The 115343-nt window shown below is 43.7% G+C and carries 92 protein-coding genes, 6 tRNA genes and 2 pseudogenes (1 of these 100 cut by a window edge); 87 read left to right on the top strand and 13 right to left on the bottom strand.

Annotated features, from left to right (window positions below; translation table 11 throughout):
- Positions 1-213 precede the first annotated feature (213 nt).
- The 6 genes from ACESPQ_RS05480 (at position 214) to ACESPQ_RS05505 (ending at position 9393) form a co-directional block, all read left to right on the top strand.
- Positions 214-771, top strand: coding sequence for a TetR/AcrR family transcriptional regulator (locus ACESPQ_RS05480; RefSeq protein ID WP_373144050.1), 558 nt, complete (start codon positions 214-216; stop codon positions 769-771).
- Between the two features lie 218 nt (positions 772-989).
- Positions 990-1679: a LytR/AlgR family response regulator transcription factor gene (locus ACESPQ_RS05485; RefSeq protein ID WP_002608197.1), complete on the top strand. Its 690-nt coding sequence runs from the start codon at positions 990-992 to the stop codon at positions 1677-1679.
- Positions 1667-2629: a sensor histidine kinase gene (locus ACESPQ_RS05490; RefSeq protein WP_002608198.1), complete on the top strand. Its 963-nt coding sequence runs from the start codon at positions 1667-1669 to the stop codon at positions 2627-2629. Before ACESPQ_RS05485 ends, ACESPQ_RS05490 begins: the two co-directional genes overlap by 13 nt.
- Before the next feature lie 196 nt (positions 2630-2825).
- A complete protein-coding gene (locus ACESPQ_RS05495) occupies positions 2826-4637 on the top strand; it encodes an ABC transporter ATP-binding protein (protein ID WP_373144052.1) in 1812 nt (603 codons plus the stop codon).
- Entirely contained in the window at positions 4615-6402 is a 1788-nt protein-coding gene (locus ACESPQ_RS05500; protein WP_373144053.1) for an ABC transporter ATP-binding protein, read from the top strand. Before ACESPQ_RS05495 ends, ACESPQ_RS05500 begins: the two co-directional genes overlap by 23 nt.
- Before the next feature lie 663 nt (positions 6403-7065).
- Positions 7066-9393 (top strand): prealbumin-like fold domain-containing protein, encoded by a 2328-nt coding sequence (locus ACESPQ_RS05505; RefSeq protein WP_373144054.1) that lies wholly within the window; start codon positions 7066-7068, stop codon positions 9391-9393.
- 349 nt (positions 9394-9742) lie between these two features.
- Here the strand turns inward: ACESPQ_RS05505 and ACESPQ_RS05510 are convergent, their stop codons facing one another.
- Together ACESPQ_RS05510 and tnpA are read right to left on the bottom strand one after the other, a co-directional pair.
- Positions 9743-10846: an RNA-guided endonuclease TnpB family protein gene (locus tag ACESPQ_RS05510; RefSeq protein ID WP_373144055.1), complete on the bottom strand. Its 1104-nt coding sequence runs from the start codon at positions 10844-10846 to the stop codon at positions 9743-9745.
- A complete protein-coding gene (tnpA, locus tag ACESPQ_RS05515; RefSeq protein WP_008727296.1) occupies positions 10818-11246 on the bottom strand; it encodes an IS200/IS605 family transposase in 429 nt (142 codons plus the stop codon). The genes ACESPQ_RS05510 and tnpA overlap by 29 nt, the downstream gene beginning before the upstream one ends.
- 637 nt (positions 11247-11883) lie before the next feature.
- On the opposite strand from tnpA, the gene ACESPQ_RS05520 reads away from it, so the two are divergent.
- From ACESPQ_RS05520 to pepT, 21 genes are all read left to right on the top strand, one after another.
- Positions 11884-13311, top strand: a complete 1428-nt coding sequence (locus ACESPQ_RS05520) for an amidophosphoribosyltransferase (RefSeq protein WP_002608203.1) — start codon at positions 11884-11886, stop codon at positions 13309-13311.
- Positions 13312-13607: 296 nt separating this feature from the next.
- A complete protein-coding gene (locus tag ACESPQ_RS05525; protein WP_002608204.1) occupies positions 13608-14237 on the top strand; it encodes a TetR/AcrR family transcriptional regulator in 630 nt (209 codons plus the stop codon).
- 1 nt (position 14238) lies between these two features.
- The gene (locus ACESPQ_RS05530) at positions 14239-14946 is read left to right on the top strand and encodes a flavodoxin family protein (protein WP_002608205.1); all 708 of its coding nucleotides are present in this window, start codon (positions 14239-14241) and stop codon (positions 14944-14946) included.
- Positions 14939-15646, top strand: a complete 708-nt coding sequence (locus tag ACESPQ_RS05535) for a hypothetical protein (RefSeq protein WP_002608206.1) — start codon at positions 14939-14941, stop codon at positions 15644-15646. The genes ACESPQ_RS05530 and ACESPQ_RS05535 overlap by 8 nt, the downstream gene beginning before the upstream one ends.
- 138 nt (positions 15647-15784) lie before the next feature.
- Positions 15785-17137, top strand: a complete 1353-nt coding sequence (locus ACESPQ_RS05540) for an MATE family efflux transporter (protein WP_373144056.1) — start codon at positions 15785-15787, stop codon at positions 17135-17137.
- A gap of 510 nt (positions 17138-17647) precedes the next feature.
- The gene (locus ACESPQ_RS05545) at positions 17648-20251 is read left to right on the top strand and encodes a translation factor GTPase family protein (RefSeq protein ID WP_002608208.1); all 2604 of its coding nucleotides are present in this window, start codon (positions 17648-17650) and stop codon (positions 20249-20251) included.
- Between the two features lie 578 nt (positions 20252-20829).
- The gene (locus tag ACESPQ_RS05550) at positions 20830-22254 is read left to right on the top strand and encodes a deoxyguanosinetriphosphate triphosphohydrolase (protein ID WP_373144057.1); all 1425 of its coding nucleotides are present in this window, start codon (positions 20830-20832) and stop codon (positions 22252-22254) included.
- An 8-nt stretch (positions 22255-22262) separates the two neighbouring features.
- The gene (locus ACESPQ_RS05555; RefSeq protein WP_002608210.1) at positions 22263-22847 is read left to right on the top strand and encodes a uracil-DNA glycosylase family protein; all 585 of its coding nucleotides are present in this window, start codon (positions 22263-22265) and stop codon (positions 22845-22847) included.
- Between the two features lie 529 nt (positions 22848-23376).
- Positions 23377-24705, top strand: coding sequence for an FAD-dependent oxidoreductase (locus ACESPQ_RS05560; protein ID WP_038274541.1), 1329 nt, complete (start codon positions 23377-23379; stop codon positions 24703-24705).
- Between the two features lie 134 nt (positions 24706-24839).
- On the top strand, positions 24840-25157 hold the full coding sequence (gene trxA, locus ACESPQ_RS05565) for a thioredoxin (protein ID WP_009587873.1): 318 nt from the start codon (positions 24840-24842) through the stop codon (positions 25155-25157).
- 9 nt (positions 25158-25166) lie between these two features.
- Positions 25167-26393, top strand: coding sequence for a cytochrome c biogenesis protein/redoxin (locus ACESPQ_RS05570; RefSeq protein ID WP_002608213.1), 1227 nt, complete (start codon positions 25167-25169; stop codon positions 26391-26393).
- Positions 26394-26436: 43 nt separating this feature from the next.
- On the top strand, positions 26437-26871 hold the full coding sequence (locus ACESPQ_RS05575; RefSeq protein WP_002608214.1) for a winged helix-turn-helix transcriptional regulator: 435 nt from the start codon (positions 26437-26439) through the stop codon (positions 26869-26871).
- Positions 26872-26990: 119 nt separating this feature from the next.
- A complete protein-coding gene (locus ACESPQ_RS05580) occupies positions 26991-27275 on the top strand; it encodes a cyclic-di-AMP receptor (protein WP_002608215.1) in 285 nt (94 codons plus the stop codon).
- Positions 27276-27498: 223 nt separating this feature from the next.
- Positions 27499-27574, top strand: a tRNA-Val gene (locus ACESPQ_RS05585).
- 9 nt (positions 27575-27583) lie between these two features.
- A tRNA-Thr gene (locus tag ACESPQ_RS05590) sits at positions 27584-27659 on the top strand.
- Positions 27660-27676: 17 nt separating this feature from the next.
- A tRNA-Tyr gene (locus ACESPQ_RS05595) sits at positions 27677-27760 on the top strand.
- A gap of 8 nt (positions 27761-27768) precedes the next feature.
- Positions 27769-27844: transfer RNA gene (locus tag ACESPQ_RS05600), tRNA-Gln, on the top strand.
- 20 nt (positions 27845-27864) lie between these two features.
- Positions 27865-27940: transfer RNA gene (locus ACESPQ_RS05605), tRNA-Lys, on the top strand.
- 10 nt (positions 27941-27950) lie between these two features.
- Positions 27951-28024, top strand: a tRNA-Gly gene (locus tag ACESPQ_RS05610).
- A gap of 373 nt (positions 28025-28397) precedes the next feature.
- Complete coding sequence (locus ACESPQ_RS05615; RefSeq protein WP_008819183.1) at positions 28398-28844, top strand: DUF2383 domain-containing protein; 447 nt, start codon at positions 28398-28400, stop codon at positions 28842-28844.
- 61 nt (positions 28845-28905) lie between these two features.
- Positions 28906-30129 carry a peptidase T gene (gene pepT / locus ACESPQ_RS05620; protein ID WP_009269497.1) on the top strand — a complete coding sequence of 408 codons (1224 nt, stop codon included), beginning with the start codon at positions 28906-28908 and terminating at the stop codon, positions 30127-30129.
- 588 nt (positions 30130-30717) lie between these two features.
- Here pepT and ACESPQ_RS05625 read toward each other — a convergent pair.
- Positions 30718-30942, bottom strand: coding sequence for a hypothetical protein (locus ACESPQ_RS05625; protein WP_170316692.1), 225 nt, complete (start codon positions 30940-30942; stop codon positions 30718-30720).
- On the opposite strand from ACESPQ_RS05625, the gene ACESPQ_RS05630 reads away from it, so the two are divergent.
- Entirely contained in the window at positions 30943-31989 is a 1047-nt protein-coding gene (locus tag ACESPQ_RS05630; protein ID WP_257334268.1) for an RNA-guided endonuclease InsQ/TnpB family protein, read from the top strand. It abuts the gene before it with no gap.
- Between the two features lie 411 nt (positions 31990-32400).
- On the opposite strand, the gene ACESPQ_RS05635 is transcribed toward ACESPQ_RS05630, so the two are convergent.
- On the bottom strand, positions 32401-33036 hold the full coding sequence (locus tag ACESPQ_RS05635) for a pentapeptide repeat-containing protein (RefSeq protein ID WP_373144058.1): 636 nt from the start codon (positions 33034-33036) through the stop codon (positions 32401-32403).
- Between the two features lie 382 nt (positions 33037-33418).
- On the opposite strand from ACESPQ_RS05635, the gene ACESPQ_RS05640 reads away from it, so the two are divergent.
- The 3 genes and pseudogenes from ACESPQ_RS05640 (at position 33419) to ACESPQ_RS05650 (ending at position 37495) form a co-directional block, all read left to right on the top strand.
- On the top strand, positions 33419-35566 hold the full coding sequence (locus ACESPQ_RS05640; protein WP_002608224.1) for a Tex family protein: 2148 nt from the start codon (positions 33419-33421) through the stop codon (positions 35564-35566).
- Between the two features lie 157 nt (positions 35567-35723).
- Positions 35724-36566 (top strand): annotated as a pseudogene (locus ACESPQ_RS05645) (transketolase); the annotation flags it as partial.
- Entirely contained in the window at positions 36566-37495 is a 930-nt protein-coding gene (locus ACESPQ_RS05650; RefSeq protein WP_002608226.1) for a transketolase family protein, read from the top strand. The pseudogene ACESPQ_RS05645 and the gene ACESPQ_RS05650, both read left to right, overlap by 1 nt.
- A gap of 428 nt (positions 37496-37923) precedes the next feature.
- Here ACESPQ_RS05650 and ACESPQ_RS05655 read toward each other — a convergent pair whose 3' ends face one another.
- Complete coding sequence (locus ACESPQ_RS05655) at positions 37924-38931, bottom strand: D-alanyl-D-alanine carboxypeptidase family protein (protein WP_373144060.1); 1008 nt, start codon at positions 38929-38931, stop codon at positions 37924-37926.
- A 150-nt stretch (positions 38932-39081) separates the two neighbouring features.
- On the opposite strand from ACESPQ_RS05655, the gene vanR reads away from it, so the two are divergent.
- From vanR to ACESPQ_RS05725, 14 genes are all read left to right on the top strand, one after another.
- Complete coding sequence (gene vanR, locus ACESPQ_RS05660) at positions 39082-39771, top strand: VanR-ABDEGLN family response regulator transcription factor (RefSeq protein ID WP_373144061.1); 690 nt, start codon at positions 39082-39084, stop codon at positions 39769-39771.
- A complete protein-coding gene (locus ACESPQ_RS05665) occupies positions 39761-40861 on the top strand; it encodes a sensor histidine kinase (RefSeq protein ID WP_373144062.1) in 1101 nt (366 codons plus the stop codon). The genes vanR and ACESPQ_RS05665 overlap by 11 nt, the downstream gene beginning before the upstream one ends.
- Entirely contained in the window at positions 40858-41979 is a 1122-nt protein-coding gene (locus ACESPQ_RS05670; RefSeq protein ID WP_009269492.1) for a sensor histidine kinase, read from the top strand. Before ACESPQ_RS05665 ends, ACESPQ_RS05670 begins: the two co-directional genes overlap by 4 nt.
- A 28-nt stretch (positions 41980-42007) precedes the next feature.
- The gene (locus ACESPQ_RS05675; RefSeq protein WP_118002043.1) at positions 42008-42523 is read left to right on the top strand and encodes a hypothetical protein; all 516 of its coding nucleotides are present in this window, start codon (positions 42008-42010) and stop codon (positions 42521-42523) included.
- Positions 42524-42627: 104 nt separating this feature from the next.
- Complete coding sequence (locus ACESPQ_RS05680; RefSeq protein ID WP_002608232.1) at positions 42628-42897, top strand: ACT domain-containing protein; 270 nt, start codon at positions 42628-42630, stop codon at positions 42895-42897.
- Positions 42898-42909: 12 nt separating this feature from the next.
- The gene (locus ACESPQ_RS05685) at positions 42910-44268 is read left to right on the top strand and encodes a PFL family protein (RefSeq protein ID WP_008819174.1); all 1359 of its coding nucleotides are present in this window, start codon (positions 42910-42912) and stop codon (positions 44266-44268) included.
- Positions 44269-44749: 481 nt separating this feature from the next.
- A complete protein-coding gene (locus tag ACESPQ_RS05690; RefSeq protein WP_002608234.1) occupies positions 44750-45670 on the top strand; it encodes a hypothetical protein in 921 nt (306 codons plus the stop codon).
- 625 nt (positions 45671-46295) lie between these two features.
- The gene (locus ACESPQ_RS05695; protein WP_002608235.1) at positions 46296-47000 is read left to right on the top strand and encodes an ABC transporter ATP-binding protein; all 705 of its coding nucleotides are present in this window, start codon (positions 46296-46298) and stop codon (positions 46998-47000) included.
- A 9-nt stretch (positions 47001-47009) separates the two neighbouring features.
- Complete coding sequence (locus ACESPQ_RS05700; protein WP_002608236.1) at positions 47010-47930, top strand: SufB/SufD family protein; 921 nt, start codon at positions 47010-47012, stop codon at positions 47928-47930.
- A 153-nt stretch (positions 47931-48083) separates the two neighbouring features.
- Positions 48084-49148, top strand: coding sequence for a MerR family transcriptional regulator (locus tag ACESPQ_RS05705; protein WP_373144063.1), 1065 nt, complete (start codon positions 48084-48086; stop codon positions 49146-49148).
- A gap of 71 nt (positions 49149-49219) precedes the next feature.
- Positions 49220-50026 (top strand): helix-turn-helix domain-containing protein, encoded by an 807-nt coding sequence (locus tag ACESPQ_RS05710; protein ID WP_009587861.1) that lies wholly within the window; start codon positions 49220-49222, stop codon positions 50024-50026.
- Positions 50023-50298 carry a hypothetical protein gene (locus ACESPQ_RS05715; protein ID WP_009587912.1) on the top strand — a complete coding sequence of 92 codons (276 nt, stop codon included), beginning with the start codon at positions 50023-50025 and terminating at the stop codon, positions 50296-50298. Before ACESPQ_RS05710 ends, ACESPQ_RS05715 begins: the two co-directional genes overlap by 4 nt.
- 45 nt (positions 50299-50343) lie before the next feature.
- On the top strand, positions 50344-50961 hold the full coding sequence (locus ACESPQ_RS05720; RefSeq protein ID WP_118002045.1) for a thermonuclease family protein: 618 nt from the start codon (positions 50344-50346) through the stop codon (positions 50959-50961).
- 394 nt (positions 50962-51355) lie between these two features.
- Positions 51356-52252: a MerR family transcriptional regulator gene (locus ACESPQ_RS05725; RefSeq protein WP_257328428.1), complete on the top strand. Its 897-nt coding sequence runs from the start codon at positions 51356-51358 to the stop codon at positions 52250-52252.
- Between the two features lie 212 nt (positions 52253-52464).
- On the opposite strand, the gene ACESPQ_RS05730 is transcribed toward ACESPQ_RS05725, so the two are convergent.
- Positions 52465-53664 carry an FprA family A-type flavoprotein gene (locus ACESPQ_RS05730; RefSeq protein WP_002608242.1) on the bottom strand — a complete coding sequence of 400 codons (1200 nt, stop codon included), beginning with the start codon at positions 53662-53664 and terminating at the stop codon, positions 52465-52467.
- Between the two features lie 203 nt (positions 53665-53867).
- Here ACESPQ_RS05730 and nagA point away from each other — a divergent pair, with 203 nt between their 5' ends.
- The 6 genes from nagA to ACESPQ_RS05760 all read left to right on the top strand — a co-directional run bounded on the left by nagA (position 53868) and on the right by ACESPQ_RS05760 (position 61100).
- Positions 53868-55007: an N-acetylglucosamine-6-phosphate deacetylase gene (gene nagA, locus ACESPQ_RS05735; protein ID WP_009269484.1), complete on the top strand. Its 1140-nt coding sequence runs from the start codon at positions 53868-53870 to the stop codon at positions 55005-55007.
- A 1084-nt stretch (positions 55008-56091) separates the two neighbouring features.
- Positions 56092-56877 carry a Cof-type HAD-IIB family hydrolase gene (locus ACESPQ_RS05740; protein ID WP_373144064.1) on the top strand — a complete coding sequence of 262 codons (786 nt, stop codon included), beginning with the start codon at positions 56092-56094 and terminating at the stop codon, positions 56875-56877.
- A 79-nt stretch (positions 56878-56956) separates the two neighbouring features.
- Complete coding sequence (locus ACESPQ_RS05745) at positions 56957-57820, top strand: aldose 1-epimerase family protein (RefSeq protein ID WP_009587959.1); 864 nt, start codon at positions 56957-56959, stop codon at positions 57818-57820.
- A 448-nt stretch (positions 57821-58268) separates the two neighbouring features.
- Positions 58269-59189, top strand: coding sequence for an aldo/keto reductase (locus ACESPQ_RS05750; protein WP_009587962.1), 921 nt, complete (start codon positions 58269-58271; stop codon positions 59187-59189).
- A gap of 196 nt (positions 59190-59385) precedes the next feature.
- Positions 59386-60108 (top strand): glucosamine-6-phosphate deaminase, encoded by a 723-nt coding sequence (gene nagB / locus ACESPQ_RS05755; protein ID WP_002608247.1) that lies wholly within the window; start codon positions 59386-59388, stop codon positions 60106-60108.
- Positions 60109-60242: 134 nt separating this feature from the next.
- On the top strand, positions 60243-61100 hold the full coding sequence (locus tag ACESPQ_RS05760; protein WP_373144065.1) for a Cof-type HAD-IIB family hydrolase: 858 nt from the start codon (positions 60243-60245) through the stop codon (positions 61098-61100).
- 44 nt (positions 61101-61144) lie between these two features.
- On the opposite strand, the gene ybaK is transcribed toward ACESPQ_RS05760, so the two are convergent.
- Positions 61145-61627 carry a Cys-tRNA(Pro) deacylase gene (ybaK, locus tag ACESPQ_RS05765; protein WP_002608249.1) on the bottom strand — a complete coding sequence of 161 codons (483 nt, stop codon included), beginning with the start codon at positions 61625-61627 and terminating at the stop codon, positions 61145-61147.
- Between the two features lie 114 nt (positions 61628-61741).
- Between ybaK and ACESPQ_RS05770 the strand changes: the two genes are divergently transcribed.
- The 5 genes and pseudogenes from ACESPQ_RS05770 (at position 61742) to ACESPQ_RS05790 (ending at position 67343) form a co-directional block, all read left to right on the top strand.
- Positions 61742-62617 (top strand): HAD family hydrolase, encoded by an 876-nt coding sequence (locus ACESPQ_RS05770; protein WP_022300578.1) that lies wholly within the window; start codon positions 61742-61744, stop codon positions 62615-62617.
- A 62-nt stretch (positions 62618-62679) separates the two neighbouring features.
- Positions 62680-62988, top strand: a complete 309-nt coding sequence (trxA, locus tag ACESPQ_RS05775) for a thioredoxin (RefSeq protein ID WP_002608251.1) — start codon at positions 62680-62682, stop codon at positions 62986-62988.
- 294 nt (positions 62989-63282) lie between these two features.
- Positions 63283-64008 (top strand): annotated as a pseudogene (locus tag ACESPQ_RS05780) (DUF554 domain-containing protein).
- A gap of 967 nt (positions 64009-64975) precedes the next feature.
- On the top strand, positions 64976-66289 hold the full coding sequence (locus ACESPQ_RS05785) for an MFS transporter (protein ID WP_009587860.1): 1314 nt from the start codon (positions 64976-64978) through the stop codon (positions 66287-66289).
- Positions 66290-66926: 637 nt separating this feature from the next.
- Positions 66927-67343 carry a hypothetical protein gene (locus ACESPQ_RS05790; protein ID WP_224727245.1) on the top strand — a complete coding sequence of 139 codons (417 nt, stop codon included), beginning with the start codon at positions 66927-66929 and terminating at the stop codon, positions 67341-67343.
- A 321-nt stretch (positions 67344-67664) separates the two neighbouring features.
- Here the strand turns inward: ACESPQ_RS05790 and ACESPQ_RS05795 are convergent, their stop codons facing one another.
- A complete protein-coding gene (locus ACESPQ_RS05795) occupies positions 67665-67865 on the bottom strand; it encodes a cold-shock protein (protein ID WP_002608255.1) in 201 nt (66 codons plus the stop codon).
- Positions 67866-68773: 908 nt separating this feature from the next.
- Here ACESPQ_RS05795 and ACESPQ_RS05800 point away from each other — a divergent pair.
- Together ACESPQ_RS05800 and ACESPQ_RS05805 are read left to right on the top strand one after the other, a co-directional pair.
- The gene (locus tag ACESPQ_RS05800) at positions 68774-69241 is read left to right on the top strand and encodes a CarD family transcriptional regulator (protein WP_257270868.1); all 468 of its coding nucleotides are present in this window, start codon (positions 68774-68776) and stop codon (positions 69239-69241) included.
- Positions 69242-69411: 170 nt separating this feature from the next.
- Positions 69412-71163: a DEAD/DEAH box helicase gene (locus ACESPQ_RS05805; RefSeq protein ID WP_002608257.1), complete on the top strand. Its 1752-nt coding sequence runs from the start codon at positions 69412-69414 to the stop codon at positions 71161-71163.
- Positions 71164-71242: 79 nt separating this feature from the next.
- Here ACESPQ_RS05805 and ACESPQ_RS05810 read toward each other — a convergent pair whose 3' ends face one another.
- Positions 71243-72097, bottom strand: a complete 855-nt coding sequence (locus ACESPQ_RS05810) for a mechanosensitive ion channel family protein (protein ID WP_109770419.1) — start codon at positions 72095-72097, stop codon at positions 71243-71245.
- Positions 72098-72243: 146 nt separating this feature from the next.
- On the opposite strand from ACESPQ_RS05810, the gene ACESPQ_RS05815 reads away from it, so the two are divergent.
- The 16 genes from ACESPQ_RS05815 (at position 72244) to ACESPQ_RS05890 (ending at position 96278) form a co-directional block, all read left to right on the top strand.
- Positions 72244-72705, top strand: coding sequence for a hypothetical protein (locus tag ACESPQ_RS05815; RefSeq protein WP_373144066.1), 462 nt, complete (start codon positions 72244-72246; stop codon positions 72703-72705).
- 127 nt (positions 72706-72832) lie between these two features.
- Positions 72833-73615, top strand: a complete 783-nt coding sequence (locus ACESPQ_RS05820) for a hypothetical protein (protein ID WP_373144068.1) — start codon at positions 72833-72835, stop codon at positions 73613-73615.
- A 175-nt stretch (positions 73616-73790) separates the two neighbouring features.
- Positions 73791-74138 (top strand): hypothetical protein, encoded by a 348-nt coding sequence (locus ACESPQ_RS05825; protein ID WP_002608261.1) that lies wholly within the window; start codon positions 73791-73793, stop codon positions 74136-74138.
- An 88-nt stretch (positions 74139-74226) separates the two neighbouring features.
- Positions 74227-75324 carry a hypothetical protein gene (locus tag ACESPQ_RS05830; RefSeq protein WP_002608262.1) on the top strand — a complete coding sequence of 366 codons (1098 nt, stop codon included), beginning with the start codon at positions 74227-74229 and terminating at the stop codon, positions 75322-75324.
- A gap of 11 nt (positions 75325-75335) precedes the next feature.
- Entirely contained in the window at positions 75336-76187 is an 852-nt protein-coding gene (locus tag ACESPQ_RS05835) for an ATP-binding cassette domain-containing protein (protein WP_002608263.1), read from the top strand.
- Between the two features lie 482 nt (positions 76188-76669).
- Entirely contained in the window at positions 76670-78535 is a 1866-nt protein-coding gene (locus ACESPQ_RS05840; protein ID WP_257377184.1) for a hypothetical protein, read from the top strand.
- A gap of 543 nt (positions 78536-79078) precedes the next feature.
- The gene (locus ACESPQ_RS05845; protein ID WP_257270866.1) at positions 79079-79387 is read left to right on the top strand and encodes a hypothetical protein; all 309 of its coding nucleotides are present in this window, start codon (positions 79079-79081) and stop codon (positions 79385-79387) included.
- A complete protein-coding gene (locus ACESPQ_RS05850; protein ID WP_109770414.1) occupies positions 79339-79998 on the top strand; it encodes an AAA family ATPase in 660 nt (219 codons plus the stop codon). The genes ACESPQ_RS05845 and ACESPQ_RS05850 overlap by 49 nt, the downstream gene beginning before the upstream one ends.
- Positions 79962-80543: a PD-(D/E)XK nuclease domain-containing protein gene (locus ACESPQ_RS05855; protein ID WP_257377183.1), complete on the top strand. Its 582-nt coding sequence runs from the start codon at positions 79962-79964 to the stop codon at positions 80541-80543. The genes ACESPQ_RS05850 and ACESPQ_RS05855 overlap by 37 nt, the downstream gene beginning before the upstream one ends.
- A gap of 242 nt (positions 80544-80785) precedes the next feature.
- Positions 80786-81592 carry a hypothetical protein gene (locus tag ACESPQ_RS05860; protein WP_002608268.1) on the top strand — a complete coding sequence of 269 codons (807 nt, stop codon included), beginning with the start codon at positions 80786-80788 and terminating at the stop codon, positions 81590-81592.
- 32 nt (positions 81593-81624) lie between these two features.
- Positions 81625-81759: a hypothetical protein gene (locus tag ACESPQ_RS05865; protein WP_002608269.1), complete on the top strand. Its 135-nt coding sequence runs from the start codon at positions 81625-81627 to the stop codon at positions 81757-81759.
- Positions 81760-81851: 92 nt separating this feature from the next.
- A complete protein-coding gene (locus ACESPQ_RS05870; RefSeq protein WP_373144069.1) occupies positions 81852-89141 on the top strand; it encodes an MSCRAMM family protein in 7290 nt (2429 codons plus the stop codon).
- A 208-nt stretch (positions 89142-89349) separates the two neighbouring features.
- Complete coding sequence (gene nifJ, locus ACESPQ_RS05875; protein WP_373144070.1) at positions 89350-92856, top strand: pyruvate:ferredoxin (flavodoxin) oxidoreductase; 3507 nt, start codon at positions 89350-89352, stop codon at positions 92854-92856.
- A 61-nt stretch (positions 92857-92917) separates the two neighbouring features.
- Positions 92918-94129, top strand: coding sequence for an AI-2E family transporter (locus ACESPQ_RS05880; RefSeq protein WP_002608272.1), 1212 nt, complete (start codon positions 92918-92920; stop codon positions 94127-94129).
- Positions 94130-94240: 111 nt separating this feature from the next.
- Positions 94241-94990: an N-acetylmuramoyl-L-alanine amidase gene (locus tag ACESPQ_RS05885; RefSeq protein WP_008727446.1), complete on the top strand. Its 750-nt coding sequence runs from the start codon at positions 94241-94243 to the stop codon at positions 94988-94990.
- 79 nt (positions 94991-95069) lie between these two features.
- Positions 95070-96278, top strand: coding sequence for a helix-turn-helix domain-containing protein (locus ACESPQ_RS05890; protein ID WP_109770410.1), 1209 nt, complete (start codon positions 95070-95072; stop codon positions 96276-96278).
- 124 nt (positions 96279-96402) lie between these two features.
- Here the strand turns inward: ACESPQ_RS05890 and ACESPQ_RS05895 are convergent, their stop codons facing one another.
- Positions 96403-96822, bottom strand: coding sequence for a hypothetical protein (locus ACESPQ_RS05895; RefSeq protein ID WP_002608275.1), 420 nt, complete (start codon positions 96820-96822; stop codon positions 96403-96405).
- 173 nt (positions 96823-96995) lie between these two features.
- On the opposite strand from ACESPQ_RS05895, the gene ACESPQ_RS05900 reads away from it, so the two are divergent.
- Positions 96996-98630: a putative manganese-dependent inorganic diphosphatase gene (locus ACESPQ_RS05900; RefSeq protein WP_002608276.1), complete on the top strand. Its 1635-nt coding sequence runs from the start codon at positions 96996-96998 to the stop codon at positions 98628-98630.
- A gap of 36 nt (positions 98631-98666) precedes the next feature.
- Here ACESPQ_RS05900 and ACESPQ_RS05905 read toward each other — a convergent pair whose 3' ends face one another.
- Positions 98667-100709 (bottom strand): diguanylate cyclase, encoded by a 2043-nt coding sequence (locus ACESPQ_RS05905; RefSeq protein WP_038274428.1) that lies wholly within the window; start codon positions 100707-100709, stop codon positions 98667-98669.
- A gap of 145 nt (positions 100710-100854) precedes the next feature.
- Here ACESPQ_RS05905 and ACESPQ_RS05910 point away from each other — a divergent pair, with 145 nt between their 5' ends.
- The 10 genes from ACESPQ_RS05910 (at position 100855) to ACESPQ_RS05955 (ending at position 111891) form a co-directional block, all read left to right on the top strand.
- Positions 100855-101577: a LytR/AlgR family response regulator transcription factor gene (locus ACESPQ_RS05910; protein ID WP_002608278.1), complete on the top strand. Its 723-nt coding sequence runs from the start codon at positions 100855-100857 to the stop codon at positions 101575-101577.
- Complete coding sequence (locus ACESPQ_RS05915; protein WP_233105506.1) at positions 101574-102827, top strand: hypothetical protein; 1254 nt, start codon at positions 101574-101576, stop codon at positions 102825-102827. The genes ACESPQ_RS05910 and ACESPQ_RS05915 overlap by 4 nt, the downstream gene beginning before the upstream one ends.
- 147 nt (positions 102828-102974) lie before the next feature.
- Positions 102975-103418 (top strand): DUF2712 domain-containing protein, encoded by a 444-nt coding sequence (locus ACESPQ_RS05920; protein ID WP_257363207.1) that lies wholly within the window; start codon positions 102975-102977, stop codon positions 103416-103418.
- Between the two features lie 53 nt (positions 103419-103471).
- Positions 103472-104248, top strand: a complete 777-nt coding sequence (locus tag ACESPQ_RS05925) for a hypothetical protein (protein WP_373144071.1) — start codon at positions 103472-103474, stop codon at positions 104246-104248.
- On the top strand, positions 104238-104963 hold the full coding sequence (locus tag ACESPQ_RS05930) for a hypothetical protein (RefSeq protein WP_109770404.1): 726 nt from the start codon (positions 104238-104240) through the stop codon (positions 104961-104963). Before ACESPQ_RS05925 ends, ACESPQ_RS05930 begins: the two co-directional genes overlap by 11 nt.
- On the top strand, positions 104960-105661 hold the full coding sequence (locus ACESPQ_RS05935; protein ID WP_373144072.1) for a hypothetical protein: 702 nt from the start codon (positions 104960-104962) through the stop codon (positions 105659-105661). Before ACESPQ_RS05930 ends, ACESPQ_RS05935 begins: the two co-directional genes overlap by 4 nt.
- A gap of 11 nt (positions 105662-105672) precedes the next feature.
- Positions 105673-106404, top strand: a complete 732-nt coding sequence (locus ACESPQ_RS05940) for a hypothetical protein (protein WP_109770402.1) — start codon at positions 105673-105675, stop codon at positions 106402-106404.
- A gap of 18 nt (positions 106405-106422) precedes the next feature.
- The gene (locus ACESPQ_RS05945; protein ID WP_109770401.1) at positions 106423-107079 is read left to right on the top strand and encodes an ATP-binding cassette domain-containing protein; all 657 of its coding nucleotides are present in this window, start codon (positions 106423-106425) and stop codon (positions 107077-107079) included.
- A gap of 294 nt (positions 107080-107373) precedes the next feature.
- Complete coding sequence (locus tag ACESPQ_RS05950) at positions 107374-109956, top strand: cation-translocating P-type ATPase (protein WP_109770400.1); 2583 nt, start codon at positions 107374-107376, stop codon at positions 109954-109956.
- A 612-nt stretch (positions 109957-110568) separates the two neighbouring features.
- Positions 110569-111891: an HAD hydrolase family protein gene (locus ACESPQ_RS05955; protein ID WP_257366904.1), complete on the top strand. Its 1323-nt coding sequence runs from the start codon at positions 110569-110571 to the stop codon at positions 111889-111891.
- Between the two features lie 121 nt (positions 111892-112012).
- On the opposite strand, the gene ACESPQ_RS05960 is transcribed toward ACESPQ_RS05955, so the two are convergent.
- Both ACESPQ_RS05960 and ACESPQ_RS05965 read right to left on the bottom strand, forming a co-directional pair.
- Complete coding sequence (locus ACESPQ_RS05960) at positions 112013-112903, bottom strand: hypothetical protein (RefSeq protein WP_002608290.1); 891 nt, start codon at positions 112901-112903, stop codon at positions 112013-112015.
- A gap of 1 nt (position 112904) precedes the next feature.
- The gene (locus ACESPQ_RS05965) at positions 112905-113120 is read right to left on the bottom strand and encodes a helix-turn-helix transcriptional regulator (protein WP_109770398.1); all 216 of its coding nucleotides are present in this window, start codon (positions 113118-113120) and stop codon (positions 112905-112907) included.
- 159 nt (positions 113121-113279) lie between these two features.
- Here ACESPQ_RS05965 and ACESPQ_RS05970 point away from each other — a divergent pair, with 159 nt between their 5' ends.
- The gene (locus ACESPQ_RS05970) at positions 113280-114197 is read left to right on the top strand and encodes an ABC transporter ATP-binding protein (protein WP_008819134.1); all 918 of its coding nucleotides are present in this window, start codon (positions 113280-113282) and stop codon (positions 114195-114197) included.
- On the top strand, positions 114194-115343 hold the 5' portion of the coding sequence (locus tag ACESPQ_RS05975; RefSeq protein WP_109770397.1) for an ABC transporter permease. The gene runs 71 nt beyond the window's last position; only the first 1150 of its 1221 coding nucleotides appear in the window; the start codon lies at positions 114194-114196; the stop codon falls past the right edge of the window. Before ACESPQ_RS05970 ends, ACESPQ_RS05975 begins: the two co-directional genes overlap by 4 nt.

Consider the following 115343-nt stretch of genomic DNA (forward strand, 5'->3'; position numbering starts at 1 on the left):
AAAATACGTGCATATTGATGGATAACAGAGAGCTTCCATAAGCAGATAATCATGACCGTATTCCATACTGTGCACAAAAACCTAGAGGCAATCAAAATTCAGCCGGTACATGTTTGGATGACATGCTGTATCCGTCAAAGCATCCGCTTAAACATGTGAAGGCTGCAATGCATAACGCTTTATGAAATCGAAAGAAAGAAGGGGAACGCCGCTATGAAAAAACAGCCGCAGATTACAGAACAGACAAAGGACAAGCTGCGCTCAGCCTTCTGGACGCTTTATTCCAGTAAGCCGATCGATAAAATCACCATAAAGGAAATCACAGATCTGGCAGGCTATAACCGGGGAACCTTCTATTTATACTATAAGGATGTCTATGATATCTTTGCATCCATAGAGGCCGAGCTGCTGCAGGCATCTGAGCAGATTCTTGAAACAGCAAGAGAAAGCGAGCTGTCCGGGTTAAAAAATCATATGAGCATGATTATGGAGCTGGCCAGGAAATATTCCGCCTATGTAAGTGTATTGCTGCGGGACCCTTCCAGCAATCAGTTCAGCAGGAAGCTGCGGGAAATGATATGGCCAATACTGCGTCCGTATGTAATTCAGCATCCCTGTACCGAGCAGGAGGAAAGCATTCTGGAGGAATTTTACCTCTGCGGTCTGCTTGCCGCAATTTCAAGCTGGGTCAAAGAGGAGGAGCCGCTTCCCATTGATCAGTTTATCAGCTTTGTGTTATCAACTATACTGCCATTCAGCTGGAAAGCCTGAACACAGGATTGCAGGCAATCAGGAATGTATGCAGGAAGCATATGCATACGGATGCTGCGCATACAGAACCGTGAAATTGTCTGCGGATTATCCACATGTATATAGGATGATCGAGCCAGCTGTGAATTGCATATATGCATACAGGGCTGCAGGAAAATCATGGAACTGTCTTATGAGGTGTGCGCATGAATTTTGAAATGAGATGAGAGGGTGACGATATGAGGATAGCTATTGTAGAGGATGAGCAGGATTTAGCCTTGGAGCTGCATGCACTCCTGCAGAAGCTGGGCAGCCACAGCATTGCGCTGTTTCCCGGAGGAGAGCAGTTTCTATTCGCATGGGAGGAGCAGCCCTATGATCTGGTGTTTCTGGATATACAAATGGAGGGTATGAACGGTTTAAAGATAGCTCGCAAAGTACGGGAAAAGGACGCACACGCCTATCTTGTGTTTTTGACAAATGACCCCTCCTTCGTATTTGAAGGCTATGAGGTAAATGCCGTCCGCTACTGGCTGAAGCCGGTACAGGAGGAAAAGCTCTGTCAGCTGTTGGATCAGCTGGAAGCACCGAAAGCGTATCTGTTATGGTCCATAGATGGAGAACTGCGCAAGCTGTATGAGGAGGATATTTATTATTTGGAAAGTGATGCACATTATGTGCGCTGTCATCACCGCAAGGGGATCTTCCGCATGAAGGGCAGCTTTCAAAAGGAATGTGCCGGACTTTCCGGCGACTTTCTGAGCTGTCATCGCAGCTACTGTGTGAATCTGAATCACATCCATGCACTGCGCAAAGATGGCTGTATGCTGGATAATCAGGAATGCATCCCGGTAAGCAGAGGAATGAAACAGCGGGTGCAGGAGGAAATTATGAAGCGCTGCAAGCGGGATTTGTTATGCAGATTCTGATACTGCTGCCGCTGCTGGTTCACCTGTGGCTGCTTCGGAAGCAGAGAAACAGACTGCTGTGGGAGGCTGCCGCTTCCCTGATTGTCTTTTCTGCACTCCTGTATACAGGGGATCGCCGGCTGTATGCCGCATTTCTTCTGCTTATTTTTATCCTGGATACAGGCGGGGAGTATATCCTGCATATCATCGTACCCGTTTTTATCCTGCTGACCTGGCCGCTTTCGTATGCCCCCTTTGTCTGGACACTGCTGGAGCTTGTGCTCGTACTCTATGATAAGCTGATGATCCGCAGCTATGAACAACAGCTGCAGGAATATCAGAATAAGGTATTTGACCGGCAGGTGCAGGAGGTGGAGCATATGTATACCACTATGCGTGCATGGCGGCATGACTATCATAATCACCTGCAGAATCTCAAGGCGAAGCTGCGGAAGGCGGAGCTGGAGGAATCGCTGAGCTATCTGAATGAGCTGGAACAGGAGCTGGATGATATCCGGCAGCTGGTGGAAACCGGGAATGCCAATATGGATGCAATCCTCAACTCCAAGCTTTCTCTGGCACTGGCGCAGGGAATCGATATCAACGTGAAGGCTAGCGTTCCCGAAAGCATACCGTTTCAGGATACGGATATGTGTGCTCTGCTGGGGAATCTGGCGGATAACGCGGTGGAGGCCTGTGCCAAGGTAAAGGAGCAGCCGTTTTTACGGCTGTATATCGGTCTGTACAAGGGACAGCTGTATATCTCCTGTACCAACGCCACCAGTGAAGCTGTACGTAAGCTGGATGCGGACTATGTGACAAAAAAACGCGGCAATCACGGACACGGGTTAAAGCGTATGAACCTGATTGTTGAAAAATATGACGGCTTTATACAGCGGAAAAACGAGCCCGGAGTATTTCTTACGGAGATCATGCTGCCGCTGCAGGAATCCGACAGAACCCGAAAGTGAAATGCTGTGGGGAACACAGAGGTATTCTCTGCTGTATGCATAATTACGAACACAGCGAAATCCGCTTTATGTTGTACTGCCCTATATCCGATTATCGAGGAGGTATACAACCATTCGTGTACGAAAATCTGCAATTCGTGCACGTTTTGTTATTATTGCGAGCTTTTGCTTTATACTGCAGTTGTGAGGTGAGAATATGAAAAAAACGATACCGGGAAATATGCTGTATCTGCTTAAAATTTTATGGAAAATCGACCGTCACACCTTTTGGAGCATGCAGCTTCACATACTGCTTGGCGCGATCGTCCCCTTTATTTCTGTACTGATTCCCAGTGTGATTATAAATCTGCTGTTGAAGGAACGCTCGCTATCAGATTTTGTACTTGTGCTGGGAGGGCTGTTGCTGCTGTATGGAATCCTGCAGGGACTGGTCAGCTATTTAAACGAATACAATGCATTTGCGTTTATCAAAAGCCGGGGGTTGTATTTTGTCCGTAACGTATATATGGGAAGAGCACATCTGGACTATGCTATGCTGGAAAATGAGGAATACAAGAAAATACTGGAGGATGCGGTAGAGGCGATCGAATCCAATAACAGCGGACAGGAGGGAATGTTCCATGACTTCATCATCTTTGCCACATCACTTCTGGGACTGGTGCTGTATGCACTGGCTAGCTCTGGACTCAGTATATGGTTTGTACTTGGTCTGCTTCTGCTAGTGGTTTTGCAATATGCATTATTTTCCATTGCCAGACATTATGAGTATTCACACCGCTCAGAGCTGGACGGCTATCTTATCGAAACGCGCTATCTGAATCAGATTGCATACGACACAGCGGCAGGCAAGGATATTCGCCTGTATCAGCTGCAGGATTGGATCAACGATAAATTTGAGCATGTAAACCGTTTGATTGCCCGTATTCGCACCAGGGATTACAGTGCCTATATGCTGGTGGATACGCTGGGAGTGCTGCTGGATTTTGTGCGGGATATCGCCTGCTATGCATTTTTGATCAACCGGCTGATTGCAGGAATGGCGATTGATGAGTTTGTATTCTATCTCGGTATTATTTCCGGCTTTTCCCTCTGGTTTAAAAAGGTGGAGGAAAGCTATGCGAGAATGTCGGTGAACAATGTACTCATCAATCGGATGCGTACGGCATTGCATATGAAAAACAGGATGCATCACGGCAGCGGTGTCAAATTGGATCAGAAAGAGATTACGATTACCTTTGATCACGTGTCCTTCTCCTATCCGAATCAGGATAGAAGCATACTGGAGGATGTTTCCTTTACCCTGCAGGATGGAAAAAAGCTTGCACTGGTCGGCGCAAACGGAGCCGGGAAAAGTACAATCGTAAAGCTGATTCTAGGCTTTTATACACCAAGTGCGGGGAATATTTATATCAACGGCACGGATATATGTGAGCTGGATCTGGATGATCTGTATACGCATATCACAGGTATTTTTCAGGATGCAGTGATGCTCAGCTATTCCATTGCGGAAAATGTAAGCATGCAGGATATTTCTGACACCGATCTACGGCGGGTGAAGGACTGTCTCAAGCGCTGCGGACTCTGGGAGTTTATATCCGCACTTCCGCAGCAGGAGCTGACGCATATCGGCAAGGATATCGAAGAGGATGGAATTCAGCTGTCCGGAGGTCAGAAGCAAAAGCTGTTTATGGCCAGAGCGCTGTATCGCGACTTCGGGTGTCTGTTGCTGGATGAACCGACAGCTGCACTGGATGCACTTGCGGAAAAAGAACTGTATGAAAGCTATCATGAGCTGACACAGGGAACCTCCAGTCTGTTTATATCTCATCGGCTGAGCTCCACAAGATTCTGTGATGAAATTCTCGTGCTGGATCAGGGGCATATCGCAGAGCGGGGAAGCCATGATGAGCTGCTGGCAAAGCAGGGGATTTATGCGGCGATGTTTCAGGCACAGTCGCAATATTATGAGAAAGAGGGTGACGGATGTGAATGCATGGCAGGAAATTAAAAAATTCACCGGTATTGTCCGGTTGAGCAATTCGCATATTGTCTGGATCTGGGCCGGCTATGGAATTACGAATGCGCTATCTCCGTTTATCACCCTGTATTACTCCGCAGAAATTCTGAATCAGCTGATTGTAAAAGAATATACGGCTGCATTTCAAACGGCGCTTCTCATGTGCACAGGGGTACTGTTCTGTTCCCTGCTGGCAAAGGCGTTTTATAACCGTCTTAAGGTTATCTGCCGAACAGCGGTACAGCGAATTGATCAGAAGCTGCTGTATAAGGCGATGTGCATGGAATATGAGCGTATGGAAACACAGGAAACCATGGATACGCTAAGAAGAACACGCAATTCCAGCAACGGTTCCGGAAAGATTGACTCCGCAATTGAGAATTTCGCATTATGCAGTTCCTCACTCTGTACGATCCTTCTGGCATTGTTTGCGTTAGGCGCTATGATGCTGCAGATTCACACATGGGATATCTATCTCCTTTTGCTGCTGGCGGTTTTGGCTGTATTTCTGTTATTTAAAAATGCATTCGCAAAGAAGCACGGCGCTCTTCTCGAAAAGCTGTGTAAGGAAAATGATCATAACAATGCTCTGGTTAATTACCTGTGGGGGTTGTTCTACAGGATGGAAACGGCTAAGGAAATCCGTCTTTATCATATGGATGCTTTGTTTGAAGCGAAAAATGATGAGCTTATGCAGGATCCGGCTTTCCGCAGCTTCGGCAAGGATAACGGAAAGCTGCTGTTTCAAAGTGATCTGCTGGGGCAGGTGCTTTCCTTCAGTGCCTACATGTATGTAGCTACTCTGGCCATGCGTTCCATCATATCCATCGGGCAGGTGTTGTATATGGCGGGAATCATCCTGAAGGCAGTGGATGCGATTGCAAACTTTCAGGTAGACTATGCACAGCTTCGCCATCAGCTCTCCTATCTGAATGCGTTTTATGATTTCCTGCATCTTCCCAATATGCATTATGACGGAACGCTTCCCATTGAAAAACGGGATGATGGAGAATATGAATTTGTATTCCGTCATGTTTCCTTTCGTTATCCGCAACAGAAAAACGATGTCCTGCATGACGTGAATATCCGGTTTCATGTAAGGGAAAAGCTGGCGATTGTGGGGATGAACGGTGCAGGGAAAACCACGATTGTGAAGCTGCTTTGCCGGCTGTATGATCCAAGTGAGGGAGAAATATTATTAAACGGAATCAATATCCAAAAGTACGATTATGCAGAATATACAAGTATCTTCTCTGTTGTGTTTCAGGATTTTGCACTGTTTTCTTATCCGCTGGATGAAAATGTTGCCGGAGCATCTACACCGAACGATAAAAGGATTGCGTCTGTCCTGCAGCGTCTGGATATATGGGAGCGCATCAAGTCGTTTACCGATCAGGAGCACAGTCTTCTGTTTACGAATTATGCGAATGGTGTGAATGTGTCCGGCGGAGAGGCACAAAAGCTGGCTATTGCCCGAGCTTTGTATAAGGACGCTCCCTTTGTGATTCTGGATGAGCCAACCGCCGCACTGGATCCGCTGTCGGAAGCGGAAATTTATGAGCATTTCGATATGCTGGTAAAAGGAAAAACAACCCTGTACATCTCTCATCGCATGAGCTCCTGCAAATTCTGTGACCGTATCATTGTTATGAAGCAGGGGAAGGTGGAGGAAGAGGGGACACACGATACTCTGCTGAAGGAGAATGGCGTGTATGCACAGCTCTGGAATACGCAGGCGCAGTATTACAGTGAGTAATGGTGTTTCTTATGGATTTCTTAAACATGAGCATCTGTTGGTCAAGGCAGCAGCATATGAAATTCTGTAAACCATTCCGATATTGAAAAGAGAATTCTGAAAAATGGATGCCGCCTTTTATTTGTTATTTGAAAACAGGATATATAATAGAAAGCATGCGCTTTAACATTTGCTAACAGAATTTTAAGAAGCGTGATGCTACTATTTACTAATTTATTTAGAATTTCTTAAATAATTACAGCTTTATTGGGTGTCTTTCGTTAGCATATCAATGCTAGTAATTCTAAGTGGCAGTAAATAATTATTCAAATTTTACCAAAAACATGTTATTATATAAATGTTGATATATATGTACAATTACTACGTATTATAAATATCTTATTTACAAAGTTATACTTTATGAAATTGTCTAAAAACAGCAGATTATGCTGTTTTTTTTGCATAAGAATAAGGAAAAATGCCCTTTTATACACGTGTTTATATATGTATAGGTTTATGTATAATACATGTGGATTATGTAGCAATTTGAAATATGGGCGTGGTATGCTACATAAAGAAAGAGAAAGCTGGTGAAAGAATAGAATGAATAAAATAAGCATATGAAGCTTAAATAAAAATGTACAAGCTATATGGAGAATTGAATTATGGATAGGAGAGAAAAGCATGAAGAAGATAAAAATGATAATGATTATACTCTGTACTGCTATTTTTATTGCAATGGGATTATCAATAAAAGTAAATGCGAAAAATGCAGTATCTGTTATGGAACAGAAATCACTTGATGATGTATCTAGTGAAGAAAAAGGTCCTATCGATGATATAGATAAAGTAAAAGGAGTTCGTCAAATTATGGCGGCTGGAGTAATTGATGAGAACTTTGCTTCAGCCATATATGATGCTTTTCAAAAGGAAGGTTTTTATGGGGACGATACCAAAACGATACGAGAGATTCTAGGTGAATATTCCAAGAGTATTGATGCTTCAAATAGAGGTATTAAAAGCATTCAGGGCATCGAGTGGTTGAGAAATACTAGGTTTATAGAATTAGGAAATAAATACGATGCACTTAATCCTGAAATTAAGAATGAGATTAGCGATCTCTCCCCTCTTTCAATAGAATATATAAATCGCATCAACCCTTCATCTGATGATGTTTTGAAATGGTTTAAAAATAAGAGTAATCTTGAAATTCAACTAGGGGGGAATCCAATCAAAAATTATGGGAAATGTGTTGGAGGCTTACAATTAACATATGGAGGTAGAGCATTACCGCTTATTCAGTCCAATAATTTAACAGCTATAAAATCAGGAAAGGAAAAGAATTGGAAGGTTGTTAAAAATATTAGACTGCCTGAATTAAAGAAAGATGGATTTGATGTAACGTTTTCAGGGAAAAAGCAAAATGGAAATCAACCCCTTACTAGAATAGAAAAGAGTATAACCACTGTTAACAGTGATGCAGAAATAAATTATGAGGAACTTAATAAGAAGAACTTACAAATTGACAATATAAAACATAGTGGAGATCTTTGGGCTACACTGGGACATGAAGCTAAGGATGCAATTGATTTCTTTAAATATAATTCAATAGGCGGAGGTGTCGATATAAGACTTGATCCGGATTATATCTCATATAGTTATGAGACTACTTTTAGAACTCGTATCTATACACCGGTAATTGCGGAAAGTATAGCAAAAGCCAATATCAAAGTAACGAAACTAATAACAGAAAACAAATCAGGAATAAAAAGAGTGAAGGGAGCAAAATACTATTTATATAATGCAAATACGAATTCGAGATTCTCAGATAAGCAGTATATCACAGATGAGAATGGTGAATTTATGATTGTAGATAATCTCCCATCAGGGGATTATTACTTACTTGAATTTGAAGCTCCAAATGGATTTAATCTTAATAAAAACAAGGTGAAATTCTCTATTTTTGAAGATAACAATGGAGTTCGTGTAACTGGTGGTGATAAAAACCTTAATGTAAATGCAGGAAATATCCAAGAGGATGTCGATGTGGTATATATTGATCGGTACTCCAACGATGTAGAAGTGAAGATTGAGGATATTCCAGATGCAGTTTTAGACCATGTTGAAATGAGCTATATAGATCGTGAAACTCAGAAAGAAAAAGAAGTTGAAATCACACAATCCTTTCTGTCTGCACAAGAAGCTTCTGCGTGGTTATCTAATTGGATAAACGTTAATAAAGGAAATGCGGAAAACATAGGCAGTATTGATGGTGAAGTGAAAATAAAAGTATACTACACCTATACAAAAAAGTTAATTACATCTGATTCAAGATCTGTTACAAATGTTGATTTCAATAAAAAGGGTAGCTATAGAGATGATGATAAAAATATTGTATCTCCTTTGGCAGGGGCTAAATTCAAATTAGTATGTACACATAAGCATGATGAAAATTGTAAAAGCAAAGACGGAAAATATAGCAATTGCAGTGATGCACATTCAGATTATACTGATTTTATAACAGAAAGAGGATGTAATTGGAGTAGCGAGGCTATAAGCAACAAAGAAGGAAAAGTTTTGTTTACAAATATTAACAGTGGTGTCTATGAGCTGACGGAAACAAAAGTACCTGAAGGATACAAGGAACCTAAAACATCATGGACAGTAATTGTAGATGCAGCAAATGATAAATTTACAATAGAAGAGGATAATGTTATAAATAACTGCAAATTAGAATGGAATCAAATGGATGGCTTTACGATAATAAACGAGAAACGATTTCAACCAGTAATACCGGATGAACCTACTATACCAAATACACCAGATAAGCCGATATATGAAGAAACTGTAAAACAGAACACACCCAAGACTGAGCAGAAAATAAAATTCAATAAAAATGCAAAAACAGGAGATTATTCAGATATGAGTTTTTGGAGTCTGGCTGCGCTTATATCGGTAATTACTATTTTGATTATAGTGACACAGAAGAGTAGAAATGCAAAAAATAATTAATTAAAAGCAGAATGTTTTCTGCCGTATACCTTTGCTATAAAATGCTGTTGGATAAGGCGGAATTTACATTGGAGGAAATAAAAAAGGTGTCAGCAATACGTTGTTGGGGATTCGTTCATTTCAGCAAGAGGAGCTGGTGCCGTACCAAGGAGTCCTGTATCTTGATTACACAGAGAGAATGTTCCTTTGAATAAAGCTGTTTATGTTAAGTATGTTAGTAAGTGACGTACTCTCACCACTTATGCTAAGACTAGCATAGAAGTGGGAGCTTCTTGTTCGATAGAACCAACGTTCTAAGCATAAGCAAGCTATCCCCGCTCGTCCAGCGGTTCTTTGTAATCCTTATTTCCTAACTCCTATGTAATCGTATGCCTTCATCACGTATATTCTTCGCTGCATTGATATCACGATTCTCTACGTAACCACATATTGGACATTGATAGGTTCTTTCATTTAACCCTATCTTATTCTTTGCTCCACAGTGATTACATAGCTGTGTGCTGGCATACCATTTATCGACCTTTATAAATCGTTTTCCTTCATCTTCCAACTTATATCTTAAATAATTTCTCAAGATCCCAAAGCCATTATCCATAAGATTCTTTCCTAGCTTCAATGCCTGACTCATTGCCTTCATGTCGATATCTTCTACAACAACCATATCCCAAGAATTGGCTATCTTCCTGCTTTCTTTATGTAGAAAATCTTTTCTTTGCTGAGCTACATGGGCATGCAGCTTGGCTACCTTGTTTCTTTGCTTCTTATAGTTATTACTTCCTTTGACCATCTTGGAAAGTTTGCGTTGTTCTCTTGCTAATCGCTTCTCACTCGCACAGTAAAAATGGGGATAGTCACATACCTGACCTTCACTATCTACATATAAATGTTTTTGCGAATAATCAAGACCTAACACATGTACTACTTCTTTCCTTTCTACTTTATTTTCATATTCAAACAGACATGTCGCAATATAACGATCCTGCTGTTTGCTTATCGTCACTGCTTTTAAGATCCCCTGTGGTATGCGATGCATACGGATCCTTACATTACCTGCCTTTGGTAAACGTAGATAGGTCGTTTGATTTTGTATCATACTAAATAATCTAATATTTCCATTGACCATATTCGTCGTGTAACTTTGTTTCGCCTGATGCTTTGATTTCCATTTCGGAAAGCCGATATCTGTTTCTTTGAAGAATTTTTTAAAAGCAGCTTCTAAATGAAGTTGAGCGTTTGCTAAGGCCAAAGAATCTACTTCCTTAAGAAACGGATGCTCTTTCTTATAGGATGCAGGTGTCGTTTGTTTCATCTTCTTAGTTTCTTCATAATATTTGATTTTGTCATCTAACATATGATTATATAAAAAGCGAGTACAACCAAATGTTTTGATAAAGAGGAGCTCTTGCTCCTTGTTTGGATAGATTCTAAACCGATACCCTTTTCTTGACACCATTCTTCTCACCTTGACTTTCGATATAAGCTTTGATGATGTCGGTGGTGACTCCTCCTGTACTGATCAAACAGAAACTCTGACTCCAAAATGCCTCTTTCCAAAGTTTTTCACGAATTTCAGGGAACTCCTTTTTCAATAAACGTGAACTGGCACTCTTATATGCATTGATAAACTTTGTAAGACAAGAGTTAGGGTGAGCAGAGAACAGGATATGAATATGATCGACATCATGGTTCCATTCTTGAAGAGAGATGTTATAGGATCTGGCAATATGAAGAAAGATCTCTTTTGCACGATCACTGATGACATCATTGAACACACGACGCCGATATTTCGTTGTCATAATCAAATGATAATGGAGAGCAAATACCGAATGAGCATTACTGTCTAAATAAAGCATAAATACACCTCATTTCGCTATATCGACCGAAACCGTTTTTATACTCATATTATACCACAAAACAGCCTGATTTACCATACTTGTAAAGGGAAAGCCAAAGGAAATATGGCTGCATTCATCCCTCCATCTACTTATCGTCGTAGAGATGGGGGACTTCTGCCTGTTGTTTGTTAAAAAAATATTTAAAGAAAGTAGTTCATACAGAGTCTCTACCTCACATCAGGATACAAGCAAATGAAACACTAAAGAAGAAATAAATTCCTATGATTCGGGAGGTTTATTTCTTCTTTTATATTCAAGGTCAGGGCGAGTTTTGAAGCATCTATGGAATATGCGATCCATCTGCTCTGTACGGAATCTTCAAATCATACTGCACAGCTTGTTATACGTCAGTGGCAAAACGGAAAGCAACGCATAAAGCGGCTATATCCTGGGGAAGCTGGCAATCGCTGTCATCAGCCATGACAGCTCCTATATGCTATGCAGGCTCTCTTGCTATTGAACCGGTAAACCGAGACCACAGTTTACGAAAAAATGTAAAAAAAACTATCTTTTTATTTTCATACAGGGCAAAAAGCGTTAAAATGAATCTGTGCTATGCGCAAAAAGAAAAGAAAGAGTTAATTGGAGGTAAGACATGAGCGGTTTTTTTGGAGTAGCTTCAAAAGAAAACTGTGTACTGGATGTGTTTTTTGGTGTAGATTACCATTCACATCTGGGCACGAGACGTGGAGGAATGGCGATACATGGAGAAAAGGGCTTTGCCCGTGCCATTCATAACATCGAGAATTCTCCGTTTCGTACGAAATTTGAAAAAGATATTGAGGAATTTGATGGAAATCTTGGAATCGGATGTATTTCAGACAATGAGGCACAGCCGCTTCTAGTAAAATCCCATCTGGGATCCTTTGCCATCACAACGGTTGGCCGTATCAACAATCTGGAAGAGCTGCAGAGTCTGTGCTTTGAACGCGGTGTTACACACTTTCTGGAGATGAGTACCGGAGAAGTGAATCCGACAGAGCTGATTGCTTCGTTAATCAATCACAAGGCGACGATTGTTGAAGGTCTGCAGTATGTACAAAGTCTTGTCAAGGGCAGTATGAGCATTCTGCTGATGACACAGTATGGCATTTATGCCGCAAGAGATTTGCTTGGAAGAACACCGATCGTTCTTGGAGAAAAGGAAACAGGTTTCTGTGCAACCTTTGAAAGCAGTGCGTTTTTGAATCTGGGCTACCATCACTACCGTGATCTGGGAGCCGGAGAAATCGTCTTCATCACACCGGAGCGCATTGAAGTATTGCAGAAGCCGAAGGATAAAATGAAAATCTGTTCCTTCCTGTGGGTATATTACGGTTATCCGACATCTACCTATGAGGGCATCAATGTGGAATGTATGCGGAACCGCTGTGGTGAGCTGCTTGCAGGACGTGACAATGTTGACAATGTAGAGGTAGATAGTGTCGCAGGTGTTCCGGATTCCGGAATTGCACATGCTGTGGGTTATTCCAATGTTTCCAGTGTGCCGTTCGCAAGACCGTTTATCAAATATACACCTACCTGGCCGAGATCCTTTATGCCAACAGGTCAGATGCAGCGGAATATGATTGCGAAAATGAAGCTGATTCCGGTACAGGAGCTCATTCGGGATAAGCGTCTGCTTTTAATTGATGATTCCATTGTGCGGGGGACACAGCTCGGCGAAACCACGGAATTCTTATATGAAAGCGGCGCAAAGGAAGTCCATGTCCGCCCGGCCTGCCCGCCGATTATCTTCGGATGTAAATATCTGAATTTTTCACGCTCAAAATCAGAGATGGATCTGATTACGCGCAGAGTCATCCGAAAGCTGGAGGGGGATGATGTATCCAGTGAGGTACTGGCAGAATATGCAGATCCTGACAGCGAACGCTATCAGAAGATGTGTGAGGAAATTCGCCAGCGCTCCAACTTTACATCTCTTCGCTATCATCGCCTCGATGATATGATTGCTTCCATTGGGCTGGACAGATGCAAGCTATGTACATATTGCTGGGATGGCAAGGAAGACGACGAGGAGTAGGGAAAAGAAGCTTCGTCTGCTTTCTGAAGGAGAATAGAGCGGATAGTGATAACATCTTACCTGTTTTTGAAATAATAAAGAATCGGAGATACCTATGCAGTTGATGCAAGTCAGGCATAGGTATCTTCTTTTTTTGTAGGAGCAATATTGCTTTCTGTGTAATTTACTGCAGTAAGACAAAAGAGCCAGTTGCTTTCAAAAACCAAAAGAATACAGCGCATGTGCTTGACAGCTAACGATTATTAGCCTATACTGATGATAGAAAGCTAATGATTGTTAGCCGAAGGGAGAATACAATGAAACAGTTATCCACAAAGGAGCGTATCCGTACAGAGGCGCTGCATCTGTTTGCACAATATGGATATGATGCAATCAGTGTCGCACAGATTGCAAAGGCGGTAGGCATACAGGCTCCGTCCTTATACAAGCATTATGCAAGTAAGGAGGACATATTCCTTGCCATTATAAAGGAAATGGAGAAGCGCTATGCGCAGCATGCTGCCGGGATGCAGATCAATGGCAGTAATGCTATGGAAGACGGAAAGCTGTATACCCGGATTACCGATGAGCAGCTTGTCGATATGGGCATACATATGTTTTCTTATTTTCTTCATGATGCGTATGAGAGCAGCTTTCGGAAAATGCTGAATATGGAGCGCTACCATAATCAAAGACTTGCAGAGCTGTTTCAAAAGCAGTATTTCGATGATGCAATTGCATATCAGACAGTGATTTTTCAACACTTGATGAAAGCAGGTATTCTGAAGCCGCTTGATCCGCAGATTACGGCACTGCAGTTTTATTCACCAATCTTTCTGCTGCTTCAGCTATGCGATTCCAACCCACAGTATGAACGAACGGCAATTGAACTGCTTCAGAAGCATATTCGACAATTTCTGAAGCTGAATTCTACAAAGGGTGACTGATATGAAGGTTACGCTACTACATGGTCAGAATCACAGGCAGTCATCGTGGCATGCGGCACACCTGCTGCTGGAGCAGCTGCCGGTGGAAACCCTGCATGAATTTTATTTACCTAAGGATATGCCGCATTTCTGCTGCGGCTGTTATCGCTGCATGGAGCTGGGAGAGGACTTCTGCCCGCACACAGCATATATGGCTCCTATTATGAAAGCGATGAAGGAAGCTGATTTACTTATATTTACAACGCCTACCTACTGCTTGCGGACAAGCGGTTCCATGAAAGCATTTCTGGATCACTGCTTTCTAAATTTCGTTGTACATCGTCCCCTGCCTTCCATGTATGATAAGCAGGCGGTAATCTTGGCCTCCGGTGCAGGCAGCGGGATGAAAAAGGCCGCAAAGGATATACGGACGAGTCTGACAGGATGGGGAATCTCCCACATAAGCTGCTACGGCTTTCGCTCCAAGGCGACTACATGGGAAGCAGTACCGGAAAGCATCAAACGAAGACTGACGACAGACCTTGCAAAGCTCGCCGGCCGTATCAAACGAAAGCAGCACCATAAGCGTATCAGCTGGAAACAAAAGCTGATGTTTCATGCAATGCGACAGATGCAAAAGCACGGGATGGGGGCAGGAGAGCTGGACTATCAATACTGGAAGAAGCGTGGATGGCTCGAAAGCAGTCGCCCATGGACGGATGATGAATAGAATACGTGTATTTACTTCCGGCGCACTCCTTGCATTTGCCTGCTATTGTGTGCTGTTTGATAGAAATCTGCCCTTTTCGCTTCCTTTCCCTGTTTATGCTGCCGCGTTTCTTTACTTTAGCGTGTTTCCGATAAAGGATATGCTGTCTTTCTGCAATACCACCTTGTATAAAGGTCGGCAGTTTCAGAAAAATTATGAGGCCGGGGAGGAATCCATGCAGGTGCTTTTCACGGAAAAACGCAGCTATGACCGGCGTGCTGCCGGCGCAATGTTGTTCTGGCTGACCTTTCTCGCTATCCCCGGCTATCTGTACTGTAACGGTCTTCTCGATCGGATCTGGATATTCCTCCTGTTTACTCTCTCCAATTTTTCTGTATTCTTCGCCATATTCGGCTGGTGCCCGTTTCATTCCATCTTCATTCGTCCGGACTGCTGTATGGAATGCAGAATCTACAACTGGGACTCCTTCTTCCAATACAGCTTTCTGATCTTCTTTCCCAATGTATTCACCCTCACACTGGTTCTGCTCGGTGTGCTGTCCCTGATAGTCTGGGAAATTCGACATGCACTGCATCCGGAGCGCTTTTACAAATGCAGCAATGCACGTCTTACCTGTGAAAACTGTGACCTTGACGGCTGCCGAAAACACAAGAAAAAACTGTTTCATAAGACGCTGAAAGAAGAATATAGAAACAAATGAATGGATAACGCTGCTGTAAAGGATCAAAAGGTCATAAAACAGCCGGGTATTTTTGGATTATCAAAATCTGCTCTTGACGAAGCAGCATCGTGTGAGTATCATAAATACTAGCATTTAAAAAGGGAGAGTAGAAATTTTATGGAGGTAGCGGAATCAAAGAATTTAATGACAGAGGGAACGATATGGAAGAAAATCATATTCTTCGCCCTTCCCCTGTTTTTGGGAAATCTGTTTCAACAGCTGTATAATACAGCGGATTCATTGATTGTAGGAAATTTTCTCGGCAGCAATGCACTGGCTGCCGTCAGCTCGTCGGGAAATCTCATCTTTCTGATGGTCGGCTTTTTCAACGGTATCGCAATCGGTGCAGGGGTTGTGATTGCCCGTTATTTTGGAGCCAGAGATATCGACAATATGCAACGGGCGATTCATACAACAGTCGCCTTCGGTCTTGTTTCCAGTTTGAATCTAACGGTGCTCGGCGTACTTCTGGCACCTCAGATTCTGATCTGGATGGATACACCGGCGAATGTTCTGCCGCAGTCGGTAACCTATTTCCGCATTTATTTTATGGGCTCTCTGGGGCTTGTCATGTACAACATCTTTGTGGGCATCCTGCAGGCGGTAGGTGACAGTAGACATCCGCTGAATTATCTGATCATTTCATCAATTATCAATATCGTGCTGGACATCGTATTGATTGTCGTCTTTCATATGGGAGTTGGCTCTGCGGCCTTTGCGACAATTCTTTCACAATTCGTCAGTGCATTTCTATGTATGAACCGGCTGCTGCGGACAAAGGACAGCTATCGGCTTTCCCTGCGCAAAATTCGCTTTCACAAAGATATGCTCGCACTGATTATCCGCTATGGTCTGCCAAGCGGTCTTCAGAATTCCATCATCGCCATCGCCAACGTGGTCGTGCAATCCAATATCAACGGCTTTGGGGAAATGGCAATGGCCGGATGCGGAGCCTATTCAAAAATCGAGGGGTTTGCGTTTTTGCCAATTACCAGCTTCACCATGGCACTGACAACCTTTGTCGGTCAGAACCTGGGGGCACGTCAATACGAACGTACGAAAAAGGGCGCAAAATTCGGTATGCTGTGCTCCATGGCGATTGCAGAGGTGATCGGAATTGTCATTTTTCTGGGGGCACCGCTATTGACAGCAGCCTTTAACAATGATCCGCAGGTGGTAATGTTTGGAACCGATAGAGCCAGAACCTCGGCAATGTTCTTCTTCCTGCTGGCTTATTCACACTGCATATCCGCCATACTGCGCGGTGCCGGAAAATCCATGGTACCAATGATTGTCATGCTGCTGTTCTGGTGTGTGGTGCGAGTGACCTTTTTAACGGTTATGATTCACTTTTTGAATGATATCGCCGTTGTATACTGGGTATATCCGCTGACATGGTCCTTAAGCTCCATCGCCTTCTTCCTATATTATCGTAAGGTGAACTGGATGCATGCGTTCGAGGCGGCCTGAGACACACACACTTGTTTCCAACCGGAAGGCCTGTATGCGCGTCATAGTAGCTATGACATTTTTCGCTAGTTGCAGGATAGGAGTTCAAAATATTTGCCTTTTAATTCCAAACGGCTTCAAAAAACGCTTCAAATCCGGGCACGATGACATACTGAGCTGAAAAGACTTTACAGAGATGAACATACATATTGAATGAAGGAACAGGTAACCTGCATGCGGGCACGCTGTTCTTTTTATATGCGGTTTTTATAACATTAAGGAAGCATACAGCTGTAGGGCAAAGAATACAGCGGCTTTTGCTTCATGCGATATCTGCCGAGAACGTACGGTGAAATATGAAATTGCCTGTTCGCTATTGACAGGGAGCAGCTACAAACGGATAACGCCCCATCGATTAGGAAGCTGACAAAATTCTTTTCTTTTTTCCTCAGAACTCTTATAATGAAAAGAGCAGCTCAGAAAGAACAACAATACGTGATGCTTTACGCTGGATACTATGAAAGAAGTGAAATGATGAACAATATAAATATCGGAATGCTGGCACATGTGGATGCCGGCAAAACAACGCTGTCGGAAAGTCTGCTGTATGTGTCCGGGAGTATTCGTCAGCTGGGACGGGTGGACCATGGAAATGCCTTTCTGGATTATGATGCACAGGAAAAGGATCGCGGTATCACGATTTATGCCAAGCAGGCAATCTTTGACTGGAAGGATACACGCATTACCCTGCTGGATACACCGGGACATGTGGATTTTTCCGCAGAAATGGAGCGGGTGCTTCAGGTGCTGGACTATGCAGTGGTGATCATCAATGCACTGGATGGCATACAGTCCCATACGGAAACGATCTGGAAGCTGTTGCAGCACTATCATGTTCCTGCTCTCGTATTTGTGAATAAGATGGATGTCAGCCATACAGAGCGCACACAGATCATGGAGGATTTGAAACGGCATCTGGATGAGCATTGTGTGGATGTTACCCTGCAGGATGAAGCATGTCAGGAGCAGCTGGCCATGTGCAGTGATGAATTGCTGGAAAGCTATATGGAAACAGGAGGAATTACCGATGAGCAGCTGGCGGATGCGGTTGCGCAGCGAACCATCTTTCCCTGCTGCTTCGGCTCTGCACTGAAAATGGAAGGAATTCAGGAATTTCTTGATATGTTAAACTCCTGTACAAAGGCTCCGGCATATCCGGAAGCATTTGGTGCCCGGATATTTAAAATCAGTCGGGATGAGAATGGAAACCGTCTGACGCATATGAAAATCACCGGCGGCAGTCTCAAGGTAAAAACGAAGCTTGCGGAGGATGAAAAGGTCGATCAGATTCGTCTGTACTCCGGAACCCGTTATCAGCTTTGCGAGGAGGCATGCAGCGGCTGTGTATGTGCAGTAAAGGGATTGACCGATTTTCATGCAGGAGATGGTCTTGGCTTTGAAAGGAGTCGGCAGGAGGTTCAGCTTACCTCGTTTATGAATTATCGTGTGCAGCTTCCAACGGGCTGTGATCCCTTTGTCATGCTGAAGCAGCTGCGCCAGCTGGCGGAGGAGGATCCACAGCTGCATGTAAGCTATGATACTCATTTGAAAGAGCTGCATGTACGGCTGATGGGGGATATTCAGACCGAGGTATTAAAGCATACCATACAGGAGCGTTATCATACCGCAGTGGACTTTGATGAGGGCAGTGTTGTATATAAGGAAACGATATTGAACACAGTTGAGGGGATTGGCCATTATGAGCCGCTGCGTCATTATGCAGAGGTGCATCTTCTTTTGGAGCCCCTGCCGAGAGGAAGCGGTCTGCTCTTTGAAAGTGACTGTAAGGATGAGGTGCTGGACCGTCACTGGCAGCGTCTTATTCTGAGTCATTTGCAGGAAACGGAGCATGTCGGCGTTTTGAGCGGGTCTCCCATTACCGATATGAAAATCACCCTGCTTTGTGGCCGTGCCCATCAAAAGCATACCGAGGGTGGAGATTTCCGGCAGGCAACCTATCGGGCATTGCGGCATGGACTGCGCAGTGCAGAAAGCATACTGCTGGAGCCTTACTATGAATTTACCCTTCGCATTCCCCCTTCCTGCGTCAGCCGTGCGGTATTTGACATCGAGCGCTTTCACGGTACCTTTACCCTGCAGGAGGACAGTGGGGAGATGAGTGTCATCAGCGGCAGTGCACCGGTACGGAAGCTGCAGAGCTATCCACAGGAGGTATATGCCTATACCAAGGGGAAGGGACGCCTGTTCTGTACACTGAAGGGCTATGAGGCGTGCGCAGATGAGGAGGATGTGCTGAAGGAAGTGGCATATGACTGTGATGCAGACATGGATCATCCGTGTGGTTCCATCTTCTGTTCTCATGGAGCGGGCTATTATGTGCCTTGGAATGAAGTGAAGCAGCATATGCATATGCAGAGTGACTGGGGCCGTATGCAGCTGAAAAGGGAAAGCTATCAGAGCTATACGGCAAAGCCTGTGGATGAAAAGGAGCTGGAGGAAATCTTTATCCGTACATACGGTCCGATCAAGCGAAGACCACCGCAGAAAACGAAACCCGCCTCGAATATTATAGATTTGGAAAAACAGAACATTTGCTATCAGCCGCTCCCGGAATGCCTGCTGGTGGACGGATATAATGTGATTCACGACTGGGAAGAGCTGAAAGCCATGGCAAAAGAGCATCTGGATGCGGCACGGCATCGATTGATCGACATCATGTGCAGCTATCAGGGGTATCGCGGCTGTGAATTGATTCTTGTCTTTGATGCCTATAAGGTAAAAGCAGGTATCGGCTCCTCTCATAAAGAGGGAACGATTCATGTTGTGTATACAAAACAGGCGCAGACAGCCGATATGTATATTGAACAGGCAACGCATCAGCTTGCGAGTGAATTTCGTGTAACTGTGGCAACCTCTGACGGTATGGAACAGCTGATTGCCAGCGGACAGGGGGCATCCCGTATGTCATCCCGCCAGCTGTATGCCGAGGTATTGCGCATGAAGAACACCTCGGTAAAGGAATTTGAGCGGAAGCAGCTGCGCGGCGGTGCGGAGCCGCTGAAAAAACTGCGGGAATACCGGATTGAGGATGCTGATGAGGAAATGAAATCATAAAACAAAAGCACCGGAAAACATGGTATGATGGAAGCGTCAAAGGTTCCTTCTGCAGAAGATCTGTGCAGGTTTTGATATAGAAAATACATCGCTGTAAGGGATGGTACTGCAATGTATCGCCTTTCTACCGGTGTTTTTTCATATCCATCATGTACTCACAAGCCTATCCGCTGTAGAAGGAAACAGGGCTGAACAAAACGAAAAAGAGACCCTCATGCTGCAGAGCATATAAATGAAAATGCCATGGAATCAAAACAGACCCTATTGTGCCGGCATGCAGACTGCTTAAATTTCTCTTTGTGCAGGACATCAAAACCATGGTATGCGCTTGGTTTCTGAAAAGCAAATACCCGCTATGATTCTACAGCGGCTTCATTTCTGTGTGCCGGAATAGAAAGCTTTTGAAAAACGGTATACACAGCAGTCCTGTGTTTTTTCTTTGTATGACAGGGGTAAAAGGATGCAGAGTGTGATAAAATAGAAAAAAGGACAAGAGCATATGGCGGCAGCTTATCCTGATACAGGCGTTATTCAGAGTACCTGTGTTTGGGTGTGCCGGCCTAAAAGGAGGTAAGACCATGTACCGACTATCATGGAATAGCATAACAAGCGAAACACGGATTCCGCAGAAAACATCCGCAAATGCAGGGAAATACCGCAGTGAAATTGAAAGTGACTATCATCGGATCATCCGCAGTGCATCCTTTCGCAGACTGCAGGATAAGACACAGGTATTCCCGCTTGACAACAGTGATTTTGTGCGCACAAGACTGACGCATTCTCTGGAGGTATCCTCCATCGCAAAGCTGATTGGCAAGCAGGTATGCATACAGGTGCTTGATCAGCAGCTGGCACCTGCCGGGGATCAGCCGGATTCCTTGAAGGTTATTGAAATTCTCAACTGTGCAGGTCTTCTGCATGATATTGGCAATCCGCCCTTCGGTCATTTTGGAGAAAGTGCAATTCGCAACTGGTTTGAGAAAAATCTATCCCTGTTACAATTCAAGCAACGGCCTTTACAGGCATGGCTGGATGATCAGCAGCAGGCAGACCTTCTGTATTATGAGGGCAATGCCCAGGCGCTGCGTATAATCACAAAGCTGCACCGTCTCACAGGACGAAGCGGTATGCATCTGACCAGCAGTGTTATGGATACGATTATCAAGTACCCGGTGAACTCTCTGGAAAAGCTGGCAGAGGATACAAAGGAAAAATCAAAGCGCAGTCTGCTCAGAAAAAAGGTCGGTTACTATCAGAGTGAAACGGATCAGTTTCTGGAAATCAAACAGAATACCGGTACAACGGGCTGCCGGAATCCGCTGTGCTTTATACTGGAGGCGGCAGACGATCTGGCTTATACCTTTGCGGATTTGGAGGATGGCTATAAAAAAGGTCTGTATTCCTATGAACAGCTGCTAGATGTAATCGTGGAAGCGCAGGATGAGCGGGGAGCGGAGCTGCTGCGGCAGGGGCTGGAGGAAGGACGCCAGCTGAAGAAAACGAGTGAGAAGGGCTTCGATCCTTATCAGCACGCAGTTTTCACATGGCTGACAAAGAAACAGCTGTTCAGTATTTCCGGTGTGTCTGATGCATTTTTGAAGCATTATGATGCGATTATGAACGGGGAATTTGATCAGGAGCTGCTTGCGGTAAGCAAGGAGGGACAGCTGATCCGAAGTCTGAAGCAATTCGCCTTTGACAGAGTTTATAATGATGCCGCAATATTAAAGCTCGAGCTGATGGGGAATGAAATCATCACCTTTCTGCTGGATCGCTTCATGGATGCACTGCTGCCCTATGACAGCGGCTTGAACATGAGTGAAATACAGGAAAAATACATTGATCTGCTTTCCGGAAACTACCTGAATACCTACCAGTATACTGCACAGGATAAGGAGGATGGCGAACGGCTGTATCTGCGTTTACTGCTGGGAGCGGATTTTGTGGCCGGCATGACAGACAGCTATGCAATCCGTCTGTATCAGGAGCTGAAAGGAATCTAGGTGATGCTATGAAGCAGGAAATCTTTGAACAGCTGAAAAGGGAGCTATGCGCCTGCCGGCTCTGTGAAGGAAAATTTGACCATGAGCCGCGTGCGATTTTTCAGGGGGCGCAGGATGCAAACATCATGCAGATTTCACAGGCACCCTCTATTCATGTACATAACAGTGGTCTGCCCTTCCATGACGCCAGTGGGAAAAAGCTGCGCAGGGAATGGTATCAAATCGATGATGCACAGTTTTATGATGAGCATAACTTCTATATCGCTTCCATGGGACACTGCTATCCGGGAAAGGGGAAACAGGGAGATAAAAAGCCTCCCAGAATCTGTGCCAGAACCTGGCTTATGCGTGAGCTTGACGCGGTGGATAATCAGCTGTATATCATCATCGGGGCAATGGCCGCAAGGGAGCTGTTTCCTGAACGAAGCTTTGAGGAGCTCGTATTTCACGATCAGCAGCTGCGTGGAAAGCCGACTCTGGTGCTGCCGCATCCATCTCCACTCAATGTACGCTGGATGAAGGAGCATCCGCAGTTCGAAGCGGATCGCCTATTGCATATCCGAAGGCTGATACATAGGGCTTTGCAGCTTTGAAGGCAGGATTTCCTGTTGGATATCACCATATTCTATCGGAAAGACAATTAAGAATTGCAGGAAGCAGGATGCCATACAATGGGCATACTGCATGGATGTAAGGCTTTCTGTATTATCATGAGCAGTCCTGCACAGGTATGTTATACAGCAGTAGGGCTTAGAATAAGGAGTGCCGTTTGCTTGTTGCACAAAGCAGCATGCGGGTGCTCCCTTTTATTCGTGAAAAAGTAAACCTAAGGACCAGCAGCTTCCGGTGATGTGGGAAGGCATACAGGCGCTGAAAGCAGCCATTGCAGAAAATAAAAGAGCTGTATCTATCAGACGGTATAGATGATTGCTATGGTGCATTAAGTAAGGAACCTGCTGTGCCTGTTTGTTTGCACATCCGGCAGGGGTAAGCAGATTTCTGTGTTATTTTCCATAAACAGGAAAAAAGTTTACTTTCTTTATGCAAATCACTTTAAAAAATAAAGTTGCTATGGTATAGTATGGATGTAAAGCAGGGAAACACATGCTGCAGGAGGTATTTATGAAATCTTACGACGCAATTATCATCGGCTTTGGAAAGGGTGGAAAGACCCTTGCTGGATATATGGCAAAACAGGGAAAACGGGTGGCAATGATTGAAAAATCAAATCAGATGTATGGAGGTACCTGCATCAACGAAGGCTGCATTCCCTCAAAGTCCCTAATCATACAGGCAGATAAGCAGTCCTATGGGCAGGCGGTAGAGCGCAAGGAAGCACTCATCGAGAAGCTGCGAAAGAAAAATTTTGACAAGCTGGATTCTCTGGAGCTGGTCGATGTCATCACGGCAAAGGCTTCCTTTGTCAGTGACCACGAGGTACATGTACAGGGGGCAGGTGTGGATGAAACCCTCTATGGAGACTATATCTTCCTCAATACTGGTTCTGTTTCAAACATTCCCAATATAAAGGGGATACACGAGGCACGGCATATTTACACAAGTGCGGAAATGATGAAGGAACGCAGTCTTCCTGCAAAGCTGGCCATTATCGGCGGCGGCTACATCGGTCTGGAGTTTTCCAGTATGTATGCACGCTATGGAAGCACAGTCACTGTATTTGAGCATGGAAGCCGTCTGGTAAAGCGTGAGGATCAGGATGTTGCGGATGAGATTCAGAAGGTGCTGGAGAAGCAGGGGGTAGGCTTCGTATTTGAAAGCAGTGTAAAGGAGTTTGCCAATGAAGGGGAACAGGTTGTGATTACGTATGATGATGCGCATGGTATACAGCAGAAGCTTACAGTGGATGCAGTCCTGCTGGCGGCCGGAAGAAGTGCCAATACAAAGCAGCTCCATCTGGAGAACACCGGAGTAAAGCTGGATCAGCGCGGCAATGTCATCGTGAATGAGTATCTGCAAACCAGTGTGCCTCATATATATGCGATGGGTGATGTAAAGGGTGGATTGCAGTTTACCTACATTTCTCTGGATGACTATCGCATTGTGAAGGATCATCTCTTCGGAAACAAGCAGCGAACTACAAAAAATCGCGGTCATATCGCTTATTCCGTATTTATTTCACCAACCTTCTCCCGTGTGGGACTGAGCGAACAGGAGGCACGGGAACAGGGCTATGCCGTAAAAACGGTTTCCATGCCAGCCGCAGCAATTCCACGAGCGAATGTCATTTCACAGCCCGATGGTCTTTTAAAGGCGGTTATTGATACAAAAACAGATCAGATTCTAGGCTGTGTACTGTTTTGCGCAGAATCTGAGGAGGTTATCAATTTTGTACAGCTGGCTATGAATCAGAGGCTGACGTACCAGGAGGTCGGAAATCACATCTTTACACATCCGACGATGAGCGAGGCCCTGAATGATTTATTCAGCTGATAAAGCGGTTTAAAGCATTCGAAAGAAATGAGACAGGAGGCGTGTCAGGAAGCTGTAGCTTTCTTCTATGGTTAGGAATTCTCATGATGCAGCCCTGTCTATCTTGTAAACAACATAAAATAAAGGAGGAAAACATGATGTCAAATGTAATACATGCAAAGGAAGCGGAATTTAACGAACTGATTCAAAAGGAGGAACTGGTACTGGTGGACTTCTTCGCTACCTGGTGCGGGCCATGTAAGATGCTGGCACCGGAAATCGAAAAGCTGGCAGATGAGTTTGAAGGAAAGGCGAAAATTTTAAAGGTGGATGTCGATCAGGAGCAGGCACTGGCTATGCGCTACGGGGTACAGTCCATTCCAACGCTGATCGTATTCAAAAACGGCGTACAGACTGAAAAGCGCCTGGGCTATCAGCCGTATCCGAAATTGAAAGAAATGTTAAACAGATAGGAGAATAGAATGCTGAATCCCAACGACGTATTAAGCCATATCAGCTTTCTGCTGGTCTTTCTGGAGGGCTTATTATCCTTTTTATCACCCTGTGTATTGCCGCTGCTGCCTGTCTATATGGGGTATCTGGCAGGGCAGGATCAAGAGCAGCCGCATTCGCAGCGCAGAATTTTCCTGCTGACGGTCAGCTTTGTCATCGGAATTTTTACCGCGATACTGCTGATGAATATTTCCGTACATGTGCTGAGCAGCTTTTTCAAGGATCACATGGTGTATTTCGTACGAATCGGGGGTATCCTGATTGTGCTTCTTGGCCTGCATCAGCTGGGAATCTGGAAATTCAAAAGTCTGGAGCGCACATGGAAGCTGCCGTTTCAGAAAAAAGGAAGTGTGAATGCAGTTATTGCCTTTCTGATGGGCTTTACATTCAGCTTTGCCTGGACACCTTGTATCGGACCTGCGCTGTCTTCCATTTTGCTGCTGGCGTCATCCTCCGGCAGTCTTTGGGTGTCCACCTTCCTGATGATTGTATACGCACTGGGGTTTACAATTCCCTTCCTGATATTGGGATTGTTTACCGGAAAGGTACTGCACTGGATTTCCAATCATAAGAATATCATGAATATTGCTGTCAAGCTGGGGGCTGTTATCTTAATTGCAATCGGTTTGATGATGTTTACCGGTAAAATGAATACCATCAGCTCGTACATGAGTACCTCGGATAAGGCAACTGCCAAAAAGGATACGGATACGGCCACACCAGAGCAGGAAGAGGAGGCTGCGGATACTCCGGATGCACAGACCTCGGCGGAACAGCTGGATTTTGTTCTGACGGATCAAAACGGAAAACAGGTATCCCTTGGCGATTACCGGGGAAAGGTTATTTTTCTGAATTTCTGGGCAACCTGGTGCCCGCCGTGTCAACGTGAGCTTCCGCATATTCAGGAGCTGTATGAGAAGTATAGGAATAGTGATGAGGTAGCTGTTTTGACGGTGGTGAATCCCGGCGGTCAGGAGAAATCTGCGGAAGGAATTCGGGCATTCCTTGATGAGCATGCATATTCCATGCCGGTTTTGTTTGATGATGGCTCCATGTATTATTATTTTCAGATAACAAGTATGCCGACGACGTTTATGATTGATAAGAACGGGAAGCCGTTTGGCTATATCAAGGGACAGCTGACGCCGGATATGATGGAGAATATGATACAGCAGACATTGTCAGGAAAAAAATAAGGATTTGATGGTATATATGGAAAGGGTTATATAAGGTGATGGTATGAAAAAACAGTATGATATGCATTGCAATATCGCACAGACACTCAATCTGATCGGTGACAGATGGACACTGCTCATTTTGCATGCAGTACGTGAGGGGAGACGCACATATAAGGATTTGCAGGAGGGGCTGGAGGGAATACCGACAAATCTGCTGTCCAGCCGATTAAAGTCCTTGTGCGAGGATGAGCTTCTCAGCTGCAGCCTGTATCAGGAGCATCCGCCGCGCTATCAGTATGAGCTTACGGATAAGAGCAGGGATCTGGATGATATTTATAATGCGATGATGATCTGGGGGGACAGGCATCTGCATAAGAGCTATAAGTGTCTGAAGCATAAGGATTGCGGGGGGGCTGTTGATATACAGTATGTATGTAGGGAGTGCGGAAAGGTCATACGAAAAGAGGACCTGATTGCGAAACCGGTTGAGGGGTGAAGCGGGTACAGCTGGCACGGGCTGGCTGTATCTTTTTTGTATGCATTCCTGGAATTTGAAAAGATTAACGATAAAGTATATGAAAAATATGATATGATAGTAGCTGAGGTGAGTCTTTCATGAAATTGATGTTTATTATTGCAGGAGATGAGTATGCTGCCGATATTTCGGAAAAGCTCAAAGAGCATGCATTTATGGCGACAGAGGTTGGAAGTACAGGTGATTTTCTGCAATATGGACAGACCGTTTTGCTGCTGGGGGTGAATGAGCAGGATTGTGACAGAATTTTATCAATTCTCGATCCGGAAGCTGACTGGAAGGGCACAGAACACGGATTTCCGTTTCATGAGGAGGTTTCTATATTTGTCACGGATGTAAATGATTATGTGAAGGTAAATGCATAGGGATGGTCGGTTTATTTCGGGCTTTAAAATAGATGACAGAGCATCCTTTTCTTTTGGAGTATTTGATTAAAAGGCCTTGTTTTAAAGGGTTTAAAGGGGTTCGATTTCGTTGGATAAAAAAATTCAAAAAAATTCAAAAAAGTTGTTGACATAAAAAAAGTCTAATGGTATTATATATGAGCGCTGATGAGAACGGCGCGAAAAAAGAAGTTCAAAAAAACGTGGAGGCTTAGCTCAGCTGGGAGAGCGTCTGCCTTACAAGCAGAGGGTCGGGGGTTCGAGTCCCTCAGCCTCCACCATAAAAATGTGCCGACTTAGCTCAATTGGTAGAGCAACTGACTTGTAATCAGTAGGTTGTGGGTTCAATTCCTATAGTCGGCACCATCTTTTAAAAAAGATTCGGGGAGGTAGCGAAGTGGCTAAACGCGGCTGACTGTAACTCAGTTCCTTTTGGTTCGGCAGTTCGAATCTGCCCCTCCCCACCATCTTTTATTGGGGCATAGCCAAGCGGTAAGGCACCAGACTTTGACTCTGGCATTCCACTGGTTCGATCCCAGTTGCCCCAGCCAATTAAATTCAACATATAAATGACCCGTTAGCTCAGTTGGTAGAGCATCTGACTTTTAATCAGAGGGTCGGGCGTTCGAATCGCCCACGGGTCACCATTTATCTGTTGCGGGTGTAGTTCAATGGTAGAACTTCAGCCTTCCAAGCTGACTACGTGAGTTCGATTCTCATCACCCGCTCCATATATCAAACAAGTCGATATTTATCGGCTTTTTTTGTCTTTTTCCGAAATTATGACTAACAAATGACCAACATGTTAAAGTAAGAAATCGTTCGCTTTTCAAAACCAGCTAATGTTATTTGGCTAGCTATCTTATTAAATGACTGTTCTTTAGACACATGGATAACGCATATATGATACATAATGCTTTTCCATAATATATTGATGTAATTTAGACATAGAGACTCACAAAAAGGTATTTCATCTGAAGCCTGTAAATTTGTAAGAAAACTGGAGAGGGATACATACATGGCATGAGATCCAGCATGTAATCCATACATTTTGCAGGTATGAGAAAAAGGAAATCATCCATACTATGCATGAGGTGATATACAATGGATAACAACGCAATCGTAGAAGAATTAAACCAGCTGCTGAAGGGCACGCACATGGGAATCGGTATATTTGAAGATTTGGAAGGAAAGCTGCAGAGTGAACGACTGAAAACAGAATTTCACGGACTGCTGGACAAGCTGAAAATGCATGCACATTCCCTGAGCGCTTTGATTCAGACATGCGGCGGTGACCCCGTCGAAAGTGCCGGATGGAAAGGCATGGTGACCGATGCAGTTGAAATGCTGAAGAACCTGATGATCAGCAATGATAAGCAGGTTCTGGAGGAAGCTGTTAAAAATATGAAAATGGCACAGAAGGCATTGCATGCGTTTGATGAGAAGCATCTTGTATTAAACGATCAGATGAAGAAAACGATGCGGATCATGCAGGAGGATTATGAATCCATGTACCATATGCTGCATAAATATCTGATTGAATTTCAATAATCCTACTGGAGAGTTTGAACGTTTCCGTGTATAATCGTATCTATAGAAAGAAGGGTTAAGCATGAACGTTCAGGAAAGATTTTTACACTATGTATCCTTTGATACGCAATCCGATGAGCATTCCCAGACAACACCAAGCTCTTTGAAGCAGCTGAAGCTGGCAGAGGCACTTGTGGATGAAATGAAGGCTATCGGCATCGAGGATGCATATGTAGATGAATTCGGTATTGTATACGGTACGATACCGGCAACAACCAAAAAGGATGTAAAATCCATCGGGTTTATCGCGCATATGGATACATCTCCGGATATGAGCGGCAGAGATGTAAAGCCGAGAATAGTCAAATCCTATGACGGGTCCGATATCGTGCTGAATGAAGAACTGGGTATCAAAATGGGAGTCCATGATTTTGCATGCCTGCAGGAGAAAATCGGCGAGGATTTGATTGTGACAGATGGAACGACGCTATTGGGAGCTGATGACAAGGCGGGAATTGCGGAAATCATGACGATGGCGGAAACGCTGCTTCAGGAAAGCCGTGAGCATGGAAAAATCTGTCTGGCATTTACACCGGACGAAGAGGTTGGTCGGGGAACGGATCATTTCCGTATTCCGGAATTCGGTGCTGATATTGCATATACGGTTGACGGAGGAGAGGTAGACTGCGTGGATTATGAAAACTTCAATGCCGCTAGTGCAGAAATTCAGATTCAGGGTCTGAGCATCCATCCGGGAAGTGCGAAGGATAAAATGATCAACGCCCTACTGGTAGCGATGGAATTTCACTCTATGCTGCCGGTACAGAAAAATCCTGCTTATACGGAAGGCTATGAGGGCTTTCACCATCTTACAGACCTCCATGGAGAATGTGAGCATGCCTATATGTCCTATATTATTCGCAATCACAGTGAAGAGCTGTTTGAACAGCAGAAGGCAGAGTTTCAAAGAGTTGCGGATTATCTGAATCAGAAATATCCTGAAAATACGATTCAGCTGCAGATTCATGACAGCTATGCGAATATGCGTACCATTATTGAAAAGGATATGCGAATCATAGAGCTGGTGAAAACGTCCATGAAGCAGATTGGCTTGGAGCCGAGATCCATGGCAATCCGCGGAGGCACGGATGGTGCCCGTCTGACCTATGACGGCCTTCCTTGTCCCAACCTTGGAACCGGTGGCTACAACTACCATGGAAAATATGAGTTTGCTTCTATTCAGGAGATGCAGAAAAGCGTTGAGCTACTGCTAAAAATTGTAGAAAACAATGTGCAGGAAGCATAAAAGGCATATTCCGTACCGAAGATCGTCTTGGAATAAATGCAAGAAAACAGAAGATGGAAGCCTGCTGCATGTGCAGGAAATCATTCTTCTGTTTTTTTCTGTTTTTAAGGTGAGTGAGGTCTCCTTCGCACAGCCTGTGTATGCGGACGGATATTCTATGCCACTGTGCTTTCTTCACATTATAGGAAATCGTGCCGGTTTCCTATAATGGGTTAGAGCTGAGCTACTATGTTAAAGCGTCCCGATTTCCCATAATAGCTTTATAACATTTTTATCTAAAAAGCAGGCAGAATACCCCCACCTCAGTGGTCGATGAACAGGAGGGGGATGAATGCAGCCATATTTCTTTTCATCCTTGTTTTCTTTCTGTTTTCCATAAAACTTTCCTTAAGCTTCTCTCATATTCGTGGTATAATGATGTCAACAAAAGGAGGTTTTCCTTCATGAAATCATATCGCACATATTCTAGTATCCTATCTGCTAATCATCCACAAAACCCCCGGCTTTTCTGCTCTTACACATCGTGCTAAAAATCTGTACAATATTGCTTCGTTCTATATAAGAAATGCGTACAGTGCTTCCATCAAATCAAATGAGGATCGCTTTCCACATGAGATACAGGTCCTGGAAGAACTCAATGGTGTCGTTGATGAATGGAATGTCATACGTCAAAAGCATCATAGCACACCATTCCACATCATTGATCATGAACATCGCTTTGTTTCCATGCAGCATCTGGATGTTTTTTTTAAATTGCGTGACCAGATCGATTACCGTGCTCTTCCTGCGCAAGCAAATCAGAACGTATTGCATATGCTGTATCGTGACTGGAAAAGCTTTTTTGCTGCTTTAGCGGATTACAAAGCACATCCTGACAAATATGAAGCAGTCCCTCATATCCCTCGATATGCAGATAAAGACGGTTATAAACCCTTGATCTTTACCAATCAGATATGCAAACTGAGAAAAGACAAGCATGGTTGGTATGTAAAGTTTCCCAAGGCAGTGCTGCAGGCAGGATGTATACGTGACCGATATGATCTTGGTAAGATGGACCTGCATGAACAGAAGCTGAAGGAAGTACGCCTGATTCCCAATGGAGATACTATCAAGCTTGAAATCGTATGCGAGATAGAAATCAAGGAACCAACGATCACAATCCATGAGGCAACCAGAGTAGCCGGCATAGATATTGGTGTCGATAATCTGACAGCGATTGCGTTTACGAGTGGACACCACCCTGTGCTGATAAAAGGAAATGAAATAAAAGCAGTCAATCAATTCTATAACAAACAGATCGCACATTATCGCTCACTGCTAAGAACTGGAAAGAAGGATAGCGAAGGGATCCATCAAACAAAACGAATGAAACGTATCAGCGAAAAGCGAAATCGACGTGTAAAGGATATCCTGCACAAAGCATCAAGAAAAATAATAGATCTATGTGTAGAGGAAGGAATTGAAGTTATCGTCGTAGGAAATAATGCGGGTTGGAAGAAGCGTATCCATATAGGGAAGAAGAACAATCAGACATTTGTTCAGATATCGTTTCATACGCTGATCGAAATGATCAAATACAAAGGAGAAGCGGCAGGAATCAGAGTCGTAATCTGTGAAGAAAGCTATACATCGAAGGCTAGTTCCATTGACGAGGATCAAATACCAGTCTATGGAAATGATGTAACACACGCTTTCTCAGGTAAAAGAATCAAGCGAGGATTGTACAGAAGCAAAAATGGCATTCTAATGAATGCCGATATCAATGGAGCAAGTAATATCATACGAAAAGTATATCCATGTATGCCAAAGCGAGAGCGATGGAGTAGAGGTACTGTGAACGTACCAGTTACGTGTATCTGAACACGAACAAAAAGTTTTGATGAATGTGTAAGCATTCATTAGAAGCCGCTTGCTCTTTAGCTGGCGGTAGTTCACAGGGACAAGCAGTTTCTATTTCGCGGATAGTTTCTTTTCTTCAGCTTTTTTCAGCAATCATTCTCTCCCTTATTCTATAGAGAGCATTTTCCTAAAAGGCGGCAGTGCTCCAACAGAGGGAGCATTCCCTGTACGGTTGCATAAACTGTTCAGCAAAGCGTAGTTTCGCAAGCATGATAACCACAGTAGCAAAGGTACAGCCTATTCTCTGCGGCTTTTTGTATAAGACGGTATCCTATCTTTGACCGAAAAAAAGTGTCTTGAGAGAAGACACCCTACCGATCATATGTTTTTGAAAAAGACCTGTGCAAAAGAGCAGCTGTTAAGAACAGCGCGTTACTCCTTGACAATGATACCCAGCAGCTGTACCAGACGAAGCGCCTGCTGTTCATTGACGATGACTCCGCGGATATGATCCATCGTCAGACTGATACCTTCAATATCGCTGGAGGAAAGATCCATGCCCTTTAAATTCGTGTTATGAAACTCACTCTCCTTCAAATCACAGCTGTCGTATACGGTTTTCTGATATTCGCACTGAATGAAGCTCGCATTTGAAAAATTGCTGTTTTCAAAAATAACCTGCCGAAATCTGGAGCCCGACAAATTGGCATAGGCAGCCTTCAGATTTGTGAAAAGGGTATTGTGTATGACACAATCGCTGAAATCGATTCCCATACAGCGGCAGTTGCGGAAAACACAGCGGTGAATAGCTCCCTTGTTGAAATGCAGGTTTGACAGCTCGCAATTTTCAAATACGGTATCAATCATATCAATCGCATCAAACTCACAATCCTCAAAAAATACATTACGAAAGACGCAGCCATCCAGATGCAAGGCGGTATACTCCTCATTGCTGATGGTGATGCCGTCAAATTCCATTCCTTCCACATAATTGTCCTCATCAATGCAGGCATACAAGCTTTGTGCCCTCGCATATGACGGGCGCAGGCGGGGCTGTACTATTTTCATTATATCCACATCCTTTGGGTTCTATTGTACCGTATTCTCTGCGGTATGAAAAGAAAATCTCCGTAAAAATTTCAGCGGCTGCTTTCCACTCATCGCTTTCCCATAGCGGTAATCGTATAAATTCCAAGGAAGCATTACCTTTAGGCAGGCTGGGAAATGACCGCAGAAGACTGCTTGTACATTTTTTTGTTTGACATGTTTTCGTTGATTGCTTCCTGAATGGTGAAGAAGGGCATCAGGCTTATATCCGGCTCGATCAGTCTTCGAAATAGAAGTCTTGTATTTCCGGGGAATCCTCTATATAATGAAGACGTTGAAAAAACGATTGCGTATTTATGAAGGATACTTGATAGAACGCAGTAGATGAAGGAAGGTACATATTATGGAACATATCATACAGCCGATGGCGGCTTCTTTGCATATCCAGCCGGAACAGATCAAAAACACGCTGCAGCTGCTGGAGGAAGGAAACACCGTTCCGTTCATTGCCCGTTACCGTAAGGAAGTGACCAAGGGACTGGATGAAGAACAGATTCGTGTTATACAGGAGCAATATGAGTATCAGGTGAATCTGGAAAAGCGCAAGGAGGATGTCAAGCGTCTGATTGAGCAGCAGGGCAAGCTGACGGAAGAAATTATCGCATCAGTCAACGCCTGTGAAAAGCTGTCACAGGTTGAGGATATTTATCGTCCATACCAGCAGAAGCGGAAAACAAGAGCAAGTGATGCGGCTGCACGTGGCTTAAAGCCGTTTGCGGAATGGATGCTGAAGCTGCTGCGGGATGGGGATGTGCGTCAAGAAGCGAAGAGATATTTGAACGATAAGGTGTCCGATGTGGAGGCTGCCATACAGGGAGCAAAGGATATCATTGCGGAAATGGCAAGTGATGATCCGGCTGTGCGCCAGAAAATCCGCAGCAGTATGGAGCGCTATGGAAGGTTAACGACGAAGGAAAAGAAAAAGCATACCGATGAGAAAAAGATTTATAAAATGTACTATGATTACAGTGAGCGTGTAACCACACTGGCCAGTCACCGTATCATGGCGATCGATCGTGGAGAAAAGGAAAAGGTGCTTGCCGTTTCCATCGAGTTTGATAAGGAGTATATCATTGACTGGACCAATCGCCGGTTTACGAAAAAACGCCAGAGTCCGTGTGTTGAATATATCGAGGAGGCTGTGCAGGACGGCCTGAAGCGGCTTGCCTTTCCTGCGGTGGAGCGTGAAATCCGATCCCAGCTGAGTGAAAAGGCACACGAGCAGTCGATTGAGGTATTCTCGTTAAATCTGGAACGTCTGCTGATGCAGCCGCCGATGAAAAATAAAATGGTGCTTGGCTTTGACCCGGCCTTTCGTACCGGCTGTAAGCTGGCTGTCGTCGATAAAAACGGTAATATGCTGGATGTCAGTGTGATTTATCCGACACCGCCAAATGCCAAGATCAAAGAGGCGAAGGAGAAGATGCTGCAGCTGTTAAAGAAGTATCCCATTGATATTATTGCTATCGGAAACGGAACTGCCAGCCGTGAAAGCGAAGCCTTTGTTGCCGCATTGATTCGTGAATATCATCTGTCGGCTGCCTATACCATCGTTTCCGAAGCAGGGGCATCCGTGTATTCCGCAAGCAAGCTGGCACGGGAGGAATTTCCTGATCTGCATGTGGAGCAGCGCTCTGCCATTTCCATTGCACGCAGGATCATTGATCCGCTATCCGAGCTGATCAAAATCGATCCGCAGTCGATCGGTGTCGGGCAGTATCAGCATGACCTTCCCACCGCCCGTTTAAAGGATCGTCTTGATTTTGTTGTTTCCAAGGCGGTGAACCGGGTCGGTGTCAATGTGAATACCGCATCCCAGGAGCTGTTGAAAAACATATCCGGACTCAGCCAGGCAACAGCAAAATCCATTGTGGAATACCGCAGGGAGCACGGGGAGCTGAAAAACAGGAAGGAACTGAAGAAAATTCCGAAGATTGGTGAGAAATCGTATGAACAGGCGGCCGGCTTTTTGCGTATCGAGGATGGGGATGAGCTGCTGGATCGTACCAGTATTCATCCGGAAAGCTATGCCACAGCCAGAAAGGTGTTACAGCAGCTGGGTCTCAGTGAGCAGGATATGGGAAGTGAACAGGCACAGGAAGCGGTACAGCAGGCGGATGCTGACGGGCTGATTCGTGATTGTGAGAGTGACCGCTATACGATTCAGGATATCCTGGAGGCAATTGCGACACCGTTAAGAGATTATCGTGAACGGTATGATGCGCCGCTGTTAAGAAGCGATGTGCTGGAGCTTGAGGATCTGCATATCGGTGATCAGCTGGAGGGAGTTGTCCGCAATGTGGTGGATTTTGGAGCCTTTGTGGATATCGGGCTGCATGAGGACGGTCTTGTACATATCTCCAAAATGAGCAGGCACCGTATTGCACATCCAAGCGATAAGGTATCGGTAGGAGATATCGTGAAGGTCTGGGTATACAATATCGATGAGGAAAAGCAGAAGGTACAGCTGTCACTGCTGCCGATGCAATAGAAATAAATTTACGGTTCTGTTGAACCGATGGATAAGAGTATTCATGAAAGCAGCCGTTAAGAACATTTGTTCAAAAAAACGGCTGCTCTTTTACAATTTCACATAATATTCTATGTGCAATGCAGGGGTTTTATAGTATAATAAACGTGTTCAAAACAAGGAGGACTATAGAATGTACCAATTAGAAGATCTAAAGGGAAAAGCGAACAACATTCGCAAGAACATCGTTAAGACGGTTACAGAAGCAAAATCCGGTCATCCGGGTGGAAGTCTGTCTTCTGTAGAAATCGCAACGGCGATTTACTTTACACAGATGGATATCACCCCAGACAACGTGGCATCAACGAATAGGGATCGTTTTGTCCTGTCAAAGGGTCATGCTTCACCGCTGCTGTATTCTGTACTGGCAGAGAAAGGGCTGATCGAAGAGGAAGAGCTGCTAACGTTCCGTAAAATCAACTCCCGCCTGCAGGGACATCCAAGTATGCGCAAGCTGCCTGGTGTCGATATGTCCACCGGATCACTGGGACAGGGAATCTCCTGTGCAGTCGGTATGGCACTGGCGAACAAATACAACAAGGAAGACCACCGTATTTATACGATTTTAGGTGATGGGGAATGTCAGGAAGGGCAGGTATGGGAAGCTGCTATGGCGGCATCACACTACAAGCTGGATAACCTGCTGGCATTTGTTGACCACAACGGTCTTCAGATTGACGGTAATGTAACCGATGTTATGAATCCAACACCGATTGATGAAAAATTCAAGGCATTTGGATGGAATGTGATCGTTCTGGAAAACGGAAATGATCTGGAAAGCGTAATTGCAGCTTGTGAGGAAGCAAAGACGGTCAAGGGAAAACCAACGGTTGTTGTTGCTCACACAGTTAAGGGTAAAGGCGTATCCTTCATGGAAAACAAAGCTGGCTGGCATGGAACTGCACCGAGTGCAGAACAGTGTGCGGAAGCAATTGCAGAACTTGAAGGAGGATGTAAATAATGGCAAAGATGGCTACTCGTGAAGCGTATGGAAAAGCGCTTGCTGAACTGGCAAAGGAAAATAAAAAGATTCTGGTACTGGATGCCGATTTATCCGGTTCCACAAAAACAGGCGAAGTGAAGAAGGTTGCACCTGAGCAGCATTTCAACTTCGGTATTGCAGAGGGTAATATGATGGCAGCGGCTGCCGGTATGGCAACAAGCGGAAACATCGTATTTGCAAGTACATTCGCAATGTTCGCTGCCGGACGTGCGTTTGAACAGGTGCGCAACTCCATCTGTTATCCGCACCTGAATGTAAAGGTGTGTGCAACACATGCCGGACTTACCGTAGGTGAGGATGGAGCAAGTCACCAGAGTGTTGAGGATGTTGCTTTGATGAGAAGCATTCCGGGTATGGTTGTTGTTTCACCGGCTGACGGAGTGGAAACAAAGGCGGCAATTCGTGCAGTGGCTGAATACGATGGTCCATGCTATGTACGTCTGGGTAGAATGGCAGTTGAGGATGTATATACAGAAGATACGCTGAACTTCCAGATTGGAAAAGGAAACGTGATCCGCAAAGGAAACAGCGTTGCGCTGATTGCGACCGGTATCATGGTGGAGGCTGCCATGAAGGCTGCGGATATCCTGAAGGAAAACGGTATGGATGTAACGGTTGTTGATATGCACACCATCAAACCGATTGACGAAGAGCTAATCGTTGAACTGACAAAGGATCACGATCTGTTTGTAACCTGTGAAGAGCACAGTGTTATCGGCGGTTTGGGTAGTGCTGTTGCCGAGGTACTCAGTCAAAAGGCACCGAAGAAGCTTGCCATGGTAGGAATCAAGGATACCTTTGGAGAAAGCGGAACACCGGCTGCACTGCTTGAGAAATACGGTCTCACTGCAAACGATATCGTTAAGGCAGTGGAAGACAATAAGTAAATTATAGGATAGAAAGCTGTAAGATTTGGTTATCGGATAAAATCTTGCAGCTTTTTTTGTTCCTGCGCCTTTTACAGTCATGGGAAAAATTAGGATATGATAGAGACGTGCTTATGCAGGTCATTATCGAAAAGTCTGTAATTAACGGAAGAAACAGCAAGGGTGTTGGAAGCGATGCATAGAAGTATACTGAAAATATGCTATCTATAAGAGACATATCACATTAAACTGCTGATGAAAAAGGAAAGATAAATACATTGTGCGGGATTGCTTTGACTGATGCATGATAGGAACCTGTGTACATTTTCCTTATATTTTCTGTCTGTCATATCAGAAGGGTGGCAGAGGGTGCACTGTATGATGTTCTTAAGGTGTGTATATAAAGACGAATATATAAAAAAGCAGAACCTGTGTGTTCTGCCTCTTTCCTATTTGTTTTTTACATCCGCTATTGCAGTGTAAACGGCCTTTGCATCCATGACATTGCCATATTCTGTAGCACTGCCGCCTTCCTCAACAAGGGTTTTCTCTATTTTCTCTGCCTTGGCGCTGATGACCATATACTGATGACCGTCCTTCATTCTGGCAACACTGATCAGACAATAGCCTGCCTCAGGTGTAAAGCCGCTTTTACCGCCAATGATTTCTCCGCCTGGAAACTTCAGATCCTTATCATAAAACAGAAGGGTGCTCCTCAGCTTCAGCCCATTTGGGTGCTGTTTGGTTGCAGGTATGGTATACCGCAGGGTTGTCATCACCTTGCGAAAGGCAGGGTTTTTCCATGCGTGATCCATCATTTTTTTCATATCCTGCAGTGTTGTATAGTGCTGTTTATCCTGCAGTCCTGTTGTATTTGTGAAATGCGTATGCAGCATTCCCATACCGTTGGCCTTTTCATTCATATCCTTCACAAATTTGGAAATACTGCCATTCAAGTGATTAGCCAAAGCGTTTGCACCATCTGCACCGGAGGGAAGAATGAGTGCGTATAAAAGATCCTCCAGTGTTACCTGTTCTCCTGCTTCCAGACCTGCGACACTTGCATTTGCTTCCGCAAGCCCTTCAATATCCTGTTCTGTAATCGTTATTTTTTTATGCAGATTCTCCATGTTATCCAGAGCGACGATTGCGGTGAGCACCTTTGTCAGGGATGCGGGAAACAGCCTTTCATCACTGTTTTTTTCATAGAGTACCTGCTGATCCTGTAAGTCGATCACCATGGCATAGCGGCTGTTCAGGGTCATACTCTCTAGCCTTTTTTTTATGTTCTGCTGATTTGCATCAAGACCTTGCCCTGTGACGGGGGTTGATGCTTCCTCCTGCTTCATGAAATCAGGATAATACTCTTTGATTTGTATGTACATAGCGACATCCAGAAACAGCAGAAGCAGAGCTGCTACCGCCACGAGCCACCATCTTTTTCTTATATTTCGCATTGCTGTCAACTCCTCCAATATCATAACACAGATAGTAAAATAGTCTATGGCAAATATGGGAAAATCGCCTCTTAATTTTTTCTTACATTGCAAACTTGTCGCGACGAATGTGGCGGGATTTGTTATAATAGAAACATGGAGGGATTTTTCATGCAGACAAAAATACTGGTATTAGATGATGAAAAGGAAATTGCAGACCTCGTTGCGCTGTATCTGAACAATGAAGGCTATGAAGTACATAAATTTTATGACAGCAAGGATGCGCTGGAATATATGAAAAATAACCGCATTGATCTGGCACTGCTGGATGTGATGATGCCGGAAATCAGCGGCTTTGAAATATGCAGGATCATACGGGAAAAATATATGTTTCCGGTCATCATGCTGACTGCCAAGGTGGAGGATGTGGATAAGATACAGGGACTTTCTCTGGGAGCGGATGACTATATTACAAAGCCGTTTAATCCGCTGGAGCTGGTGGCCCGTGTCAAGGCACAGCTGCGCCGCTATAAAAAATATAACCCGTCACAGGAAAATGTGAATGTGATTGACTTTAAGGGGCTGATCATCGACAATGATTCCCATCGATGCACCCTGTATGACGAAGTGCTCAATCTGACACCGATTGAATTTTCAATCCTGTGGTATCTGTGCAAAAACCGCGGGCGCGTGATCACCAGTGAAGAGCTGTTTGAGGCTGTGTGGAAGGAAAAATACTTTGACAGCAACAATACGGTAATGGTGCATATCCGCCGTCTGCGTGAAAAAATGCATGAGCCGCCGAGAAATCCGAAATTCATCAAAACGGTGTGGGGCGTAGGATACCAGATTGAAGAATAGCACCTATCGCAGATTGCGCAAGCATCTGGCGTATCTGTATCTCTTTATGACAGCGCTGGTTATGGGAATCATCGGCATTCTTATGTTTCTGCTGGATCATTACGCACAGGTTTTCAGTAATCAGGGAACACTCAGGGATTCAGATTTTCTGCTGTTTTATCTGAAGCATGAGCTGGAGTTCAATCTGTTTCTGCTGGCAGCAGGCACAGCGCTTCTGCTGTATCTGTTTGTACTGCTCTTCTTTCAAAATCTGGATGTCCTGCTTGATACAGTGCAGGGTAAGCCGGTGGACCGACTGCCGTTCAGCTACTGTTATCTGCCGGAAATGGATATGGCCAGAGGACGGATTCAGGATATGCTGGAGAAAAAGCAGCATACCCGTCAGCTGTCGGTTCAGGAGAAGGAGCATAAAAACGAGCTGCTGATGTATCTCGCACATGACCTGAAAACACCACTTACATCAATGATTGGCTATATTAACCATATTCTTGATCACAAGGTGGATCAGGAGCAGCTGGATACCTCGATTCGCATCACCTATGAAAAGGCACAGCGTCTGGATGATCTGATTGATGAATTTTCAGAAATTCTGCGGTATGACGATAAGGTGTCACAGCTGGAGGTCACCAGAATTGATCTGAATACCATGCTGCAGCAGCAGCTGGCAGGCTTTTATCCGCTTATGGAGGAAAAGGGAATCCGGCTGCAACTACATCTGGCGGATCATATGGAAATCAGTGGAGACTTCGATAAACTGCAGCGTGTCTTTGATAATCTTATGCGAAATGCCATCAACTACAGCATTCCCCAGACGGAAATCCGGATCGCCGGTATGCTGTATGAGGATGGTGTCTGCCTGACCTACAGCAATGAAGGAGAAGCCATGGATACCGCTTCCGTGCAGCATCTGTTCGACAAATTTTATCGGGCGGGAAGTGCACGGACATCGACCAGCGGAGGTGCCGGGCTGGGACTGGCGATTGCCAGAGAAATCATTGAGCTGCATCAGGGGGAAATCAAAGCCGACATGGAAGGTACGACGATTACCTTTACCCTGCGGCTTCCGTATGAACAGAAGGTGATACTGTGAAACACGCCAATTTAAAAGCCCTGCGTCGCCGTCTGTTTATCAAATATGCATGCATTATCATTGGCATCACGCTGGGGACGATAACACTGATTTATCTCTTTGATGATGTGCTGAACGGTGTTGTCATCGACTTTATCCGGCTGTTTATGGAAACCGGAGATCCCTTTGCGATGTTTCGCAAAATTTATATGATTGTGCTGCCGCTGCTTATTGTGGCCGCCATTATTCTTATGATTTATTTCCTCTGTCGTGATCTTGTCAATTATATGCGGATATTGATGCGGGGCATGGAGGATGTTATGCGCAAGGATCGCTCCCGTTTTGATTTCCCAAAGGAAATGAAGGAAGCGGAACAGCTGATAATGGCGCTGTCTGATGATTATCAGAATTATCTGAAGGCTGCTGCACAGGATGAGGAAAAGAAAAAGGATTTGATTTATCTGCTGGCGCAGGATATCAAAATGCCGTTGTCCAATATTTTAATGTATTTGGAATTTCTGCATAAGGAAACCCGTATTTCCCCGGAAATTCAGAAGGACTTTGTAATACAGGTACTGCATAAGTCGCTGGACTTGGAGGATATGATCAATGAGTTTTTCGATATCACCCGGTTCAATTTGCAATATGCGAAATGGAATCCGGAGCATATGTATCTGGATCGCATGATGGAACAGGTGGTGGATGAGTACTATATGCTGATGGAAGCAAAGCAGATGGAGGTATCCATAGAAAGCGGCAGCGGCCTTGCATTGTTTGCGGATAATGAAAAGATAGCACGCGTCATGCGGGATCTTCTGCGCAATTTAGTTGAGCTGGGACGGGTGAAAGCGACGATTCATATCCGGATGCAGGAGTTTGATGAACGCTATGAGGTGCTTATGGAGGTGGAATCCAGACATCTCTCAGCATATCAGATTGCCCATATCTTTCACAATTATTACCGGCTGGAGGATGTGCATGGTGAGGGCAACCTGCATGTTCTGGGGCTGGGGATTGCCAGACAGATCATGGATATGCAGAAGGGGACACTGCGGGCAAGCTCGATAGACAAGCTGTTAAGCTTTACAGTTCAGATTCCAAAGGCTTTTGTACCGGGACATAAGGAATCCGTGGTATAATACGATAGAAAGAAAAACAGGTGATGAAATGAATATAGAAATAGGAGAAGTATTTCCTTCCGCAATCGAAGAGGAAGGAACCGTTATGGATTTCGTTGATGATGAATTTGTATTCGTTATCAAGGATGAGGTCTGGATGGATGAGGAATGTCAGGCAATGAAGCACAATCCGCTGACACTGGATTTTGTGTATAAATATGATATCGCCGTCTTCCTGCTGACACTGGAGGATGCTGTTGATACCAGCGACTTCATATTTAATGTACATGACAACGAATATCCGGAACGTCTGTATCGCAGCTTTGAAAACGGCGACGGCTATGGTATGACGCTGTATCTGATTAACAGTATGAATACGGTATGCGCAAAGCGCCGCGTCCGTCTGTCACAGGGTATGTCCAATACGATTTCCCAATATCTTGCACAACAGAAGCAGGCTCCCTTCATGGAAGAGGAATTCCTGTGCAATCTGCAGGGGCTGCAGTCTGCCTGGGAACCGTTCGAAATGCAGAAGATGGCATTGGGAAGCGAAACCTTCAAATAAGCAATGTAAGAAAATGAAAGTGATATGTAATTTTTATCATTTTGTATTGTGATTTTTTCACAATTACAGTATAATGGAAAATAAGCTTAAGAAGGAGGAATTGTATGAGAGCAGTTGTGAGTGTAATCGGAAAGGATATGGTGGGAATCCTCGCCAAAGTCAGCGCAGAGTGTGAGAATGCAAATATGAATGTGATCGAGGTGTCCCAGACGCTGCTTCAGGATATGTTCGCAATGATCATGCTGATCGATATTACAAAGGGAAATACGACACTGGCCGATTTTGCGGCTCATATGGAGAATGTGGGAAAACAGAGTGGTTTGACCATTCATGTCATGCATGAGGATATATTCAACTCCATGCATAAGATATAGGATGGTGAACGTATGATAAACGTACATGATATACTGGAAACTATAAAGATGATTGATGAGGAATATCTCGATGTTCGCACAATTACGATGGGGATTTCTCTATTGGACTGCTGTGACAGTGATATTGATAAGTCCTGTGAGAAGATTTACAATAAGATTACACGTCTGGCAAAGAATCTTGTCAAGACAGGAGAGGATATTGAACGGGAATACGGTATTCCTATCATCAACAAGCGGATATCCGTTACACCGATCGCCATGCTTGTGGCTGTCAGCGGCGGTGATCCTGTAAAGTATGCACATACCCTTGAGCGCTGTGCTCAGGCGGTGGGCGTTAATTTTATCGGCGGTTACTCCGCACTTGTCCAAAAGGGCTGTGCGGCAGGTGATCGCGAGCTGATGGAATCCATTCCAAGAGCATTGGCGGAAACAGAGCATGTATGTGCGTCCGTCAATGTCGGTTCTACCAAGGCCGGAATCAATATGAATGCGGTGGAGCTGATGGGACGCATGGTGAAGGAGGCTGCCGAGCTGACGAAGGATCGTAACTGCATCGGTGCTGCCAAGCTGGTCGTCTTCTGCAATGCGCCGGAGGATAATCCGTTTATGGCGGGTGCATTCCACGGTGTCGGAGAAGCTGACTGCGTCATCAATGTCGGTGTCAGCGGTCCGGGTGTTGTCCGTGCCGCATTGGCAAAGGCGGATAAGTCACTGCCAATGAATGAGCTTGCGGATATCATTAAGAAAACAGCCTTCAAGGTTACCCGTATGGGACAGCTGGTGGGAACGCTGGCAAGTGAGCGTCTGGGTGTTCCGTTTGGTATCGTCGATCTGTCACTGGCACCTACTCCTGCTATCGGTGATTCCGTTGCCTATATTTTAGAGGAAATGGGTCTGGAAAGCTGTGGTGCTTATGGAACGACTGCCTGCCTGGCAATGCTGAACGATGCAGTGAAAAAGGGCGGTGTCATGGCCAGCAGTACGGTCGGCGGACTTTCCGGTGCCTTTATACCGGTGAGTGAGGATGCCGGAATGATTGCGGCAACCAGAGCGGGTACCCTGTGTCTGGAAAAGCTGGAGGCTATGACAGCAGTATGCTCGGTTGGTCTGGACATGGTTGTAATTCCGGGTGAAACAACGCCGGAGGTTATTTCCGGTATCATTGCGGATGAGGCTGCCATTGGTATGGTTAATTCTAAAACGACTGCGGTTCGCGCCATTCCTGCAATTGGCAAGAAGGTTGGAGAAGAACTGGAGTTTGGCGGCTTGCTGGGAAGTGGTCCTGTGATGAACATCAACCAAACAGATTGTTCTGTCATGATACATAGAAAGGGAAGAATCCCTGCACCGATTCAGGCCTTGAAAAACTAACCACAGGTGAAAAATCATATCAGAGGAACCATATTATATAAAAGTTCTCAACGGCTATCATAAAGTGATTCAGGACATAGAGCGGCATGTATTCTATGTCCTTTTTCCCGTTGTGAATGGAAATGACCTTTTCTTACGATATGCTGTTTTGCTGCGGCAGGCACAGCGTTACCGGATAGAAGCATGCTGTGCCCTTTCTTTCACCTGCCTGCATTCAGCCATGAAGTATCGTCACTCCTTTATCTCCAAGCTTATTGAATGGAGTAAAGCAATACCGGGGATAGTCAAATAACTCACAACGGTACATGGTCTGTTGTTTCCATCTTCACATGGCACCCTTGACAATAATCTGTGGTGAACTACATTTGTCGCATGCTTATCAGATTCAAAAACTATGCAGACGGCTATTCAGGAAGATGCTTCTCTTGTCTGCCGTCGTTTGCTGTGCTATGATAAAAATAAGAGATGGGAGAGCAAGCATATGAAAAAAGATATCGTTGAGCTGCGGCATCAGCTTCAGAAAATTGAATCGGATAAGCTGTATCTGGAGGAATGCATCGAGCGTCTTCATGAGGTGGAGAGTGCTTTACGGCAGGCCGAGAAACAGCTGAAAAAGGAAACCCGTGATGTGGAAAAGCTGAATACCGCATCCGTTGCCTCCATCCTTGCATTTTTTGCAAAGGATAAGGAGGAGCGCCTGGTGAAGGAAGAACAGGAGGCGTTGCAGGCTGCACTTCATGTGCGGCAGCTTCAGGAAAATGCTAAGGCACTGCGGCAGGATATGGATGCCTGTGAGCTGAATATCGTACAGGAGGAGCTGGTTCGAAAGCAGCTTGCGGAATGTGAGCTTGCGGAAGCGATACAGCATTCTCCCTACGGAGAAGCGCTGCGTGAGCAGAAGCAGCTTGTAGATGCGCATACACAGCGGTTAAAGGAAATTCAGGAAGCACTAGAGGCCGGCTATCTTGTGCTGGATCAGCTGAAAAATGCGCTTCGTAGCCTGGACAGTGCATCCTCCTGGGGCTTTATGGATATCGCAGGCGGCGGGATTCTCTCTACTGCTATGAAGCATTCCGCAGTTGACAAGGCACAGAAAAAAATCGCACTGCTGAAAATCAATTTGTATAAGTTTCAGAAGGAGGTTCAGGATGTTCAGGGATTTCAGATAAATACCGTGAAGCTTTCTGATGGAACGGTTGCAATGGATTATCTTTTTGATAATATTTTTACGGATATGTTCGTGCAGTCCAAAATCCGGGAATCGGAAAAATCGTTGCAGCAGGCGAAACGTAGAATTGATCAAATTATGGATTCGTTATTGCAGGAGCGCCAGCACACACAGCAACAGCTGGAAAGGGAACAGGCAGCCTATGAGCGCATGTGCAGGGAGTCTGTAGATTAGAAACAGCAGCTGCTTCTGGCGCTCGTTCTTCTGCTGTGCAATGCATGAGAAAAACAATGGTTGGCTATTGGCTGTCCCCGAATATGGAAAAAAGCGGAAGACAAAGAAAGCCTGACTAATCGGGTTTGGTTCTTATTTGATTGTGGGTGAATTAAAATAAAGGAGAATTCGATACTATTGCAAGTTATCTGTCGTATTTGAATGCCTCCTTTTGAAAGCACCCCGAATAAGAGAGATTCTGTTTAGCTCTTCTTTTTTACGTTGCTTATGTGTGTATTCTGAAGCAAAAAAGAACCCGGCTTTTGATCTGTGGCTTCCTGTCTGCTTCCGGATTTCAAATGTGTCCTTTCTGTTTTCTGAAGACCATAAGGAATACTGCTGTGCAGACGTTTTGGCTACTAATCATCGCGTTAGCATAGAAAAATGCATTACCTGCAAAAGCATAGAAGAGCATCAGAATATGGCTATCAACGCTATGTATCTCTTGTATTTTGCAAATACGCTCAGAATTTGGAGGTAAATAGGAATACGATCTGCTGTATTTTCCTGTTTTCTTTTTTAAATCATTATATATTTTACAGTATTTGTGATAAAATAGAAAAAGCATTGGAAAAGGAGAGATAACATGCTGGAATTGCGCAATGTATCCTTTGAGGTAGATGGAAAAAAGATTTTAAACAACATCAGTCTGACGATGGAAGACAATAGATTTACCGTAATTACAGGCCCCAACGGCGGTGGGAAATCAACGCTGGCAAAGCTGATTATGGGGATTGAAAAACCAACAGAGGGAGAGATTTTGTTTGATGGGGAGGACATTACGGCAATGTCTATCGACGAACGGGCAAAACGAAAAATCGGTTATGCCTTTCAGCAGCCCCCCAGATTTAAGGGAATGAGTGTGCGTAAGCTGTTGTCCCTGGCACACGGTAAGGATTTGGATGAGGAAATCTGCTGCAGCTATCTGACGGATGTCGGACTGTGCTCCAAAGATTATCTGAACAGAGATGTGGATGCTTCTCTGTCCGGAGGCGAGGTAAAGCGGATTGAAATTGCGAGTATTCTCGCGCGCGACTTAAAGCTTTCCATATTCGATGAACCTGAGGCGGGCATCGATCTGTGGAGCTTTGCGAAGCTGGTGGAAACCTTCCAGAAGCTGCAAAGGGAATCCAGACAGTCCATTATCCTGATATCCCATCAGGAGCGGATCATGCAGCTGGCGGATGAAATCATTATTATCGAAAACGGGGCAATCAAAACAAAAGGGAAGAGGGATGATATTCTTCCGTCACTTATGAGTGAATTTGATTCCTGTGAATTTAAAAAGTAGGTGAGGCAGATGGAACAGATGGAAAAAAATCTGCTGAAGACAGTAGCGGATATCAGCGGCTTTATGCCGGGCAGTGCCTTCAGCTTAAGAAAAAACGGAGCAGGTGTGGAACGTCACTCTACAGAGCATGTAAAAATTCTGGCAAAAACAGACAAGCCGGGTATCGATATCATCGTGGATGACAATACGGTGGGGGAAAGTATACATATTCCGGTTATTCTGACAGACAGCGGCATTCAGGATATGGTATATAACGATTTCTATATCGGAGAGGGTGCGGATGTGGAGATTGTAGCCGGATGCGGTATTCACAATGACGGCTGTGACACTTCACAGCATGACGGAATTCATACCTTTCATATCGGAAGAAATGCCAGCATTACCTATACGGAAAAGCATTATGGAGAAGGCAGCGGTAGCGGAGGCAGAATACTGAATCCGACAACCGTCATTCATATGGAGGAAGGCTCCTTTGCCAAAATGGATATGAGCCAGATTAAAGGGGTTGACTCCACCTTTCGTAAAACGGAGGCAAATTTAGGTGCAACTGCCAAGCTGGTGATCAATGAAAAGCTGATGACGCATGGAGAGCAGAAGGCACATTCGGATGTGACGGTGAATCTGAATGGAGAGGACAGCGTTGTTCAGATTGTTTCCCGATCTGTAGGAAAAGATACTTCCGTGCAGGTGTTTCATCCGATCGCAGTGGGAAATAATCGTTCCCGTGCACATATTCAGTGTGATTCCATCATTATGGGAAAAGCAAAAATCAGTTCAATACCGGAAATTGCTGCGAATCATGTGGATGCGGAAATCATCCATGAGGCAGCCATCGGGAAAATCAACAATGATCAGCTGATCAAGCTGCAGACATTCGGGTTAAACAGCGAGGAAGCGGAAAAGGTCATTGTGGACGGTTTCTTAAAGTGATTAAAAAAATGATATTTACAACAAGGAGATGTTTTCTTCCCAGAGGCAGTACAGGGAGAAGGACCTCCTTTTTTTGCTGTTCTGAAAGAAATCTGAAATATATCTTGACCTTATCCCTGAGCGAAGGTGTACGATATGCATGAGGTGATACAAATGTATAAGATAAAGGAGCTGGCAGAGCTGTATGGCATCCATACGAATGTGCTGCGGTTTTATGAAAAAAAGGGGCTGCTTGCCTCACGGCGGCTCACGAACGGCTATCGTGTCTACGGAGAGGATGAGCGGGCTATATTGCAGAAAATTCTGCTGTATCGCGCAATGAATTTTTCACTTGCGGATATCAGGGAGCTTTTAAGCAGGGAAAAGGGGAATGCGCAGGAGCTGTATTTCCAACAGCTGCAGCTGTTAAACGCGCACCTGCATGAACTGACAGCGGTACGCGATCATATTTCGCAGGAGTTGAATGCGATGCTGGCAAACACCTATGAGGAGCAGCAGGATCAAAAGGAAATGCAGCGACTGCTTCAGGAAATAAATAAGAACCGGGAATGGAAGGATCGCTGGGATTTTGATTCCTTTGCAAAGGTGTATGATGAGGTCGTGCATATGCCCACAGCACAGGGACTGCCGTTTTATGAGGCATATGAGCATGTACTGGACGAAACTGCAAAGCATGCGCAAATGCATGGCGGCAGGGTTTTGGATGTCGGTTGTGGAACCGGAAATCTGAGCGAGCGCTTAGCTGCTGCAGGATTGTCAGTTGAAGGGGTGGATCAGTCATTGGAAATGCTGATTCAGGCAAAGAAGAAGCTGCCGGACATGCTTCTCCATCAGGGAACCTTTCTTTCCCTCCCCTTTGAAAAATGCTCGTTCGATACCATAACAGCGTCTTATGCTTTCCACCACTGTGATGCACAGGAACGGCTTCTCGCCGTTCGCGAAATGAAGCGGGTACTGCGAAGACAGGGGTGCATTGTGATTGCTGATCTCATGTTTGAGCATGCACAGGATCGCATGAAGTATGAGCAGCACTGTACCCCACAGCAGAAAGCAGAGCTGGAGGATGAATATTTTACAACCGTTGAGGAGCTGACACACATTTTTTCGGAAGAAGGCTTTATATGCACAAATTATAAGGTTTCTGATATTTTGTGGATTTTTGTGGCTGATTTATCAGAAGAAGACAGGGAATGCAGGAAAAACAAACGCTTTATCTGATATCTACGAATCGTCGATAGGTGATTTTGCGAAAGCATGATATGATACCTGTATAGAAACGAGGTGCATGTATGCAGCAAAAGGAGATTGGCATGCAGATTTCTGCAGCAAGAAAGAAGTTAAAGTATACACAGCGAGAGCTTGCAGAAAAGCTTGGAGTGAGTGATAAGACAATCAGTAAGTGGGAGCGTGGCGTAGGCTATCCGGACATTTCCTTGCTTCTGCCGCTGTGCAGGGAGCTTGGCATAGAGGTTTCCCAGCTGCTCGGGGATGAGGAAACGGATACGCAAAAGCAGGGAAATGAAAAAAATCTAAAGAATCTTGCAGATTATGCTGTTTTGAAGGTGAAGGAAAACAGGGAACGTATTCAGCGATGGATTTGGATTATGCTCAGTGCACTTGCTGTGTTGTCCATCGGCATCTGCCTGTTGTGCAATTATGTTCTGGAGGGAGCGATCAGCTGGGCATGGATTGCTGCTGTGTCTGTCATATATGGGTGGATGATTCTTACGGCATTGCTTATGTCACATCGCTATTTGATCGAAAAAACAATGCTGGTGGGAATGGTGATGCTGTTTCCTTATCTGTATTGCCTGTCGCTGCAGCTTCCGATTTCAAATTTTCTTCCCCTGACCTGGACAATCGCTGCCGCTGCTGATGTATTTGCGGTTCTTATCTATCTCGTATTGCTGCACAGCCGCATATCCTTATGGTTCAAGCTGGCAATCATTGTCATACTGTCCGGATTCTTTAATTCCTTTGTGCAGTGGCTGACAGAAGGGGGACTAAGTCAGATGCTGCTGCAGCTGTTTGGAAATCTTTTTGCAGCTGTGATTTTAGCAATTGTGGGAATCTATGCAAGGGGGCATGCAAAATGAATCCTGTTGAAAAAATGAATGAATTACAGAGACGTGTAGATGCAGTAAATCATAGGGTTATGAAAAAGCGGGAACAGCTTATGAAGCCCACGAAGAAACAGATGGAGATATCTGTTCTTGTATCTACAGGAGGCAGTATTGTCTTTCTGATCGTGGCCGGCGTAGTATACTTTGTATATCATCTGCATCTGCAGGCAGCATCTTGTACTGCCATAGCGGGCCTGCTGTTGCTGAATGCCGGAATTATGAAAAATAAAAAAAGCAAGTCTTGAGAACGACATAATTTTCATTATAATTAAACTCATGGAGAGGATATTATGAAGAAAATTATGTTTTTTTGTCTGCTGGCACTTATGGCAGCACTGCCTGTACAGGCAAATACAAGAGAGGAAGTTGAATTTAGCAAATGTACAGATGGAGACACCGCACATTTTAAAATCAATGGCAAGGATACGACAGTACGATTTCTGGCAATCAATGCGCCTGAATATACCAAAACCAAGGAGCCCTATGGCAAAGAGGCAAGCGCTTATGTGTGTGATGTCTTGAAATCTGCGGAAACGATTGAGCTGGAATATGATGACGGCAGTGATAAGCTGGATAAATACGGACGCACACTGGCATGGGTGTTTGTGGATGATGTCCTGCTGCAAAAGGAGCTTGTAAAGAAGGGGCTGGCAGAGGTGAAGTATCTGTATGGTGATTATGCATATACAAAGGAGCTGCAGACGCTGGAGAAAGAAGCAAAAAAAGAGAAGCTGAATATGTGGAGCGATGGATCGGCTGCTGAAGAGGAACAAAATGAAACAATACAGTATGTATTGGGAGCTGCAGGCGGTGTAATCTTAATTATTTTCGGGCTGTTCTTTGCAAAGGGCAAGCGCAATAAACAGCGCTATATCCGCAAGGGAGTAAAGCAGCTGCGCAGGAAATAAAAGAAAATGTGCGCCTTCATGTGAGAAAGGCGGTAACTGCTGTTAAAGCTTCTTTACTGCAAACAAGCTAAGCTGCAAAGGAAATACATGCAGAAAAGGAGCATTTTCTACAGGCAGGTTCCAGGGATTTTCTGGCAAGAAAAGCCTGGCAGGTCTCATGCTCCTATCTTAACGACAGCTTTGCCATATGGGAAGGTGACTGCAATGCTTATATACAGATAGTTACTGCATATCAAAAGCCGTGGGATTGCTTTTCGCCTTTGTTATGGAAACGGTTGTGCAGAGGATGTGTGCTTTACAAGCACTGCTTTCGCATGATATAAGAGAGAAATGTGGCTGTTTGTATTGACCTGTACGCCGCGTACAGGTATATGGTTTAGCTGGAGGTGATCTCATGAAACTACAGGAAGTGGCACAGCAGGTACAAATGACCAAGCGGGCCATCAAGTATTATGAGGAAAAGGGACTGCTGCAGGTGGAAAAGGATGAAAACGGTTATCGCCGGTATACCGAAGAGAACATAGCTGTTCTGCAACAGATTCAGGTTTATCGAAAGCTGGGGATGGAGCTATCCGCCATTCAACGTATTTTGCATGATCCGCAGGTGGAGCAAGAGGAGCTGCAGCGGCTTGAAGAACAGATGCAGAGACATCTGGAGCAGCAGTCTGCACAGCTGGAGGCAGTGCGCCAAATGCTGGCAGGCACAAAGGATTACCGGGTGCTGCAGGAGCAGCTTGATTATCAAACGATAGCGGCAGCTATTCAGGAAATGATACCGGGCTTTTATGGCAAGCTCTTTCTATATCATTTTCTGCCGTATCTGCAGATTCCCATCACGACGCAGGAGCAGCGGGATGCCTATCAGGCAATTCTCACATTCTGGGATACAACCGACCTGAAGATGCCGCTGTCTATGAGAATCGTTACATTTCTAACGGGGTTTCTGCAAAATCAGCAGGCCGCGGCTATACAGGCAAGGCTGGATGCACAGCTGAAAAGGCTACTGGAACCGAATGCAAAGCAGTACGCGCAAATGAAAAAGGCGGTTCTCCATCAGTATCGGGTTCAGAAATATTGTCTGCTTCGCTACCTGCCTTCCTCAATCAGTAAACGACACTGGATGATGGAGCTGCAAAGAAGCGGTTACAATGATATATTCCTGCCGAATATGGAGAAACTGAGTCCAGCCTATCGGGAATATCGAAATGCCCTTTCTGCAATCAATGATAGGATTTGTTCCGAGCTGAATCTGGGCTATGATGAATATTTTCATCTCATGAAAAAATCATAAAGCTCTTTTTATCGGTGCTTGAAATCAGTGCCATCCACAGCAGAAACAGGGAGTATCAGGCAGGTGGTACGCTATTGTTGTGCTACGTTTTTAGAAACGTACTGCGTGCTACAGCGTGTATGTTAACGTACAAGCAATCCTGCATAAAAAAACAAGGCATTTTGCGTGCCTTGCTTTTCATGTATATGCTTACTGGCAGAGCTGAATCAAACCTACATCGCCTTGATTTCTTCAGCAATCTGTTTACCAAGCTCCATCAGTGCGTCCAAATCCGCTTCACTCGGCGTGTAATTCTGTGAAACAACCTCATCATTCAGCAGTGTGATTCCTGCCTTTTCCAGTCGGGCATTGATTTCCTTTGTGACGAGATTTGCCCAGCCATAGGAACCAAAGCCAAGCCCCTTTTTATTCTTCACCTTGCAGGTGATGAGCTTTTCCAGAAATGCCGCAATGCTTCCCGCCATGGCATTGTTGTAATTCCCGCTTCCGACCAGAACCGCCTTGGCATCCAGCAGTTCCTTTTGTATGATTGCGGGGGAGGTCATTGAGCATTTGAAGATTTTTACACAAATTCCGTTTCTTCCCATGCCCTCAGCGAGCGCTTCAGCCATCATCTGTGTATGCTTCCAGACACTTTCATATACAATGACCGCCTTATCAACCGCCTTGAAGGTCGCAAAATCCTCATATGCCTGAAACAGCTCCGGCAGATAGCTTCTCCAGATAATACCATGTGCCGGGGCAATCATATCAATGTCAAGATTCATATCCCGAATCTGCTTCAGCTTATTGGCAACCTGCATACCATACGGCATCACGATATTTGCATAGTAATCCTTTGCGCGATCAATACACTTGGCAGCACCGTGTGCATCATCAAAGATATCATAGCTTGCAATGTGCTGTCCGAACGCATCATTGGAGAATGCAATTTTCTGCTCTGCGACATAGGTCAGCATGTTATCCGGCCAGTGAATCATCGGCATTTCCACAAACGTAAGCGTATAACGCCCGGTGGACAAGGTATCACCGGTTTTCACCCTTTGAAAATCATAGCTTTTGAAATACTGCTTCAGCATGATGCCCACACCGGCATTGCTGGCATACGGTCTGGCATTGGGATAATCCTTCATAAATTTCAGGAAGCCTCCGGAATGATCCGGCTCTGCATGCTGTACGATAACATTGTCAATGGTTCGCTCACCGATTACCGAACGAATACGCTCCATCATCGTATCATAGAATTCTTCCTCAACAGTATCAATCAGTGTCACCTGCTCATCGACAATCAGATAGGAATTATAGGTCGTCCCTTCTGCAATCGGAAACAGATCACCGTGAAAATGACGGCAATTGAAATCATGAACACCGACCCAGTACATATTTTCTTTAATTTGTATTGCTTGTTTCATTTCTTTCACCTCTGATTTCTATTTTAATATGATATAAGGAGGATGTCCACTTATTTAATTTTTTTATTCACAAATTAAATAAGTGACATTGTTTGCAGTTTTTAGCAGAAACGGTACACGAATTGAAAATTAAGTTGCAAACCCGTTTAAATTAAAAGATTCGGGTAGTATAATAAAGATATCAATAAAGGAGGAGCTATTTCATGATTATTCAAAGTAAGAGAATATGGGTACTCGGTCAATTCATCGAAGCCCAGCTGGAGCTGGAGGATGGAAAAATCAAAAATGTTCTCGCTTATGGCGCTAAACCGGCTGACAAGGACTATGGTGAAAGACGAATTGTACCTGGATTCATTGACGTTCATACACATGGTGCTTATGGCTTTGACACCAATGATGCAGAAGAAGAAGGCTTGCGAAACTGGATGAAACACATTCCCGAGGAGGGTGTTACCGGAATCTGTCCTACCACAATCACACAGACAGAGGAGGTACTTACCAAGGCAGTGAAAAATGTCGCAAAGGTCGTAGCGGATGGCTATGAGGGAGCGGAAATCCTCGGTATCCATTTTGAAGGACCGTATCTGGATATGGTATACAAGGGAGCACAGCCGGAGCAGTGCATTGTAAAACCGGATGTTGAACAGTTCAAGCGGTATCAGAAGGCTGCCGACGGACTGATTAAAATTATAACAATGGCTACCGAGCGTGACGAGGATTTCGAACTGACAAGATACTGTGCAGCAAACGATGTCCGCGTAAGCATCGGACATTCTGCGGCAACGATTGAGGAAGCAGGTATGGCAATTGCCAACGGAGCAACTTCCATGACGCATATCTTTAACGGTATGACACCGTTCCATCACCGCAAGCCGGGTCTGGTAGGAGCTGCTATGCGTTTCCGTGATACCTTCGGTGAGGTTATCTGTGATGGAAATCACTCTACACCGGATGCATTAAACGATTTGTTCATGGCGAAGGGAAGAGATTATACCATCATGATTACGGATGCGTTAATGGTAAAAGGTCTGCCGGTCGGGACAAAGGTTCTCTTCGGTGGAAATGAAATTGAGCTGTATCCGGATGGCAGTGCACATCTGACCGGCGCAAAGAGTCTTGCGGGCTCTACCCTGAAGGTCAATGAGGGCTTGAAGGTGCTTGTTGAAAAGGCGATGATTCCTTGGGATTATGCAATCAACTCCTGTACGCTGAATCCGGCAAGATATCTGAATGTGGATGATCGCAAAGGTAAGCTTGTGGCTGGCTATGATGCAGATATCGTTGTACTGAATGATGATTACTCCGTCGAAATGACCTACGTAAGAGGAAAAGAAGCATTCTAATCATAATAGAAACAAGATGGGAATCCGCAGGATTCCCTTTCTTCAGCATTTTTACGGCAATGCTCACATAATTTGGGGTGAGCTTCGCTGAATTACACATAATTTACCATGATCTATACATAATATATTGATAGACATTTTGTATACTATAGGCAAGCAAGAGGTATCTTGCTTGTATGAACGATTTCCCCCAAAATTATTTCATACTTTCTCCCTTTCAAAATAATAATTATCATATACAGAGAAGATGCTTCCCCCAAGGCATCTTTTTTGTTAACCAAAGAAAAACGCACAGATTCCTGATGATTCATACGTTTGCACAGGGAGTCATGAAATATAACCAAATGCATGCTGTTGCCATAAGCCTTATGCGGCCCTTACCGGAGGGATAGCTGTAGCACAGATCAGGTCTTCACCGGAAAGCGTTCGATACCGTTATTCAAGTATGATTGAAAATGAAAGGCAAAATAGTAAAAAAATCAAAGCAGGAACTGCTTCACTGATGGAAATAAACGGGAGGACATTCTCAGGTGGATGAAATAGATTAAAAATGATGATTACCGATTTGCCGATGCATGCATTCCACATAATTTACCATGATCTATACATAATATATTGATATACATTTTGTATACTATCAGCAGGCAGGAGGTATCCTGCCTGTATGAACTATTTCCCCCAACAGTATTTCATACTTTCTCCCTTTCAAAATACAAATTACCATATACAGAAAAGGTGCTTCCCCCAAGGCACCTTTTTTGTTGGCAAATCCGTGAGAATTTCACATTTATCTTTCTACAGCCCTTTTTTGCATGTGCTTCACATAATTTGGGTTCAGGCACTTGAAAGAACACACATTTTTACAAGTTCTCTACATAATTAAAATATAACTTTCCGGTATACTGTAAGCATGCAGGAGGAATCCTGCAGATATGAATTTTTCCCCTCAGAAAATTTTTCATACTTTTCCTTTCTATTAAATAAATAATAAGCAACAGCAAAAGGAGCACTTCCCCAGGTGCTTCTTTTGTTTTATCCCTTTATCATGCTATAATGATAAGCGTTATGAAATGAGGGATTGTATATGAAACATATAAAAGCTTTATTTTTTGATGTGGACAATACGCTGTATACGCATCGTATTCATGATTTTCCTGCAACCACCCGTCAGACGCTGAACCGCCTGAAGGAAAACGGATACCGTATCGGTATCGCTACAAGCCGGTGTCGCTATGAGGTCCGTAATCTTCCGGCCTTTTTTCGGGATTTTGCATTTGATGCTGCAATCTTTGATGGGGGAGCACTCATCATGGGCAAAGAGGAGACTGTCACCAGCTTTCCCCTGTTACAGGAGCAGGTGGAGCGGCTCATCCGCTACTGTGAACAAAGGCACATACCTGTGCGGTACTCCACCTTTGACAATGACTGTCTGACAACACCTTGTCCTCACAATATCCGTGATGAGTTTTTCAAGCTGTATCTGAATATGCCCGTTGTAAAGCCCTATGAGCAGGAAACAGTGTTTAATATGCTTGCCTATCCGCAAAACGGGGAACAGCGTGAGGATATCATCGCGCTCATGAAGGATGCCTTTATTGTAACGCATTCCTCCAATACGTTGGAAATCACAGCGGAAAACGTAGATAAAAGCAAAGGGGTAGAGGCGATGGCTGCACATTGGGATATCCCGGTTGAACAGATCGCATGCTTTGGTGACGGTGCCAATGATGTGGGGATGCTGCAGGCCGCAGGCATCGGCATTGCTATGGGGAATGCCAATCCTAAAGCAAAGGCGGCAGCGGATTATGTCTGCGGTTCCATTGACGAGGATGGACTATATCACTTCTGTAAAGAGATGGAATGGATATAGGAGAAGTCCTGCAGTTTCTGGAGAATCTGCTTTTTGTTGTGCTATAATAGACATGAACAACTGAGAGAGGAGAGGCAGTATGAAATTAACAAATAATCGTTATGAGGTGACCTTTACTGCGAAGGGTGGAGAAATTGAAAGCTTTACCGATCTGGAAACCGGCATTCAGTATATGTGGCAGGGACATCCGGATTATTGGACAGGGAAAAATCCAGGTCTGTTTCCTCTGGTAGGCAATACGCTGGATGGCACCTATGAAATGGATGGCAAAACATATGCAATGAAAAATCACGGTCTGGTTCGCTATGCGACGCTCGACTGTGTACGCGATGATGGAAAAGAGGTCATCATGGCATTTGACAGCAGTGCGGAAACAAAAGCGCAGTACCCCTTCGATTTTCATTATGAGGTAGGCTATGCACTGCAGGATGATACCCTTACGGTAACCTATCGTATCACGAACACCGGAGAACGGGACATGCCGTTTACATTCGGGCTGCATCCCGGCTTCAATTGTCCGTTGTGCGAGGGAGAGGCATTTGAGGACTATACCATGCGTTTTTCGAATCCGGAGAAGCTGAAGCAGCTGGTGTTTGATCCTGAAAAGAAGAAACCGTATACGCTGGAGGATGTGGAGCTGCAGACGATACCTTGCAGCTATGAGGAAATCGAGAAATATGCGACGCTGATCTATCAGGGGATGAAAAGCTCCTATCTGACATTATCCGGACCGAACAACCACGGTGTGCGCATTTCCATCAGCGGCTATCCGTATCTGGCAATCTGGACAGCGAAAAAGAATGCGCCGTTTATCTGTCTGGAGCCGTGGTACGGCCATGCGGACTTTTCAAGGGTGGAGGAAGACTTCTCCCATCGTGAGGGAACGATGACACTTTCCGCAGGAAAAACATTCACAACCGCATATACAATTCAGGTATTTTAAATCAGGTATTTTAAAAAAACAGGGATATGCAGAAAGCGTGCTTCCTAAGCCGGATATGGGATAGGAGGAAGGCTCTTTGCATATCCTTTTTCATGCCGTGGCAGTAGCGCTTTTCATGCGGTGATGAAAAACCTACAGACTGTTTTAATTACCCTGCTCCTTGCAGAACAGATATCATGCTGCGGATGAAGGACAGAAAGAGGCAGTTGTGCGTTCATACACAGGGGCTGCTTCCGGCAATTGAGATTTCAAGGGCTTGGCAGGCAATGGGAGCCCTTTTCTGAATTCAGCTGGCAAAGTACAGAATCGGGAATGAAATGGTATTCGCGTTAATGCTCTGCTTCCTATGCAATAAGAATTCCATTGCTGAAAAAAGCTGTTTCCTGTATTCACGTACAGGAAAAAGAAGTATAATGAAGGCAACTGATAAAGAGGAGGAAGCTAGCATATGAAAAGCATAAGCATTGCAGGTACACAGGCACCGGCTATCATACAGGGCTGTATGCGTATTGATGCCATGAGCGTAAACGAGTTGGAGGAACTGATTCATCAGGATTTAAAGCTCGGTATCAATTTCTTTGACCATGCGGATATCTATGGAAAAGGAGTCTGTGAGGAGCTGTTTGGTAAGGTATTGAAGGCACAGCCTTCTTTAAGAAAGGATATGCTCATTCAGTCAAAATGCGGTATCCATCGCAGTGAAACAACACATTATGATTTTTCCAGAGACTACATACTTCACTGTGTGGATGCTTCTCTAGAGCGTCTGCAATGTGGATATCTCGATTATCTGCTGCTGCATCGTCCGGATGCCCTGATGGATCCGCTGGAGGTAGCACAGGCCTTTGATGCATTGTATACCTCAGGAAAAGTGAAGCATTTCGGCGTCAGTAATCACAATCCCTATCAGATTGAGCTGCTGAAAAAATACAGCAGGCAGCCGATTGAAATCAATCAGATGCAGCTGAGTGTCATGCATACACCGATGATTGATGCCGGTGTCAATGTCAATACCTTTGACCAGCGCGGTATTGACCGTGATAACGGTACACTGGATTATTGCAGACTGCAGGATATTACAATACAGTGCTGGTCACCGTTTCAGTATGGCATGTTTGAAGGTGTGTTCCTCGATAATCCGAAATTTCCCGAGGTGAATGCACGGATTCAGACACTAGCAAAGAAATATCAGGTCAGCAGCAGTGCGATTGCGGCAGCATGGCTGCTTCGCCATCCGGCTCAAATGCAGGTGATTCTGGGCTCTGTCAATACTGCGCGCATTGAAGGGATTGTACAAGCCTGTGACATTACGCTGACCAGAGAGGAATGGTATTCCATCTATGTTGCAGCCGGAAATCTGTTGCCATAGGAACCGGGATCTGAACTGCAGAAGCAAAACAAACGCCGCATGGAAAAAAGCGGCTACCATCTGTAATCGTATATGGAATGCAAGAAGCCGGTGCTCAGCGATCGGCTGGAAATACAGGATATGTATGTTCTGACATTGAAAACATGCTTTTAAAATGGTATGATATTACTGTGTAATATCAGGAGGAGAAAAGAAAATGAAAGTTATTGTAGTGAAAGATTACGATGCAGTAAGCAAAGAAGCATTTGCTGTTATGAAGGAAGTTGTCACAAACAAAAAGGATGCTGTTTTAGGTCTTGCAACAGGCTCCAGTCCGATTGGATTGTACAAGAACATGATTCAGGATCATAAGGACAATGGAACAAGCTATGCACAGTGCCAGTCTTTCAATCTGGATGAATATGTTGGAATTGACAGAAATCACCCGGAATCCTACTGGACATTCATGCATGAAAACCTGTTTAAGGGTATCGACTTACCGGAAGACAAGATTCATGTACCTTATGGAAGTACGAAGGAAGACTGTGAAGGCTATGAAAAGGCTATGGAAAATGTCAGCGTGGACGTACAGGTTCTGGGAATCGGCGGAAACGGACATATCGGATTTAATGAGCCGGGTACACCGTTTACAGAGGAAACGCATATCGTTGAGCTGACAGAAAAAACACGTTCTGATAATGCGCGTTTCTTTGATAATGATATCAATCAGGTGCCGACACATGCAATTACAATGGGAATTGCGACCATCATGAAGGCAAAGAAAATCCTGCTTGTCGCATCCGGCGCAAACAAGGCAGATGCTGTTGCAGCTATGGTCAACGGACCGGTTGATCCGGCATGTCCTGCAAGCGTATTGCAGAATCATGCAGATGTTGTCGTTGTTGTTGATGAGGCAGCAGCTGCTAAATTAGCGAAATAAATATAAAGGAGCGGACATTTCAATAGAGATGTCCGTTTTCTTTACGGTTGGCAGAGCTTCTTTACAGGGATTTCAGGTTTACTTTTTTTCTATTTTCGCTATAATAGGGTTGAAAAAGAAAGTAGAGGTAGAATATGGCGATAAAACTGATAGCACTGGATCTGGATGGAACGCTGCTGACCATGCAGAAGACAATTGATGAGGAAACCAAAAAACGTCTGATCAAGGCACAGGAGATGGGGATTTCCATAACGATAGCTACCGGACGGGATAAGGGTGGTATTGATTTTGTATATGAGCCCTTGGAGCTTGAGCACAGAGGTGATAATTTTGTAGCAGGGGTTAACGGACAGATTATTTATGATTTTCATAAAAAGGAATATTATGTGGATAAGGTGCTGGACGGCAATGACGCAAAGAAAGTGATGGCACTGGGAATGAAATATAATTTTGAGGTCATCAGCTGCTGCGGATATGATTTCTATGATTTGATATCCAAGCGTCTGAAGGCAATGAAAAAGGTGCGCAGTGTCGTGTTTGGGCGGCCGATGGATTACGGGTTTAATCAGGGAAAGCGAAATTTCATTCCACTGGAGGATGCAGACTATGAAATTACACAGGATGTGAATAAGTTTGTACTGATACAGACGGCCTCCTTTTTCAAGAAGCACCTGCCGCATCTTCGTAGGGAATTGAAGGATTATGACTTGCTGGAGGTTGGTCCTGCCTGGATTGAGGTTATGCCGAAGGGGGTATCCAAGGCGAGTGCGCTGTTGCGTATTGGAAAGAAGCTGGGAATCTCCACAGAGGAAATGATGGCGTTTGGAGATGCGGAAAATGATATGGAAATGATCAAAACCGTGAAGTACGGCATCGCTATGGGAAATGCTATGGATTCCTTGAAACAGGCAGCATGGGATGTCACCGATACCAATGATCAGATGGGAATCGCGAAGGCGCTGGATAAATATGTATTTACATCAGGGGAGTAAGCTCTCCTTTTTTATGAAAAAAGCTGCCATGGAGCATGACAGCACTAAGCTTCACTGATGAGATCTGCTGTTTCCGCATGAATCAGTCTTAACAGTTCATCCGGCTGCATTTTGATCTGAACACCGATTTTCCCGCCACTGAACATTATGGTAGGATGCCCTGTACAGCTTTCGTGTACAAAGGTGCGGAATTGCTTCTTCATACCGATGGGGGAGCATCCCCCACGGACGTAGCCTGTAATCTTATTAATATCCTTCACATGAATCATTTCCACGGATTTTACACCGGCAGCCTTTGCGCATTTCTTCAGATGCAGCTCATGTGCCACAGGAATTACGAAGACGATATATTCCTTCGTGTTCGCAACCGTTACCAGTGTTTTGAAAACCTGCTCCGGATTCTCTTCCAGCTGCTTTGCTACATCAAGACCTGCAACAGCCTCTTTTCCATGTGCATAGCTCAGCACTTCATAGGACAGCTGCTTGCTGTCCAGAATACGCATGGCATTCGTTTTCTGTATTTTCATTGCAGTACCTCCCCATTGTGCATTTAGTATAGCACTCTTTTTTTTCTTCTTCCAGTATGATTTTACTTCTGAAGATATTCATTGTATAATCCTATTCATAAGGGGCGTGATAGTATGATACAAATGATTGTAATGGATATGGATGGAACACTGCTGACAAGCGATAACAGGATTTCCTCCAGAACCAAGGAGCTGCTGCTGCGTGTGCAGAAGCAGGGGGTACGTCTTGTACTGGCCAGCGGAAGAAGCTATTGCAAGCTTATGGAATATGCCGAAGAGCTGCATATGGATGCCTATGGAGGCTATTTACTGGAGGTCAACGGTTTAATTCTGTATGATCTTGCGTGTGGAAAACGTCATATCCGCAAGCAGATGGGACGCAGTGAAATGGAAGAGCTTTTTACATATTTCCGGCAATGGGATGTTGAAATTATGGCACAGTTTGATGACGGACTGTTTGATTATAATCCGGAAAGTGTCTTAAAGGAAAAAGCGGAATATCGCAAAAAGCACAAGCTTAGTGATGATTACCCGTGGACGGGAGGTGCCTTTGCACTTCTGGCGGATAACCGAAAGGGCTACCCGAAGATTCATTATATCAATACGTGGGAAGAAATTGACCGCAGTATCAACAAGGTGAGTGTTGCCTACCATGAGGATGTCATGGCTGAAGTAAGTGCGCAGGCAAAAAGAGATTTGCAGGATCGTTACTGGCTGGGACTGACAACACCGAAATGGCTGGAGCTGATGCCGCTGGGGATTACAAAGGGAAGTGGTCTGACAGCACTGGCGGAAATGCTGGATATTCCCATGCATGATGTGATGGCATTCGGTGATGGCGAAAATGATATTGAAATGCTGCAGGCGGCAGGTATCGGTATTGCGATGGGGAATGCGATGCCTGAGGTTAAGGCAGCGGCGGATGAGGTTAGTAGCGGCAACAATGAGGATGGAATTGCGGAGGCATTGCAGAAATATTTCACAGTATGAGCATTTTCATGCATGTTTTTGGCAGAATGTGCTATACTGTGGATAGTCGGAGGTACGAGATTATGAAAGTTATAAATAAAGCAGAATTTGAACAAATAACAAAAGAGGGTGTAGTCCTGGTAGATTTCTTTGCGACCTGGTGCGGGCCATGCAAAATGCTGGCTCCGGTACTGGAGGAGCTGGCAGAGGATATGAAGGGCAAAGCGGAAATAGTCAAGGTTGATGTTGATCAGGAAGGTGATCTGGCAATGAAGTTTGGTATCATGTCGGTTCCTACCATGATCGTATTCAAGAACGGAGAAGCAGTAAAGCAGATTTCAGGCTATCAGCCAAAGACACAGCTTGCAAATATACTGAATCAGCTGCTGTAAAAGAATCAGACCACTGTTGAGTATCTGTGATAATGAGCTGAAATAAGAGGTTTTTCATTCCATGGTGCAGATCATGAATGAGAAATCTTTTTTTGTCTGCAGCAGAGATAGGATATGGAAAGCATGTTCAATTCCAGGGAATGGGGGAGGTATTTCGTCACATACGTTCCTGCACGTTGCACTACCCTTTCTTGAACAGGTCTGTAATAAACTGCTTCATAGGAGCTGTCGGAGATTTCATTGACTTTCCTTTTTTGGAATGATACATTTATAGGAAAAAAGAGGAGGAACGTTATGGGAACAGTAATCAATGCAGCTGCCGTGATTATCGGAGGGATGATCGGTATGCTGGTTAAGGGGGGACTACCGCTTCGTGTACGCGATTTGCTCATGCGCTCACTTGGTCTATGCACATTGTTTATCGGTATCAGCGGAGCGATCAGCGCTATGATGCAAGTGGATGGTACACGCCTGTAGGCGAACGGTACACTACTGCTGATTTGCTCACTGGGGATTGGTGCAGTTGCCGGAGAGCTGTTACGTTTGGAAGATCGCATGGAGGGACTGGCTCATCGTCTTCAAAGTATGGTAAAAAGCAGGGATGATAAATTTGTGGAAGGATTTGTGAGTAATGCGCTTGTCATCTGTGTCGGAGCGATGGCTGTTGTGGGAGCATTGCAGGATGGACTGACACACGATGCCTCCATGCTGATTACAAAGGCGATTCTCGATGGTATCATATCCATGGTTTTTGCTTCTGCTCTTGGAATTGGCGTAGTTTTTGCGGCCGTTCCGCTTTTTCTGTATCAGGGAGCCATCACCATTCTAGCCGGAACCCTTTCTCCGTTGTTCAGTGATACGCTCATCCGGAATCTCTCACTGGTCGGAAATGTACTGATTTTTGGTGTTGGAATCAATTTGTTTTTCGGTAAACAGATGAAAATAGGTAATCTGCTGCCGGCATTGCTGATACCGGTTGTCTGGGAAGCATTGCAATATCTTGTATCCGGTATGAGATAATCAATCTCTTTGACAGCAGTATGATGCAATACAGAAAGAATCATCCGCTTAATCCTGTCCATGTGCAAAAGCAATGCATATCGTTTTTGATAGCAATACGCTATGTTGCCGGTAGGAAAGGGTGCAGGGATGAGAAATCAATTCGGCAATAAACGTGGATTGGCGATAAACGCGGATAAAAGAAAAAGAACGCTGAGGGGGTGCGTTCTTTTTCTTTTAGAATTATAAAATTAAATGAAAGGGAGAAAGTATGAATTTCATTTGAGGGGGAAATTATCATACTTGGCAAGAGTTCCTCTTGCTGACTATAGTATACGAAAATGTTATCTGAAAAATATGTCGCAACTATGTGAAATTATGTAGTTGAAATCACGTACTGTTTTGAACATTCCGTTATTTCAAATGCTGCATTTTCTGTTTTGTTCATGATGATATTAAAGATCGTCTTCTCTGGCTGAATAAGAAAATAGAAACGCACTGCTTGGGGGAACAGTGCGCTTCTATTATTATCAGTTTTAAATGAAAGAGAGAAAGTATGAATTTACTTTTGGGGGAATTATCATACTAGCAAGCATTTCCTACTTGCTGCTTACAGTATACAAAATACTTGTCAATAAATAATGTAGATAATATGGAAAACTATGTTATAATACATCGTTTTCGTTTTACATTATGGGAAGCATACCGCGAAGCTGTGGTATAATGGAAAGGAAGTAAGCTGCCTGTACGGATAGCATGTGAGTGTTCATTTACAATGTTTGAACAGAGCTTATTTCGATTATGAAAGACTGAATGATTCCTCAGACTATATACAGTCTGATATGAAGGGAGGGATATTATGAAATTACCTTATGCAGCAGCTCCATGCAAAGTCTGATGGACGAATCGCTTGCATGGAGCAATGATTACGGACTCGTCCGCTGACTTTGCCTGAATACAATTCATGTAGAAAAGGAGCGAAGTCAAAATGAACAATATGAAACAAACAATAAAAGACCTGCATGTTTTTCTTGTACTCTGGAGTACGCAGGCATGCTCGCAGCTTGGAAGCTCTATGACGAGCTTTGCACTTGTCATATGGAGTCTGCAACAATCCGGAAGTGCTATGGTCAGCGCGATGCTTTCCATCTGTTCGTACACCCCCTATGTGATATTCGGCCTGTTTGCCGGATCCCTGTGTGATCGCTGGGATAAAAAGAAGACAATGCTGATCTGTGATAGTCTGGCTGCTGGCTCAACCCTTGTAATCAGTATCCTGCTGTTACAGGGAACGCTGGAGATATGGCATTTGTATATTCTGAATGCTGTAAACGGATGTATGAATACGCTGCAGCAGCCCTCCAGTGAAGTGGCGATTACTCTGCTGACTCCGAAGAAGCAGTATGCCAGAGCAGGCGCTCTGCGGATGTTTTCCAATTCATTGAACACACTGCTGGTTCCCGTTTTCGCAACCTCTGTTTATGCGTTGTTCGGTATGCAGACAATCCTGCTGATTGATCTGATCAGCTTCAGCGTCGCCTTTACAGCCCTGGCCTTCTTCATACGGCTGCCTGCTGTAGAAGCGGTGTCCGCTATAGAAAAACAATCTCTTCTGAACGGCGTAAAAAGCGGTCTTCACTGGCTGAGAGAAAATCGCGGTGTTCTGGACCTGATCCTGTATCTGGCTGCGATAAATCTGGTAGCCTCCACCCTGGATGCTGCACTGCCTTATATGCTGCTGATGCGCGAGGGTGGCAGTGAAGCTGTGCTGGGGGTAGTGAATACCTGTATGGGACTGGCAAATCTTGCCGGAAGTCTTGTTCTGATGCTGAAGCCGACGAGGCATCAACGTGTGCGATTGATTCACAATGCCCTGCTGATCAGCATGGGAACCGAAAGCTTTTTTCTGGCATTGGGCAGAGAACCCTTTGTATGGTGTCTGGGGGCATTTCTCGGCTGGCTGTGTATTCCGGCAATGAATACGAATATGGATGTGCTGCTGCGTGAACATATACCGCTTGATATGCAGGGAAGAGTGTATGCCGCTAGAAATTCTCTTCAATTCTTCACCATACCGGCAGGATATTTTCTGGGTGGTGCCCTCATAGATTATATCCTTGAGCCCTTCATGGCGGCACAGGGAGCATCCTCCCTGCTTGGACGTGCAATCGGTGTAGGCGAAGGAAGCGGTGCGGCTCTTCTGTTTCTACTGCTGGGTTTTGCGGGTATCGCGATTTGCCTGCTGTTTCGTAGAGATTCAAACATCTGGTCTTTGGAAACAATAGATGAACAACATAAGTAAAACAAAAGAAGCTCATGCTTGGGTTCATGAGCTTCTTTTGTATCTTATTATCTTTATATTTGAAAGGGAGAAAGTATGAAGTATTCTTGGGGGAATTTTATCATACCAGCAAGATTACCTCTTGCTTGCTTATAGTATACGAAAAACTTGCAGTTTAAATATGGCGCGATCATGGAAAAATATGTGGAAATCAGAATTGTGGCGCACAAATTGTGTGATAGCTCCCACAATTTTATGGATCGTGGAATAAAAAGGGGAAAAGCTGTACATACGAATACAGTCATTTTGGTATCAGCGGACACAGGTGATGGAAAGGGAAAATGTGGCTTTACAGTCATTCTTGCTGCTGTAAAGAGAAATCTATGATCCTGCATACAACAAAAAAGACGTTTGGGGGAACGTCTTTTTTGTATCATTATTATATAATTTTGAAAGGGAGAAAGTATGAAGTTATTTTTGGGGGAAATATGTCATACTAAGCAAGATTACCACTTGCTTGCCTATAGTATACAAAAAACTTTCCGTTTAAATATGGCGGGATCATGGAAAAATGTGTGGAAACTTGATTTTTCGTACACAAATTGTGTGATTAGCATTTCTAAGATGTCAAAAAGCACATAATTCATGATATAATACGATGCATAGGAAGGTGATGGATTTGCAGATTACAGGACTTGAGGAGCAGGATGTAGTACAGGCGGCTGCTGTAAAATTTCCAGGTAAATACATAGAGATGGGTGAAAGTGATCTGTATCTGCCGGATATTGAAAAGGGCAGCTTGACGATTGAGGGTATCGATCATCCCGTATTTGCCAGCACGCATTATGCCTATGAAGATAAGCTGGTAAATGGAAACAAGACCCGCTACAAGATACCTCTGACTACGGTGCTTGTAAAGAAGGATAAATATGAAGTAATCTATGACAGCTATGGGAAATATTATGTGGCTTATAAAGAGGAAGAGAAAATTCATTTTGTTCCATATGAGGATTTCTATGAGCTGCTGAAGCCGCTGATTCATATGAATGAAGAAAAAAACGAACAGGCGACATAGTTCGACAAATTGCGAAAATGAAGTGCTGTATAGTATGGGTGGCAGATGAGAAAACTGCTGATACGTAAATGATCCCCGAAAACTATCCCTAATTTACGTATAACATCATTCTATCCCCTATAATTTTGGAAAAGGCTCTGCATTGCATGCGGAGCCTTTTCTATACCGATAAGCATGTCCTGACGAACAGTTCTGTAAAATGTCATAGTACGAAAAAGGCTGTGTAATCCGTTTTTCAAAGGAGCCCTGTCAAAGAGGCAGTGCTGCTTTCGGATAATGAAAAACCGCCGATTTCTATCGACGGTTCCCTTGATTGTGTAATTAAATTACAGTTACGTTTGCAGCGTGATCTCCGCGATCGTTTGTATTGATCTCGAAGTTAACCTTTGCTCCCTCTTCCAGTGTACGGAATCCGGAAGTCTGGATTTCAGAATAGTGTACAAACAGATCCTGTCCAGCGTCTGTTGTAATAAATCCGTATCCTTTGTCTGCATTAAACCATTTTACTTTACCTGTACTCATATTAGTACCTCCTTATAATGTAGATAAGAAGCACTCTCATGGCATAAAAAAACACATATGTGAATTGTACAATGAGATAATTACAATTCCTGATATGTGAATATTGAAATCATAGTTATTTGCTTGTTATTACACTTTCAGTATAACACAAGAAATGAGAAAAGCAAGAACTTTCGTAATTATTTGCATTATTTGCAATATGGTCGTTACGATTCACCAATCTATTGTAGATATCAGCTGAGATAAGGGTAAATTATCGAATGGCAGTGAACTCATACATACAGGAGCAGCATCCTTGATTGATTTATTATTACCCGAAAGAAGTGCAATGATAGCCTGATGCATCATTTGATCACAATGGAATAAAACGTTCTCATAAGCACTTACTCTGCGGCATTTCTGGTTCGCAGCTGTTTATGATAAACCATACGCAAAACGCTAACAGTATAAGACGACAAAAATGTCTGAAGATTTGAAATGCAGAAAGAAAGTGCTGGTATAGTTCTGGCGGTTACTGCACTTCATTCGCATGCGTATATTATATATCTGAAAGACGATTCTTTATTGACAAAGTTGAGCATAGAGCTTATATAGAGAGAAAGCCAACTGTTCTTTTTGGAATTACTTTGTAAAGCGTATGCTTGCTGCAGTGCAGAAGGTTCGGCGGGCAGAAAGGTTCGGCGGGCTGGAATGCTTCACTGTGTAATTGCGATTCGTCATAATGTATATAACGCATCGGTATTTTGTATCAGACCAGGTTTTTTTACATATTCGTTTAGAACGTGAAAACGAATCTTTTGCTTCAGCAATCTTGTGTTCTTTTGCTCCAAAGACGATTTGATTTCTTTTGATATTTATTTGACTTTTCACTGAAAAAAGCATAGACTGAGGGTATTGAGGTATATAAAATGGTAAACTACGAAGAAAAGGTATTTCATCCAAACCTGGGCATCTGTGATGTTACAGGCATCGACAAAAAAGAAAAGCGTATGGTAATTACGGCAGCGGATGGAAGTACCTGTTCCATACCGTTCGAGAGCCTGCCACGAGTGGGTGTACGAAATCTGATGGAAAGTGATGAGGCGGATCTCATCATGAAGAAATTGTTTACTCCCAAACAGGAATCATCCCTTCCAGCCAGTCTTACGCTTATGCAGATTCAGCAGAGTATTGTAGACTACAAGCTGGAACAGCAGGTACAGCTGCTCATTGGTCTGCTGTATTGGAAATATGTGGAAGGTAAAAAAGGTATCCGTTATCAGGAATGTCTTTCCCGTATTGAGGGTGTACTCTGTGAGGAGCTGTCCTTTGTTCTTGACCTTTCTAAGGATCTTCTTGTGGAGCGTCTGGAGGATTGCTACCGCAGCATGGCATAGATTACAGAAAATGGTGCAGTCGCACTATTTTTTTATTTGCTGAATGCCGTAGTTTTATATGGGAAAACTGATAGATGATAAAAATTATAAATTGACGTATGTACCATCGTATGGTAAACTTAGTAAGTTATTACGAGTTTTTAACCTGCAATGATAGAAAGAAGGTAACAATGACAACATTTAATGAATTACAGATCAGCAGCGAGGTAATGAAGGCTGTTGAAGAAATGGGATATGAAAATGCAACCGATATTCAGGCACAATCCATTCCGCTTATTATGGAGGGCAAGGATGTGCTTGGTCGTTCAAATACAGGAACAGGTAAAACTGCTGCATTCGGTATCCCGGCGATTGAGAAAGTATGTCAGGGAACAAGATATCCGAACGCACTGATCATCTGTCCAACAAGAGAGCTGGTCACCCAGGTGGCTACCGAGCTTAGAAAATTTTCAAAGTACAAGGAAGGCGTTAAGATCGTTCCGATTTACGGAGGTCAGCCGATTGACCGTCAGATTCAGCTGTTGAAACGAGGCTGCGGTATCGTTGTCGGTACACCGGGCCGTATCATGGATCATTTGAACCGCCGTACACTGAAGCTGGATAATACCAATATGGTAATTCTGGATGAAGCGGATGAGATGCTGAACATGGGCTTTAAGGAAGATATTGAAGAAATCCTGTCCATGATGCCGGAGGGCAACGAGCATCAGACCATTCTGTTCTCGGCTACATGGCCTGCGGAAATTCTGCGTATCACCAAGGAATTCCAGAATGACCCGGTACGTGTGGAAATTAAGTCTGCACAGCGTACTATTGATACAGTAGAGCAGATTTATTATGATGCACCGCGTGGAAAAAAAGCAAATGCTTTACGTGTGCTGCTGTCTCATTACGATCCGGATTTGTGCATGATTTTCTGTAATACGAAGAAAATGGTAGATGAATTGTGTGATGAGCTGAATAAGCACAACATCAAAGCGATTTCTCTGCATGGGGATATGAAGCAGGAGTTCCGCTCCCGTGTTATGGAGCAGTTCCGTTCCGGAAATTATCCGATTCTGATCGCCACGGATGTCGCAGCCCGCGGAATCGACGTGGATGATATTGATCTGGTTGTGAATTTTGATATTCCACAGGATAATGAATATTACATCCATCGTGTCGGACGTACCGGAAGAGCCGGCAAGAAAGGTCTTGCTATCACTCTGGTAAGCGGTGGAAAGCAGCGTGCGGGAATCCGTGACATCATTCGTTATACGAAAACCAATATTGTCCGTCATGCGCTGCCAACCTGTGCACAGATGATGGAAGCCAACCGCAATGCTTTTGTTGCAAAGGTAAAGGAAGCATGCGATGAGGGCATTACTGAAGAAAGCATGGAGATTGCAAATGAACTGATGGCAGAGGGAATTGCTCTGGAAAACATTATTTCTGCATTGATTTCCATGACCTACAAGAATGAAATCATCGATATTGAAGCGGATGAGGATGTGAAGCGTTATGCATCTGCATTTGATGCTATCACGTTGAAATTCAATGTCGGAAGAAACAATGGTGTACAGCCGGGTAATATCGTTGCGGCAATCATTGAGGAATCCGGACTGAATGGAAAAGCCATCGGGCGTATTGATGTACGCAAGGATTTCACCCTGGTGGATGTGGAAGCCAGCAAGGTGGATGCAGTATTGAGCAATATGCAGCGCAGTCATATCCGCGGTGTGGAAGTCATGGTGGAAATCGACAGTGCGCCGAAGCGCAAAAACAGCAGCCGTTCCAATGGAAGAGGAACCGGAGGCGGTTATAATAAAGGCGGACGCAGCAGAAGCTATGATAACAGTGCTTCTTCTTCACAGCGTCGTCCAAGCAGACGAGCATCCGGAAGTCATGACAAGAGTGTTCGTAAGAGCAGAAAAGAGAAATAAGAAAGAAGCATCCCAAGCTCAAGGGATGCTTTTCCTTTATGTTTTAAGGTTATTGCTTGCTATCGGCAATGCTATCATTTTATTCTTTATAGGTAATCGTACGGTGCGGATAGGGGAATTCAATGCCTTCCTGATCAAAGCGTTTTTTAATTGCGATGCGCAGATCAGACAGCATGGCAAAGCCTTCTGAATTATCACGCGAGTATACGGTGGCACGCAGGGTCAGGGAAGAATCGTTGAAGGAGGTAAGACGAACGATAACCGGCTCCACATGGTTTCGCATATCCTCCTCTGTGCGGGGATCCACATAAGCGGGATGCCGTATGATTTCTTCCTTCATGATATTCATCGCCTTATCCAAATCACTTTCATAAGCGATGTCCAGTGTTAGAAAATTACCTTTTGTGTGATTGGTCAGACTTACATTTTCCAGAACGGCTTTGTTCATGGTGCTGTTAGGAATGATAACCTTTGTGTTTTCGTAGGTTCTTATCACCGTATCTCGAAGGGAGATATCCACCACGTAGCCTTCATATTCTCCGTTATTGACCTTTACCAGATCGCCGATTTTAAACGGCTTGAAGGTGGTAATCAACAATCCGTTTACAAAGTTGCCCATGGATTCCTGGGCCGCAAGACCTAATACCACTGCGATGATACCTGCACTTCCCCAGATTTTACCAAGGACACTTTCAAAAGGAGTCAGCAGAGATAAACAGCCGTATATGGCTATGGTGTACAGAGTGATTTTAACAATGCGCATAACAAACTTCGCATTTACAATTTCCTTTTTACGGATCCAGCGGTTGATTGCCCGTTTGCACAGCCAGGCACATAACAGAAATATCAGCATAATGACAAGGGATTGCAGGAAGCCGTATTTGAATAGGGAACCCTTCCCCCATTGATCTATATCCTTTACTATGTCAAACATGACAACACGTCCTTTCTGTGTGATATACAGGAATATTATACATGGAAATATGCGAAATATATATAAGAAATAAGTGGAATTGTGTGATTATATTGATATAATAATTATTTCATATATAATAATTTCTAGATAAGAAGGTGTCGAACGTGAACGTAAAAAGTAAGGTGCTAAAAATCAGAAATTTGCCCACAGACGGCAGAAAAATCGACCAGATCAACGCAAAGCCGTATCTGGTCATTGCCGTATTCCTTTTCATCGGGATTGCATTGCTGTTTACCCGTGTCTATCTCATAGGAATCGTAATAACCTTTCTGTTTCTGTATTGCCTGCTGTTTGTCAAAGATGTTGTACTGATAGAGTTTTATGAAAACTATGCGGTCTTTTATCTCAATAACGGCAAGGAGGAATGCTTTCTGCTGTTCTGGCAGGATGTAGCAAAATGGTCGATTACCTCCAGTCGCAATGATTTGGATGTGTTGAACATCGAATTGAAAAATCATCAGTGCATCTCGCTGAAATGCGTATCACGCAAAAAGGTGGAAAAATACTTTCTGCAGTATGCCACTCCCATAAGGGAATCCGAAATCACCAAGCAGCATGCTCTTTGAGCGGTTGCTTTTCTTTTCGCTTTCTCGTATAATGTTTTGTATTGTGATTGCTGAAGCAGGAGAAACCGACAGCTATCAGCAGTTCAAGCAGCAAAGCCCGTATGCAGCGGGTTACATGGAGGTAATTATGAAAACATATCAACAATATAAGGAACAGCTATCTGCACAGCTGAAGGGGCATCATCTACGGCTGTTTGCCATACTGCTTGTTTACAGCCTGCTGATATCCCTGTGTAAGGATTCTCTAATTTATATCATGGATGCCAAATCGCTGGTGTATTCCATCTTGAGTTTTCTTCTGTCCCTGTTTTTTTCACTGATCAACTATGTGATTCTGTTTCTGTTTATTCAAAGGGTTCGAAATGAATCCTTTGGTGTGAAGGATGTGCAATATGGCGCTTCACGCTTCATATATCTGATTCTGGCTGGGCTGATTGTCAGTGTGATACAGCTGCTGGTCAGTACCGTGGCAACGTTTCTCATCATGGTTCCGCCATTGTACTATGTGGGGATGAGTGTACTGAATGTCTTCTTTATCCTGTGGAACGCACTGATCGCCTATGGCGTATATGATGGTGTTACTCGGATCAAGGCACTCGTGATGGGGAGCTTTCAGTTGCTTTGGGAACAGATTCGTGTGATTCTTCGCGGCTCTCTTGTGTATATGATCTGGTTTGTTGTCGCTCAGATCGGTATTCTGCTTGTAGTGACGTCCTTTTTGGGGAATGATATCAGTAACAATCTGATGGAGGTATTCAGTGTTGCTGCCAATAATACACAGGCGCTGATCAGTATTATCGGTATTTATGCGCTGTATTATGTGGTGCAGTTTTATTTGCTGGTTCCATTATATCTGTTGAGTGCAAATGTGTATGAGGATGGAAAGGACCATTGGATCAATATAAAATAAGGAGGTACCAATCCTTCTGCAATATCGGCAGGAGGATTTTTTGTATTCCTGATTCAATATGATCAATATGATGCTGATCAATATGATTTGTTATAAAGCGTTGACAAAAAATAGTTAATAGGTTATTATAAAATTATAAATGGAAGCGCTGACATTATGGGGGGGAGGTGATTCTGTGAAAAGAAAGAAATTTATGCTTGTAGCATTGTTCTCTTTTGGATTCGCTTTATCAGCTATTTCAATAAATGCTGCATCATATGACTATGGCGTAAGTTGCAATGATAAAACTACAAGTGGGTATACATATGCTACTAATGATTCATGCAATATTAAATCAGTATCTCGTTATACAAAGGATGGAGCAAGTATTATTACACTAGCTGCTGATTATGGCTATAGAGATGCTAATACTGGTTATGCAACAACTAGACGCTCTTTACCGAGTGGAGGTCGTTACTTTACACGTATTGATGGTACTCATAAAGTAGGAAATAATACTTATTATAGTTCAGATGTTCGATAACTCTATTTTATTATGCGAATAATTCCTCCTAGGTACCTAGGAGGAATTATTCTAATAATCGAAAGAATAATTTTAAAGGGGGACTCTTATGAAAAAAAATTTCACTAAAGTAATCGCGATGTTTATAATGTTTTCCTTGTTAAGCGGCTGTAGCGGCAAGCAGACACAGAAAGTTGATGAGAAAGCTCTGCATTATGAAGCTGATTATGCTACACTGAAAAATTCTATGGCATCTTCCTCTTTCATGGCAGATATTAAAGGTGGGGCATTATTGTTCCCTGTTTATGAAAATTCTGAAGGAACACATAAATATACAGTTTTTTATGATGGCAAGAACACAAATATAATGGATTCAAACCCTGAATCCGGCTGTGATTTTGACAATGTAGATAGCTGTAGTAGCATTTCTGATGAAATGCGTTCAAATTATACTGTATATGGGGATAAGCTTTATTATGTAGTAGAGGCTTTTAATAAAAAAGATCAATTAACAGAGACTATTATAAGAAGTAATTTTGATGGAACCGAGGAAGAACAGCTTCTTTCTGTCACAAAAAGTGATGATGGTGAGGATGTTTCCTTTGCCTTTACAATACATAAGAATATTTTATATTATGCAGACAGCAACAAGGTACATGCTTATGACCTGTCTGATAACGAGGATGAAATATGCTTTGAATTAGAACCTGATACAAATATTGTAAATATGTTTTTTGAAGATGATAGTGTATATATAACTACAGAAATCTATAAGGATAAACAAGAAGTCATAAAGAATGCTATATTGAAAGGATCACTTACAGATTACAGTATGAAGCTCTGGCAGAAGGAGAAAAATGTTTATTATGCAAACAGCCAGTTTTTAATTGAAGTAGGTAATGGGGAAAAAGAAGGTGTCTTTTACTATGATGTTGCATCAAATAAGAAAAAGAAATTATTGGATACCTATTCTTTTAGTGCCTTTGTAAATGATGACTATATCGTATTATGCGATATTGACATGAAAAATCTTTATCTGTTTAACAGAAAAGGTGAATTGCTTGATAAGACAGCTTTAGAACATATGGAAGGATTGCCACAGGGAATCATCCATCACTCATTTTATTTTGCAAATGGAAATAAATTTTATAGGTATCCGATCAAAGAAGATAAATTCCAAAAGTATGTACAAATTGAATTAACATAAGGGGGTGCCTCATGTTATCGTTAAATGTTCAAAAGGTGACGAAGAATTATGGGAAAACGGTAGCCGTACGTGATATGAGCTTTGTGCTGCAACCGGGGGTTTATGGTATTATTGGACCGAATGGCGCAGGGAAAAGTACGCTATTACAAATGATTACAACGAATTTAACGCAATATGAAGGTACAATTTCTTATTGTGGAGATGAAATAAAAAAGATGGGCTCTACCTATCGCAATATTCTTGGCTATATGCCGCAAATAACAACGGGATACGGCGATTTTACTGCGAAGCAGTTTTTGTATTATATGGCAGCACTAAAAGGAATAAAGAAAGAGGAAGCGGAACAAAAGATAAAGGCATTAAGCAGTATACTTAACCTTGATACTTATCTGAACCGGAAAATTAAGGCCTACTCCGGAGGGATGAAGCAACGGTTATTTTTCCTGCAGGCGTTATTAAATGATCCAAAGGTACTGGTCCTCGATGAACCGACGGCAGGCTTGGATCCATTGGAGAGAATACGGTTGCGTAATTATATTTCTACGATTGCAAAAGATAAGATAGTTTTAATAGCAACGCATGTTATGCAGGATATTGAGACGATTGCAAAAGAAATTTTATTCATAAAGGAAGGGAATCTGTTATTCGAAGGTAGTATAACGGAGTTGATTGAACGCTTAAAGGGTAGGGTACAGGAAACATTGATTGCTGAAGATGTATGGGAGGAATTTCAGAGAACACATAAAATTACAAGGTCATTGCGTTTGGATACTGTATTTCATGTACGCTATATAGTTGATGAAGTCGGTGAAAGCTCTGTTCTCCCCTCACTTGAAGATGCTTATCTGTATTATATGGGATAATTTATATGCAGCTTATACGATATGAGATAAGGAAGCTTACATCAAAGCGCAATCTGATCGTTGCCATCCTTCTTCTTCTTTTTGCGACATTCACCTTTCTGTATATGGAACAATTACAGAGCAATGATGTAATGGCGAAATATAAAGATGTTTATTTCAGCATAAATAAACAATTAAATGGCAAAAATCTGCAGGATAAAAAAGCATGGATAGAAAAAAAGCATACATTCTTCACACAAGTGAAGCAATATGAAGAGCAGCTTCATTTAACGGAGGCCTTTCAGGATGATACGGAAGCACAGAAGGCTGATGCAGATTTTCTATCAGAATATCAAAAATTACTGCAAACGGATATCTATACGGATTTGAATGCTCATTTACAGATATACCAGTATCTCCATACCTATTACAATCGTATAACAGAGTATCAAACATATCTGGATGGTATTCTGAAGAAAACGGATTTTCTCAAAAATAATCCCATGCATATTACGATATCGGATGAAAAGCTACAACAGTTGGAATTCACAAAAAGTACCTACGAAAGGCTTCGTAATACAAGCTTCAGTGACGAAGGCTTCCTTGTTTTTGAACGTTATGTGACAAGCTCTGTCTCTATCATGATTTGTTTTGCCTGGTTATTTATAGCGATTATCGTATTACAGAGCGATGAAAGTGCAGATATGACATCCTTGATAACAACTACGAAATATGGAAGGGTCGCATCACGCTTTTCTAAATGCATTGTTATCTTCATTACAGGTATTTTGCTTACGATCCTAATTGAAGGGGGATATCTGCTTCTCCTGCAGGGATTGTATGGCGGCATAAATTGGGAAGCATCCATTCAAAGCATACCTTCTCTGTATACAAGCGCATTTCAAGGAAATGTAGGTATGTGGTATGGTATAACATTTGCCATAAAAATCATTACAGGATTTACTTTAGCTATGATATTTGCATGTTTGTATCAATGCTTTCAGAAATTCTCTATTCTTTTAATGAGTGCATTGCTGGCCCTCTCTTATCTGCTTTTCCAGATTATTTCAGTCAACTCTATACTGCGTATCTTTCATTACCTCAATTTATATGAAATCAGTAATACACATACGTTTTATCAGGATTATATAGTATTTACATTTCGTTCTATTACAATATCATTAGCTGAACTCCTATGTATATGTATCATCATATGTATGTTACTTTTTACAGCGTTATTCCTGTTTTTACATAAAAAGGTCAGGATCCCCAAATGGAATGCTCATTCGATTGCGTTTGTACAGCATACCAGTCTGTTGATACATGAAATTCAAAAAATCATTGTTAATAATAAATTCTTTATCATATGTGTCCTGCTGTGTGTTTATCAGGGGAATTATAGTTATACAATTGCCAGTCAGCGACAGGACTCTGTCATTGAGGATAAGGTGATAGAACTATATAAAGAATATGGCGGTGTACTGAATCCTGTTAAGAAGCGTAAAATTGAAAAACAATATAAGCTGTATGAGGAGCAGGAAACAGAACTGGAAAAGCTAGCTGCAGAGAAAGATAGGGGAATGGCGGCATCGGAAGCAAATTACCAGGCTTTATTAAAAAAGAGTATGGATCAAATAAAAGACAAAGCGGCGTTCAAGATTTTTTATAAGGATTATCAGGATGGTGAGGTACTCGTTTATAAAAAGGGATATCAGGCTATTTTTGCTATGAATACACAAGAGCGGGATATTCAAATGAGTATTCTGCTGATTGCCTCCCTTATATTTGCTTTACATGGAATCTATACATTTGATCAGCAGAAAAAGGAGTATATACTGTATGAGACTACAAAAAAAGGCAGAAGGTCGAGGAATAGAGCTAAATTCATAGTTGTACTAATGGTGTCGGTATTCATGTATTTATTTTACAATCTTAGTGACGCACTTGCATTTCATCAACTATATCCGATGTTTCAATGGGATGCCCCATTACAAGCTGTAGTACCTGATGATTGGAGTATTGCATCTTCATTACCGCTTGAAATTTCATGTTTGCAGTATGCTTGTTTGCTGTATTTCATCCGGTGCTCGGGTGTAGTGCTCAGTGGCTGTATCGTAGCCCTAATATCTAAAAAGTGTGAAAATCCTCTTGTTAGCTGCTTTTTGAGTTTATTTATATTATTGTTTCCAATGATTCTTTATTATAACGGTGCTGATTTTATCTTGTATGTCACTGTCTTTGACTTGGTTCAGGGAAATCTCTTTCTATATCATAATTTCAATTTCATTAAGTATTTGGTGATTATACTATTTCTAGCGGGCTCATCTGTGAGGCGATTTTCATTGATACATTCAAAAAGGAAGCTTTAATATCGAGCAATATTCATCCATATGGATTTCCTGCACAGGCTTGTTTTTGAAAGGTACATAAAATGCAATAAAAAATTCTTCCTGCAATATCGGCAGGAGGATTTTTTTACGTAAGAAATTTTATAATAGAAGATTGATTTTCCAGAATGCTTTGATTAACTGTGGTGTAGAAAAAACTTGATTATCGTGCATTTAAATCCACAATTTATTGATTTTTCGCCATAAAGCGATGAATTCATGCTATGATACAGATATCTAGTGATACATTGAAAAGAGCAAAACTAAAAAGCTTTCGCAGTACGTTGATTTATGTATCCTTTTTCTCAATTCGTATGTCTGAATTATGAAATTAAGGTATAATATATATAGAAGGCGGTGATATTTTGAAAAAAGCCATACCAATAGGAGTTAACGGTTATCAGAAATTACGGGTTGAAGATTATTACACAGTTGATAAAAGCAGGCACTGCCCACCCATGGCATGCTTTCAGATTTTTTCGATGTTACCAAGAATTCAGCTAGCATTTTTGACGCTTCAGCAATATGAGAACAGAGTATGCTTCCTATATAAATACGTATCCAACAATATTTTTATCTTTTGCGGATGCAAAAGAATCTAAGAGGAGGATAGTAAAATCTATAAAGGAGCAATTATTAAATGTTTATGATGAATATGCATGTGTTTTAGAAAAACTCAGTATGTTTGAAAAGCCTAAATTTGATTTGATTTTACGGGGATTATCTGATCTTGAAGACGAAAACTTGGAGCTAGTTGACCATGCAATCAGCTTTTTAATGAAAAAATGTCATCAATATTACAAAAAACGCGTTATGTTGTTTATAGACGAATAGGTGCTGCCCGCCCAAGGCGTGACACACCGTTTATTGAAGCCCATACACAGGGATTTTATAAAGAAGTGAGCGGTGCCTTATCAGCACTCCTGCATACGGCTTTGAAAACGAGTGATGATTTACAATTTGCTATATTGACAGGCATACAGCGCGTTGCGAAAGAGAATACGCGTAAGGCGGGCAGAGGCCTTTTTTCTGATTTAAATAATCTGCTTGTATGTACAGTAAAGGATAAAGAATATGCAGAATACTTTGGATTTACAAAGAATGAGGTAAAAGACTTGTTAGCATATTATGATTTGAAGTATACGGATGAAGAACGCGCATTATATGACGGTTATAATATGGGAGGCGTAGACATTTTTAATCCTTGGTCCATTATCAATTACGCGGAACGTAAAGTATTGATGCCTTACTGGGTGAATACCAGTTCTAATAAAATGATAAAAGTGGCAATGAAAGATTGTGATGCTTCATTTAAAGAGGGATATGAAGAATTAATAAGGATCGGAACAGTTAGAACACTTGTAAATTTCGAAACATCTTTTTATGAGCTAAAGGAAACAAGCAGTTTATGGGGGCTGTTTGCGCCTCAGGCGGGCAGTGCCTGAATGCCGGATATCTAACCGTACAGGATACGCTTGATTCATTACTCGGAAGATATGAATTAAGAATTCCTAATAAAGAAATCATGAGTGAATTTAGTGCAATCACAGCACATTATCTTCATGTAGATGAGAATAGTATCGATGTTTTAACAGATAAACTCCTTCAAAAAGACTGGAAAGGGTTTTTGCGCGGATATCGTAAAATTCTGATGGATACTATAAGTTATTTTGATTTAATCAATGAGAATTCTTACCAGACGCTTCTATTAGGTCTTCTTATGCGGTTGGAAAATGCTTATGAAATTTCGAGCAATCGGGAGCATGGTGAAGGTAGGTATGACATTTTGTTAAGCAACAAAACCAGTGGAGAACCCTCACTGTTGTTTGAATTGAAATATACAAAGGACGAAAATATTGACCTTACAAAATTGGCGAAGCTTGCATGTGATCAAATCATAGACAAGAAATATGATCACGATATGCAAAATGTTATTAAAGTAGGACTTGCGCATCGGGGAAAGCAGGTTGAGATGTACGTTCATGCGTGATATCAATAAAATACAGTATATACATGCATATCCTGTTTACTGAAGTCTTCCTGTGCGGCTTGCAGGAGGATTTTTACATATTAAGGAAATCTTAGGCACTAAAGATAAGAATCAGCAATCAAACATCGTCTATGGAAACTATTCATATCTGAGCACCGCCTGCACAGTTCCAATCTTATCCTTTTTAGCATTTCCCATTTTACATGAAATATGGTAGAATAACCTATACCTGAGGTGATATTATGAAAACTTGGAAAGACTTTCTTTCATTTACCAATATAAGAGAACGCATTGCCAGTCTGCTGATTATGCTGATGCTGCTCAGCATTCTGTACTGCTCGATTTACAGTATGGGAATTTCGGTTGTCAGCCGGGCAGGCAGTATGCTGGTATCCTACCTGTTTCTCTATCTGATCGTTGTTGTGGCTGCCTATGTATATCTGATTGTCATGTTTCAGTTTATCCGTACCAAGCGGGAAGATATACGTACGCTTACGATGAAGGACTATATGTTTCCTCTCATTGGGGTGCAGACCCTGCTGTTTGTCGTAATGGTGGGGAGCAGCTGGCTTTCCTTTCAGCTGATGCTTGCGGATATGAGCAGTATCAATACCATACTGACTCCAATCATGCTTGTGCTGATGATGTTTTATATTCCGGTGCAGGTATTTGCCTGCTTTGCCATTTATGACGGGGCGCGGAATCCGTTTCTCATCATAAAGGATGCCTTTGTTAAGATCATTCGGCATTACCGTTCTTCCTTTTACAGTATGCTGGTCATCTTTTTAATTGCTTTTGCCTATACCTCGTTCATGAATGCCTTTTTCCAATATGGAACCCTGTTTGCTGTAAACAGCGGTGTCGTTGATATCATGACCCGCAGCAATCCATTCATGGATGCGATGGAGCTGGGACTTTCCCTGTTTGATAATATGCAGCTTCTTCCTGCCTTTCTTGTATCTGTTATCTATGGTGTTGTCATGTGTCTGGTGCTGGTATTCTACTATACCTTTATGGTGTGTATCTATGATGAGGATGTACACGTTTAAGCTTTTTACATACGATAAAGCAGGTGATTGTAATGAATAATGAATATGATATCCCGTTTGTTGTAACACTGCACATGAAGAATACCTATGCTGTACTGCGTGTACATGTAATCAAAATTGAGGGGCAGCCCTATGTGCTCCTGCAGCTGGAACCGTTGATGAATTAACGGTTCTTTTATTTTGTAGAACAATTTCCATGTGGGCTCATATACTAGAATGTATAAGAAATGAATCGCTTATATGAAGAAGGAGGATAAAGATGAGCAAACGCTTATGGAACGTCTTTTACCGCATGCTGCCTGTCAGCCTTCTGGAAACGGCACAGCCGTGCATAGAAAATGCGAGCATGGATATTGTCATAGAAGAGAGGATGCGTGACGGTAGTGCCAGAGACATACGCAGAATGCGTCATGTCAAGGTCTGTCACTCTCAGAACGAATGCTGTTATTATGATGTACCCATCGATCCGGCTACCGGTATTGGAAAAATCACGATTTCCGATATCCAGGCAGTACAGCATGTCATCGTACAGACGGATGAAAGCGGACAGCAGATGATCAACGGGGATGAGGTGGATATCACCTATCTGGTGGATGAGGAAATTCAGCAGGAGGACTACGCCACAGTGATCTACACGAGTACGACCTCTCACCGCACAGTCCGCATCATCAATCAGCAGCTGGGTGAGACACAGCTGCATGTCGTAAAGAAATTAGTAGATATGAATGGGGACCCGCTGGAATTTCAGAGGGACATGGCATTTACCCTGCATGTCATGCAGAATGGGCAGGAGCAGTGTGTTACCCTTGATGCATCCAATGACTTTCAGGAAACCATCTGTGACCTGCTGCCAGGCTATACTATGGTTGAGGAAAGCGGATGTACAGGGTATCTGACCCGCTGGAGATTCAATGATGAGGGAGAAACCTCGGATGGCCGCTTTGATCTGATGCCGCAGGAAAATGAACTCGTCATGATCAATGAACTGCGTGCAGACACTGTATTGAAGATTGAAAAGTATATTCGTATGGAAAACGGACACCTGTGCAAGCCGGGCTGTGGTGAGGTTTATCAGGTTCGCGTTATCTCTGACAGCGATGATCGTCTGATTGAGCTGAGCGAGGATAATGACTACTGTGCCATGCTTTGCGGACTGCTGCCGGGCTATTACGATATCAATGAGCTGAGTGATCCGATGGAAGCGAATCCGGTTTATATCGTAAATGGCCGTGAGGAGCAGTGCTATGCCAATGTAGAGCTGAACGACTGTAAGCAGGCATCGGTTATGATTATCAATTCACAGCAGAATATGGGACTTTGTGAAGGTATGACCTCACCGCTTCGTATCTGCAAGTTTATTCGCAGCTGTGACGGCAGTGTTTCCAAGCCGTCGAAGGATCTGCAGTTCATGGTCATGGTCAGCGGCTGCGGTATGAATGAAACCTTTAATCTGAATGCCAGCAACAACTTCTGCGTGGATATCGCGAATTTATGCAATGGGGAATATATCATCGAGGAAGTGAGCTGTAATACCGATTATACGACAAGCTATGTTATCAACGGGGGAAGAGAGAGTACTAGTGCCTGTATCCGCATCAATGGTGACAATGCCTTCTGTGTGTCCGTCATCAATGAGGAACGCAATGCAGGTACGGTCAGCATCTGCAAATATGTGCGCAATGAATTCGGTGATTTGATTAAGCCGCAGAAGCATCAGTGCTTTCATGTAACCCTCAGCTCCTACTTCTGTAAACGCTGCTTCGAGCTGAATGCGGATAACGACTGGTGCATGTGCTTCGATGATCTGCGCTTCGGCAGCTATGAGGTGCGTGAGGATGCACCGTGTGAGTATGAGGTCAGCTATCAGGTCAACTGCGGACGGGAGTGCCGTCATGCCCGCTTTGTTGTCGATGACTGCTGTGAAAATGAAATCCGCATCATCAACAGTGTTGCGAAGAGCAGCTGCGGTGTTTTGAAAATCTGTAAATTTGAAGAAACACGAAGCGGTGAGCTGGTCAAGCCGGGGCGCGATGAGGAATTTGAAGTATGTGTGGAAAGTGCCTGCTTCAAGGAAACGTATCTGTTAAAGGCCGGAAACAACTGGTGTGTCATGCTGGAGGGTCTTGCGGCAGGAGAATACCGTATTACCGAGCTGGACAGCTATGATTATGATGTTTCCTATATCGTCAATCAGCAGGATGAATGCGATGCCATCGTGTATATGGATGGGTCCAATCAGGAGGTCAGCATCATCAACCGCCGCCGCAACAGCGGTATGCTGAAGCTGCGTGGTGTTGTTCGCTGCTGCAACGGGGACATGCAGCGTCCATCCAGAGGCATGCTGCTGGATATCCTGGTCGAAGGTAGAGAGTGCAGTGAGCATGTCTGTCTGCGTGCGGAAAACAACTGGTGTGTGATTCTGGATCAGCTGCCGCAGGGACGCTATCGTATTGTGCAGAAGGATAATCTGGGCTATCGCGTCAGCTACGTCATAGACGGCAACGAGGAAAGCTTCGGCAATGTCGAGCTGGGACAGTGCGATGTGGAGGTTCTGATTGTCAATCAGGAAAGCGACTGCACAGGAAGTGTCCGCGTTACCAAGTATATCGAGGATGCGCATGGGGAGCTGTTCATGCCGTGTCCGCAGGATGAATTCCGCTTCCTGTTACAGGGACAGGGCTTCAGCCGCACCTACCGCCTGTGTGCACGCAATGACTTCTGTGTATATTTCGATGATCTGATGGAGGGAAGCTATGAAATCAGTGAGGTCGATGAAAACTGGAATGTCCGCTACCGCGTCAACGGGGAAAGCTGCGAGCGTGCCTGCTTTACACTGGGACGTGATGATGAATATATCGACATCATCAACAGTGAACAGCGGCAGGGCGTTGTAACGATTGAAAAACGCATACGGGATGGAAACCGTATCGTGATGCCGGATGAGGATGCCGTATACCGTGTGCTGCTAAAGGGCAAGAACTGTCATGAGGTATATGAACTGCATGCCGGCAATGATTTCTGCATCTGCCTGAGCAATCTGGCCAACCAGCATTATGAGCTGCGTGAGCTGGGCGGCGGTAAGCATGTATATGACATCAACGGGGAATTGCATGAGAGCTGCTACTTCCTGTTCGAGGGAGAAAGCATGCATGTTACGATCATCAACGAAGAGGAGCGCTGCGGCTGTATGCTGCTGGAGAAGCGTATCGCGGATGCAGACGGTAACCTGGTCATGCCATCCTATGGTGAGTCCTTCTGTGCCATCGTGGAAAGCGATATGTGCACACAGAAAATCGAGCTGAACAGCGAAAATGATTTCTGTGTCCGCCTGTATGATTTGCCGCAGGGACATTATGAGGTACGTGAGGTTCCATGCGAGGGCTATGAGGTCAGCTGGCTGATCAATGATCTGCCGTGTGCGTCTGCCGTCGTGGATGTGTGTGATGAGGATGTCTGCATCACCATGGTAAATACACCGTGTCCAAAGGGCTGCATCCGTGTTGGTGCACTCATGGAGGAGGACGGCGTTCGCCGTGATCTGTGTCCGGGCGAAGAGGTACGTGTGGAAATCGTCAGCGAGCATTGCAAGGAAACACTCTGCCTGAACAGCCGCAATAGCTTCTGCGATGAATTAAAGAATCTGCAGCCGGGCTCTTATACACTGCGTGTGCTTGATGCCGGTGCGGTTCGCTTTGAAATTGAGGAGTGTGTATTCGAGGATGTTGTCTGCATTGAGTTAAACGGGGAATGTGTAAGCGTCTGTGCTGTGATCAAGCAGCCGCGCCGCGCCGACATCACCGTTACCAAATGCATGGAAAACGGATTCAAAGAACGCTTTAAGCCGGAACGAAACGACACCTTCCGTATCCAGCTCCTGCATGATAAGGAAAAACAGGAATGTGTTCTGGACAGAAGCAATGACTGGACAGCGACCTTTTGCAGGCAGCCAAACGGCGCCTATGAAATCCGTGAGCTGGGGAATCATGAGGTCCGTTATCAGATCAATGATGAGTGTCCGAAGGATAGCGGATACTTTGAGGTCAGGGATGAAGCTGTAAACATTACCGTGCTGAATGCAAGCGAGGCTATGGCGAAGCTGCATCTGGAGGCAGTCGTCAAGAATTGTGAGGATGATCTTACAGCGCCGTCAAAGGACATGGTGTTCCATATGCAGGTCAAGGGGAAGCATATGGATAAGACCTTCGTGCTGAATGAGCGCAATCACTGGCATCAGGCGGTGGAGCTTCCGCAGGCGGAATATCAGGTCATTCAGAAGGAGGATCCGCAATTCAAGGAGCTGTATTATCTGGTGGATGATGCACGCGAGTGCGATGGTACAATTGTGTTATGCAGTGATGTGCATGTACAGTCTGTCAATGTAATGAAATGTGCATTGGGAAGCATCACGCTTTCCAAGTACATGCGCGATGCATCCTGCGGCTGTCTGAAGAAACCGCAGCAGGAAGAGGAGTTTGAGGTGGACGTCAGGGGAGAAGCGTTCCATCAGATTATTACGCTAAACTCCTGCAACCGCTGGAAGGAAACGCTGGAGCATCTTCCGATGGGGGTATATGAGCTGCGTGAGCTGAATACAACGCATGATGTCAGCTATATCATCAACGGGGGTAAGGAAGTAGAGAGTGCTGTCATCAATGTGGAAGCGGAAAACGTGGATGTCAAGGTAATCAATGAGGAGAAGCAGCCGCATGAGGGAAGCATTGAGCTGTGCAAGCTCATTCGTGACACTGAGGGGTGTTACCGCTATCCATCCGAGCAGGACAGCTTCTGGGTACGCATCAAGGGAGAAGAGGAAACAAGCAGAGTTCTTCTGAATTACGCAAATCACTTCTATGCCAGCCTGCGCAATTTAAAGGACGGCTGGTATGAAATTATCGAAGAGAGTGGACAGGAGGGTGTTCGCTATGTCGTCAATAATGCGGCACCGCTTGCAAGGGGAATCGTTCATGTCATGCAGAATGCCAATACGGTGAATATCATCAATCCGCAGGGGACAGGAAACACCGGCAGCATCACATTGAGCAAATATGTAGAGGATGCACAGGGACTGCTGAGCAAGCCGCAATCAGGCAGCTATCGCATCCATGTTTCCTCACCAGGCTATAACGAAATCTTCACATTATCCTCCAGAAACAGCTTCACGGAGACGATTGGACCGTTACCAAGCGCAACCTATGTCATCGATGAGCTGGATCATGAGGATGTCAGCTATATTATCGACGGCGGTTCTCAGGTGGATCGCGCCATTGTGGCAGTGAATGGCACTGCGCATCAGGTACAGGTCATCAATCGGGAGCAGGTAGCGGAAAGCGGCAGCATCACCATGGCCAAATATATTCGTCAGGATGGTATGCTGATGCGCCCGCAAAAGGATGCGTCCTATGTCTTCCTGGTATCCGGGCCTTCCTATAATGAGCTGATCACACTGGATGCCTCCAACCGCTGGATGCGCGTGCTTTCGGATTTGGCAGCAGGGGATTATGTCATCAGCGAAACGACGACGATGGATGCTGTCAGCTTCATCATCAACGGGGGGGATGAAGTGGACCGCGGTATCATCCATGTGGCAGGTACCAGCAATACCGTTCAGATTATCGATACACCGCAGGTATCCGGCAGGGGCAGTATACAGCTGGATAAATATATGCGCCGCAATCAGAATCTGGTGCGTCCGGATGAGGATTTTGTTTCCACCATTCATATCTCACGACCGGGGTACAATGAGGTCTTTACATTGAATCGTGAAAACAACTGGTCGCTGCTGGTAGATGCTCTGGAGGATGGCGTGTACGTCGTGGATGAGGTCGATGACCGCTATGATGTGAGCTACATTGTCAACGGTGCAAGTGAGGTTAACAGCGCTATTGTCAATGTGGAGGGCAACGTCAGTACCGTGCAGATTATCAATACGGTGAAGGAAGTCTTCGGCAGTATCCGCATCGAGAAGTTCATGCGGGTAAATGGCAAGCTGGAACAGCCGGCACAGGATTTTGTGACCCGGGTACATGTATCCAAGCCGGGCTACAATGAGGTGTTTACCCTGAATGCAGCCAATCACTGGAGCATCCTTGTCAAGGATCTGATGGATGGCTGGTATGTGATCGATGAAGTGGACAGTGATGATCAGGTCACATATATTATCAACGGCGGCAGCGAGGTCGCAAACGGCATCGTGCATGTTGAGAAAAATTCCAATGAGGTGGCAATGATTGATGCAGCTGGGGGAAGCGGTGGCTCCATCACGCTCTCAAAGCTTATCCGCAACGCCAGCGGACAGCTCGTTTTGCCGAATGATACCCAGCGCTTTGTTGTTGCGGTAAGCGGTGCGGGAATGCAGACAAGCGTCGTTCTGCAGAAAAGCAACAGCTGGAAGACCACACTGCGTGATCTGGCAGCGGGAACCTATCAGATTTCTGAACAGAATCCGGGCGGCTATGAGGTGACGTATATTGTAGATGATGCGCAGGAAAGCTCCACTGCTACGGTGGAGGTCGACCGTGATGCGCACAATGTCAGCATCATCAACGCCCAGCGCAGCAGCTATGGAAAGCTGGAAATCACGAAATTCATTAAGCAGGCAAACGGTACGCTGATCCGCCCGGCGGATGGCGACCAGTATGTTGTGGAAATCTATAATATGACGACGATGCGCCGTGTGGAATTGAACTTCGGTAATTCCTTCACCTATGTGGTCAACGATCTGCCGAAGGGGACCTACAGCATCCGGGAAATCAATAATGATCAGTTCATCACAACCTATCGGGTAAACGGGGGAGCGGAAACCGATAGTGCTACCATCACCATGGGGGATGCTGTCAGCAATGTTGTGGAGGTTATCAATGAGCTGATTGTCAACCGCAGTACGATTGAAGTATTCAAGTATATGCTGGACGATGACGGCAACTATCTGCCGCCAAGTGCTCCGGATACGTTTAGATTCCGCATTCGTGGGGAAGGAATCGATCAGGTGTATGACCTGAATGTGGATAACAGCTGGCATCAGTCACTGACAACGTATCCAAGCGGTGCCTATGAGGTGCAGGAGCTGGATTCCTCTTATCCGGTACAGTATCTGATCAATTCGCCGGAGCTTGTGGATGAGGCGAAATTTACCGTACTGCCGGGAACAACCGTAGTGGTTGGTATTATCAACCGTACCAGTGGTGTACAGAACGGTTCTATGGAGCTGACCAAGCGGGTTCGCAACGCACAGGGGGAATTGCAGCGTCCGGCGGATTCCCAGTCCTATGTCATGCAGGTGTCCTCCGATTCCTTCAACCGTTTTGTGACGCTGGATAAGGACAATGATTTTACGGCGCTGCTGGAAAATCTGCCGTATGAGACTTATCAGATTCAGGAAACCAGTGGAAATGGAAGCGTCAGCTTTCTTATCAACAATGAAGCGGAAACGACACAGGGCATACTGGAAATCATCAGCGATACAAGGAATGAAGTGACAATAATCAATACAGAAGCACAGGCGTTTTATCGCAGCAATGCGGCAAATACCGTGAAAATTGTAATTGAATAAGAAGGGGAAAAGACCTTGAAAACAGGTCTTTTCTTTCATTTTGTATACATTTTCTTTCATGTAGTGAAAATAAGCGGTGCAAACTTTTCAATTCCCAAAATAATTACAAAATTCCCTTGAAATCCAACGAAAAATTGCTTAAAAATCCTAGTAAAATCAAAGATAAAGTTTTATAATAGAGAAGTAAGTTATGCAAGGAGGAAAACAAATGACTAAGAAATTTATGTCAATGGACGGTAATACTGCAGCCGCACATTGTGCGTATGCATTTACCGAACTATCTGCGATCTACCCGATCACTCCATCTTCACCAATGGCTGAGGTTGTTGATCAGTGGGCTACACAGGGTCGCAAGAATATTTTTGACAGTGTTGTAAAAGTTGCTGAACTTCAGTCCGAAGGTGGAGCAGCTGGTGCAGTACATGGTGCTTTACAGGCAGGATCTCTGGCTACAACCTTCACGGCTTCTCAGGGTCTGCTGCTGATGATTCCAAACATCTACAAGATGGTTGGTGAGTGTCTGCCAGGCGTTATCCACGTTGCAGCTCGTGCACTTGCTACAAGAGCACTGAACATCTTCGGTGACCATGAAGACATATATGCATGCCGCCAGAGCGGTGTATGTATGCTGGCTTCCCATTCTGTACAGGAAGCTATGGACCTGGCTGGTGTAGCTCACCTGGCTGCAATCAAGGGGTCCGTACCATTCATGCACTTCTTCGATGGATTCCGTACATCTCACGAAATTCAGAAAATCGAAGTTATGGATACAGATGTATTCAAGGAACTGGTTGACAAGGAAGCTCTTGCTAAATTCCGCAAGAACGCTTTAAATCCTCACACAAACCCGGTAACACGCGGTGGTGCTGAGAACGACGACATCTTCTTCCAGGGTGTGGAAGCAAGAAACAAACACTTCGATGCAATTCCTGACATCGTTGCTGACTACATGAAGAAAATCAGTGAAATCACTGGTCGTGAATATGCACCGTTTACTTACTATGGTGCAAGTGATGCAGAACGTGTAATCGTTGCTATGGGCTCTGTAACAGAGGCTGCTAAAGAAACAATCGATGCGCTGACTGCTGCCGGAGAAAAGGTTGGTATGATCAAGGTTCACCTGTACCGTCCGTTCTCTGTAAAATACCTACTGGCTGTACTGCCGGAAACAGTTAAGAAAATTGCTGTACTGGATCGTACAAAGGAAACAGGATCCATGGGAGAGCCTCTGTATCTTGACATCCTGTCTGCACTGAAGGACAAAGACATCGAAATCATCGGTGGACGTTACGGTATGGGGTCCAAGGATACACAGCCTTACCACATCAAAGCTGTCTTTGATGAACTGAAGAAGGATGAAATGAAGAACAGCTTTACCATCGGTATCGTTGATGACGTTACCAACCTGAGCCTGGAAGCAGATTCCAACTTCCACGTTCCAGCTGACTACACTTCTTGCTTATTCTGGGGACTGGGATCAGACGGTACGGTTTCTGCAAACAAATCCACTGTCAAGATCATCGGTGACAATACAGATCAGTATGCACAGGCTTACTTTGCATATGACTCTAAAAAAGCCGGTGGTGTTACCCGTTCTCACCTGCGTTTTGGAAACTCTCCAATCCGTTCCACTTACTATATCGGTAACGCAGACTTCATTTCCTGCTCACTGGATGCTTACATGTTCAAATATGACATGGCGAAAGATATCAAGGAAGGCGGAAGCTTCCTGTTGAATACTACCTTCTCCAAGGAAGAAATCGTTGAGCACATGCCAAACCGTATGAAGGCTCAGCTTGCTAAAAAGCACGCAAAATTCTACATCATCAATGCAACAAAGATCGCTCAGGAAATCGGTATGGGACGTAGAACCAATACGATTCTGCAGTCTGCATTCTTTGCACTGAATGAGCAGATCATGCCATATGACACAGCAGTCGAGCTGATGAAGGCAGCAGCTAAAAAATCCTACTCCAAGAAGGGGGATGCTGTTGTACAGCTGAACTACAAGGCAATCGATGCCGGTAAAGCCGGAATCGAAGAAATCACGGTGGATGCAGCTTGGGCTGATCTTCCATTCGATTCCAGCCGTAAGCTGACTGGTGACGAATATTTCGATAACCATGTTGCAGTAATCAACGGTCTGGAGGGCTATGATATGCCTGTCAGCGCATTCACAGGAGATTTCCTGCTGGATGGCTCTATCCGTAACAACGTGGCATTTGAAGAAAAACGTACCATTGCCGTACAGGTACCTACATGGCACCCGGAAAACTGTATCCAGTGCGGTATCTGTAGCTTTGTATGTCCGCATGCAACGATTCGTCCGTTCCTGTTAACAGAGGAAGAAGTAGCTGCAGCACCAATGGCATTTGAAACAATTACACCAATGGGTAAGGGTGTTGAAAACCTGAAATATCGTATCCAGGTTACTCCTGCAAACTGCGTAGGCTGTGGTCTGTGTGCGGTTGAGTGTCCTGGTAAAGCCGGTAACAAGGCTCTGGAAATGGTTGACATCAACGAAAAGCTTGGTGAGGAACCACTGGCAGATTACCTGTTCAAGCACACGGAATACAAGACTGGATTCTTCCCTGCTGATACGGTTAAGGGATCCCAGTTCATGATGCCTTACTTTGAAGTGAGCGGAGCTTGCCCGGGCTGTGGTGAAACTCCGTACTACAAGCTGGTATCTCAGCTGTTCGGTCATGACATGCTGGTTGCAAATGCAACAGGATGCTCTATGATCTACTGTTCTTCAACTCCTTCCACTCCGTTTGTAAATGACAGCAATGGAGAAGGTGTTGCATGGGCGAACTCTCTGTTCGAAGACAATGCTGAATTCGGATATGGTATGGCTCTGGCTCAGAACTACAAGGAATCAAGAATCCTGAAGACAATGGAAGACAACATGGAAAATGTTGAGCCTGCTCTGAAGGAAGCATTTGCTAAATATCTGGAAGTACACGGTGACCGTGATGCGGAAAGAGAAGTTGCTCCGACAATCAAGGAACTGGCTGCAAAATCTGATATCGCTATGGTAAAAGAGCTGGCAGACGTTGACCTGGTTTCCAAATCTATCTGGATCGTCGGTGGTGACGGATGGGCTTATGACATCGGTTACGGCGGATTAGACCACGTACTGGCAAACAACCTGAACGTGAATGTTCTGGTTCTGGATACTGAGGTTTACTCCAACACAGGTGGACAGTCCTCCAAATCCAGTCAGGCTGCATCTATCGCAAAATTCGCTGCAGGTGGTAAGACAACTGCGAAGAAGGATCTGGGACAGATCGCTATGGCATACGGACACGTATATGTAGCAGCTATCTCTATGGGAGCAAACAAAAACCAGACACTGAAGGCACTGAAGGAAGCAGAAAGCTATGATGGACCATCTCTGATCCTGGCTTACTCTCCATGTGCTGAGCACGGTATCAAGGGCGGACTTGCTAACCACCAGAGAACACAGGCAAAAGCTGTTGAGTGCGGATACTTCGATCTGTATCGTTATGACCCAAGAAAAGAAACTCCTCTGACAATCGACTCCAAGGAGCCTGATTACGAGAAGATGCTGGACTTCATGATGACAGAAACTCGTTACAGCCAGCTGCCTAAGGTAAAAGGTGAAACAGCGTACGAAATGTTTGAGAAAACAAAGAAGGACGCTATGAAACGTCATAAGAGATTACTTGCAATCGCAAAAGAAGAAATGTAAGAAATCATAAAAAGGATTGGATACGTCCAGTCCTTTTTTTCAAAAGAAAGAGGGGATGCACATGAAACTGCCTTTTCGTGATAAAGACGTTATACGATCCATACGACCCTGGATTTACCTGAGTACCTATATTCTTCTGCTTGGATTTCTCCTTGTGCATCTGCAGGACTTGAAAAACGGCTTTGATTTTGTATTATCCGTGTTTAAATCCCTGCTGTATGCCATTGTCTTTGCCTATGTTTTAAATCTGCCAATGAAGCATATTGAGGGCTTTCTGCTTCGCCATACAAAGCAGGATTCCTTTCTCCAAAAGAAAAAACGTGTCATTTCCATGATACTCACGTTTCTGCTTGCTCTGATTTTAATCATTCTTATCGGCAGTATCATCCTGCCTAGCATTATCGATTCTCTCATATCCCTTATGGAAAATCTAACCTCCTTCTTTACGAATATTGTGAAGAATATCGATGAGGTGCTGGCATATTTCCATATTGATTATCGAATCGAGAATATTACACAGGTTGAGCAGTTCATTCAGATGCCATGGGAGAAAATCGTTACCAACGTAATCAATCTGCTGTCCGGCAGTGCCAGCGGGATTTTATCAAGCGCTACCGGCTTTGTTTCCAGCTTTGCTGTCGGCTTTACGGGCTTTATGTTCTCCTTGTATCTGCTTAGCGGGAAAGAAAACTTCATACGCCAGATGCGCAAGGTGACAGCGGCCTTTCTCGGATATGGAAATTCAAAGATCGTTTTCCGCTATGCTGCACGTGTAAACCGGATATTTTCCAGCTTTATCGGCGGGCAGCTGACGGAGGCCTGTATTTTGTGGGTTTTGTATTATATCTTCATGCGGCTGTTTCAATTCCCGTATCCGGAGCTCATCTGTACACTGATTGCCGTTTGTTCCATGGTTCCGGTATTCGGCTCCATGTTTGCTATGAGTGTCGGAGCGATTATGATGCTGTCCAAGGATCCCTTACAGAGTGTATGGTTTATCATATTCTATCAGATACTCAGCTACTTTGAGGATAATGTCATTTATCCCCGTGTGGTTGGCAATTCCGTGGGACTCCCCGGTCTCTGGGTGCTGCTTAGTATTTTTGTTTTCGGGGATCTGTGGGGTGTCTTCGGTATGATTATGGCAGTACCGACAACAGCATGTCTGTATGTTTTCTTTACGGAATATGTGAATCACCGTTTGCGAAAGCAGAGGCTGATTGTAACAGAGAAAACCGTGTATCAGGAGGATGAAGAGGAGCATTCTGCATAAGATAAGGTTTGTGGAATCGGTATGCAAATCATCTCATTTCCGTCACGCAAAAGGTAGGAATTTCCTGATTTATCTGCTATAATTACATCAGTTTGAAAGTCAGGTGACACGGTGGCAAAGCAAAGAAAGAAAAAAAGAGGAATCAATCCGATTCGACTGCTGATCGTAGTTGCGATGGAGTTTCTGGTCATACTGGGGCTGCTGATCATATGCGTGAAGGTTTTTCCGGACAATCCTATCCTTGCGCCTTTGTTCAGTAAAAAGGCAGAGACACCCGTTGTTGTTCTTGATGCCGGACATGGCGGCTATGATGCGGGTAGTACCTTTGAAGAGCTGTATGAAAAGGATGTTACACTTGCTCTAGTTAAGGATATCGGTGCTCGATTGGAAGCAAACGGCTATCCTGTTCTGTATACGAGACAGAGTGATGCTGTATCCTGGCCGGCGAATGAGATTGAAGATCTCAGCGAACGTGTCCGTATCTCCAATGAAAGTGATGCCCGTCTGTTTGTTTCTATACATACCAATGCGGCAGAAGTGGTAAATGGCTCCTATGGCTATGAAATCTGGGGGAAAATGAAGGAGCCGAGGGTGAAGGCTCTGTCGGAAAATATTTTAAAGGAGCTGGATTCTCTGGGCTATTCTCAGAATCGGGGCATGAAGGATCAGGATCTGTCTCCAATTCAGGTGCTGCAAAATAATAAGCTGCCCTCCATTCTGATAGAAGCCGGCTTTCTCGCCAGTGAGAACGACCGTCTGTATCTGATCGATGATGCAAAACGGAAGGTTTTTGCGGATAAAATAGCGGATGGCATTATCAAGACATTGGAGGATGAAAAGAAATCGGATAGCAATCCATGAAGCGTGGAGTAAATCCCGCAATCGTGGATTGCTTTTTATATGGAATTTCGTCATACTATAGATAAAGGAGGGATGGTGTATGAACAAAGAGCAATTTGCGGAAAAGATTATAAAGCTGCGCAAAAAGAAGGGGTACACGCAGGCACAGCTTGCAGAGCTGCTGAATGTCAGTAATAAGGCAGTTTCACGATGGGAAACGGCTGAGGGGTATCCCGACATTACATTACTGAAGCCGCTGAGCGAGGCATTGGGAATCAGCTGTGATGAGCTTCTCGGTGATACGGAAAGCTACAGTGATTTGTCGCGCTATGATTTACAGCGCTATCTTCCCTATGCACTAACTCTGCTTGCATTGCTGCTGTATTATGTGTTTTTAAAGCTTCAGATATCCCAACTGCTTTCCTTTGCGGCTTTTTTAGGCATGATGATCTTCAGCTTTGTACTCATGATTCAGCATACGGATAAAAAGGGACTTCCTGCGCTGACCCGCTGGAATCTGCTGCTGGCTTATTTCCCGCTTGTTTCCGTCCTGCAATATGTGTATATCCTATACCTGTTTCTGCAATTCGGTTTTTCCAGTTTGCTGGATGTGATGGCGATGCAGACGGAAGAGGTATTCAATCCTTACAGCCTTCTCGTGAACGGATTTGAAACCGGCATTACCATATATCTGCTGATGTATGTGGCTGCCTTTCTTTTGCTTGTGGCAGTGTATGGCTTTTTACGGCATACGTTCATTATGCGCTATGATATTGGCTGGAACGCCCTGCATAAAAGAGTACATGTAAAAGAACAGGAGGAAAAGAATATCCTGTTTCGCAGATGGTCAAGTAAGGGGGAAGCTATTTTACGTATTATGATGCCGCTGGCAGCCGCTGTGACACTGACAGTTATATTTCTTCTGCTGTATCAGGAATATCGTTCACTGATTGATCAATTCCATAATTCAGTACCTCCGGATTATTCCGGCAATGACTATGCGCTGACAGTATCTACCGAGCAGTTGCGTGTGTGCAGAGGAAGGCTGCTGTTGATTTTGGGTGGCTCCTGTCTGTTACAGCTGCTTGCGATTATGAAAAGCAAAAGAGTGCTGTATTACATTTCCAATGTCAGTCTGTTGTTCCTATACGGCGTGATTACGCTTTTGTTCACAACGATTGTAGACCGTTTCTATATAAAGCTTCCATTTGCATTTGCAATACCGGCGGGTATCGGCATGATCATGTGGTATTGCCGCGATATCCTGCAGAAAAAAGGAAAACATGGGACAGGGAATAAAAAAATATAGAAAAACATAATATCCAGCGGCTGTCTCACTTGCGGTGGCTTGGAAATAAAAGAAATTAAAACGATCAATCTCACTTTACAGTCGTCATTGATCGTTTTACGTTTATACAGTCTATTGATATTAATTAAGAATCCGAGTCACCTTGATCAGTTCTTCTCTCCTTGATGAGGAAAGAAATCTGATAGCCTTCTCCAATCAGAAGCAGCCCATAGGTGACTGTGAGAAATAGCTGCTCATTTTGAAAAACACTGTAGGCAATTGGACTGAGTGACGCAAATACATCAGGCAGCCAGATCAAAAGGGTATAGACAATAACTGCAATTGTATTCAAAAGCAATGCGATTCCGTCATATTTCTCCATAATATTGAGAATATAAAAGAATATAAATATCGTACAGATGACAGCTGTCAGCGTAAGCATATCCGTATACGTATCATACTGCATGAGGGATGCAGCCTGTATTCTCCAGCGTTCCTCCAATATGCATACCGCAAGTATCAAATAAGGAAACAGAAACAGAATTGCTCGTTTAAGGGTAGACATAATATCGCCTCTTTCTGATTGTTTTATACAGTATAACACACTTTTCTCTTATATGGTATACGGAAGAAATTCGTTAAAAGCTATCACAGTGCAGCAAAAGATAGCGCTACCACTGGAAAAAAGGGGCTAAATAAGGTACAATGAACGTAAGAAAACAGGGGAGTGAAGCCGTAATGAAAGACGTTGTTCATATTATCGGGCACAAGAATCCGGATACGGATTCCATTGTATCGGCAATTGCATATGCACAGCTGAAGCAGAAGCTGGGAATCAATGCCATTGCCTGCCGTTTGGGAGAATTGAATCCGGAAACGGATTTTGTTTTAAAGAAATTTCAGGTTCCGGAACCGGTGTATATTCAAAATGCCAGAGTCAAGCTGTATGATGTACCGTTTGATGAACCGCTGCTGCTGAAAAAGGATGATACGATAAAGGAGGCGTGGGACCGCATGGGGATGCGTTCCACCAGCGCATTGTTCGTTGTGGATGAAGCACAGAAGCTGATTGGTGTTGTTTCCCTGTCGGATATGACAAATATCCTGATGAGCGATAAGGGAGAAAAGCCGATTTCCCTTATGAAAAACACATCCTGCGAGAATATCCGCAAGGTTTTGCAGGGCGAGTTTCTGTATGAATGCGAAGCGTATCGCACAAATGGAAGAATTCATATCTTATGCAGTCGGAATGCGGAGTACAGCGACATCAGCTATCGTGACAGCATCGTCGTTGTAAATGATGATTTGAAGCTGCAAAAGCGTGCGTTGAGTGATGGGGCCGGCTGTATGATCCTGGTGGATGTGGATATCATTTCCCAGGGAATTATCCGCATGGCGAAGGAAGCAAACTGTACGATTATCAAAACACCGCTGAATATGTTTCAGGTAGCCCGCAGCATGTATCGCTCACCAAGTGTGAAGCTGATTATGAAGCGTAAAATCATCAGCTTCAACAACCATGCCTATATTGATGATGTATACAAACAGATGTCGAAATCCAGATTTCGTTCCTATCCAATTGTTAACAATCAGGGCGTGGTGCTGGGCTCGATTTCCCGCTATCACCTGTTGAATTATCAGAAGAAAAAATTCATCCTGGTCGATCATAACGAGCTTTCTCAAAGTATTGATGATTTGAAGGAGGCGGAGATTCTGGAGGTTGTGGATCATCATCGCATCGGTGATGTGGAAACGACAACACCGATACGCTTCCGTAACGAAATCATCGGCAGTACGGTATCCATCATCGCCCGCATGTACAAGGAGGCGGGTATTGTACCAGAAAAGAAAACGGCAGCGATCATGTGCTGTGCGATTATCAGTGATACGATGAATTTCAATTCTCCTACGACCACTCCCGTTGACAGGGAGCTGGCAAAGGAGCTGGCAGCTGTCGCCGGCCTTGATCTGGATGCCATGGCGAAGGAGATGTTTGGAGCGGTTGCCACAATCAAGGGAAGAAGCATGTCCGAAATCCTGTATAATGATTTCAAGGAATACAATATTGACGGAAGGCGGATTGCGATCGGTCAGATCAATATCGCCGATGAGCAGGAAATCGTGGATGTACAGGATGAAATTCGTTCCTATATGAAGAAAATTAACGAGATAAATAAATTCGATCTGCTGATGATGTGCTTTACAGCCGCAGACGGCAGTGGAAGTAATCTGGTGTTTATCGGTTCTCTGAGTTCTCTTGTGGATGAAGCCTTTAAGGAGGATATTATGGATGATCTGTATTTTGTGGATGGTGTCATTTCACGTAAGAAACAGATTATTCCTTCTCTTTCCAAATGTCTGGAAGCCATGTAGTATAGAAAAAGATGCCGGCGGCATCTTTTTTCTATACTACATCTGTACGTAATTCTTTCCGTTTCGTTTGGCGATATACAGCCGCTGGTCAGCTTCATTGAACAATTCCTGCAGTGCAGAAGTCGGGTGCTCCTGATAATAGCAGCCGATGCTGATGGTGAAGGATATCGTACCGTTTTCCGTGGCGATCCTGCAAGCTTCACAGGCGTAGCGGATATCCTCGGCCAGCTCATACAATTCCTGCTTACTGATACTGTCAATCAGGAGGATAAATTCCTCACCCCCGAAGCGTGCGATGATACCGTGACGCTGTTTTTGCCTCATGATGGCGGTTACCCGGCGGATTACCTCATCCCCCTGCATATGTCCGAAGGTATCATTGATTTTCTTAAAATCATCAATGTCCATCATCAGGACGCCAATGGAATGTCTGTTCTGCAATACCTCCTGCAGCATAGTTTCTCCATACTGCATAAGGGCACTTCGATTGTAGATACCGCTGAGGTAATCATAGCTGGACTTATCCAGCGCATCCTCAAACTGCAAGACATTGTGGATGGCGATTGCAATGTAGTCGGCGAAGACCTGCAGCAGTCGCTGGTCTGTTCGGCTGAAGTTCTCCATCTGATTTGATTTCATGCAGAATATGGCCAGTATAGTTCCCTGATAGGTAATCGGCTGCAGCAGCATAGAGCGCGTCTTCTCATCGTAGAGTGATCCAAGACTTTGGGTGATAGCAGATTCCGGTGTAAGGCTGGGCAGCTTTTGCGATGCAGCTTTGCGTATGCATTCCCTAAGAATGGGATGTGTTTCCAATTCATAGCAGGTATCATTGAGAGAATGAAATAATCCTCTTGGTTCTTCATAAAGCAGAACCTCCCAGTTATCAAAGGAAAAGATGCGTCCGGCATGCTGTTCAATGACATGGAAAAGCTGTTTTCGGTTCAGACAGGAGGTCACCGTTTTCCCAAACTCAGTCATATCAAGCAAACGGTCATACAGAACCTCATAGGAAAGCATGCGATTCTTTTCCCAGACATCTTCGATTTCCTGCCGATACATATCATCAATGAAGGCGGTGTAGGTTATGGAAAGCTCGTGTGCCTGCCGCATATAGGAATATGCTCTTGCATGATCATTCAGACATTCATAAAGCTTTGCTGCTTCTTCAAGAATATGGCGCTTATGACCAAGCAGCTCGTCCATGTGAGCCAGCAGATGCTCGTAATACTCCTGAGCCTTTTCATAATCCTTCTGATACATGTGGTAGCGTGCTAAAGACAGGTACACCTCATTGTTATCGAGGTGATCATTTTTTGAAAAATCATAGGTTTGCGTCAGCGTCTGAAACCATTGCTCGGCGAGCGGCCGGTTATCATCGATGATTGCTGCCTCCATATATTGCTTGTAGTAAATGCTGGGATCAAAATATTCACTTTTAATAAGCTCCTGCATATGGGCTTCCAGAAGCTTACGCACCTTGTCCGTTTCTCTGGCATAAAGATACAGGCTGGACAACAGAAAAATCGTGATGAAGAAATTACTTTCTCCGATAAGATCACGTTTCTCCAGTGTTTCCTCCACCTGTTGAATAGCTTTTTTGTAAAGCCCGAACTCCCGCAGGATGATGGCTCCGTTATTCAGAAAAGCGGAGTAATAGGAAATCCGTCCACCCTTCTCAGCCAGCGGCATGGCAGCTGCAATCTCCTGATAGGCGGCTCCGTAATTTTCCTTTAGAATATTGGCCAGTACAGCATTGTTGGCTACGGTCAGTATGCCGTCACGCTCTTTATAATCCGGAAGCTGCAGAAACAGCTTTCTGGCTTTTTCATTATAGGAAATCGCCAGATCGATATCCGAGGCATAGGTTCTGAAAAACAGCATGGCATAGCCCAGCGGTGTTGCATAGGGATAGTGCTGTGTTTCTGCAATCTCAAGAAAACGCCGGAGAACAGCATCGAGCTCACTGCCGCAGCCGAGCTGTTCCAACACCAGCTTTTTAATGCTTTCACAAACATTCTCATCACTTTGAAAGCGTTCCAGATAATCATCAAACGCTTTGTGGATTTCCTCTTTCATACAATCACCTTCGCTTATAATACTTATATGATACATCATTTTATAGCCCTTTGTGCATATATTTCAAATATTAATATAAAATATTGTTTACTTTCTTTTCGTCTTCTGTTATAAAATAAAGATATATTTATGGGGAGGGATAAATATGAACAAAATAGCAATATGTGATAATAATCCGAAAGCAAAAGAACAGATAAGAAAATGCTGTGAAAAATATGATGCAAAGGAAGGAAATATAAATGAATATTATGAATTTTCCTCCGGTGAAGATTTGCTGGCATCTTCTTTGCATTTTGATTTAATCTTTTTGGATATTGAAATGGATGATCTAAATGGTATTGAAACAGCAGAGCAGATTCGTAAGACAGATATGAATGTATTGTTAATTATCGTATCTGGTTATTCGAAATATAAAACAAGAGCTTATGGACTTCATGTTTTTGATTATATGGACAAACCATTTCGGTCCTCACAGATTGAGCATGTGTTACAAGAGGTTAAGCGATATCAGAAGCTCATGGAAACAAAATTTACTGTTTTTCGAACAACAGAGGGAGTGACAAAACTCAATATTAAAGAAGTTTTATATCTTGAGTTCAAATCGCGTAAAACACATATTTATACAACTAATGGAATCTACATAACAAAAGAAACATTAAATGAATGTATGAATCGTTTAAAAGAATACGACTTTTTTTCACCTCATCGTGCATTTATTGTGAACTTTTATCATATCCGTTCATTCGACAGCTCCTCAATCCTCCTAGACGATCAGGAAAAGACAGCACTTCCTATATCGAAATTAAGAGTTAAGGAATTTCGGGAGGAATTTCTAATGTATTTAGAAAAGGCGGTATCCCATGTATGATGAATTTATCATCCTTTTTCGAATTACTCACACTGGCAGCAGCCATTGTGTATAATAGTGTTTTTCTTGATTTTTTTGAATGTAGATACAAGGCTGTTATCTCAAACTCAAAAAACGGTTTATTTTTGATTGTTGTATCTGTATTGCCTCTTTGGTTTCATATTGAATATCCGTGGAATTTTGTTATTTGTTGGTGTTTTATGTATCTATATTTGTTTCTTACTTTTCGTGTGTATATACATAAGGATATATTTATCAATCTCATGTTACTCCTGCAAGCGATTGCCATGTTATTTACAGTATTTTTCTTTGTACATTTTCTAACTCCTACCACAATGGAAAATACGAGTGCTTCCTTTAGTATAACAACGGCAGTTTCATCTGTACTGTTTCTGTTATCCTACAGAATTCTTATTCGACCGATAGATTTTACTGTATTTCATCGTCTGAGCTTCGGTGATATCATCTTCTGTCTGGTTTTTTTTACATTTTCTTTGATGCTGTTGGCTGGTTTATCTTATCTCTCGCAATGGTATAATGCCATGATTATAGAATTTACCATTTTCTTATTAGCGGCATTTCTGTTAATGTTTTTATTATTTTTTATACGTCTTTTCTATAAATTATGTTCCAGCTATGAAACAGAAACAGAGCTGTACAAGCTTCAGAAAAAAGAGGAATTGACATTTGCATATTATAAGAAAAATGAAAAAGCACAGACAGAAATGGCATATTTGCTACATGATATTAAAAATCATCTGTTGCTTCAGGCTACAGGAAATAATGAGATGATAAACACATATGTCAGCGATTTACAGGCACAGATTGAGGATATGGAGCCTAATTTCTATTCTTCTATCCCCATTTTGCAAATGCTGTTTACAGATAAGATAGAGGAAGCTAAAAAACTAAATATCCAATTGGACATCTATAATGAAGATAAGGAAATGACTATGTTTCAGGAGTACGACTTGATCACAATGTTTTCTTTCTTGCTGGAATATGCATTTAATGAAATAGGTGCCATGACAGGAAAACGCTCTGTAAATCTAGTAATTAGAGAAATACAAGGTATGTTGGTTATCAGGGAAACATTTACAGTTATAGCTTCTGAAAAGGGAAAGGAAACAAGGACCGTTCCATATCGTCGAATACAGAAGATTGTGGATAAATATGGGGGAACCATTAAGATAGAAACAAAGGAAATTCAATGTCTCATCCTGCTTGTATTTCCATGTTCTCCATTGTAATCGTCATTTTAGACAGGAATTCTGCCATGTTATACAGTTCAAGCTTTCTTTTTTGAATAATATGATACTCTATGTATAAGAATAGTGCGAGTCACAGAAAGGAGAAAAGAGAATAGGACTCTGTCTATTCAGAAAAGGAGAAAATTTATGAAAACAGGAAAAAGGAAGTATGCAATGAGTGCGGCATTCGCGGCATTTCTTGCTTTATCGGCTGTTTCACCAATCGCTGCGGCGTATGAAGACAATGATGTGGATTATCAATTCCACATATTGAAACAGCAACAAAATAGCAGAAAGACCGGCAGATATCGTGGTACGGCTGATGTGAACAATGCATGGAAGGTATGGATGAAAAGATCTGAAGAAGGCGCATGGACATATACGACTTACTGGCTGGAGCATTACAATGGAGATAATGTTGCTCCTTCCCATTCTATCCGTGTCGAAGATGGTCCACAGTATTATAATACGTATTCATCCGCAAGCCGATCTACTGTTTATTTAACAGCAGAGAATAATAATAAAAATGACACTGATTATTTTGTATCAGGTGTTTGGGACGAAGAAACAGGGAAGCGTTATTATCCGTAAGGGAATACCTGCAGCTAAGCTGCAGGTAATTCTTAAAAAGAAAGGTGATTCACATGTTAAGAAAAGAGTTGAAAGCAGTTCTGTACAATAAAAAAACATATCTAATATTCATTTTCTTTATGTTGATTATGTTGCTGGATCTGTCAATAAATTATAAAAATAATGTAATATCACAAGGAGATCATTTAGATTGGAAAAATGTATTTAGTCCCGCATTTATGGCATATCTGAGTGCTAAATCAGAAGGACATATTGGAGCAATGCTATTCTCTTGGTGTATGCCACTGTATATGTTGATATGCATTTCAGATTCCTATACAACTGAATATAAATTGCATTATCATACAGTTCTAGCGATACGATGCGGACGAAAAAAGGAATATTTCTCTAAACTGAAAGCTTCTTTTCTTGTTGGCTTTTGTATGACATTCATAGTATTGCTCATAAATTACTTACTTGCTATTTTACTTTTTCATCAGGGAATGAGATCTGGTGAATACATGCATACCACCTTAAATGCATTATCTTTAATACAGCCTGAGCTAACATATATTGTCTACATGTTTGTTGCGGCAGTGATATATGGGCTTTGTTCAGTTTATTGCAGTGCGTTGAGCTTTTTTCTTAGAGATGTGAAATTCTTGTATGCAGTATCCTACTTTATTTGGATGTTTCTGATATCGAATCGGTTTAGTATTATGTATTGTGAACAACCATTTATTGAATATGGATTTACCTTTGTAATATCAGCACTACTGCTATATACAGGAATCGTACTATTGTGTGTCTATTTGGGTTATCGAAAGAAGGTGAGTAAGGATGACTTATAAGCAAAAAAACTGGAAATTATTACTAGGCCTTTCTATTGCCTTTTTAATATATATGTCTATTCGCTGTTATTTCAAATATAGAAATAACCCAACTGATGTAATCTTTGACTTGGTTGATGTTCGTGTGTTTGCTTTGGCGTCAGTGACATCCCTAGGCGGAACTGATAAAATGTATACCATTTATGCTTTACTGTATATGATTGCAATCTTATTAATGATGCAGAAGTGTACAGCCCAGCGTATTACGAAAGGTACAAGAAGAGGATACATTAAACATGTAACGCTTCTTGTTCTGTTAATTGCATTTCTCATGTCCTTCATATTCAATCTGGTAGCAGTAGTAAACGTGCATTATTTTTTCAGTATAGAGAGTTTATGGAATGGTTCCTATTATATCGCTCAGTTTCTATCATTTCTCCATATCTTTCTCTGCTTTTACATTCTTGGACAGGTGTATCTTCTGTTATATGTCATTACTCAGAGATCATGGTTGAGTGCTGTTCTTGTTTTACTGGGAGGGATTGGGATTATGACACTCGATGTTCCACTCTTGTTTTATCAAGTCGATGTGTTTGAAAATTTGTACGGAACTTATTCAGATCATCAGCTGCATTTCGCGGACTGGTGCTGGATGATGGTACGTCTGGGGATTGTATCTTGCGTGCTTTTCGAAGTAAGTAAACGTTTTTTTCAAAGAAGGTCATTGTTGAAATGAGAAATTCTTATAAATATTGGGCTTTTTTCCTGATGATGCTGTTTAGTGAATATCTGTTGATAATGAATGGTACAAAAGATGCAGGAGTATTGTATGATGGCATTATGTTTCATAGTCGATTTGAATTTTATCTCATGAATTTTTCGTTGTTTTGCGTATTACCACTCTATTTCTTTCATATCTTCGAAGATCTGATAACAGAGCGATCAGCACTTTATGTGACACGAGGGATAAGCAGAAAGGTGTTTTATAGATTATTTGCTAAGAAAATAATCATGGGGGTTTTCTTTTATGAGATTTTAAAGATAATCATATACCTCATGTTTGGATTTTTAGTTTATGGAAAAAGTTTCTATATTTCAGATTTTTCCTTCCTGATCGGTATGGCGGTGCTGAATATGGTGATTGAAATAGGGATTATTCATATGCAGATGTATTTAGAAATTTTTAATAATTCACGAATTGCCTTGTTTGCTGTATTACTGTATTATCTGATATCTGTGATAATGGGAGATGTGTTATTTACAAATGAAATATATGGCATACCCTTTATCTTGTTTATACCAAATGCAATGATGCAGCTGCGATTAGAGGTTATAACTATTACATCGATCGCATTTCTCATAATAGGCACAATTTTAACAGTTCTAGTTTTTATGTTGGGGCAAATGAGGTTTTGTAGAAAGGATTTATTGTAAGAGGTGATGATATGAAGATGCGAATGAATAAGCAGACCTTACAGATTTTTTCGATGATAGCTGCTATCATGATTTTTCGCTGGTATATGAAATATCGTTTTATTGAAAGTCCATTACCGCTGGAGGCATTTATAAGTGTATTCTCAACCCAATCTCTATTCACGAATATTACGCATTTATTGAGCTTTTATACATTGTTTTATTTGCTCTTATTAAATACTACTATACCGACGATGGAGATACAACTTCTTTCTCGCTTGAATCGAAAATTATATATGCGAGAATACCTGAAGCATATTGCCTTATGGGCATTTCTATTCTCCTTATGGCTAAATATACTTACAATTTTACTGGCATTGATCCAGTTAACGGATTTCAAAACCCTATGGGATACCGGTTGTTTTATTGGATGTATATTTAACACTCTTCACTGGACACTGTGTTATATTGTGCTAGGGTGTATTTATGTGAATTTATTGCTGAATACTTCAAAACGCTGGCTGTCCATGTCTCTCACAGTAGTAATGGCGATTGCAATCATCTTTGTAGCACGGTTCTATAAATTCACATTTCTATTTACAGAAATGGACGTATATGGAGCGATATACGATGTGCATAGTACCGGGTTAAACTTGATATTTTATGGAATAAACTTGGCGAAACTGCTATTATTAGTATTCTTGCTATATTCTATAAACTATATATCAATCAAAAAAAAGGATATTTTAAAAGAAATTAATTAAGGAGGATAATTAAACTATATGAGTGAACTTATTTTGCGACATGTTACGAAAACGCTGAAAAATAGAAAAGTGTTGAAAGATATTACGGCAAGGTTTGAAAGTGGTAAAATTTATGGATTTTATGGTAGAAATGGTTCTGGAAAAACGATGCTGCTTCGGGCGATTGCAGGACTTATTTATCCGGAGGAGGGAGAAATCTGCATAAATGGACAAAAGCTACAGGAGGATATTGATTTCCCACCGGATATGGGGGTTATTATTGAACATACAAGTCTGCTGCCGCAATATAGCGCATATATGAATCTAAAAATGCTTTCAGAAATTAGGAAAGTCGCAACAGATGAGGATATTCGCACTGCACTGCGTAGGGTGAGCTTAGATCCAGATGATAAACGCAAGGTAAAGGTATACTCTTTAGGAATGAAGCAGCGTTTGGCAATAGCACAGGCAATTTTCGAACATCCGAAGCTGCTTTTACTGGATGAGCCAACAAATGCTTTGGATGAAGAAAGTATCAGAGAAATACGGACACTGCTTCTGAATATGCGAGATGAAGGTTGTATGATACTTCTTGCCAGTCATAACAAAGATGATTTAAAATTGCTGTGTGATGAAATATACAGGATGGATGAAGGCATGCTTTCTAATTTTGATGATTATATTACGAATAAATAGGATAGTCATCTGAATTTGGTTAAATAATAATGTAAACATTGTGTAAATTTCCATCATCCGGTTTACAAATGTCCCTGTTTTATGGTAAACTGTAAGTCAATAAGGGAGTAGTCAGCACAGAATTTCTGTGTGAAGCCGGTCAACAAACCCGAAGAGTGTATCTCTTCTGGCCTGCATTCAGCGATTGACGAGACTTATAGAAATTTTCTATAGTCTCGTTTTTATTTTGAAAAAATGTCAAGACTATAGAAAAGAATCATAAACAGGAAAGTAGAGGTCTTGAGATTGAAACAGATGTATGAGAAAGACGTCGCCCAGGTAATGGAAGAGCTGGGGGCAGTAGAAACAGGTCTGCGCAGCGAGGAAGTCGCAGAGCGTCAAAACACCTATGGAAGAAATGAGCTGGAGGAAGTAAAGCCGGTGCATCCGTTTATCGTCTTCCTTTCTCAGTTTAAGGACCTGCTGGTTATCATTCTGATTGCCGCAGCTATCATTTCCATGGTAAGCGGAGAATTGGAGAGCACGATCGTTATTCTGGCGGTTATCACCATGAATGCTATTCTGGGGACCGTGCAGAGCATCAAGGCACAGAAATCACTGGATGCCTTAAAGCAGCTGTCCACACCGCATAGCCGCGTCCTGCGTGACGGCACGCTGATGGAGGTGTCCAGTCAGGAATTGACAGTGGGAGATATCCTGTTTCTGGAAGCCGGAGATGTTGTAGGCGCAGATGGACGGATCATTGAAAATCATTCCCTGCAGGTCAATGAAAGTGCACTGACCGGTGAGGTTGAGAGTGTGCATAAGGCCGTTGATACCATAACCGGGGAATGCGGTCTTGGAGATCAGAAAAACATGGTGTTCTCCAGCGGACTGGTAACCTATGGACGTGCCCGCGTCGTTGTTACGGCGGTTGGAATGAAGTCGGAAATCGGTAAGATTGCGACACTGATGAATACAGCACAGGATCGTAAGACACCGCTGCAGAAGACACTGGATGATTTCAGTAAAAAGCTGAGTATTGCGATTATCGCCATCTGCATTCTTGTATTCGCCTTAAATGTATGGCAGGGGAATGCAGTTATGGATGCACTGATGTTTGCCGTTGCACTGGCTGTTGCCGCAATTCCGGAAGCACTGGCAAGCATAGTGACGATCGTGCTTGCCATGGGGACAAGCCAGATGGCAAAAGAGAATGCGATCATCAAGAACATCAATTCCGTGGAAAGTCTGGGCTGTGTGTCTGTTATCTGTTCCGATAAGACAGGAACCCTGACCCAGAATAAAATGACAGCACAGCAGGTATATCGAAATCATGAGCTGCTGCACGCCAACAATTTAAAGGAATCCTCACCGCTGGATCGTCTGCTGCTGCTTGGCTTTGCGCTGTGCTGTGATGCCACGACTAATGAAAATCAGCGAATCGGAGACCCCACGGAGCTTGCTTTGGTAGATTTGCTGGAGCTGTATCGTATCGATGAACTGAAAACCAGAGAGAAATATCCGCGTATCGATGAGAATCCGTTTGATTCCGAACGGAAGCTGATGTCCACCCTTCATGTAATCGATGGGGAAAACAGATTGCTGCTGAAGGGGGCCTGTGATGAAATTCTGAAAAAAGCAACATATATACAGACGGAACAGGGCATCCGTGATATCACGGAGGACGATCGTGAACGTATCCTGAAAATGAATCATACCTTCGCGGATAACGGTCTTCGTGTACTGGGCTTTGCGACACGGATTGTCGAAAAGGACCATATCGAGGTGGAGGATGAGAATCAGCTTATTTTCCTGGGACTGATTTCTTTAATGGATCCTCCGCGTGAGGAAAGCAGGGCCGCTGTTGAAAACTGTCAGCGTGCCGGTATCATTCCGGTAATGATTACCGGGGATCACAAGGTGACAGCACGCAGTATTGCCAAGGCACTTGGAATCTATAAGAACGGGGATCAGTGTGTGGATGGTACGGAGCTGAATGCCATGAGTGAAGAAGAACTGATGAATCGTCTGGAGCACATCCGTGTCTATGCCCGTGTTGCTCCGGAGCATAAGATTCGCATCGTCAACGCATGGCAGAAAAAAGGAAAGATTGCGGCAATGACCGGAGATGGTGTCAATGATGCTCCAGCCTTAAAGCAGGCGGATATCGGTATTGCAATGGGAATCACCGGTACCGAGGTCAGCAAGGATGCCGCCAGCATGATTCTGACGGATGATAACTTTGCGACTATCGTCAAGGCTGTTGCGACGGGAAGAAATATTTATGCCAATATCAAGAATGCGATCATCTATCTGCTGTCCGGTAACCTGTCCGGCATTATCTGTGTACTGGCAGCCTCCCTGTTATCTCTGCAGGTACCGTTTTTGCCGGTGCATCTGCTGTTTATCAATCTGGTGACAGACTCCCTTCCTGCTATCGCCATTGGAATGGAGCGCAGCACCAAGGATATACTGAAAGAGAAGCCTCGCGATCCATCCGTTGGTATTCTGACGCCGGCAACGATGAAGCAGCTGGGAATCCAGGGAATTCTGATTGCCATTGTGACAATGAGCGCGTATTTTCTGGGTCTGAAGGAAAGCTGGGCAATCGCAACGACCATGGCCTTCTCAACCCTGTGCCTGTCCAGATTGTTCCATGGCTTTAACTGTCGTTCTCAGCGTTCTCTGTATCGCATCGGTCTGTTTACAAATAAGTATTCCATTCTGGCCTTTGTGATCGGATTCTGCTTTCTGAATGCAATTCTGCTGTGGCAGCCGCTGCATTCCTTATTCTCGGTAACGACGATAACCATGACACAGCTGTTTACAATTTATGGACTTGCCCTGATACCAACAGCGCTTATTCAGCTTGGCAGAATGCTGAGACACCGCTAATGATAGATATGCAACCAAGCTCTAAGGCAGTGACCGTCCGGTCACTGTCTTTTTACTAGACCTGCTTCATAGCACAGAATGAAAAGGAGCGCAGCTGTTTACACAATTTATAAAAACATGAGATTCCCGACTTTAAACATGTAGTATTCCTGATTCAGTTACGTGCAACACATAGGCAATGCCATCGTACAAAAGAAAAGGAATCCTTTGAGGGAGCCGGATATAGAAGCTATGCTGATAACGATCTCTGGGAACATGTCAGGTTCGGATACCCTAGGAAATATCTGGAGAAACTGATGGGAAGCCGGCATTTTATCTTTGCCAAATTCAGACATGGCTGTCTGGAAAGCGTGTATGTGAGAAAAGCCGTTGTATACTTCGTACTTTTGAGCATTGAGCCTGCCTATGCATAGGAGGATACTGGTATGTATGAAACGCTAGAGGGGAATGCCAGTATAGGGCCACTTACGTTCCATATAACATGTCATATGGACTGCTTTATCATTGGTAAAGGAAGAGCAGCTTGACAACATGTTTTCTGTTCCCTTTGCCGTCTGCTATTTACATTTGTAAAAACGGCGCTATAATTATAACCATTGGAGGAATGGTATCATGCCTAGAATTGGTAAACGAATCCTGAAATCTTCACTGGCAGTATTTTTATGCTTTCTGATTTATCTGCTGCGAAATGAGGAGGGGATAGTATTTTATTCCTGTATTGCGGCTGTGTTATGCATGCAGCAGGATACATCCCATACACAGCGTGTTGCGGCCAACCGTGTTGTCGGTACTTTGGTCGGCGGATTCTGCGGAATGCTTGTGCTGCTGTTTGAAAAGCATATCCTGCCGGGGAATACGCAGCTTATGCAATATGCTCTCATATCCTTTATGATCATTCCAGTGATTTATATTACCGTGCTGCTGAAGAAAACCTCAGCCTCGTATATTTCCTGCGTGGTGTTCATGAGTGTTACCGTATCGCACGGTGCCGATGTGAATCCCTATCTGTTCGCGATCAACCGTATGATTGATACCCTAATTGGTATTGCGGTTGCCTATGGTATCAACTGCATCCACCTTCCTGTACATTTGCAGAAAGAGACGCTGTATGTATCCACACTGGATCACACGCTGCTGCAGGAAAATGAACAGCTTTCTCCCTATACAAGGGTGAAGCTGCGTCAGCTGCTGGAGCAGGGGGCTGCCATCACTCTGGCGACGTCCCGTACACCGGCAACGCTGCTGCCCATACTGGAAGGCATTCCCTTGACACTTCCTGTTGTCGTCATGAATGGAGCTGCTCTATATGATTGCCGTACGCAGACCTATTCGCACAGTCGCTGCATGAAAAAGGAACAGGTGGCGCAGCTGCTGCAGCTGTTGGACGAGGAGGGAATGAATTGCTTTCAGCATGTCATCCTGCATCATATTCTGCATGTGTATTACAGTGATTTCCGCAATCCTCTGGAGGAGGAATATTATCATGAAATGCGCAGGCTGCCGTATAAGAGCTATGTGTACGAGCAAAAAGCACAGGCACATGCCTGTGTGTGTATAACGATTATGGATACCATACCACGCATACAGCAGCTGTATACGCGGATGCAGCAACAAAGCTATGCGGCTGATTTACAAATCCATATCCGGTTCAGTGAAGAGCATCAGGGATATAAGGTATTGGATATATACAGTGTGGATGCTACGAAGCAGGCTGCCGTCCACATTATACAAAGAGAGAGCGGTTTTGAGCGTCTCTGCGTGTTTGCCTCTCATCAACGGGATGCGGCACTGATCAGCAGTGCAGATGAGGCTTATACCGTATCTGAGGGAGATGCGGATATGCAGGAGCTCTGCTGTGTGCTGGGAAGCAGGGAAAGGGACAGTGTGATACGTGAGATAGAACGAAGCTATCACGGCCATCGAAAAAGAAAATAAAAAGCAGAAACGACAATGCCTTCCTTTCCATATCCATAACAGGAAATGGGGAAGCACTGTAAGCTTTCTGTTTTTCTTTATACAGGAAAGGCTATCGACGAAGACTGAAAGAGAGGACTTTTCAGAGGTTGTTTTCAAGCTCTACACAGAAGCGGTATGCATTTTCCGGAAACAGCAGAATATCGCGTCCGTCGTAACAGTGAATGCAAACCTTATCCTTCGCATATCCCACATTGAAGGTATCCTGCTGCTTGACGCTTTCAATCTCATCATAGCGCAGAAATCCGCCCCTTCCATTCCACAGCGATTTATGATAAATCAATCCGCTTTCATTCAGGATATATTCATTGTGCGGCGTATAAAATCCATAATAGCAGATCATAAAGAGGATCAGCAGCGTCCCTGCGACGATACCGATTTGAAACAACGCGTCAAAGGATATCGGCAGTATGGATATGAAAATAATGGTAATGATGATAAAATTCACAATCTGCTTACGGGAGCGAAAGTGAATTTCCCCCTGATATATCTCCTGTTCCATGGCCTGCCTGCCCCTTTGGTAAACTCTGTTTGCCCCCAGATAAAATATAATGAAATACAAGGGCCATAAAAATGTCGTAATACGGAAAAAGAGTACATCCGCATCTAACAGCAGCCCGCATACATGCAGGGCATTCATAAGCAGTGATGGAGTGAATCCGAGTGCCGGAATGACAAGAATTTCAAAATTGACATCAATGCCGATAACCTGCTGATAACAGGAGCGAAGCAGATAATAATAGGTGACGGCTCCAAGCAGACTCATTGCGAGGCTCATATAATTGAAGGTGCTTTCCTTCTGATACATTTCCTTATAGCCGTAAATGATCATGAATACCATAAACGCGAGGATTACGGATTTTGCAAGCTCCATATACAAGTCCTTCAGGGTATCCATCTGGCGTTCATCCAGCGGTGCCTTACCCTTGGTTTTCGCATATCGGATAATGTCGCGAAGCAGTGAAGTCTTCATCCTACAATTCCTCCTTGTCATAGTCGTCTTCCCAGAACAGATCATCCAGATGCTTATGCAGGGCAATGCAGATTTTAATGCACAGCTTGATGGTTGGATTGTAGCGTCCTGCTTCAATCAGTCCGATGGTCTGCCGTGTTGCGCCTACCTTGCTGGCAAGCTCCTCCTGGGACATATTCAGCTCCATGCGCGCCATTTTGATTTTTAGATTTTTCATAGCTGCACTCACCTGTTCCTTCTTCTACGTATATTATTATAGGAAAATCAAGCTGGAAAAGCAAGGAGATATGAAAAATATATCTTACAAATGCAAAATATATATTGCATTGAATGGTGATCTGTACTATAATGCAAATAGATTAAGGAGGGAAACAGTATGGAACTGCAAGTGCATGATCTGCATAAGAGCTTTGACGGAAGAGAAGTCCTGCATGGAATTTCCTTTTCCATATCAAGCGGCAAGGCATTGGGACTGCTGGGACGTAACGGTGCCGGTAAGTCTACGACGATTCGCATTCTAATGGATGTGTTCAAGGCAGATCAGGGAAATATGAGTATGAATGGCAAGACCTTTCATGCAAAGGATTACAATATCGGGTATCTGCCGGAGGAGCGCGGTCTCTATCCGAAGAAAAAGGTTTCCGAGCAGCTGATTTATCTGGCAACGCTGCGCGGCTTGTCTCACGGTGAGGCAAAGGCCAATCTGAAGAAGTGGCTGAAGCGGCTGGGAATCGAGGAATATGAAAACCGTGTTCTGGATACCTTAAGCAAAGGAAATCAGCAGAAGGTACAGCTGGCACAGACACTCATGTGCGATCCGGATATCGTCATTCTGGATGAGCCGTTTTCCGGACTGGATCCGGTCAATTCCCAGACGCTGAAGGAAGTCGTTCAGGAACAGATTCAGGATGGAAAGCTTGTGATTTTCTCCTCCCATCAAATGAATTATGTGGAGGAGTTCTGTGAGGATATCGTTATCCTGCATCATGGAGATGTGGTGCTGCAGGGAAATCTGAAGCAGATCAAAAAGGAATACGGAAAGAACCGTATCGTAATTCGTGCATTGTATCCAAAAAAGCAGGAGTTTCGTGAGCTGCTGGAAACACAGTGTCAGGAGCTGCTGCATATTTATGAGGAAAAGGACGGCGGCTTTATTATCGAGCTGCAGCCGAACGTCAATAAACGTGACGTGCTTACAAGAATGCTGGAGCTGGAGGTTGACCTTGAGGCATTCCAGCTGTATGAGGCGTCCTTAACTGATATTTTTGTATCAAAGGCAGGTGATGAGGAATGAGAGATTTCTTACTGGTTCTGAAATTTGAATTACAGACAATGGTACGCAAGAAGTCATTTCTGATTTCGACGGTGCTGGTAGCGGCTGCGGCTTTTGTCCTGTTGTCCATTCCACGTGTTTTCTCGGATGATAAGGGAACGGATGATTCGGCATCAGAAAAGGATAAAACGATGCTGATTTATGATGGAAGCGGTATTTTGAAAAACCGTGAGCTGGCGGAAAAGAACTTCCCTGAATTTCAGATTTCCTATGCCAATTCCTTATCCGAGGTAGAGGAAAAGGTGAAGAAAAGTGAGGCAGATGCCGGCTTTGAGGTGAAAACGCCGACCAGCTTCCAATATTATGTGAATAATTCCTCCCTGAATGATGCGAATTCCTCACGCTTTAAAACACTGCTTCAACAGCAGTATCAGGCAAGTGAGCTGGCAAAGCTGAAGTATGATGCAGGTAAGGTTCAGGCGATTTATCAAACAGAGGTCATTTCGGATACGACGGTATTGGGAACGGACGGTATGAACAATTATTTCTATACCTATGTGCTGATTCTGGTGCTGTACATGATGATTCTGATTTACGGCAATCAGATCGGTGTCGGTGTGGCCAGTGAAAAAAGCAACCGTGCAATTGAAATACTGACAACGAGCTGTTCACCGAATGCTTTGATTTTCGGTAAGGTTATTGCGGGGGCGATTGCCGGTGTCGTACAGACAGCCATTATGCTTGGCTCCTTCCTGATTGCCTATCAGCTGAATGCGGATGTATGGGATCATATGCTGGATAAATTCCTGGATATCCCTGGTCTGGTGCTGGTTACCTTTGCCCTGTTTGGTATTCTGGGCTATCTGCTGTTCAGCTTCCTGTTTGGCGCAATCGGAGCTCTGTGCTCCAAGGTGGAAGAGGTCAACGGTGCCACTATGCCGATTCAGCTTCTGATAATCGCAGTCTTCATCATCAGCTTTATCACGCTGCAGAATCCGGATACGCTGCTTGCCAAAATCATGTGCTATGTGCCGTTCTCTTCCTGGATGTGCATGTTTATCAATGTGGCGATGGGAAGTGTATCCACAATGGAAATCGTGATATCTCTGGCTCTGCTTGCGGCTACTACGGTCGCCATGGGACTGCTTGGTGCCAGACTGTATCGCA

It is taken from the genome of Clostridium sp. HGF2 (assembly GCF_964240115.1).
In the GTDB taxonomy this organism is placed as follows: Bacteria; Bacillota_I; Bacilli_A; order Erysipelotrichales; family Erysipelotrichaceae; genus Clostridium_AQ; species Clostridium_AQ innocuum.

Excerpts from the sequence above, each read along its gene's own strand:
- ACESPQ_RS05480 (WP_373144050.1), top strand. The coding sequence starts at position 214 with ATGAAAAAACAGCCGCAGATTACAGAACAGACAAAGGACAAGCTGCGC.
- ACESPQ_RS05485 (WP_002608197.1), top strand. The coding sequence starts at position 990 with ATGAGGATAGCTATTGTAGAGGATGAGCAGGATTTAGCCTTGGAGCTG.
- ACESPQ_RS05490 (WP_002608198.1), top strand. The coding sequence starts at position 1,667 with ATGCAGATTCTGATACTGCTGCCGCTGCTGGTTCACCTGTGGCTGCTT.
- ACESPQ_RS05495 (WP_373144052.1), top strand. The coding sequence starts at position 2,826 with ATGAAAAAAACGATACCGGGAAATATGCTGTATCTGCTTAAAATTTTA.
- ACESPQ_RS05505 (WP_373144054.1), top strand. The coding sequence starts at position 7,066 with ATGAAGAAGATAAAAATGATAATGATTATACTCTGTACTGCTATTTTT.
- ACESPQ_RS05510 (WP_373144055.1), bottom strand. The coding sequence starts at position 10,846 with ATGGTGTCAAGAAAAGGGTATCGGTTTAGAATCTATCCAAACAAGGAG.
- tnpA (WP_008727296.1), bottom strand. The coding sequence starts at position 11,246 with ATGCTTTATTTAGACAGTAATGCTCATTCGGTATTTGCTCTCCATTAT.
- ACESPQ_RS05520 (WP_002608203.1), top strand. The coding sequence starts at position 11,884 with ATGAGCGGTTTTTTTGGAGTAGCTTCAAAAGAAAACTGTGTACTGGAT.
- ACESPQ_RS05525 (WP_002608204.1), top strand. The coding sequence starts at position 13,608 with ATGAAACAGTTATCCACAAAGGAGCGTATCCGTACAGAGGCGCTGCAT.
- ACESPQ_RS05530 (WP_002608205.1), top strand. The coding sequence starts at position 14,239 with ATGAAGGTTACGCTACTACATGGTCAGAATCACAGGCAGTCATCGTGG.
- ACESPQ_RS05535 (WP_002608206.1), top strand. The coding sequence starts at position 14,939 with ATGAATAGAATACGTGTATTTACTTCCGGCGCACTCCTTGCATTTGCC.
- ACESPQ_RS05540 (WP_373144056.1), top strand. The coding sequence starts at position 15,785 with ATGGAGGTAGCGGAATCAAAGAATTTAATGACAGAGGGAACGATATGG.
- ACESPQ_RS05545 (WP_002608208.1), top strand. The coding sequence starts at position 17,648 with ATGATGAACAATATAAATATCGGAATGCTGGCACATGTGGATGCCGGC.
- ACESPQ_RS05550 (WP_373144057.1), top strand. The coding sequence starts at position 20,830 with ATGTACCGACTATCATGGAATAGCATAACAAGCGAAACACGGATTCCG.
- ACESPQ_RS05555 (WP_002608210.1), top strand. The coding sequence starts at position 22,263 with ATGAAGCAGGAAATCTTTGAACAGCTGAAAAGGGAGCTATGCGCCTGC.
- ACESPQ_RS05560 (WP_038274541.1), top strand. The coding sequence starts at position 23,377 with ATGAAATCTTACGACGCAATTATCATCGGCTTTGGAAAGGGTGGAAAG.
- trxA (WP_009587873.1), top strand. The coding sequence starts at position 24,840 with ATGATGTCAAATGTAATACATGCAAAGGAAGCGGAATTTAACGAACTG.
- ACESPQ_RS05570 (WP_002608213.1), top strand. The coding sequence starts at position 25,167 with ATGCTGAATCCCAACGACGTATTAAGCCATATCAGCTTTCTGCTGGTC.
- ACESPQ_RS05575 (WP_002608214.1), top strand. The coding sequence starts at position 26,437 with ATGAAAAAACAGTATGATATGCATTGCAATATCGCACAGACACTCAAT.
- ACESPQ_RS05580 (WP_002608215.1), top strand. The coding sequence starts at position 26,991 with ATGAAATTGATGTTTATTATTGCAGGAGATGAGTATGCTGCCGATATT.
- ACESPQ_RS05615 (WP_008819183.1), top strand. The coding sequence starts at position 28,398 with ATGGATAACAACGCAATCGTAGAAGAATTAAACCAGCTGCTGAAGGGC.
- pepT (WP_009269497.1), top strand. The coding sequence starts at position 28,906 with ATGAACGTTCAGGAAAGATTTTTACACTATGTATCCTTTGATACGCAA.
- ACESPQ_RS05625 (WP_170316692.1), bottom strand. The coding sequence starts at position 30,942 with ATGCAATACGTTCTGATTTGCTTGCGCAGGAAGAGCACGGTAATCGAT.
- ACESPQ_RS05630 (WP_257334268.1), top strand. The coding sequence starts at position 30,943 with ATGCTGTATCGTGACTGGAAAAGCTTTTTTGCTGCTTTAGCGGATTAC.
- ACESPQ_RS05635 (WP_373144058.1), bottom strand. The coding sequence starts at position 33,036 with ATGAAAATAGTACAGCCCCGCCTGCGCCCGTCATATGCGAGGGCACAA.
- ACESPQ_RS05640 (WP_002608224.1), top strand. The coding sequence starts at position 33,419 with ATGGAACATATCATACAGCCGATGGCGGCTTCTTTGCATATCCAGCCG.
- ACESPQ_RS05650 (WP_002608226.1), top strand. The coding sequence starts at position 36,566 with ATGGCAAAGATGGCTACTCGTGAAGCGTATGGAAAAGCGCTTGCTGAA.
- ACESPQ_RS05655 (WP_373144060.1), bottom strand. The coding sequence starts at position 38,931 with ATGCGAAATATAAGAAAAAGATGGTGGCTCGTGGCGGTAGCAGCTCTG.
- vanR (WP_373144061.1), top strand. The coding sequence starts at position 39,082 with ATGCAGACAAAAATACTGGTATTAGATGATGAAAAGGAAATTGCAGAC.
- ACESPQ_RS05675 (WP_118002043.1), top strand. The coding sequence starts at position 42,008 with ATGAATATAGAAATAGGAGAAGTATTTCCTTCCGCAATCGAAGAGGAA.
- ACESPQ_RS05680 (WP_002608232.1), top strand. The coding sequence starts at position 42,628 with ATGAGAGCAGTTGTGAGTGTAATCGGAAAGGATATGGTGGGAATCCTC.
- ACESPQ_RS05685 (WP_008819174.1), top strand. The coding sequence starts at position 42,910 with ATGATAAACGTACATGATATACTGGAAACTATAAAGATGATTGATGAG.
- ACESPQ_RS05690 (WP_002608234.1), top strand. The coding sequence starts at position 44,750 with ATGAAAAAAGATATCGTTGAGCTGCGGCATCAGCTTCAGAAAATTGAA.
- ACESPQ_RS05695 (WP_002608235.1), top strand. The coding sequence starts at position 46,296 with ATGCTGGAATTGCGCAATGTATCCTTTGAGGTAGATGGAAAAAAGATT.
- ACESPQ_RS05700 (WP_002608236.1), top strand. The coding sequence starts at position 47,010 with ATGGAACAGATGGAAAAAAATCTGCTGAAGACAGTAGCGGATATCAGC.
- ACESPQ_RS05705 (WP_373144063.1), top strand. The coding sequence starts at position 48,084 with ATGTATAAGATAAAGGAGCTGGCAGAGCTGTATGGCATCCATACGAAT.
- ACESPQ_RS05710 (WP_009587861.1), top strand. The coding sequence starts at position 49,220 with ATGCAGCAAAAGGAGATTGGCATGCAGATTTCTGCAGCAAGAAAGAAG.
- ACESPQ_RS05715 (WP_009587912.1), top strand. The coding sequence starts at position 50,023 with ATGAATCCTGTTGAAAAAATGAATGAATTACAGAGACGTGTAGATGCA.
- ACESPQ_RS05720 (WP_118002045.1), top strand. The coding sequence starts at position 50,344 with ATGAAGAAAATTATGTTTTTTTGTCTGCTGGCACTTATGGCAGCACTG.
- ACESPQ_RS05725 (WP_257328428.1), top strand. The coding sequence starts at position 51,356 with ATGAAACTACAGGAAGTGGCACAGCAGGTACAAATGACCAAGCGGGCC.
- ACESPQ_RS05730 (WP_002608242.1), bottom strand. The coding sequence starts at position 53,664 with ATGAAACAAGCAATACAAATTAAAGAAAATATGTACTGGGTCGGTGTT.
- nagA (WP_009269484.1), top strand. The coding sequence starts at position 53,868 with ATGATTATTCAAAGTAAGAGAATATGGGTACTCGGTCAATTCATCGAA.
- ACESPQ_RS05740 (WP_373144064.1), top strand. The coding sequence starts at position 56,092 with ATGAAACATATAAAAGCTTTATTTTTTGATGTGGACAATACGCTGTAT.
- ACESPQ_RS05745 (WP_009587959.1), top strand. The coding sequence starts at position 56,957 with ATGAAATTAACAAATAATCGTTATGAGGTGACCTTTACTGCGAAGGGT.
- ACESPQ_RS05750 (WP_009587962.1), top strand. The coding sequence starts at position 58,269 with ATGAAAAGCATAAGCATTGCAGGTACACAGGCACCGGCTATCATACAG.
- nagB (WP_002608247.1), top strand. The coding sequence starts at position 59,386 with ATGAAAGTTATTGTAGTGAAAGATTACGATGCAGTAAGCAAAGAAGCA.
- ACESPQ_RS05760 (WP_373144065.1), top strand. The coding sequence starts at position 60,243 with ATGGCGATAAAACTGATAGCACTGGATCTGGATGGAACGCTGCTGACC.
- ybaK (WP_002608249.1), bottom strand. The coding sequence starts at position 61,627 with ATGAAAATACAGAAAACGAATGCCATGCGTATTCTGGACAGCAAGCAG.
- ACESPQ_RS05770 (WP_022300578.1), top strand. The coding sequence starts at position 61,742 with ATGATACAAATGATTGTAATGGATATGGATGGAACACTGCTGACAAGC.
- trxA (WP_002608251.1), top strand. The coding sequence starts at position 62,680 with ATGAAAGTTATAAATAAAGCAGAATTTGAACAAATAACAAAAGAGGGT.
- ACESPQ_RS05785 (WP_009587860.1), top strand. The coding sequence starts at position 64,976 with ATGAACAATATGAAACAAACAATAAAAGACCTGCATGTTTTTCTTGTA.
- ACESPQ_RS05790 (WP_224727245.1), top strand. The coding sequence starts at position 66,927 with ATGCATAGGAAGGTGATGGATTTGCAGATTACAGGACTTGAGGAGCAG.
- ACESPQ_RS05795 (WP_002608255.1), bottom strand. The coding sequence starts at position 67,865 with ATGAGTACAGGTAAAGTAAAATGGTTTAATGCAGACAAAGGATACGGA.
- ACESPQ_RS05800 (WP_257270868.1), top strand. The coding sequence starts at position 68,774 with ATGGTAAACTACGAAGAAAAGGTATTTCATCCAAACCTGGGCATCTGT.
- ACESPQ_RS05805 (WP_002608257.1), top strand. The coding sequence starts at position 69,412 with ATGACAACATTTAATGAATTACAGATCAGCAGCGAGGTAATGAAGGCT.
- ACESPQ_RS05810 (WP_109770419.1), bottom strand. The coding sequence starts at position 72,097 with ATGTTTGACATAGTAAAGGATATAGATCAATGGGGGAAGGGTTCCCTA.
- ACESPQ_RS05820 (WP_373144068.1), top strand. The coding sequence starts at position 72,833 with ATGAAAACATATCAACAATATAAGGAACAGCTATCTGCACAGCTGAAG.
- ACESPQ_RS05830 (WP_002608262.1), top strand. The coding sequence starts at position 74,227 with ATGAAAAAAAATTTCACTAAAGTAATCGCGATGTTTATAATGTTTTCC.
- ACESPQ_RS05835 (WP_002608263.1), top strand. The coding sequence starts at position 75,336 with ATGTTATCGTTAAATGTTCAAAAGGTGACGAAGAATTATGGGAAAACG.
- ACESPQ_RS05840 (WP_257377184.1), top strand. The coding sequence starts at position 76,670 with ATGCATATTACGATATCGGATGAAAAGCTACAACAGTTGGAATTCACA.
- ACESPQ_RS05845 (WP_257270866.1), top strand. The coding sequence starts at position 79,079 with ATGAGAACAGAGTATGCTTCCTATATAAATACGTATCCAACAATATTT.
- ACESPQ_RS05850 (WP_109770414.1), top strand. The coding sequence starts at position 79,339 with ATGTCATCAATATTACAAAAAACGCGTTATGTTGTTTATAGACGAATA.
- ACESPQ_RS05855 (WP_257377183.1), top strand. The coding sequence starts at position 79,962 with ATGGGGGCTGTTTGCGCCTCAGGCGGGCAGTGCCTGAATGCCGGATAT.
- ACESPQ_RS05860 (WP_002608268.1), top strand. The coding sequence starts at position 80,786 with ATGAAAACTTGGAAAGACTTTCTTTCATTTACCAATATAAGAGAACGC.
- ACESPQ_RS05865 (WP_002608269.1), top strand. The coding sequence starts at position 81,625 with ATGAATAATGAATATGATATCCCGTTTGTTGTAACACTGCACATGAAG.
- ACESPQ_RS05870 (WP_373144069.1), top strand. The coding sequence starts at position 81,852 with ATGAGCAAACGCTTATGGAACGTCTTTTACCGCATGCTGCCTGTCAGC.
- nifJ (WP_373144070.1), top strand. The coding sequence starts at position 89,350 with ATGACTAAGAAATTTATGTCAATGGACGGTAATACTGCAGCCGCACAT.
- ACESPQ_RS05880 (WP_002608272.1), top strand. The coding sequence starts at position 92,918 with ATGAAACTGCCTTTTCGTGATAAAGACGTTATACGATCCATACGACCC.
- ACESPQ_RS05890 (WP_109770410.1), top strand. The coding sequence starts at position 95,070 with ATGAACAAAGAGCAATTTGCGGAAAAGATTATAAAGCTGCGCAAAAAG.
- ACESPQ_RS05895 (WP_002608275.1), bottom strand. The coding sequence starts at position 96,822 with ATGTCTACCCTTAAACGAGCAATTCTGTTTCTGTTTCCTTATTTGATA.
- ACESPQ_RS05900 (WP_002608276.1), top strand. The coding sequence starts at position 96,996 with ATGAAAGACGTTGTTCATATTATCGGGCACAAGAATCCGGATACGGAT.
- ACESPQ_RS05905 (WP_038274428.1), bottom strand. The coding sequence starts at position 100,709 with ATGAAAGAGGAAATCCACAAAGCGTTTGATGATTATCTGGAACGCTTT.
- ACESPQ_RS05910 (WP_002608278.1), top strand. The coding sequence starts at position 100,855 with ATGAACAAAATAGCAATATGTGATAATAATCCGAAAGCAAAAGAACAG.
- ACESPQ_RS05915 (WP_233105506.1), top strand. The coding sequence starts at position 101,574 with ATGATGAATTTATCATCCTTTTTCGAATTACTCACACTGGCAGCAGCC.
- ACESPQ_RS05920 (WP_257363207.1), top strand. The coding sequence starts at position 102,975 with ATGAAAACAGGAAAAAGGAAGTATGCAATGAGTGCGGCATTCGCGGCA.
- ACESPQ_RS05925 (WP_373144071.1), top strand. The coding sequence starts at position 103,472 with ATGTTAAGAAAAGAGTTGAAAGCAGTTCTGTACAATAAAAAAACATAT.
- ACESPQ_RS05930 (WP_109770404.1), top strand. The coding sequence starts at position 104,238 with ATGACTTATAAGCAAAAAAACTGGAAATTATTACTAGGCCTTTCTATT.
- ACESPQ_RS05935 (WP_373144072.1), top strand. The coding sequence starts at position 104,960 with ATGAGAAATTCTTATAAATATTGGGCTTTTTTCCTGATGATGCTGTTT.
- ACESPQ_RS05940 (WP_109770402.1), top strand. The coding sequence starts at position 105,673 with ATGAAGATGCGAATGAATAAGCAGACCTTACAGATTTTTTCGATGATA.
- ACESPQ_RS05945 (WP_109770401.1), top strand. The coding sequence starts at position 106,423 with ATGAGTGAACTTATTTTGCGACATGTTACGAAAACGCTGAAAAATAGA.
- ACESPQ_RS05950 (WP_109770400.1), top strand. The coding sequence starts at position 107,374 with ATGTATGAGAAAGACGTCGCCCAGGTAATGGAAGAGCTGGGGGCAGTA.
- ACESPQ_RS05955 (WP_257366904.1), top strand. The coding sequence starts at position 110,569 with ATGCCTAGAATTGGTAAACGAATCCTGAAATCTTCACTGGCAGTATTT.
- ACESPQ_RS05960 (WP_002608290.1), bottom strand. The coding sequence starts at position 112,903 with ATGAAGACTTCACTGCTTCGCGACATTATCCGATATGCGAAAACCAAG.
- ACESPQ_RS05965 (WP_109770398.1), bottom strand. The coding sequence starts at position 113,120 with ATGAAAAATCTAAAAATCAAAATGGCGCGCATGGAGCTGAATATGTCC.
- ACESPQ_RS05970 (WP_008819134.1), top strand. The coding sequence starts at position 113,280 with ATGGAACTGCAAGTGCATGATCTGCATAAGAGCTTTGACGGAAGAGAA.